Genomic DNA, 88,000 nt, shown 5'->3' with positions numbered 1-88,000 from the left:
CTGCGGCCCTGATCGCAGTTTCCGGTGCGCGCGCCGCCGACGCCGTCGTCGTCGCCGAGCCGGAACCCGCTGAATACGTCAAGATCTGCGACGTCTACGGCGCTGGCTACTTCTACATCCCCGGCACCGAAACCTGCCTGCGCATCGGCGGCTATGTCCGTTATGACATCGGCGCCGGCGACGTCGGCTCGTTCGATGGTGCTCGCAGCAACGACGTGCAGGACGGCAAGAACCAGGGAGCCTGGTACAAGAACACCCGCTTCACGCTCAAAACCTGGACCGGCCAGGAGACCGAGCTCGGTACCTTGAAGACCTACACCGAGACCCGCTTCAATTTCGGCAACAGCAACGGTGATCCCGACTTTGGCCCGAACGATGCGCACAACAAGGACGTATCGCTGAACTTCGCCTGGATCCAACTCGGCGGTCTGCGCGTCGGTAAAGACGAATCGGCCTTCGATACGTTCATCGGCTACGCCGGCAACGTCATCCAGGATACGCTGGTTCCCTACGGCGACTTCGACACCAACGTCGTCCAGTACTATTTCGACGCAGGCAATGGTTTCTCGGCCGTGCTCTCGCTCGAAGAAGGCTCGGGCGCTGGCTCTGTCGACGATCTCGGCAACGGCAAGTATGGCGTTGGCACGATCGACAGCTATGTTCCCCATGTCGTCGGCGGCGTGAAGTGGACCCAGGGCTGGGGCGCGATCACTGGTGTTGTTGCGTATGACAGCAACTACGAAGAAGTCGCTGGCAAGGTTCGCTTGGATGTGAACGTTTCCAACGAGTTGTCGTTGTTCATCATTGGTGGCTATGGCACCGACGATAACCTCAACGACCCGACCTACGATCAGCCCGCGGGCGGTCGAGGCTTCTACAAGCAGTGGGGCGGCAACTGGGCAGTTTGGGGCGGTGGCACCTACAAGTTCAACGAGAAGACCTCGTTCAACCTTCAGGCGTCTGCTGATGACTGGAAGAACGTCGGCGTCGCAGCGAACGTTGCCTATGACATCGTCCCCGGCTTCACCGTCACGGCCGAAGTTGACTATCTTCACGCCGGCAAGTTCGATGAGGGCAGCACGGATAACGTCGCCTGGACTCCGGCCGACAAGAAGAACAGCGTCGGCGGCCTGCTCCGCTTCCAGCGCTCGTTCTAATACATTTCGACTTGTCGAAATCGAAACCTGGCGGGCAACCGCCGGGTTTTTTCAGGACGTTGTACGACCATCGGATGCGGTGCTGATTCGGTATTAACAGCGAAAGTCTCGGACGCATTGCATGCACCCGCAAAGCTCGTCGGCAAATTACGGATTGGACTATTTGTCCGCTAGATCGCCCAACGCATCAATCAGCGTCTGAATTTCGTTTTCATAATTCTTCCAGCGCTTGACCGACGATTTGTAGATCGGTTGGCGGACCTGCCAGCGGCTGGGTGTGTTGACCGAACCATCCCTGTCGAAAAAACGCAGGCAGGCGTCATCCCAGGGCAGCCCAAGGTAATCTATGAGGCGGCGTGACTGCGCCTCCTGATCCTCGACCAGCGTTTCGTAGCGATTTTCGAAGATAAGGCCTGGAAAAACCTCGTTCCAATGGCGCATCAGTCGGTCATACTCGCGGTAGTACAGACCTAGTATCCGCAAATCAGTATTGTAGCTGTGTCCTTTGTTGAAGCTCTGGACAAAGCAAGAGACGCAATTGTCGATGGCATCACGGCGACAATGAATGATGCGCGCGTTGGGAAAGAGAAGGCCGATAAGGCCGATCATTTCAAAATTGTGCGGCATCTTGTCCACCACGCGAAGCGCGGCAGGCGCCCACTCCCTAAGGTAGGACAGATGCTCTTCCGCCAACTTTCTGGACAGATCTTGCGTGACCGACATGACCGGCCGGCTCAAATCGCCGGCCGATGAGGTTTTAAGGCCGATTGCATTGGCGACCCGCCTTAATTTGTTAAGCTCGCCTGCCCCTTGAACATCGGGATGGCTGGCGCAGATCTGTTCCGTGAGCGTTGTGCCCGACCGCGGCATACCGACCACGAACACAGGCACTTCGGAAGGATTTCCATAGCCGGCCCTGGCCGCCAGAAAGTCCGGCGTGAAGGTTTCAATCAGGGAGTCGATCCAGCGGCGATACAGATTGATGTCGAAGGTGTAGCCGGAGGCCCGTTTCCCCCTATTGAAATGGTCGAATGCCTCACTGTAGCGCTTGAGGTCGTTCAGTACCTTGCCGGCAGCGTGATGGAGCTTGTAAGCACCGTCCGGATCAAGCTTGGGATTGCCGAGTTCACGCAGGATGGATTGGAGTTCCTCCGGCTCTTCGGTGAATTTTTTCGTCTGTACGAGGTCGTGGTAGGCAGCCGGCACGTCGATGCGACGTCCGATTGCTTCTTTCAGAAAGGCGGCGGCCTCATCCATGCGCCCCAGGCCGCTGAGCGCGCTGGCCAGCCCCGCCCGCACTTTGGGATGATCGCGGTTGATCTTGAGCGCTTTCTCGTAAAGCGGCAAAGCCAGGTCGGGTTTGTCAAACTTGGTGTAGGCGCGCCCCAGTGCACAAAGCACTTCGATAAGTCTGGGCTGCAGTTCCAAAGCATACAGCATATGCTTGATGGCTGGCGAATATTCGCTGACCTTCACATAGGCCTCGCCGAGGCTGAGGTGGTAGTAAGGGTTTTTAGGTTCCTCGCCGACCGCCCGCGCGAAATATCGCAAGGCCATCTCGTCATCGTAACGCTGGTACAGGGTCCCCAGGATGTACAGAGCGAGCGGATGGTTTGGCGTGCGCGCCAGCACCCGAAGGCACAGGTCCTGAGCCTCGTCGAGCCGCTGGGCCTGCTGAAGGGCATAGGCCTGGTTCAGCAGCGCTTCGTCGGCCTGCGCTCGCGATTGAGCGTTTCCTTGGCTCACTGTCGGCTTGAGTATCGGCCCCTTCGCTTTCGGCGTGGGCCCGGGCTTGATGTGCTTTGACCAAGCAGGCGGGAGACGGTTGTTCATGATATCTCGCTAGCAAAAAGAGCCGGATGAATCCAGCGTTACGGATCTGCCCAGCGGCAACTTGCACCGACCCATCCGGCGCGCTAGCAAGAAGGCCCTTTTCAAACGAGCTTCCGCCATGCACCAGCGCCCTCCCCTCATGCCGCTCATCGCAGCGCTTCCCTCGACGGTGCCGTTTGTCGGCCCCGAAGCGCAGGAGCGCGAGCGTGGCCGCGCTTTTCGCGCCCGCATCGGCGCCAATGAGAGCAGCTTTGGTCCCTCGCCGCGCGTCACCGCCCGGATGGCCGAGATCGCCGGCGACATGTGGATGTATTGCGATCCCGACAATCACGATCTGAAGGTGGCGGTCGCCGCGCATCACGGCGTGAAGGCCGAGAACGTCGTTGTCGGCGAAGGCATAGATGGCCTGCTCAGCCTGGTGGCACGCATGTATGTCGCGCCTGGTGACGCGGTGGTTACCTCGCTCGGCGCTTATCCGACCTTCAACTTCCACATTGCCGGTGTCGGCGGGCGGCTGGTGACAGTCCCTTACGAGAACGACAAAGAAAGCCTGGATGGCCTGCTGGCGGCGGTGCGCAAGGACAAGGCCCCGCTGGTCTATCTCTCCAACCCCGACAATCCAATGGGCAGCTGGTGGGAGGCGAGCGAGATCATCCGCTTCATCGAGGCGCTGCCGGAAACCACCATGCTGGTGCTCGACGAGGCCTATGGCGAACTCGGGCCGGCCTCGGCGATGCCGCCGATCGATATCTCCAGGCCAAACGTCATCCGCATGCGCACCTTCTCGAAGGCTTACGGGCTGGCGGGCATACGTTGCGGCTATGCGATCGCCGAGGCCCAGGTGATCCGCGACTTCGAGAAGATCCGCAACCATTATGGCGTCAGCCGCATGGCGCAGATCGCCGGCGTCGAGGCGCTCGCCGATCAGGACTATCTGCAAAGCGTGGTCACGCGGGTCGCGGCCGGCCGCCGACGCATCGCCGGCATTGCCGAAGCGAACGGGTTGAAGCCACTGGCATCGGCGACCAATTTCGTCACCATCGATTGCTGCGGCGATGGCGCTTTCGCGCTGAAAGTTCTGCAAGGTCTGCTGTCACGCGACGTCTTCATCCGCAAGCCTATGGTGCCACGGCTCGACCGCTGCATCCGCGTCAGCGTCGGCCTCGATCACGAGCTCGATATTCTTGCCGAGGAGTTGCCTGGCGCGCTGGCAACGGCGCGGGGGAACTAGAATCGCGTCTGCAAGCAGCCCAGCAGCAAAAGCTGCCTACAAATCCATTTCCCAGGTCTGGCCGGTCAGATCCTTGCCGAAGCTGTGGTGGTGCTCCTGCGAGACCAGCGTGAAGCCGGCACGTTCGTAGATTGCACGCGCCGCAACGAGGATGTCGTTGGTCCACAGCACCAGCTTGGTGTAGCCGCAAGCTCGAGCCCGGTTCACGCATTCCGCGACCAGTCGTTTGCCGATGCCGAGGCCGCGCGCCGACGCCTCGACATGCAGCATTCTCAGCTTGGCCACCTTGTCGTCCTGATGAACAAGGAACACCGCGCCGACCGGCTGACCACCGCGCTCGGCGATCCAGCAGAAATCGCGGCCGGGCACGAAATTGCGAATGAAATCGGCGCCGATCTCGGCGAGCATGGCCTCGAACTCGATCGTCCAGCCATATTCCTCGGCATAGAGTTGGGCCTGGCGCTGCACGACCCAGCCGACATCGCCGACGCGATGCGGCCGCAACGTCACCTCGCTGCTTTCACGGGTGGGGTCGCCCAGCAATTCCCCCGCCTTGCGCAAGGCGCTGCGCAGTTCATGCAACCTGTCGTCGGGGACGCTTTCGATCAGCCGCGCCGTGTCCCGATCGGCCGCCGCTTGCAGTCTGGCAAGCGCTGCCTCGCCTCGTGAGGTCAGCGAGAGGACCCTTCGGCGCCGGTCAGCCGGGTCCGTTCTGGCCTCGGTCAGCCCCTGGCCCGCGAACTTGCGCAGGATCCGCGTCAGATAGGCGGCATCGACACGCAACTGTCTTGATATTTCGGAGGCCGCCGGGCCATTCTCCAGCCGAAAAGCATCAGCCAGGAAACCTCGCTCGCCGGCGATTTCGGCGGAAGCCGGGTTGCTGCGGTGACCCAATTCGAACAGCACGCGCGCCTCGGTCAAAGTGAATGCACTTTGTGTCAGCGTCTCGTCGAGAAGGCCAACGGTGCGCGTGTAGAAGCGATTGAAGCGCCTGACATCGGCCACCAATGCGTTGCGCTCGTCCAGCATCTGCGGCCAACTCCCCAATAGGGCAGCTCCATTTTCCAAATTTAATGGACTAAGTCAATTAAATTTCAAAGCCAGAGGGCCCAGCTATTGCGTCGTGCGCGCAATTCTCATGTTGCATTCCCTGAGCCATGCACCAGATTTTAACGAGACAGGCTTGGAGAGATTCATGACTGGTCATCGCAGGAAAGTGCAGGCGCGCATCTACGGCAATGTGCAAGGCGTCGGCTTCAGAGCATGGGCCCGGGATGAGGCCACAGGCCTTGGTCTTGCGGGCTGGGTTTGCAATGAAGCGGATGGGTCCGTAACGACGCAAGTTGCAGGCCTCGATGAAGCGGTCTCGACAATGATCAAGTGCCTCTGGGAAGGGCCGGCCGGAGCTTCGGTTTCCAAGGTCGACATCGAGGAGCTGGTGGCAGAAAACGCCTCTGTTGGGTTCAGGATCGTTGCATGAAGGTGAATTTGGATCGGGCGCCTTGAATTAATTGAACGTTCGTTTTATTATTGCTCCGCAGAGGAGCTGACATGGCACGCACCACGGGGTCCGATGGCGAAAAGACCGAAGCGACCATCCGTGGGGCGGCGGTCAACCTCATCGCGCGCCTTGGTTACGAGGCGATGTCGATGCGCCAGCTTGCCGCCGAGGTCGGCGTCCAGGCGGCTGCGCTCTACCGCTACTTTCCAACCAAGGAAGAGCTTCTGTTCACGCTGATGCGCGAGCACATGGAAGATCTGGCCACAGCATGGGAGGCAGCCCGCCCGGCGAACGCAGATTCGGCGCAACTGCTCTCCGCCTATGTGCGCAATCACATCGCCTTTCACATCGAGCGACGGCACGCCACGCATGTGTCGAACATGGAATTGCGCAGCCTGTCGCCCGAACGGCTGACACAGATCCTGCGCATGCGCACAGCCTACGAGAAGGAACTGCGCGCCATCCTGCGCGACGGCGACGAGACGGGCGCCTTCAACATCGACGACACCGGGCTGACGGCCATGGCGCTGATCCAGATGATGACCGGCGTCATCGTCTGGTTTCGGCCGGGCGAGCGGCTATCAATCGCTGAAGTCACGGCGACATATCTTTCAATGACAATGCGGCTCGTCGGCGCGAAGATCGACGCCTACAGCGCCGCGCGTCCCTTCGGACGCGCAAAGGACGCTGTAGCATTTTGATTTCTCGCATGACCCCGAAAATCGAAGTCGATTTTCGGGGTCATGCGGCAGGAGGAAAAGCATGTACACGAACACGCTCAGCTTCGGGCATGACGAGGAGATCGAGGCGCTGCGCGACATGGTGCGGCGCTTCGCCCAGGATCGCATTGCGCCGATCGCCGCCGACATCGATCGCTCGAACGAATTCCCGGCGCATCTGTGGGGTGAACTCGGTGCGCTCGGCCTGCTTGGGATCACGGCCGATCCCGATTTCGGCGGCAGCGGCATGGGCTATCTTGCGCATGTGATCGCCGTCGAGGAAATCTCGCGCGCTTCGGCCTCGGTCGGCCTCTCCTACGGTGCCCATTCCAATCTCTGCGTCAACCAGATCAACCGCTGGGCGACGACGGCGCAGAAGGAAAAATTCCTGCCGCCACTGTGCTCGGGCGAGCGGGTCGGCGCGCTGGCGATGTCGGAACCCGGCGCCGGCTCGGACGTCGTCTCGCTCAAGCTGCGTGCCGAAAAGCGCAATGACCGCTACGTGCTCAACGGCACCAAGATGTGGATCACCAACGGGCCTGACGCCGAGACCCTGGTCGTCTACGCCAAGACCGACCCGGACCTGAAATCGCGCGGCATCACCGCCTTCATCGTCGAGAAGGCTTTTGCCGGGTTTTCCGTGGCGCAAAAGCTCGACAAGCTCGGCATGCGCGGCTCCAACACCGGCGAACTGGTGTTCAGGGATGTCGAGGTGCCCTTCGACAATGTGCTGCACGAGGAAGGGCGCGGCGTCGAAGTGCTGATGTCGGGCCTCGACTATGAACGTACCGTGCTTGCCGGCGGCCCGATCGGCCTGATGGCGGCGTGCCTCGACGTGGCAGTCCCCTATGTGCACGAGCGCAAGCAGTTCGGCCAGGCGATCGGCGAGTTCCAGCTGGTGCAAGGCAAGCTGGCCGACATGTACACGGTGATGAATGCCGCGCGCGCCTATGTCTATGCCGTTGCCGCCGCCTGCGATCGCGGCCAGACGACGCGCAAGGATGCCGCCGGCTGCGTGCTGTTTGCCGCCGAGAAGGCGACGCTGATGGCGCTCGACGCCATCCAGCTGCTTGGCGGCAATGGCTACATCAACGACTATCCGACCGGCCGCCTGCTGCGCGACGCCAAGCTCTACGAGATCGGCGCCGGCACCAGCGAAATCCGCCGCTGGCTGATCGGCCGCGAGATCATGGCGGAAGGGGTATAGCATGGCTACGCTGCAAACCCAGATATCCCCCTCCTCCGAAGCATTCCATGCCAATGCCGAGCGCATGCGGGCGCTGGTCGCCGACATTGCGGAGAAGGCGGCCACCGTCGAGCGCGGCGGCTCGGAGGAAGCGCGTGAGCGGCATGTTTCGCGCGGCAAGCTGTTGCCGCGGGAGCGCCTGGCGCAATTGCTCGACACCGGCTCGCCGTTCCTCGAGATCGGCCAGTTCGCGGCATGGTCGATGTATGGCGAGGAGATCTCTTCGGCCGGCATGATCGCCGGCATCGGCCGCGTCGAAGGCACCGAGGTGATGGTCGTCGTCAACGATGCCACGGTGAAGGGCGGCACCTATTATCCGCTGACGGTAAAGAAGCATCTGCGCGTGCAGGAGATCGCACTGCAAAACAATCTGCCCTGCATCTACCTCGTCGACAGCGGCGGTGCCAACCTGCCCAATCAGGACGAGGTGTTTCCCGACCGGGAGCATTTCGGCCGCATCTTCTACAACCAGGCCAACATGTCGGCAGCCGGCATTCCGCAGATCGCCTGCGTCATGGGTTCCTGCACGGCGGGCGGCGCCTATGTGCCGGCGATGTCCGACGAGACGATCATGGTGGGCAACCAGGCGACCATCTTCCTCGGCGGTCCGCCGCTGGTGAAAGCAGCGACCGGCGAGGATGTCAGCGCCGAGGATCTCGGCGGCGCCGATGTGCACACCAGGCTCTCCGGTGTTGCCGACCACTATGCGCTGGACGACGACCATGCGCTCGCCATCTGCCGCCGCATCGTCAAAAACCTGAATCGGAACAAGACTGTAAGCCTAAACTTACAGAGATCGATTCCGCCGCTTCATCCGGCGGATGAACTCTACGGCATCGTGCCGACCGACCTGCGCCAGCCCTATGACGCACGCGAGGTGATTGCGCGCATCGTCGACGGTTCCGAATTCGACGAGTTCAAGCAGAATTACGGCACCACGCTGATCACCGGCTTTGCCCATCTCCATGGCATGCCGGTCGGCATCATCGCCAACAACGGCGTGCTGTTTTCCGAAAGCGCGCTGAAGGGGGCGCACTTCATCGAACTGTGCTGCCAGCGCAAGATCCCATTGGTCTTCCTGCAAAACATCACCGGCTTCATGGTCGGTCGAAAATATGAAGCAGGCGGCATCGCCAAGGACGGCGCCAAGCTGGTGATGGCCGTTGCCACCGCCCGCGTGCCAAAGGTGACGATCATCATCGGCGGTTCGTTCGGCGCCGGCAATTACGGCATGTGCGGCCGCGCCTATTCGCCGCGCTTCCTGTGGATGTGGCCGAACGCCCGCATCTCGGTGATGGGCGGCGAGCAAGCAGCAACGGTGCTTGCCATGGTCAAGCGCGAAGGCATCGAGCGCAAGGGCGGGGAATGGAGCGCCGAGGAAGAGGCGAAATTCAAGAAGCCGATCCTGATGAAATACGAGCATGAGGGCCATCCGCTCTATTCGTCCGCACGCCTCTGGGACGACGGCATCATCGACCCTGCGAAGACCCGCGACGTGCTGGCGCTCAGCCTGTCCGCCGCGCTCAACGCCGAAATCGAGGACACGCGCTTCGGCGTGTTTCGGATGTGAGAATGGACGGTCAACTTCGACGGACAAACGGCGGAACTATACCGGCAGGCCGTTGCTGCCGTGCGAAAAGGCTGAACTGTATGGACCAACCGATTCATCAGCATAGGCGGCTTCGAATCTCAAACAGTGAACTGGCGGCGAGGCAAAATATTCGATACTGCTTATCCAGCATGGGGCGATGGGGACGGGCTGGAAATGAAACTGAAATATTGCCAGGGAACGGCTGCTTCGATACTTTCAGTATTTCTAATATTAACCGCGACCGGCATCGGCTCGGCGGAATCGCTCGCGGGACGCAAGGGAGACGTGCGTTTTCCGCCGACCTTGGGTTCGGGCGAATGCAACGTTGCCTACAAGGGCTACGTCGCGGCGAGCGGCCATTCGGCTTACGCCACAACCTTTTATTCGCGTGTCGTCGACCTCTACATTGTCTGCGGGACGAAGCTCGACGCGCCGTCCCAGAAGGCGGCGGAAGAGACGGCGCTGCGCAATTGCCAGGCCGGCTTGACACGGTGGAAGCTCAAGACCGCGAGTGGCGGCTGCGCAATTTCGTCATCGAAATAGATACTACCGACCGCAAGGTAGAGCACTCCCTTGGTAAGGGAGAGGTCTACGCCGAGGGCTGGAATGGCTCGCTGGACAGTACCCCCCTCTGTCCTGCCGGACGTCTCCCCCGCATTGGGGGAGATCGACTGTCGCTATCGCTTTCGCCAAATTCCAACATTGAAAGTTCGCAGCGAGGGCAAAGCTGCCAATCTCCCTCCTTGCGGGGGAGATGTCCGGCAGGACAGAGGGGGGTGTTGAAGCGCCCTGCTTCCCATGGACTGCGAGCCTTACATGCGGAGGCTCCATGTTTGCCAAGATCCTGATTGCCAATCGCGGCGAGATCGCCTGTCGTGTCATCCGCACGGCTCGGAAACTGGGTGTGCGCACTGTCGCCGTCTATTCGGATGCCGACGCGAGATCCCTGCATGTCGAGATGGCCGACGAGGCGGTGCATATCGGCCCCTCGCGCGTCGGCGAAAGCTATCTGCGCGGTGATAAGATCATCGCCGCGGCCTTGACTACCGGCGCACAAGCCATTCATCCCGGCTACGGCTTCCTGTCGGAAAATCCCGATTTCGTCGACCAGGTGACGGCGGCGGGGCTCATTTTCATCGGCCCGTCGGCGGCCTCGATCCGTGCCATGGGGCTGAAGGACGCGGCCAAGCGTCTGATGGAAAAAGCCGGCGTTCCGGTCGTTCCGGGCTACCATGGCGAGGCGCAGGAGATCGTGCTACTTGCCTCCAAGGCACGCGAGATCGGCTATCCCGTGCTGATCAAGGCACGCGCTGGCGGCGGCGGCAAGGGTATGCGCCGGGTCGAGCATCCCGATGAGTTTTCCGAAGCGTTGTCCAGCGCGCGGCGCGAGGCGAAAGCTGCGTTCGGCGACGACCGTGTGCTGGTCGAAAAATATGTCGACAAGCCGCGCCATATCGAAGTGCAGGTGTTCGGCGACAATTTCGGCAACGCCGTGCACCTCTACGAGCGCGACTGCTCGGCGCAGCGCCGCCACCAGAAGGTGATCGAGGAATCGCCCGCGCCCGGCATGACCGAGGCTTTGCGCAAGGCGATGACGGATGCGGCGGTGAAGGCCGCCAAGGCGATCAATTATTCAGGCGCCGGCACCATCGAGTTCATCGTCGATGCCTCGCAAGGCCTGAAAGCCGACCGCTTCTGGTTCATGGAGATGAACACCCGTCTGCAGGTCGAGCACCCCGTCACCGAAATGGTGACCGGCACCGATCTGGTCGAGTGGCAGTTGCGGGTCGCCAGCGGCGAAAAGCTGCCGAAGACGCAAAGCGAGATCGCGCTTACCGGCCATGCCTTCGAGGCGCGCATCTATGCCGAGGACGCGGCAAAAGGTTTTCTGCCGGCAACGGGCACGCTGCATCATCTGAGATTTCCAGACGCGGCCCCGCAAGGCGCCACGATGCGCATCGAGACCGGCGTGCGGGCGGGTGACGCCATCTCGCCGTACTACGATCCGATGATCGCCAAGCTGGTCGTCCACGCCACGGACCGCCAGGCGGCTCTGGAAGCGCTTGGCGCGGCGCTATCCCGGACCGAGATCGCCGGCTCGACCGTCAACACCGCCTTTCTTGCCGCTCTCGCCGCCGATCCGGATTTCGCCGCAGGCGACGTCGACACCAGCCTGATTGGCAGACACCAGGCGGCTTTGACGATCGTCCCGCCGCCGAGCGGAGAAACCATAGCCGCGGCCGCAGTCGCAGCCTCGGGGGCCGGAGCATCGCCGTTGTCAGACGATCCGTGGTCGTCGCTTGCCGGTTATGCCCATTTCCACAGCGTGGCGCGACGCACATGGCTGAAGTTCGGTGAAGACGATATCGCGGCGAAGGTTTCGGTGCGGCCGGATGGGCGCTTCCAGGTCGCGCTGGAGAAGCCCTATGACGACACCAATTCGCATGATTTTCGCGCCGCGCCGCGCCTTGCCCGCTGGCCCGGCCACATCACCGTGTTCGAAGGCGCCGTTGGCTACACCTTCGCCGTGTCGGACCCGTTGGCACGGGCCGATGAGGCGGCGGCAAGCGCCGGCAGCCTGCGTGCGCCGATGCCGGGATTGGTCAAGCTGGTGCGCGTGGGAAAAGGCGATACGGTGATCAAGGGCCAGCCGCTGCTGATCCTGGAGGCGATGAAGATGGAGCACACCATCGCCGCGCCGCATGACGGCGTGATCGCTGAGATCGCCACCGAGGGCGCGCAGGTGACCGACGGGACGGTGCTGGTGCGGTTCGTCGGGGAACAAGCCGCCTCGACCGCTGTAGCCAGCTGACGGTTCGAAGGTAAAAAGAAATGGCCGGGACGGACCCGGCCATTTCTCTACGCTACTTGGTCGCCAAGTCGGCGATTACTGCGCGATCGGCGCGTATTTGCCGTCATGCCACTGGTTGATGTCGTAGCTGGCATTCTTGAGATCGCCCTTCTCGTCGAAGGTGACATCACCGACAACGGTGCTGATCGGCGTGCCGTTCTTCAACGCTTCGGCAACCTTGGCCGGGTCGTCGCTGCCGGCACGCTTGATGCCTTCGGCGAATGCCTGGATGGTGGCGTATGAGAACAGCGTGAAGCCCTCCGGCACGAAACCGCCGGCCTTGATCTTCTCGACGGCAGCCTTGGCTTCCGGCTTTGCCTGCGGATCCGACGGGAAGACGAACATGGTGCCCTCGCCGGCCGGGCCAGCGACCTGCCAGAATTCCGGCGAGGCGATGGAGTCCGGCATGATCAGCTGGAACTTCAGGTTCTGTTCCGCCGATTGACGCAGGATCAGGCCAGCTTCAGGATGGTAGCCGCCGAAATAGACGACGTCGGCTTTCAAGTCCTTGAGCTTGGTGACGAGAGCCGAATAGTCCTTCTCGCCAGCGTTGATGCCGTCATAGTAGACCTCCTTGAGGCCGCCGGCATTCATCGTTGCCCTGACGGCGTCAGCCACGCCCTGTCCGTAGGCGCTCTTGTCGTGCAGGACGACGACATTCTTGCCGGCAAACTTCTTGGCGATCCATGGGCCGATGAAGGCGCCCTGCGCATCGTCACGCGTGTATAGGCGCATGATCGTCGGCCAGCCGGCCTTGGCTGCCGCATCGGTCAGCACCGGGTTTGACGAGGCCGGGCTCATCATCAAGGCGCCGGCTTCGGCATAGACGGCCGAGGCCGGAATGCTCGAACCCGAGCAGGCATGGCCGTCGATGAACTTGACGCCATCGGCGACGACGCGGTTGGCAACCGACACGGCCTGCTTGGGATCGCACTGGTCGTCTTCGATATCAAGCTTGATCATCGACCCGTTGATGCCGCCAGCGGCGTTGATCGCGTCGGCAGCGGCCTGTGCGCCCTGCTTGAACTGATCGCCGATGGTGGCGAGCTGTCCGGTCATCGGGCCGATCACCGCAAAGGTGATGTCGTCGGCGAATGCGACCGGCGTGCTCATCATCAGGCCGAATATGGCCGCGTTTAGAATACTCAATTTTTTCATTGTTGTAGAACTCCTCCACTCACGCGCGGCCGCCCCGGCCCCGCTTCTTCCAGAGAGGCCGGACAATTTCATCCTTCATTCGGCCTGTCTAGGCGCATTGGCGCCGCTCGATTGGGCCTGCAAGACGTCATCAACGCAAAAAGCCACGCCAGCCTTGTTCCGGCTGGTCGTGGCTTTTTTGTCCGTCGAGCAATCTCCGGGCGCTCTCGCGCCTAAGAATCCCGCTCGCCTTCCCCGTGTCGCGCACAGCTGAGCCTTGCTGCCTGCCGCGTTCTTTCTCTTGCCTTCGTGACCGTCTTGCGCGGCCTTCGATTTCGCCGGGTCTGGCCGTCTGTGCGGCCTTGATCCCGGAGCTTCCCTGTCTTCGATGGACCTCTCTGCGATTGGCAGATTTCAGTGCATGGTCATCCATTCGCGGGCTTCGCGAAGCGCCGTGGCGATCTCGACCTTCGACATGGCGGCCGACAGTTCCGAGCGCAGCTCGGCGGCGCGGGCCGAGCCCTTGATTGCGGCGATGTTGAACCATTTGTGGGCGGCAACGACATCGGTCTCGCAATCGCGGCCGGTCGCATACATCATGCCCAATTCGAAAAGGATGTCGGCCTGGGCAGTTGCTCCCATGGCGCCGAAACCTGCTTCAAGCATTTCAAAACGTGCCATTTCAATCCCCTGTTTTCCGGCCCTGTCAGGCTCCCGAGAGCTGCCTTCTTTCGTCTTGCCGGCTGCTCTTCCGATGCTTTCGAGAATGCCGTGCAGGCTTGAATCCGTCGTTAAATGGCGTGCTTAATTTGAGGAAAACAAAGCTAAAACAAGAGGTAAACGCCGAAATTCGTTAAGGATACAAACCCAGCAATTCAGCCTGCTTGCGTCAAATTTGACGAAAGTTTTCTCACGCGGGGGCAAGACTTCGCTAACCACGGCAGACAAAGGCGATGCGCCGATCGTTTCATTTCGTCGTCGAGGAGGCGCTTTCAGGTGGCTTCAAAATCCGAAAGTCTTCCGCTACGGCACCGCTTTTGTTTTGCCGGGAGCTGGATTAGCTTACGTTTGCGTAAGCGGCAGACCGGCGAGGCGGAGCATCCGGCCGGACATCCACAGGGAGGAAGACATGTTTCGAAAACTGAGCCTGGCCCTTGCGGCCACATTGATCGTGCCGGGTGCGGCATGGGCCGATCCGATCGAAGGCAATTGGAAGACGCAGGCCGGCGAAACCGCGGCCATCGCCGGCGGCGGCTCGTTTTCCATCACCCTCAAGTCCGGGAAATATGCCGGCAAGACCATCGGCTCGCTCAAGGCGACGGGCGACAACAAATATGCCGGCAACATCACCGATCCGGCAAACGACAAGACCTATTCGGGCAAGGCGACATTGTCGGGCAGCTCTCTCAAGATGAGCGGCTGCGTGCTGGGCGGACTGATCTGCAAGAGCCAGACCTGGCACAAGCTCTGATCGACCGCACCCTTACGACATGATGACGGGGCCTCGACGGGCCCCGTTTTCGTTTTGTCGACACATCCTGCGCCGGTGATGCTCGATACCCGCCGGCGGCTATCCAAACCGACGCCGGCGCCGTCGAAACCCCGTCAATCATCTTGAACCGCAGATGAACGCCGGCATCAGAGCCGGTTCAGTTGCATCAGGGCATTCTCCGGCGTGTTGAAGGAGACCGACCCAATGCTTTCTCGCCGCTTCACCATCGTCTGCCTGCTGGTGAGCCTGTTTGGGATGTTCTTCGCCATCCTCGTCGCCGAAGCGGGCCGTCCGGCCCGCGCCTGGGACGAAGCCAGTTCCGGAACCTGCCGCCTCGCCTGCCCCACCCATCTTCGCAACTGAACAAAGAAACCAAGACCTCGAAAAGAAAAGCTGAAACACCATGAACCGCATCGCCGCCAACGCTCTCAAGACCCTTCGGCTTCTGCCGCGGGCGGCGCTTATCCTGGCGGTTCTGGCCGCTCCGGTTCTGGCCGTGCCGATGATGCGCTCCGATGCCGGCTCGACGATCGACGCACCTGCCCTGAAGAAGTCCGGCGTCGGCTTTGTGCTCCTGGTCAGCCTGCAGCGCGGTTGAAGAAAAACGGCGCTTTGGCCGCCTTCGGTCGCGACACCCCTCCCAAGTGCCGATCCAAGTCTCTATATTGAGCCATGGAAAAGCGAATCTACCCACAAGCCATCGAATCTGTCGTCATGCCGGAGCCTTTTGGCCGGCAAAGCTTTGATAGCGCCGAAAAGGCCGTCAAGGCACTGCAGGCGCTTTACGACCGCAACACCAAGTTCCTGCGTGATTCCTTCGCAGAGCTGGCGGCAGCAGGCGGCGACAATGGCAAGCGCTACCGGGCCTTCTATCCGGAGATCGGCGTCACCACCAACTCATTCACCCAGATCGACTCGCGCCAGGCCTATGGCCATATGCCGACGCCTGGGCATTTTTCCACCACCATCACCCAGCCGGGCCTGTTCGAAAGCTACCTCGTCGAGCAGTTGCGCCTGATCATGCGCAATCATGGGGTTGCGGTCACGGTGTCGGAATCGACCACACCCATCCCGCTGCATTTCGCCTTCCTTGAAGGCACCCATGTCGACGGCGCGACGGCAGAGCGCATCAAGCGGCCGATCCGCGACCTGTTCGACGTGCCGGATCTCGATGGCACCGACGACCAGATCGCCAACGGCACCTTCGAAGTCGCCTTTGGCGAGCCGAGGCCTCTGGCGCCGTTCACGGCGCAGCGCATCGATTATTCGCTGCACCGGCTGTCGCACTATACGGCGACCACGCCGCAGCATTTCCAGAACTTCGTGCTGTTCACCAACTATCAGTTCTACATCGACGAATTCGTCGCCCGCGCCCGCGACCTGATGGCCAATGGCGGCGGCGGATACACGGAGTTCGTCGAGCCGGGCAATGTCATCACCAAGGGCGGGCAAAGCGCGCCCAGTGAAGGCGTCGCAGTTCCCCGCCTGCCACAGATGCCGGCCTATCACCTGAAGAAATCGGGACATGGCGGCATCACCATGGTGAATATCGGCGTCGGGCCTTCCAACGCCAAGACCATCACCGACCATATTGCGGTGCTGAGGCCGCATGCCTGGGTGATGCTCGGCCACTGTGCCGGCCTGCGCAACACCCAAGCGCTGGGCGACTATGTGCTGGCGCATGCCTATGTGCGCGAGGACCATGTGCTGGACGACGATCTTCCGGTCTGGGTGCCGATCCCGCCGCTGGCCGAGATCCAGGTGGCGTTGCAGGAAGCCGTCGCCGAAGTCACCGGCCTTACCGGCTACGACCTGAAGCGCATCATGCGCACGGGCACCGTCGCCACCATCGACAATCGCAACTGGGAACTGCGCGACCAGCGTGGCCCGGTCCAGCGTCTGTCGCAATCTCGCGCCATCGCACTCGACATGGAATCGGCGACCATCGCCGCCAATGGCTTCCGCTTCCGCGTTCCCTACGGCACGCTGCTGTGCGTTTCGGACAAACCGCTGCATGGCGAGTTGAAGCTGCCCGGCATGGCGACCGAATTCTACAAGCGCCAGGTGGCGCAGCACCTGACCATCGGCATCAGGGCGATGGAGAAGCTCGCGGAAATGCCGATGGAGCGGTTGCATTCGCGCAAGCTCAGAAGTTTTTCGGAAACGGCGTTCCAGTAGGCCGATACCACGCATCGCGTAGGCATTTCTCATCTTGATTGGGCCGCATTTCTGCCGATAAGCAGGCGGCATGGAGAGAGCGAGCGTCGGGACATTGCTGATTTCGGTTGCATTCCTGGCAATGCTGGCCTGTTCGATCGCGCTGGTGGCCGGGTTTTTCGGAACGCTGCATCCCGCCTTCGATTCCTTCTCGCATTTCCGCGTCCACCTTGCCGTGCTGATGGCGCTTTGCGCACTGCCGCTGCTGGCCACGACATTTCGCCTGCAGGCGGCCGTGGCACTGCTTTTTGCCGTGGCGGCCTTCGCCACCACTTCCGGGTCGCTGTCCTTCTCCCGCCTGTGGCCGGTTCAGGCCGCCTATGAAGCCAAGAACGAAGACCGCGCGATCTACAAGCTGCTGCAGATGAACCTGCGCTACGACAATCCGACGCCGAAGAAGGTGCTGTCGCTGATCGGCCGGACCAATCCCGACGTGATCACCCTGGACGAGGTATCGGCGATGTGGGCGACCGAGCTTGGCTATATCAGCAGCGCCTATCCATACCGGATCCTCTGTCCTTATCCCAACGGCATATTCGGCGTCGCGCTGCTCTCGCGGCGGCCCTTTGCCGCCGACACCGAGGCGCGTTGCGAAAGGCGCGGCGCCATGGCGACAGCGACCGTCGACTTCGGCGGCATCGACGTCGATGTCGCCGCGATCCATCTCAGTTGGCCGTGGCCACGCGAGCAGTACTGGCAGATCGGCGAGTTGACGGAGCCGCTTTCCGCGCTCGGCGAGACGGCCATCATGGCGGGCGACTGCAATGCCGCGCCGTGGAGTGCCGCCGTGCGGCGGGTCGCGGCGCTTGGCGGGCTGACCGTGATGCCGTCCGCCGGCCCGACCTGGATCCACATCAAGCTGCCGGACTTGCTGCGGCGCTTCGCCGGCCTGCCGATCGACCAGGTTTTCAGCAAGGGCGGCGTGACCATCCATTCCGCGACACGGCTGGAGGACACGGGCTCGGATCACCTCCCGGTCATGGTGGAGTTCTCACTCAGGCTGAACCAGCAAAAGCCGCTCGACGAACATGAAACCGCGACCGCGGCCATAAGCCAGACCGGCAAGACGCCAGGCTGAAGGATCAGGGCCTGACCAAAGCGATGACGAGATGCTGGACATGGCCGCCATCGCGATGCTCGCGCGCATCGAAAGCGAGCTGCTTGGCCTCATATGCGGCATTGGTGGCCTTGATACGTCGCTGTGCCTCGCGACGTGTCTTGTAGCAGAACCGGTCGTCGGCAATCCTGAGGCCGGAGATCGATCTTCCCGTGGCCCGCATCATCTCCCTGGCGATGCGGCCATGGGTTTCCTCATGGGCGCGGACGCCGGCGAAGAACCGCGTCCAGCGCTTCCGGAGCGTCGGAGTGGTGGCCGAGGCGACACGCGGAAACGTATAGAAGAGATTGAGCGTGCCGTTGGCACGCCGCAAGCGGCAAACGCCATTGTCCTGGCTGGTGTCAAGGTCCCAATCCACCGCGTAGCCGGTCAGCGCGATGGCATGCGTCATGAAGCCGTGCTTCGGCCCCTTGCGGTCCATAGCCTGCATCAGCGCCAGCCCCGTGTTCCCGGTGATGTCGTAGGTCCGCGTCTTAACCACCACCCTGGTGCCGGCCGAGGCCGCCGAAGCCAAACCGAACAGCGCACCGATCGCCACAAGGCATGCCAGAACCGCCAGGCGCATTGGCCATCTCCTTATCGTCAAGGAATGGAACCATAAGCGTGCGGCAGTTTCAACAGTCCTAATGTTTCACATGCCACGGGAGACCCCGAGCCGTCGTCGGGGTCTTTGCACGCTGTGGCCGGCGCGGGCCTACATGCCCTGGTAGACCGGGCCTTCTCCGCCTTGCGGCGGCACCCAGTTGATGTTCTGGTTCGGGTCCTTGATGTCGCATGTCTTGCAGTGGACGCAGTTCTGCGCGTTGATGACGAAGCGCACATCCTTGGCCGTGGGATCGGCGGCGGCATTGCCATCCTTGTCGACCCACTCGTAAACCCCGGCCGGACAGTAGCGCGTCGAGGGGCCCGCAAAGACATCGTGCTCGGACCGCTTCTGCAGTTCCATGTCGCCCACAAGCAGGTGGACCGGCTCGTTTTCCTCGTGATTGGTGTTGGACAGGAACACCGAGGACAGCCTGTCGAAGGTCAGCACGCCATCGGGCTTCGGATAGGCGATCTTCTTGTGCTGGGCGGCAGGCTCGAGCGTCGCATAGTCGGCCTTGCCATGCTTCAGCGTGCCGAAGGGCGAGACACCGAACAGCGTGTTCAACCACATGTCGAGGCCGCCGAGGCCGACACCGACGATGGTGCCGAAGCGCGACCACAGCGGCTTGACGTTGCGCACCTTCTTCAAATCCTTGCCGATGTCGGTCGCGCGCCAGGCTTCCTCGTAGGAAGCGAGTTCGTCGTTGGCGCGCCCGGCACCGATCGCCTCTGCGACATGCTCGGCCGCCAGCATGCCGGACAGCACGGCATTGTGCGAGCCCTTGATGCGCGGCACGTTGACGAAGCCCGCCGCACATCCCATCAGCGCACCACCGGGGAAGGAGAGTTTCGGCACCGACTGCCAGCCGCCCTCGGTGATGGCGCGCGCGCCATAGCCGAGGCGCTTGGCGCCGTCGAAAGTCCCGCTGATCGCCGGATGGGTCTTGAAGCGCTGGAATTCCTCGAACGGCGACAGATAGGGGTTCTTGTAATTGAGGTGGAGGACGAAGCCGACCGCCACCTGATTGTCCTCGAGGTGGTAGAGGAACGAGCCGCCGCCGGTCTTCAAGTCAAGCGGCCAGCCGAAGGAATGCTGGACCAAGCCCGGCCGGTGGTTCTCCGGCTTGACCTGCCAGAGTTCCTTCAGGCCGATGCCATATTTGCCCGGTTCGCGGCCATCGGAAAGCTTGTATCTGGCGATCAGCTGCTTGGCGAGCGAGCCGCGAGCGCCCTCCCCGATCAGCACATATTTGCCCATCAGCGCCATGCCGGGTGCGAAACCCGGACCGTGCGTTCCGTCCTTCTCGATGCCCATGTCGCCGGTGACGACGCCGGTGACGGCGCCTTGCTCATTGTAGAGCAGGCCGACAGCGGCAAAGCCCGGATAGATCTCGACGCCGAGCGCCTCGGCCTTGGTCGCCAGCCAGCGGCAGACATTGCCGAGCGAGACGATGTAGTTGCCGTGATTGTTCATCAGCGGCGGCATCAGCATGTTGGGCAGGCGAAACGAGCCGGCAGGACCAAGGACCAGGAAATGGTCTGATGTGACCGGCGTCTTGAAGGGATGGCCGTCCTCATCGCGCCAGCCCGGCAAGAGCCGGTCGATGCCGATCGGATCGACAACGGCGCCGGAGAGGATATGGGCGCCGACCTCACCGCCCTTCTCCAGGACGACGACCGAAAGCTCGGGATTGACCTGCTTGAGGCGGATGGCAGCGGCGAGGCCCGCCGGTCCGGCGCCGACGATAACCACGTCGAATTCCATGCTTTCGCGTTCGATGTCGCTCATCAACCCCTCCGCACTGGCTTATCCCATTCGGGTATCTTGCTGGCTCCCGCGCTGCATAGCGCATCAATTGACGACAGGAAACCGGCGCATACGTGACAATGCCGTTTTGGCCAAAAAGTCGCGCATTGCGAGGCTGGAAGACTGCTTTTCGCCCGGCATTGCCTGCGAAGCGCGCGTTTTTAATTGTTCGACGGCTTGCTTATCGGCCATACTTCACGCCATGCGCATTCCTGGGCCAGCCGGCTTTTCATCGACGCGCTTTCTTTTCCCGCCCGGCCGGATCCGCCGGGCGCTCCTTTTGGCCCTTCTGATGCTGGCGCCGCATCACGCTGCCGCCGACGAAGTGAAGGTCTGGGCGGCAGGCGCCTACTCCTTCTCCGACGAGCTTGGCGGCTTTCGCATCACCGGCGCCTCGGGCATCGGGACGAAGGACGATCCGTTCGTCATCACCGAAGAGCTGAATTCGTCAACGCCGGTGACGCTGACGATCCGCACGACAAAGCCGATCCAGGCCTTCGGCAAGGCCGGCGAATTCGCCAACGGCATGATGTATATGCGCATCGAGGTGCTCAACATCAGCGGCCAGGCCTGGGTCGAATTCCAGTTCGAATTGCAGGAGATCCTGAATCGGCCGAGCGTGTTCGGCGACGGGCTTTCCTTCGACCAGCGCAACAAGACGCCGGACAATATTTTGTCGAGCAATTTCGCCGATTTCGATCGCGATTTCGAACCCTATGACCGGCTGCTGTTCCGGAATGGCAAGGTCGACCCGTTGAAAACCGCCAGGTTCGAATTCCTGATGACCGACTACACGCCGCGCTGGACCTTCTATCTGGTGCAGGATCCGCGCATACCGACGGGGTGAAATATGCCGATATCTAAGCGATGCCGGCACGCGAACGGTGGCTCCCTGCGCTCCCGGCTGCGGCAAAGATGCGGGCGCCGCTGCGGGAATATTCGACTGTGATCGCCAACTAGTTGGCCGTCTCCGGATCAACGCCAAGCGAGGCGAAACGCTGGGCAAGCAGGTTGGTCAGCGGCGTTGAGGTCGATCAGCCCCGAATCCCCTGCAGCCGCGTGACGACGGTCAGATCGCTGATCACGTAGGACACCGCTTCGAAATTCGGCTGCACCTCGATCTCGGCGCTACCGCTCGACAGACGCGTGGCCAGCACATTGGAAGGCGCGGGCCGGAGGGTGTGATTCCGATCCATTCGCTGAGAGACGCCCGTGGCGGTAGGGGCGGGTATTACATGTCGGCTATTTCAAGAGTTTTAAACATAAAACTAATACTGCCACGACCTCGCCCCCGGCCAGAGCTGCCGCCCCCCAAGATTAAGATCTATGAGATTTGTGCTCATGTCTCCTATTCTTACTCCTTCCAAATCAATAACGTCTATGGAATACGCGGTTGCCCCTCCAAATATTAAGCTGCACGGTCTCTTAACATATCCACAGCTGCCTTCGTAATTCCAATTCATATCCGGTGTAACCAGATTCGCAGTCTGACTATCGAAATCGATATTTATTCGGTCCAAACTAACATCGTGGAATGAAAAGGAATTTATGAAATCCTCTGGTTTGTCGATTTTCTCCGTTGCCATTACAATATCCGATCTGTGTAAGTGCAGACACCCGCACACTTGTCTTTTACTCCGAATCTCAGCCTGCCACCAGCGCGCCGCCCAAGTATGCGGTGAGAGTGCACTATTTCCTTTGACCGCTGTCCAGCAATTCCGTTGTTCGACTCATGTTTGGAACGCATACATTCGGTGAAGGTGCGCATTCCGGGTCCACTCTTGATGCATGGACACGTGGGATAAAAGTGCACGCCTTCCTGATGACCGACTATACGCCCAGATGGACCTTCTATCTGGTGCAGGATCCGCGCATACCGACGGGGTGGAGCAAGAGGCCAGCCTTGCAAATTGCCGCCACGCGGACGAATGTGAATCCATGACTGCTGCTTCCCCAAACAACAGACCTGATATTGCCGACCTGCTGGCCTTTTATGCCAGCGCGGGCGTCGACGAGGCGCTTGAAGACCAGCCGGTGAACCGGTTTGCCGAGGTTGCGCCAAAGCCGGCGGAGCGCGCGCCGACCGCGGCGCCTGCGGGCGGCACCGCCGCACAGCAGCGTTCGACAAATCGCCCCGAAGGGGGCGACAGGCCAAATGCGCCACCTGTTTTGCGCGCACCGTCGGCCACGGTTCCCGACGAAATTCAGGCAGCACTTGCCCGCCAATTGGCAACGACGGCAACAACGCTTGACGAGCTTCGCCAGCACATGGCGGCGTTCGACGGCTGCAATCTCAAGGCCACCGCCAAGAACCTGGTGTTCGCCGACGGCAACCCGGAAGCCGCCGTCATGCTGGTCGGCGAGGCACCCGGCCGCGACGAGGACATCGAGGGCCTGCCCTTCGTCGGCCGATCGGGCCGGCTGCTCGACCGCATGCTGGCGGCGATCGGGCTCGACCGCACTTCGGTCTATATCGCCAATGTCATTCCGTGGCGGCCGCCGGGCAATCGCACGCCGACGCCGCACGAAACCGAGATCTGCCGGCCATTCATCGAGCGGCAGATCGAACTGGTCAATCCGAAGGTGCTGATCAACCTTGGCGGTCCGTCGGCAAAAACCCTGCTCAATACGAGTGAAGGCATCCTGCGGCTGCGCGGCAACTGGCGCGTCCACACGACGGCATCCGGCATCGCCATTCCGGCAATGCCGACGCTGCACCCGGCCTATCTCTTGCGAACGCCCGCGCACAAGAAGCTGGCGTGGCGGGATTTTCTCGAGGTGAAGGCAAAGCTGCGGGAAGTTGGCTGAGGCTTGGCGAGTAGCCAATCTCCGACATGGATGCCGTACCGATAACCTCCGAGGTAATTGAAATACGTCTGCTCTCGACCTAATCATGCCTCATGACAACACCCCAAACGTCCGCCGGCAGCCTCATTCGCGAATGGCGCACCCGCCGCCGCATGTCGCAGCTCGACCTCGCCATGGAGGCCGAGATCTCGCAGCGGCATCTGAGCTTCGTCGAAAGCGGCCGCGCCGCGCCCTCGCGCGACATGGTGCTGCATCTGGCCGAGCAATTGTCGATACCGCTGAGGCAACGCAATCAATTGCTGCTCGCCGCCGGTTTTGCGCCCAGCTTCGGCGAACGCTCCCTGACCGACACGACGCTGGCGCCGGCGATGGCGGCCGTCGAGATCGTCCTCAAAGGCCACGAGCCTTTCCCGGCACTCGCCGTCGACCGCCACTGGAACCTGGTTTCGGCCAATGCCGCCATTGCACCCTTCCTTGACGATGTCAGCGAGGCTTCGCTGCTGACGCCGCCGGTCAACGTGCTTCGCCTCAGCCTGCATCCCGGCGGCATCGCACCGCGCATCGTCAACCTTCAGGAATGGCGAACGCATCTGCTCGAGCGCCTGAAACACCAGAACGACGCGAGCGGTGACCCTGTGCTGGTCGAATTGGAGCGCGAATTGCGCAGTTACCCGTCCGGCTTGAAAGGCAGCCGGCCGGTGTCCGTCGAGCCGAATGCCATCGTGCATCCGCTCAGGCTGGCGCATGGCGATCAGGTGCTGTCGTTCATCAGCACCATCACTGTCTTCGGCACGCCGCTCGACGTGACGCTTTCGGAACTGGCGATCGAATCGTTTTTCCCCGCCGATGAACAGACGAGGACAGTGCTGGTTCGGTTGGCGAAGGAGCGAGCCGAGCTGTCGTAATCACCCTTCAGGCAAAGACGCCTTGCGCGTGCGGGTGCGCTCCAGGCCAAGCTGGCGTTCGCGCCAGATGATGAAGATGCCGGCGGCGACGACGATCAGGCCGCCGACAAGCATATGGAGCGTGGCGACGTCGCCGAAGACGAGATAGCCGACGACGACGCCGAGGATCATCGAGGTGTATTCGAACGGCGCCACCACCGAGGCCTCGGCATGGCGATAGGCCGCCGTCATCAGGATCTGGCCGAGGCCGCCGCAGAAGCCGGCGGCAACAAGGAGAGCTGCCTGGAGCGGCGTCAGCGCCTGCCAGCCGAATGGCAGCGACAGCAGCGACATGACGCTTGCCGTCACCGAAAACCACAGCACGATGGTCGCTGTGCGCTCGCTTTGCACGAGATTGCGCACCAAGAGCATGGCGACGGCCGAGATCGCCGCCGCGACAAGAGCGGCCATGACGCCAAGCACTTCCTGATCGTCGAGCGCCTCGTCGGAACTCAGCAGCGTCAGTTCCGGCCATGAGATGATCAGCACGCCGACAAGACCGACCGCGACCGCACTCCAGCGATAGACACGGATGGCCTCGCCGAGGAAGATGGAGCTGAACACCACCACCAGCAGCGGCTGCGCGTAGTTCAGCGTGATCGCTTCCGGCAGCGGCAGTCGGGTCAACGCAAAAAAGCCGAGCCCCATGGCGCAGACGCCGACCAGGCCGCGGGCGATGTGGTTGAACGGACGCCTGGTGGTGAAGGCAGTGCCGAGTTCTTTCCTGAAAGCCAGGAAGGCGATGATCGGGAAGATGGCGAAAAAAGAGCGGAAGAAGACAATCTGGCCGGCCGGAATCGTGCCTGCGGCTTTGATACAGGTCTGCATGCCGACGAAGACCGCCACCGACACGATCTTGAGCATGATGCCGGTAAGCGTGTCGTGCCCGCCGGCATCATCGCTGGCTGTGGCCGGGGGGCTGCCGGGGCCTGCTGTCACGCTCCCGACGCTTCTCGGATCGCCGCCCAGATACGCGCCGGCGTTGCCGGCATGTCGATGTGCTTGACGCCATAAGCGCGCCAGAGCGCGTCGGTCACCGCATTGAGTGCCGCCGGCGTCGAGCCGATGGTGCCGGCCTCGCCCGCGCCTTTGATGCCGAGTGCATTGGTGGTCGAAGGCACGTTGCGGGTCTCGAAATGGAAGAACGGGAAATTGTCGGCGCGCGGCATGGCGTAATCCATGAAGCTCGCCGTCAAAAGCTGTCCATCCTCGCCATAGATAGTGTCTTCGGTCAGTGCCTGGCCGATGCCTTGCACGACGCCGCCATGCACCTGGCCGGCGAGCAGGATCGGGTTCACGGTGACGCCGAAATCGTCGACGATGGTGTAGCGGACGATCTCGGTCGCGCCGGTGTCGGGATCGATCTCGACCTCGCAGATATGGGTGCCGTTGGGATAGGTGCATTCGTCCTGCACGAACTCGCCAAAGCCCTTGAGATCGTCTGATGTCTTGGCGGCCTTGGCGATAGCGGAAAAATCGATCGAGCGATCGGTGCCGACGATGCGGGCAACACCATCAGACAGCTCAATGTCGCCGGCAGAAGCCTCCAGTTCGTCGGCTGCGATGCGCTTGATCTTGTTGGCCAGATCCTCGCCCGCGCGGGAAGCCGATACACCCCCCAGCGGAATGGAGCGCGAGCCGCCAGTGCCACCGCCGGCCTTCAATTCGTCGGTGTCGCCCTGGCGGACATGGATCTTGTCGATGTCGAGATTGAGCTTTTCCGACAGGAACTGTGCATAGGCGGTGGCGTGCCCCTGCCCGTTGGTCTGGGTGCCGATCTTCAGCGTCACCGTGCCATCGCCATTGAGTTCGACGAAGGCCGGTTCGGAGCCCGGAAAGGCACAGGCCTCGATATAGGTCGCCATGCCGAGACCGCGGATTTTTCCGCCGGCCTTCGATTGCGCCAGCCGCTCCGGAAACGCTTTCCATTCGGATTGCTCAATGGCGCGCTCCATATGGCCTTCGAATTCACCGGTGTCGTAGAGGCGGCCGGTTTGCGTCCGATAGGGAAATTGCTCCGGCCGGATGAAGTTGCGGCGGCGGATCTCCTCGACAGGCAGGCCGAGATCGTGGGCGCAGGCATCGACCAGCTTTTCCAGCAGGAAGGCTGCTTCCGGTCGGCCGGCACCGCGATAGGCATCGACCGGGCAGGTGTTGGTGTAGAGGCCGGTCACCGAGACGTCGAGCGCCTGGATATCATAGACGCCGGTCGACATGGTGACGCCGATATAGGGGATGAACGGACCGTATTGCGAGATATAGGCGCCGATGTTGGCGAGCAGGTCCACCTTCATGCCGAGAAAGCGGCCGTCCTTGTCCAGCGCCATCTCGGCCTTCACGAAATTGTCTCGGCCTTGCGCGTCGGTCAGGAAGTGTTCGGTGCGGTCGCCCGCCCATTTCACCGGGCGGCCAAGCCGCTTTGCCGCTTCCAGCACCAGCGGATATTCGCGGTAGACGAAGCTCTTCGGCCCGAAACCACCGCCGACATCAGGCGTGATGACGCGCAGCTGGTCTTTCTTGATCTTGAACACGCTGGCCAGGATATACTGCATGGAGTGCACGCCTTGCGACCCGGTGGTCAGCACGAAGCGCTTCTCCTCAACGTTCCATTCGCCGATCGCGGAGCGCGGCTCCATGTAGTTGCACACCAGCCGGTTGTTGACGAACTCGATGCGGGTGACATGGGCGGCCTTGGCGAAAGCCGCTTCGGTCTTTTTCCTGTCGCCCATGTGGTAGCTGAAGGCGCGGTTGGAACCAAGCTCCGGCCAGACCAGCGGCGTGCCTTCGGCAAGTGCATTTGCCGTCCCCGAGGCCGCGTCTTCGCCGTCGTAGTCGACATCGATCAGTTCGGCGGCATCCTGCGCCAAGGCTCGGCTGTCGGCGACGACGAAGGCAACGGCATCGCCGACATAGTTGACGCGGTCGCGGCACAGGATCGGGATGTCGCGCGTCGGAGCCTTGGTGCCGTCCGGCTGTTCCTGCATGACGCCGGATTTCAGATCGCCGAGATGGGCAAGATCCTTGCCGGTCAGCACCAGATGGACGCCAGGTGCCGCCTTCGCCGCCTCGGTCGAACCGATGGTGAAGCTGGCCTTGGCGACCGGCGAGCGCAGGACATAGCCATGCAGGACGCCAGCCGGCTGGATGTCGTCGGTATAGCGGCCCTGGCCCTGGATGAAGGCGGCATCCTCGCGCCGCAGCACGGATGCGCCCATGCCGAATTTCGGTGTGACGACGGTCATGGATGCCTCGTGATGATGACAGGAGAAGGAACGCCTGAAATAGGCATTGCCTCAGTTTTGTCGAGGGGCGGTTTCGTGTAAAGAGCGCGGACTTCAAATTTCTTGGACCAGCGGACACAATCCGCCGCCAACGCAATCGACAGGAAAACCCACGGAATGCGCACGGACACCGGCCAGGTCTTCAAACTCGAAGACTATCGCCCCAACGACTACCTCATTCCGAAAACCGACCTTACCTTCCGCCTTTCGCCAGACGCAACGCGTGTCACCGCCGTGCTCACGATAGAGCGTCGTGACGACGTCTCCGTGTCGGCACCGCTGGTGCTCGACGGCGACGGGCTGACCCTCAAGCGCATAGAGATCGACGGCAAGAAGGTAAAGCCGGCGGATCTGCTGGCGACGCCTGATCAACTGACCATCCTCAAGCCGCCGGCGGCGCGTCGCTTCCAGTTGCTCATAGAGACCGAGGTGGCGCCGGCCGGCAACGAAGCCCTGATGGGCCTCTACCGCTCGAGCCATGTCTACTGCACGCAATGCGAAGCCGAGGGCTTTCGCCGCATCACCTATTTCCTCGATCGTCCCGACATCCTGTCCGTCTACACGGTGCGCATAGAGGCAATACGTGACGAAGCGCCGCTGCTCCTGTCCAACGGCAACCCGGTCGACAGGGGCGACCTCGGCGACGGCTGGCACTATGCAGTGTGGCACGACCCTTTCCCCAAGCCGTCCTATTTGTTCGCGCTGGTGGCCGGCAATCTCGGCCAGCTTGCGGACAGTTTCGTCACGCTATCGGGCCGCACGATCGAACTCGGCATCTATGTCGAGCCCGGCAAGGAGAACCTGGCCGGCTACGCGATGGATGCTCTGAAGCGGTCGATGAAATGGGACGAGGAGGCGTTCGGCCGCGAATACGATCTCGACGTCTTCAACATCGTCGCCGTGTCCGACTTCAACATGGGCGCGATGGAGAACAAGGGCCTTAACATCTTCAACGACAAATATGTGCTGGCCGACCGGGAGACCGCGACGGACGCCGATTTCGCCAATATCGAGGCGATCATCGCGCATGAGTATTTCCACAATTGGACAGGCAACAGAATCACTTGCCGCGACTGGTTCCAGCTCTGCCTGAAGGAAGGCCTGACGGTTTTCCGCGATCACGAATTCTCTGCCGACCAGCGTTCGCGCGCGGTCAAGCGCATCGCCGAAGTGCGCACCTTGCGCGCCCACCAGTTTCCCGAGGACCAAGGTCCGCTGGCGCATCCGGTGCGGCCGCGCCGCTACCGCGAAATCAACAATTTCTACACGGCGACGGTCTACGAGAAGGGCTCCGAAGTGGTGCGCATGATCCGCACAATTCTCGGTGCCGACGTCTTTCGCGCCGGCATGGACCTCTATTTCGAGCGACACGACGGTGACGCGGCGACGATCGAGGATTTCATCAAGGTGTTCGAGGATGCGTCCGGCCGCGACCTGTCGCAGTTCGCGCTCTGGTATCATCAGGCAGGCACGCCGAACCTGACGATCAGTTCGACGCACAATCCGGCCGCGCAAGAATTCACGCTCGAAATCGAGCAGTCGGTGCCGCCGACACCGTCCGAAAGCCGCAAGCGGCTGATGCACATCCCGCTGGCTTTCGGCCTGATCGGCGCCGGCGGCAAGCCTGTGCCGTATAGCGGCGTCGAAGGCGCCAGCGTCGAGGACGGCGTCATCCATATCCGCAAGCGCCGCCACATGGTGCGGTTTTCAGGCGTCACCGAGCGCCCGGCCGTGTCGCTCAACCGCGGCTTTTCGGCGCCGGTGACATTGTCCGTCGAGCAGAAAGCCGACGACCAGTTCTTTCTCGCCCGCCATGACAGCGACGCCTTCTCGCGCTGGCAGGCCTTCAACACATTGCTGACCGATGCACTGATATCAGCCTTCCGCGAGGTCCTCGGCGGCAAGCAGCCGGCCTTTGCACCGCGGCTGATCGAACTCGCCGGCAGCATCGCCGGTGACGAGACGCTGGAGCCGGCCTATCGAGCACTGGCGCTGGCATTGCCCGGCGAAGCCGACATCGCCCGCGACATCGGCAGGAACATCGACCCCGATGCCATCTATGCGGCTCGCGAGGCACTGGCGCTGGCGATCGGCACTGCGAACCGGGACGTTTTTTCGGGCCTCTACCGCAGCCTTGCCGACAGAGAAGCGTTCAGCCTCGACGCGGCGAGCGCCGGACGACGCGCCTTGCGCAACACCTTGCTGGATTATCTGTCGCTGCAGCCGGGTGGAGCAGCACTCGCCGCCGGGCATTTCCAGTCGGCGACCAACATGACCGACCGCGCGGCAGCACTTGCCGTGCTCGCGCATCGTCACCACGGTTCGCCCGAGGCGGTCGAGGCGCTGGCGGCTTTCGAGACGACCTATGGGTCCGACCCGCTGGTCATGGACAAATGGTTCCAGATCCAGGCCAGCGTTCCGGGGCCGCAAACCGTCGACACCGTGAAGGCCCTGACCAACCACCCGGCCTTCTCGATGGGCAATCCGAATCGAGTTCGCTCGCTGATCGGCACCTTCTCCAGCGCCAACCAGACCGGCTTCCATCGTGCTGACGGCGAAGGCTACTGGTTCTTTGCTCAGACTGTGCTCGAGGTTGAAAAGGGCAACCCGCAAGTGGCAGCCAGGCTGGCGACGGCGCTCAGATCGTGGCGTTCGCTCGAACCTTTGCGGCAAGCCAAGGCCAGGGAAGCGCTGCTGTCGATCGCCGGCGCCGAAAACCTATCGGCGGATCTGCGGGATATTGTCGAGCGTACGCTGGCATAAGCGGGCGCCCGGCAAGAGACATTGGGCCGTTTCGGCGTTATTTTAGTCGATTTTTAATCTTTTTTCGCCGGACCACTGGACAAGGCGAATCACCTTTGATTCTTTACTGACGATTCGGATGTGCGGCGTTTGCCGGATCGCCAAGCAGCATAGGCAAATTCGGGGAGTGCCATTTATGGCGAAGGCGGACGCGTGGGGCGCGCCCGGAGGGACGGTTTTTGCGCATCGCGAGACGCGCGGCGACGGTCTTGCCGGGAATACGCGGCTCATCGCCGAACCGGCCTACCGGCGGCTTCTGGCCGCCGAGCCGCTGCTGCGCCGATCAATACCCGCCCTCATCATCACCTTCCTGATCGTCATCGCAGCGCTGCGCGTGCTGTCACTGATGAACGAGCGCGACGATGTCGAGCGCAATGCCAAGGCGATCCTGACGCTGGCGGCGGGCCAGTTGGCCAGTTCGCTCGCCACCACCTCGGAAACGGTGCCCGGCGCCATACAGGATCTGCTGGAGACCACCAGCCGTCAGGGCGCGATGGGCCGCAGCCATGTGCTTGTCATCACCGACAGCGCTTTCAAGATCGTCGCGGTGACGCCGCGCTCGATGCCATGGCAGGGCCATTCGCTGGACGGCCTCGTCGAGGGCGGCGAGCCCTTGTTCATGTTCGGCGATCGTGCCGGCGTCATGGACGTCAACATCGGCGGACGGGACTGGTACGCCGCGGTCAGCCTGGCGGATGGCGGAAAGGGCGCATCGGCGGCCCTGGTGCCACAGGACGCGGTTTTCGATGCCTGGCGCAAGACCGTTTCGCTGAACGTCACCCTGTTCGTGCTGACGGCCGGCGTGCTGATCGTCATCCTCTATGCCTATTTCGGCCAGGCCGCGCGTGCGCAGGCGGCCGACCGCATCTACCTCGAAGCGCATCAGCGCATCGACATGGCGCTGGTTCGCGGCCGCTGCGGCCTGTGGGACTGGGACATGGTGCGCGGCAAGATGTACTGGTCGCGCTCGATGTACGACATGCTCGGCTACAAACCCTGCGACACGATGCTGTCCTTCGGCGAGGTCGATCAGATCATCCATCCCGAGGACGGCGACCTGTTCGAGCTCGCCAACAGAATCGTCGCACGCGAGATCGACCACATCGACCAGGTGTTCCGCATGCGCCACGCCGACGGCCAATGGATCTGGATGCGCGCACGGGCGCAGGTCATCGATCCGGAAGCCCCGGAGATCCAGCTGATCGGAATTGCCGTCGACGTCACCGAACAGCGTCATCTGGCGCTGCGTTCCGAGGCTGCCGACCTTCGCCTCAGAACGGCGATCGAGAACATCAACGAATCCTTCGTGCTGTGGGATTCGACGCAGCGCCTGATCATGTGCAATTCCAAATACCAGCAGGACAACGGGCTTTCGGACCGCGACGTGATGCCGGGCACCGCGCGCGCGGCGCTGGAAGAACGCATGCTGGCCTTTGCTTCCGAACGGCGGCTTGCCCACACCAGCGGTCTGCAGGGCGGCGCCACTTTCGAGCGGCAGCTGGCCGATGGCCGCTGGCTGCAGGTCAACGAACTGAAGACCCGGGACGGCGGCATCGTCTCGGTCGGCTCCGACATCACCCAGATCAAGCTGCACCAGGAGAAGCTGGTCGACAGCGAGCGCCGGCTGATGGCAACGATCCATGATCTCAGCCTCGCGCGGCGGGCCGAAGAGGAGCGCTCGCGCGAACTGGTCGACCTCAACCGCAAATACATGAAGGAAACCGAACGGGCCGAAGCGGCGAACCGGGCCAAATCCGAATTCCTGGCCAACATGTCGCATGAGTTGCGCACGCCGCTGAACGCGATCATCGGCTTCTCCGAACTGATGGAACAAGGGCTGTTCGGCCCGCTCGGATCGGAGCGCTACGAAGAATATGCCACCGACATCAACAGCAGCGGCAAATATCTCCTGGGCGTCATCAACGACATTCTCGACATGTCCAAGATCGAGGCCGGCCAGTTTTCGCTGGACCGGGAAGAGATCGATCTTGGCCCGCTGATCAGCGAAACGGTTCGCGTCGTCTCGCTGCAGGCGGCGCAAAAGGCCATCACCGTGGAAACGCGCATTGCCGATGCGCTGACGCTGGTCGCCGATCGCCGCGCGATCAAGCAGATCGTCATCAACCTTTTGTCCAATGCGGTGAAATTCACCGGCCAGGGCGGCCACATATCGGTCAGGGCCCGCAACACATCCGGCGCGCTGGTGCTGACGATCGAGGACAATGGCTGCGGCATTCCCAAGGAGGCGCTCGGCAAGCTAGGACGGCCCTTCGAGCAGGTGCAGAACCAGTTCTCCAAGAGCCATGCCGGGTCTGGCCTTGGCCTTGCCATCTCACGTTCGCTGGCCGAGCTTCAGGGCGGCGCGCTGAAGATCCGGTCGAGCGAAGGTGTCGGCACGATCGTGTCGGTGCGCATTCCGGTGAAGAGGGCCGTGCCGGCGATCAAGGTTGCAGCGTGAATATTTTATCACCATCCCAGGCCTGATCCCACCTCATGGACGCGAGGTGAAACGCTTTGACAAAGTTATCTATTTTATCCACCTTAGATAAGAAAGGTAGACTTTGTCATGCGAGTGACTTCAACAGAATTCCAGCAGAATGTCGGGCGTTTTCAGGACGCTGCCCAGCGTGCGCCGGTCGCAATCACAAAGAATGGCCGGACCCACACGGTACTCCTGTCGGCGGCGATGTTCGAGGTGTTGGTCAAGGGACGAGTCGCCCGTAACGCGGAAGAACTGGATGATGAGACGCTGAACGCCATCGCCGAAAGCGCCGTACCGAGCGAATATGCCGGGCTCGATGCGATGCTCAAAGACTGGACACCGTGAGCCTGCCCAAACCTATCCCGGGTCTGGTGATTTCCTATTCTTACCTCTGGGTGAGAGAACACGAAAGGGTGCCGAAGAAGGTCGCAAAAACCGACCATGCGCCATTGTCGCCGCGCGCCGGGTCGTGGAGGGCCGTGAAGTCATAACGGTCGTTCCGGTCACACACTCGCCACCGGCTGATCCTGCCGATGCAGTAGAAATACCTGCGCCACTCAAAGCCCATCTCTGCCTCGATGACACGCCGTCATGGATCGTCGTGACCGAAACCAATGACTTCCTCTGGCCGGGTCCCGATCTCAGGCCCATCGCGAGAAGCAAACCGTCCCGATTCGACTATGGTATGCTGCCGCCGCGCTTCTACGCCTATCTGCGGGAGAGAATTTTGCAGGCTCACGCACGCCGCGCGCTCCGGCAGATTCGGCGAACAGAGTAGCTGCATGAGACTGGAAACACGAAACGTCTTCAATTCCAAGGGACGATCGCTTCACGGTGATCCCGAACGAAACAAAAGATCAAAGTCCTTCCTGACCTTCTGCGACGTCTCCTTGAGGTGTGCTTCCAGCACACCGAAATCCGGCAAGTCGGTCACCGCCAGAAGCAGATCCGAAAGCCCCGGCGGAACGTCGTCGCGCTCAAAGGCTCCGGTGAGGCACAGCCGCGTCATCTGGGTCAGTGCAAGATAGAGCGCGTAGGCATCGCCAAGCTCCTGCCTTATCCCGGCATCGGCGAAGCCCGGTGCGAGGCGCGACAGGATCTCGGCGGTGCCGGTGGCGCGGCGCCCGGTCTCGACCTGCCCGGTGATGACGGCCACCTGGGCGATGAATTCCAGATCGATCAATCCTCCGGGAATAAGCTTGATGTCCCAGAGATCGCGCGGCGGCTTTTCCTTCTCGATCATGGCCCGCATGTCCGCAGCCTCGGCCATCACCTTGGCGGCGTCGCGCGGCTGTCCAAGCACCGTCGCCACTTCCGCTTCAACCTCGCCGCACAGGCTGGCGTCGCCGGCAATGGCGCGGGCGCGGGCCAGCGCCATGTGTTCCCAGGTCCAAGCTTCCTGGCGCTGGTATTTCTTGAAGGCATCGATATGGGTGGCCACCGGCCCCTTGTTGCCGGACGGCCGCAGGCGCAGGTCGAGTTCGTAGAGCACCCCCTCCGCCGTCGGCGCGGACACCGCCGCGATCAGCCTTTGCGTCATGCGGGTGTAGTAATGCGAAGGCGCCAGCGGCTTGTCGCCGTTGGACTCTTCGGCATCCGGCGCGTGGTCGTAGAGCAGGATCAGGTCGACATCCGATCCGGCAGTCAACTCGCGGCTGCCGAGCTTGCCCATGCCGAGCAGCGAAACCACGCCGCCGGCAATGATGCCGTGGCGTGCCGCGAATTCGGCCGTCACCGCCTTCAACGCAGCCTCGATGGTGAGATCCGCCAGATCGGAAAAGGCGCGGCCGGCCCGCGCCGGATCGATCGAGCCGGCGAGCAGCCGGACACCAATCAGGAATTTCTGCTCGGAGGCAAAAATGCGCAGCCGGTCGAGCACATCCTCGTAAAGTCGGTCGCCCTCGACGAAGGCGGAAAGCCGCGCCGACAGATAGGCGCGGTCCGGTAGTTCGGTGAGCAAGGCCGGGTCGAGCAAACCATCGAAGACATGCGGCCTGCGGGTGATGATCGCCGCCAGCCGGGGGGCGGCCCCCATGATCGTCGCCAGAAGCTTCAGCAGGGCAGGATTGGACTGCAGCAGGGAGAACAGCTGGATGCCAGCCGGCAGGCCGGCGAGAAACTCGTCGAAGCGCATCAGAGCTTCGTCGGCCCGGCGCGTCTGGCCGAAGGCGCGCAGCAGCGCCGGCGTCAGTTCCGTCAGCCGCTCGCGTGCCTCCGCCGACTGGGTGAGGCGATAGCGGCCGAAATGCCAGCCACGGATGACGCGGCAGATGTCGCTTGGCCGCTGAAAGCCGAGCCCGTGCAAGGTCTGCAGCGTATCGGGATCGTCGACATCGCCGGTGAAGACCAGGTTGCCGATGCCGGTCGATAGTTCGGGTGCTGTTTCGAACAGTGCCGCGTAGTGGCGTTCGACCTGCTGCAGCGAGGCACGGAACGCTTGGGAAAAGGCAGAAGCGTCGGCAAAGGCGAGCATGCGGGCGATGCGCTCCAGGCCTTCATCATCTTCCGGCAGTGTGTGCGTCTGCTCGTCGGCAACCATCTGCACGGCATGTTCGACGCGGCGCAGGAACCAGTACTGGCGGGCAAGCGCATCGCGCGCCTCGGTGGTGATCCAGCCGCGGGTCGCAAGCTCACCGAGCATCGGCACGGTCTCGCGGCCACGCAGTTCAGGGAAGCGTCCGCCGGCGATGAGCTGCTGGGTCTGGACGAAGAACTCGATCTCTCGAATGCCGCCGCGGCCAAGCTTAACGTTGTGGCCTTTGACCGCAATCTCGCCATGGCCCTTGTGGGCGTGGATCTGGCGCTTGATCGAATGGACGTCGGCAATCGCCGCGTAGTCCATGTATTTGCGCCAGATATAGGGCTGCAACTCCTTGAGGAAGGCCGCACCCGCGGCCAGATCGCCTGCCACCGGGCGTGCCTTGATCATCGCGGCGCGCTCCCAGTTCTGGCCGCGTGCCTCATAGTAGCGCAATGCCGCCTCGACCGGGATCGCCAGCGGTGTCGAACCGGGGTCTGGGCGCAGTCTCAGATCGGTGCGGAAGACATAACCGTGTTCGGTGCGGTCCTGCAGGATGCGCACCAGGCGGCGCGTCAGCCTCGAAAACAACTCGGTGGCGTCGAGCGGATCGACGACGGCGGGCGCTTCCGGATCGAAGAAAACCACCAGATCGATGTCGGAGGAAAAATTCAGCTCATGCGCGCCGAGCTTGCCCATGCCGAGCAGGATCCAGCCCGACTGTTTCGACGGATTGCCGACATCCGGCAGTTTGAGTTTGCCCTGGCCATGCGCGTCACGCAGCAGGAAGTCGACGGCCGCACGGGTGCAGGCGTCTGCAAGATCGCTCAATCGCCGGACCGTCAGCGCCGTTTCGGCCTCGCCGGCAAGATCGGCCAGCGCGATCAGGAAATGCGCCTCCGCCTTCCACTGGCGCAGCTCCATCATCAGGCCGGATTCCGAGACTGCTTCGGTTAGATGCACCTGGTCGATGGCGGCGCCGATCGCCTTCAGCCGAGCCTCGATCGTCTGCTCGAACAGCCCGTCCAGGATTTGCGGCCGGCGACGTGCGGTATCACGCAGGAACGGCGACAGATCGAAGACGGCGGCAAGGAAATCCTGGCCCTCCCCTTTGCCTGCCAGGAACTTGGCCAGCCGCGTCAGTCCTTCTTCGCGCGCGGCGGAAGCGATCTCGGCCAGTTCCAACCGCGCACGGTCCTTGTCGAGCGGAGCAAGCTTGGCAGCCGGCTTCAGCAGCCATCCAGTCTCCACCCGCTTCGCTGCAGTGCTCATCAGTGATCCTCCCGAGCCGGGAAACTCATGACCACGGATAGTCCAGGATTGCCAGGCAAGAGTTCAAGCCGGCCATTGTGGAACGTCATGACCGCCTTGGCGAGGCTGAGGCCAAGACCGGAACCCGGCTGCGAACGGCTCTTCTCCAGCCGCACGAAACGTTCCGTGGCGCGCGCGCGGTCGCCATCGTCGGGAATGCCGTGTCCATTGTCGGCAACGGACAGGCGAACGTCCGCACCGGCTCGCTCGAGCGTGACGCGCACCGCCGGCTGGGCATTGGCGCCTGTGGAATATTTGATGGCGTTGTCGACGATGTTCGACAGCGCCTGACCGATCAGTTCGCGGTTGCCGTTGACGGACACCGCCTCGCGCGCGTCTGCTTCCAGTGACAGGCCTGCCTCTTCCGCCACCGGCTCGTAGAGTTCGACGACATCGCGCACGGCCTCCGCCAGATCGACGCGGTTGGTGTTCTCCGAGGAGTAGCCAGCCTCCAGCCGGGAGATCATCAGGATGGCGTTGAAGGTTTTTATCAACTGGTCTGACTCGGCAATGGTGCCTTCCAGCGCCTGCCGGTAATCGGTGGGCTTTTGCTTGCCCGAAAGCGTCGCTTCGGCCCGATTGCGCAGCCGGGTCAGCGGCGTCTTCAGATCATGCGCGATGTTGTCGGAAACCTGCTTCAGGCCTTCATTCAGCGCGGCGATCCTGGCCAGCATGGCATTGAGATTTTCGGAGAGCCGGTCGAACTCATCGCCAACCCCCGTCACCGGCAGCCTGCCCGACAGATCGCCGCCCATAATGCGGCGGCTGGCTTCCGACACGCTGTCGATGCGCTTCAGCGCGGCGCGGCCGACAAAAAACCAGATCAGCAATCCGCCCAGCCCCATCATGCCGAGCGCCAGCATCAGCGCACGGCGGATGACCGCACGAAACCGCTCCGGCTCGCCAAGGTCGCGGCCGACCAGCATGATCATCTGGTTCGGCAGCCGCAGCACCAGCGCTATGGCGTTGTGGCCCTTTTCGCCCTGCGCCTGCGCATCGTTCTGCTCGGATTGGGTGGTGGTACCCTGCTCGGCGGGAAGGTTGCGCAGGCGCTCGAGCTCTCCCTCGCCAAAGCGCTGATAAGAGAACGGACTGCTGGTCCAGCCTTCGTTCTCGAGAACGCCCGGCTCCAGGCTCTGCACATTGCCGGTCAGGATTTGGCCGTTGGCGTCGGCGATCAGGTAAAGGTTGGCGCCGGGCTGGCGCGAGCGCTGTTCCACCACGCGCACCAGGATCGGCAGGCCACCGCGCTGGTAGGCGCGGGCAAGGCCGAGCACTTCGTCATTGATGGTCTCCTGCGTCTGCGCGGTCAGCATTCGCGCCGACAGCGACGTCATGTAGAAGACGAGCGCCACCGCGCACAGCGCGAAGAGCAGGAAGTAGAGCGCCGAAAGCCGCGCTGCCGTCGTCTTCATGATGGCTGGCACGGAAAGAGCCATGCCGCAGCTAGCCGCTCTTCAGCATATAGCCGGCGCCGCGAACCGTATGCAGGATGGGCTTGTCGAAGCCCTTCTCGATCTTGCCGCGCAGGCGGGAGACATGGACGTCAATGACATTGGTCTGCGGATCGAAATGGTAGTCCCAGACATTTTCCAGCAGCATGGTGCGCGTCACCACCTGGCCGGCATGCCGCATCAGATATTCGAGCAAGCGGAATTCACGCGGCTGCAACGTTATCTCGCGTGACGCACGGCGGACCGAATGCGACAGCCTGTCGAGTTCGAGATCGCCGACGCGGTAGACGGTTTCGGCTTCCTTGGCGCTGGCGCGACGGTTCAGAACCTCAACGCGGGCGAGAAGCTCGGAGAAGGCATAGGGTTTCGTCAGGTAGTCGTCGCCGCCGGCGCGCAGCCCCGTGACCCTATCATCGACTTCGCCGAGCGCCGACAGGATCAGCACTGGCGTTGTGTTGCCCCTGGACCGGAGACCGGCAATGACCGACAGGCCGTCGCGACGCGGCATCATCCGGTCGATCACCATCACGTCGTAGTCGCCGGCGTCGGCGAGCGCAAAGCCGGTTTCGCCGTCACCGGCGACATGAGCGGTGTGACCGGCCTCGGCAAAGGCTTTCTGCAAGTAATCCGCAGCCTCGCGATCGTCTTCTATGACGAGAATCTTCATAGGGCTGTTATACGCGATTTCGCCGGAAGGTTGAGTGGCAGACATCTGCATTGTGGCCTTTGCCAAAGCGCACCGCGATCAAGATTGCCCGAAGCCGTGCGCGATAAAGCTGCTCGCCGCCGATGTCGTTTGCATCGGATCGCGGAAGCGCTTTTGAAAGTGTGCGGCAGCGGACGATGGGAAGCCCGCTGCCGCCGGGGGAAGGCGCGATGACTGACTAACGCGCGCTCCTCCATGCTTTCCCGCACGGCGGCTCGGGGTATTGAAACTGCCGCACTGGAAAAGTCCAACCTGCCGCCGGAACGCCCTCACCCACCTGGAAAGGCCGAGAGAACGCTCCGGGACCGACCTCAGCCTTTGGCGACGGGCAGCGCGACGAACCGATTGGTGTCGTCGCGGGTGATCTGCATCAGCACTGCCTTGCGGCCGGATTTGACTGCTTCGGTCATCGCCTTGGTGACGTCTTCGGTGCCGTTCACTTCGGTCGAATTGACTGACGTGATGACGTCGCCCGGCTGGATGCCGCGATCGGCGGCGTCGCTGTCGGGATCGACATCGGTCACCACCAGTCCCTTGCCGTTTTCAGACTTGGTAACGGTCAGGCCGAGATCGGCCAGCGTGTCGGGCTTGGCCGGGGCGGCGGGCTGCTGCTGATCGACAGAGGCCTGCTTGTCGCTCGAAGGCAGTTTGCCGAGATCGACCTTGACCGTCTGGCTCTTGCCGTCGCGCCACACGGTGACGTCGACCGACTTGCCAGGCGAATAGGCGCCGATCAGCCGGGCCAGTTCCTTCGGCGAAGCGACATCCTTGCCGTCGACCTGGGTGATCACGTCACCGGCCGTGATGCCCGCCTTCTTGCCGGGACCATCGTCCTGGGCACTGGAAACCAGTGCGCCGTTGTTGGACTTCAGACCAAGCGACTCAGCGATGTCGGAGGTGACCGGCTGGATTTCCACACCGAGCCAGCCGCGCTGCACGGAACCGCTCTTCATCAGGTCCTGAACGACCTGCTTGGCGGTCGAAGCGGGAATGTCGAAGGCGATGCCGACGCTGCCGCCTGACGGCGAGAAGATCGCGGTGTTGATGCCGACGACCTGGCCGTTGAGGTTGAAGGTCGGACCGCCAGAATTGCCGCGGTTGACCGATGCGTCGATCTGGATGAAGTCGTCATAAGGGCCAGCGCCGATGTCACGGCCGCGGGCGGAGACGATGCCGGCGGTGACGGTTCCACCAAGGCCGAACGGATTGCCGACGGCCACCACCCAGTCGCCGACGCGAACCTTGGAGTCATCGGCGAAGTCGACATAGGTAAACTTGCCGACGCCGTCGACCTTAAGCACGGCGAGATCGGTGCGCGGGTCGGTGCCGATCAGCTTGGCGTCGAGCTCCTTGCCGTCATGCATCACCACGGTGAAGGCCGAGCCTTCCGAAACGACGTGGTTGTTGGTGACGAGGTAGCCGTCATCCGAGATGAAGAAGCCGGACCCTTGAGCAACCGGCCGCGGCTGGTCGTTGTTGCGGTCGCGGTGGCTGAAGCGCCTGTTGCCGCCACCCTGGCCGTCCTGGTCACCAAAGCCACGGAATTCCTTGAAGAAGCGGCGCAGCTGTGGATTGTTGGGCAGGTTGTTCATGCCATCCTGGTCGTCGGACGGGTCGGAGCCATCATCGGCGGCCGGGCTGATCTTGGCCTTGACCTTGACGCTGACAACGGCGGGAGAAACGCGCTCGACGACATCGGCGAAGCCCGGCACCTGCGGCGCCTCGACGCGCACGGCATCGGCCAGAACAGGGCTGGTTCCGCTGGTCAGCGCGCCAACGCCGATCGCACCGGCCACGGCGACAGATGCGACGGCAGCCATGAGACGCTTGCGGGTGACCGAATATGAATTGGGGGCAATATTCATGGATTTCTTATCCTCTTTCAACGGACGCTGCTTGGTCGGCATCCTCAGGAAAGGAGAATTAGAGCGGCACACATTACAGCGCCATTTCCGACACATGAAACTTTGGTAATGTTTGGGAGTCAGGGGACGTACAATCCCCTTGGCTGCCATGTCCGATGTGCTATCTTGTACACAACTCAGCACAAGGCTTTCATAAATGACAGCAAGCACCACCATGACCATCCGGGTCTCTCCCGAAACCAAGCTGAAGCTGGAGCGGATCGCCACCGACACCCGGCGTAGCAAATCGTTCCTCGCCGCCGAGGCGGTCTCGGCCTACGTCGATCGCGAACTCGATATCATTGAAGGCATCAAACGCGGCATGGAAGATGCGGCGGCTGGCCGTGTCGTGCCTCACGACGATGCGATGGCGGAAATCGACGCAGTCATCGAATCGGCGGAAGCCAGGCGCTTGGGCAAGGCGTGAAGCGGTTCGTCGCCTGGTCGCGAGAAGCGCTGGACGATCTTAAGCAGCAAGTTGCCTTTATCGCTCAGGACAATCCTGCTGCCGCCCGACGCCTGGCGGATCGTATTCATGAAATGGGCCAGGGCCTTGGTGAGATGGCGACGGGCCGCCCAGGCCGAGTGACAGGCACATATGAGAAGCTCATCGACCGCCTGCCCTACATCATTGCCTACGAGTTGCGCCCAATCGCTGGCCGTCAGAGCGTCGTTATCCTGCGCGTCATTCACACGTCGCGAGACTGGCCCTCGGAGGAATGGCCAAGCTAATTGCCTAGTATCTTGTCCAGCGCCGCCTGTTCCTCAGTGGTCAACGCATTGGTCGCCAGCACGCGGCGCGACCGCGCGGTCAGCACGATGAAAACGCCTCCTATCAGCAACAGCAGGACGGGCGTGCCCCATAGCAACGCATTGCGCAGGTCGAAACGCGGCTTCAGCAGCACGAACTCGCCATAGCGCGAAACCACGTAGTCCATGACCTGCTGGTCGGTGTCGCCGGCGACGAGGCGCTGACGCACAAGGACGCGCAAGTCGCGGGCAAGGTCGGCATCGGATTCGTCGATCGACTGGTTCTGGCAGACCATGCAGCGCAAGCCTTCCGACAGCGCCCGCGCCCGCGCCTCCAGCGTCGGATCAGGCAGCACCTCGTCAGGCTTCACCGCCAGGGCCGTGCCGGCAAAGAACAGCGCCAGCAGCAGGACAATGGAGGTCAGCGAAAGCCGCGCGTTCATGGCAGGGTCGCGGATGGCACCGCGCTCGCCTGCTTGCGCCGCCGCGACGGCGCGCCGACGCGCAGGCGCCGGTCCATCAGCGACATCGCCGCGCCCGCCATCATCATCAGGCCGCCGCCCCAGATCAACGTCACCAGCGGCTTCCACCACAGACGGACGACGACGGAACCGTCATTGCCCTCGTCGCCGAGCGAGATGTAGAGCTGCGAGAAACCAATCGTCCTGATGCCCGATTCCGTCGTCGTCATCTGCCGCACCGGATAAAACCGTTTGGCGGAGCTGATTTCGCCAACAGGGCTGCCGCTGACGCCGATCAGTTCGAAGCGGCCGAGATCCTCGCTGTAATTCGGTCCCTGGGCCGGATAAAGCCCGACGAAACGCAGCGTATGGCCGGACAGTTCGACGGTCTCACCGGCATGCATCGACAGGATCTTCTCGGTGCCGAAGCAAAGTGTGCCGACGATGCCGAGCGTGGTCAGGCCGAGGCCAAGGTGAGCGAAGGCGGTGCCGAAGACCGAGCGCGGCAGGCCGAGCAAGCGCCTGACCATGATCCCCGTTGCGGCGGTCCGAAAGCCGGATTTGACGGCGAGGTCGGTGAGCGCGCCAAGGATCAGCCAGACGGCAAGGCCAACGCCCAGGGCTGCGAACACCGAGGCGCCGTCGATGAACAGAACGGTGACCAGCGTCGCCAGCAGCGCCGCTGCAAAGGCCACCATAAGGCGCTGCGCGACGGCGAAGACATCGCCGCGCTTCCAGGCCAGCAAAGGCCCGAACGGAACCACGAGCAGCAGCGGCACCATCAGCGGTCCGAAGGTGAGATTGAAGAACGGCGCGCCGACCGAGATCTTGTCGGCTGAGAAGGCTTCGACGGCGAGCGGGTAGAGTGTGCCGACGAGGACGGTCGCCGTCGCCGTCGTCAGGAACAGATTGTTGAGGACCAGCGCCCCTTCTCGGGAAATCGGTTGGAACAGGCCGCCGGTCGTCAGCCGGGAAGCGCGCAGCGCAAACAGCGCCAGCGAGCCGCCGATAAACAGCGTCAGGATGCACAGGATAAACACGCCCCGGGTCGGATCGGTGGCAAAGGCGTGCACGGAGGTCAAGACGCCTGAACGCACGAGGAAGGTGCCGAGCAGCGACAGCGAAAAGGTCAGGATGGCGAGCAGCAGCGTCCAGATCTTCAGCGCCGAGCGCTTTTCCATGACGATGGCCGAATGGAGCAGCGCGGTCCCCGCCAGCCACGGCATAAAGGAGGCGTTCTCGACCGGATCCCAGAACCAGAAACCGCCCCAACCGAGTTCGTAGTAGGCCCAGTACGATCCCATGGCGATGCCGCCGGTCAGGAACATCCAGGCGACCAGCGTCCACGGCCGCACCCAGCGCGCCCAGGACGCGTCGATGCGGCCTTCGATGAGAGCGGCAACCGAGAAGGAAAAACAGATCGAGAAGCCGACATAGCCGAGATAGAGGAAAGGCGGGTGGATGGCGAGGCCGAGATCCTGCAGGATCGGGTTGAGATCGCGGCCTTCGATCGGCGCCGGATTGAGCCGGATGAACGGATTGGACGTCGCCAGGATGAACAGGAAGAAGGCGGCGCCGATGGCGCCTTGCACCGCTAGCACATTGGCGCGCAGCGTCGCCGGCAGGTTGGAGCCGAAAGCGGCGACGAGCGCGCCGAAAAAGGTCAGGATCAACACCCAAAGCAGCATCGAGCCTTCATGATTGCCCCAGGTTCCGGTGATCTTGTAGATCAACGGCTGCAAGGAATGCGAGTTTTCCCACACGCTTGCCACCGAGAAATCGGAGCTTGCATAGGCACTCGCCAACGCTGCGAAGGACAGCGCCGTCAAGGCAAAGCCGGTCACTGCGACCGGACCGCCGACGGCCATGAGGCGCTGGTTGTTCAGGCGCGCGCCAAACAGCGGCACCACCGTCTGCACTAGCGAAAGCGCAAACGCCAGGACGAGGGCGAAATGGCCCGTTTCAACCATGTCCGTGATCCATTGTCGCTCTCCTGCCGGAGCTATTCACTCTTGTTCTCCTGCCAGACGCCCTTGGCCTTGAGGCCGTCCGCAACCTCCTTGGGCATGTAGCGCTCATCATGCTTGGCCAGCACGCTATCGGCAACAAAAACCCCGTCCGGGCCGAAAGTACCCTCGGTGATGACGCCCTGCTCTTCGCGGAAAAGGTCGGGCAGGATGCCGGTGTAGGTGACCTTGACCGATTTGTGCGTGTCGGTCACCGAAAAGCCGACCGTGGCCCCCTGTCCGCGGTGGATCGTGCCTTTTTCGACCAATCCACCCAACCGGATGCGCTGGCCAGGCTGGACGCTGGCGGTGGTGAGATCGGCCGGCATGTAGAAATAGGAGGCCTTCTGGCCAAGCGCGTAAAAAGTCAGCCCGGTCGCGGCACCCAGGAAGACCAGCCCGCCCGCGATCACCGACAATCGTTTCTGCTTGCGCGTCATGTCTTGTTCTACTCCGTCGCCGCAAGCCCAAGCGAAGCGGCAAAGGCAGTGAATTTCTTCGCCTGGTCGCTGTCGGCTCCAAAGACGGCAATGGCGCGACCGAGCGCCTCACGCGCCTGATCGGCCTTGCCGAGCACGACATAGGAACGAACGAGCCGCATCCATCCTTCCGGATCGCGCGGATTTTGCCGCAGTTTGTCGTCGAGGCCGGCAACCATCGTATTGATCATGGTCTCCCGGTCCTGCGGCGACATCGAGGATGCGGCGTCGACATCGCCGGCATCGGGACCGTTGGTGGCGCCGCCGGAAGCGACGTCGGAGCTTCCGGATTTGGCGAGCGCCTGCTCGACGGCACCGCGCCATGGCGAATCCGGCGGCAATCTGTCCAGCATCGCCTGCCATGCCGTGGTCGCTTCCTTGGCGCGACCCTCCTGCGCCAATGCCATGGCCAGGTAGAAGCTGGCCTTCGCATTGGCCGGATCGAGCTTCAGGGCTGCTTCGAAAGCATCCTGGGCATCGGCCGAGACAATGCCGCCTGCCGCGCTGGCGATCGCCTCGCCGAGACCGGCTTGGCGAACGGCGCTGTCGCCATCGAGCCGAATGGCGTTGCGATAGGCTCCTGCCGCGTCGGAAAAGCGCTGCATGCGCAGATAGACCGGTGCCAGAACGTCCCAGCCCCTGCCGTCAGTGGGATTGGCGGCCAGATGGGCTTCGGCCCGCGCCACCAGCTCGTCGACCGAACTGTCGGCGGGATTCTTGGCCAACCGCTCGCTGAGCGGTTGCGACGGCAGGTCAGGAGAGCCAAGCTTGACATAGAGCCCCCAACTGACCAGCGGCACCGCCAGCACGGCTACGGTTGCCACCAGCCTTGCCGTGATCGGCGCTCGGCCAGGGTTTGCGCCGCCGGCGGTACCCGCATTGTCAAGGCGAAGGATGCGGCGAGCGATCTCGGCGCGGGCCTCGGCGGCTTCGGCCGGCTGGATCAAGCCACGCGCGGCGTCGCGGTCAAGCTCGGACAATTGGTCCCGATAGACTTCGAGATCATGTTCGCCGCTCGACGACGCGCCCTTGGCGCTGGCGGCCAGCGGCAGCAGCACCGCCAGGCTTGCACCCAGCGTGAGAATGGCGGCTATGACCCAGAACAGCATGGTTCTTCCAATACCGGCAGAGCTCTGCCGTGCCAACAGATGCATGCTGCGACGCTTTGACGACGCCAGCCGCCAATCGTCGGCAGACGGTCGTCAGGTCAGCGGCGTCCAGCTGCCATCGGCGTTGCGGCAAGCGGTTCCACGCGCCGTGACCCCGGCGCCGGCGGAAAACACCGTCTGCGTGTACTGGCGGCAGTCCTGCGAACCGACGCGGTACGGCTGGGCCGGAACCACCTCGCCGTAGCGCGAAGCCTGAGCGCCCTTCCACGTCACCTTCTGGCCGCTGGTCGTATATTCTAGCGCCTTGTATTCAGCCTCGAGCGCGCTGCGCTTCTCGGTCTCGCTGAGGCCGTTGCCGATCGCCCCGCTGATGAGGCCGCCGCCCATCGCCGAAATGATCGTCGTGGTCACCTTGCCGCTGGAAGGAGGTGTCGAGGCCGGTGTCACTGCCACGGCCGGACCCTTGCCGCTCAAGGTGGTGCAGCCGGAAACGGCCAGCAATGCGGAAACGAGAGCGACGCGAATCTTCATGCCAACAACCGATTTTCTTGAGTGGGAGCCTGCCATGGATGCGCCGGGGGCCGCGTCATCGGAGAAGTTGGCGTGGCCATAGTATTGATATTTGTCGGAAATTTGGCCGCTGGCCGCTGCGAGACCAATCGACATGCCGCCAATAACATCTCCCGTCCCTCTATGTCGATTGGCCCTGGTGAACATCACTGAAGGCTCCGCAATCGCACCACCGCCTTCAATCCGCCCATACCGGACCGTTCGAGCGCCAGAACGCCTCCATACTCGTTGACAAGGTCTGCGACAATGGCCAGCCCCAGACCTGTTCCGGGCTTTGTCTCGTCCAGACGCCGTCCTCGCTTCAGCGCCTCGCGCGCCTTGTCCTCGGGAATGCCTGGACCGTCATCCTCTATGCCGATCTCGAACAGGCCGGCCGGGTCGTCCTTGCCGGTCAAGGGCACGACCGAAACCTGCACCGCGCTCTTTGCCCATTTCATCGCGTTTTCAAGGAGATTGCCCAGCAGTTCCTCAAGGTCCTCGCGCTCGCCGGCGAAGACGATCTCGGTTGCCGGCAGTAACAGCGACAGATTTGTCTGCGGGTTGAGCTTCTGCAGAACCCGCACCATGCGCTGCACCAGCGGCATCACCGGCGTGCGGTAGACGACGCTGTCGCGTTGTGCCGCGACGCGGGCGCGCTGGAGATAGTGTTCAACCTGCTTCTGCATGGAAGCGGCCTGTTCGGCGATCAGCTGCCCCTTGGCACCGCCGAGCGCGCGGCCCTCGTTGAGCAGTACCGCCAGCGGCGTCTTCAGCGAATGGGCGAGATTGCCGACCTGTGTTCGCGACCGCTCGACGATGCGCCTGTTGTTTTCGATCAAGGCATTGGTTTCGTTGGCAAGCGGTTCGATCTCGGCCGGGAAGCGGCCGTCGAGCCTCTGGGCGGTGCCTTCGCGCACCATGGCTAGCGCGTTCCTGACCCGGCGCAGCGGCTGCAGGCCGAGCAGGATGGCGATCGCGTTGATGGCGATCATGCCGACGCCGAACAGGCTGAGATAGGTCAGCAGGCGGCGCTGGAAGGTAGCGATTTCCTGTTCGAGTTCGCTCTGGTTGCCCATGACCCGGAAACGCGCGGCGCGGTTCTTGGCATCGAGAACGAATTCGCTCTCGAACACTTCGAGTTGCTCGCCGTCGATGCCTTCGGCTGCATAGCTGCGCTGGAAGCTGGAATTGAAAGGCACCTCGGCGACGCTTGGCGACGGGATCGTCGTGGTCATCGACGACGAGTGGAGATCGCCATGCACGCCTTCCGAAGCGGGCTCCACCGACCAGTACCAGCCCGAATTCGGTTCCGAGAAGCGGAGGTCGCCGAGGTCGGGCGCACCGGTCAGCGCACCGTTGTCGGAAATACCGATGGAGCCGATCAGGTTGAACAGATGCGCCGAAAGCAGGCTGTCGAAGCCGCGCTCGCTAGCCTGGCGGTAGAGGGTGGTGATGAGAGTGAAGATGACAACGAGCGTCACGATCGCCCAGACCGTGGAAAAGGCGATGACGCGGAACGTCAGCGAACGCGGCCACAAACGCAGCGAAAGCGGCGTCCTTGCGGTTGGTTTGAGCGGTTCCGAGTTACGCCTCCGGCTCACGCATGCGGTAGCCCATGCCGCGCACGGTTTCGATCATGTCGATGCCCATCTTCTTGCGCAGCCGCCCGACAAACACCTCGATAGTGTTGGAATCGCGGTCGAAATCCTGATCGTAGAGATGCTCGACCAGTTCGGTCCGCGAAACGACTTCGCCCATATGGTGCATCAGATAGGCAAGCAGGCGGAATTCGTGCGACGTCAGTTTCAGCGGCACGCCGTCGACATCGGCCTTGGAGGCCTTGGTGTCGAGGCGCAGCGGCCCGCAGGTCAGTTCGGACGAGGCATGGCCGGCAGCGCGCCGGATCAGAGCCCGTAACCTCGCCAGCACCTCCTCGATGTGGAACGGCTTGGTGACGTAGTCGTCGGCGCCGGCATCGATGCCGGAGACCTTGTCGCTCCAGCGGTCGCGCGCCGTCAGGATCAGCACCGGCATCTTGCGGCCGCCGCGTCGCCAACGCTCGACCACGCTGATGCCGTCCATCTGCGGCAGGCCGATATCGAGCACGACGGCGTCGTAGGGCTCGGTGTCGCCAAGGAAATGGCCTTCCTCGCCGTCGAAGGCGCGGTCGACGACATAGCCGGCATCGACCAGCGCATCCGATATCTGCCGATTGAGATCCTTGTCATCTTCGACGACGAGTACACGCATGCGGAGTTCGATACCTGTTGAAGAGCTTTACCTGTTGAAGAGCTTTGTCAGATTGAAGACTGGGGCAGATATAGGCCGATTCCGGCGGCCTGGGAAACGTAGCCTAAGGTTGATTGGATCAGTTCAGCGGAACGACGATTTCGGAACGGCGCGGACGTTGTCCGTCCTTGCCCGGAACGAGCACGACGATGACACAGACCGGCTGGCCGCCGCGCGTCGACTGCGAGGCCTTGGCCAGCGTTCCGCCATTCTGTTCGGCCACCTGTTGGCCGATGGCGTAGCAATCGGACGCCGCCAGTACGATCGGACTGGCCAGGTCGGGCGGCGCGATGACCGGCATCGCCATCGCCTGCGACGCGAACAGCCCGGCAGCACAAAGCGCCAGTGTCGCGGTTCGGAAGTGGGAGCGAAGCGTTTTCATGACCGGCGTTGTAACGCATCGGTGCTGAACGTGAAATGAACGGTGAACGCCGCTGAAAACATCCTCGCCACAACCCTGCAACGCGAGACAATCAACCTGGAATTTCACCGCCTCGAACAGGTGAAATCCCGCGAAAGCCCAGTCTAGACCCCGTTTTGACCATATTGAAAGCGCATCAGGCATTTTCCTGCGTCATCGCGCGAAAACGCAGCAGCCCGTGATGCACGAGCAGATCCTCGTCATGGCGGGCTTCGGCAAATTCCAGCGACAGTCGTGTCTGGCCGCGAGGGCCGATCACCAATGCTGCGTCGGCAAGGCGCGCCTGGATGGCGGCCATGATGGCAAGCGTTTCCGCGTCGCCATGGGCTTTCGACCAGACATGCAGCGTAATCAACTGATCGTCGGTGTTCTCGGTGCTCGTATCCCAGTCGAAAGCGGAGGTCTGGCCGCAGGTCACGTACGGAAAAGCGGCATTGTCGGTTGGCCGTTCGAGCAGTCCGGCGCCGCCCAGCAAGGCCGATAGCGATGCATCGCTTTTCAGCCTGAGAAACAGTGCCTGCTGTAAATCGCCTGGCGCGGTCATCGTCTTTTCCTCCGGTTCCTGCGCTGCCGACTATTGCTTTTCGGAAGCCCGCGTTCTGCGTGTTCTGACAGATATAGCCATTCGACGCGCGGAGGCGATGGCGATTCGTCATCGGAATGATGGATGCCGATGATCTCGAAAGGGCGACTTTGCCAACACCATCGTCCGCGGGCACCGAGCTGTGAACATGGACTCTCGATTCCTGGTCACATATTCTCGCTCCATACAAGGTCGCATGACGCAATGTTCCTTGCCGTTTTTGATCCACGAAGCCATTTCGGAAGCTGATGATGCTCGATGCAGAAAAGACCAGGGCTGCGTCGCGGCTGTTGGTAGGCCACTGGGACAAGGGCACCCGTCTCGACGCCATACCTGAGGCGTTGCGCCCACAAACACGGATCGAAGGTTACGCTATCCAGTCGCACGTCATGGATCGCTCGGTGGCCCCTCTTTTCGGCTGGAAGATTGCCGCCACCAGTCTGGCCGGACAAAGGCACATCAACGTCGACGGCCCGATGGCCGGACGTCTCCTGGCCGAAAAAGCGGTGGAGGTCGGCGGGACCGTTTCCCTGGCGACGAGCAAGATGCGCGTGGCCGAGATCGAGTTCGCTTTCCGCTTCGGCCGCGAGCTGCCGCCTCGTCCGGCACCCTATGAAATCGCCGAGGTGATGGAAGCCGTGGCGACCTTGCACCCGGCGATCGAAATTCCGGACTCACGCTATGACGATTTTTGCGCCGTCGGGGCGCCGCAACTCATTGCGGACAATGCCTGCGCCAATCTGTTTGTCATCGGCGAGGCGGCGGACGACTGGCGAGACGTGGACCTTGCAAAGCACCCCGTGGTCGCCTCCGTTTCCGGAAGGCCGCAACATAGCGGATCGGGAGCAGCCGTGTTGGGCGATCCTCGCATCGCGCTCACCTGGATCGTCAACGAGCTGTCGGGCCTGGGCATAGCGCTCCAACCGGGACAGGTGGTGATTACAGGTACCTGCGTGACGCCGATTGGGGTCGAGGCCGGCGACGAAGTCATTGGCGATTTGGGCAGGTTCGGCAGCGTCTCCGTGCGGTTTGTCTAATAGCCCCCACGCTGCCTGGCCACGAAACTGCGCACCGCCAGCACCAGAACGGTGATGATGATCAGGATCACCGAGAGCGCGGCGATCGCTGGGTCGATGTTGTCGCGCAGGCCCATCCACATCAGCCTCGGCAGCGTGATGGCGTTGACCGAGGTGATGAACAGGGTGACGCCGATTTCTTCCCAGGACAGCACGAAGGAGAGAAGCGCCGCGGTAATGATGCCGAACTTGATGTTGGGCATGATGATGCGGGTGGCGCGCTCCCACACAGTGGCGCCTAAGCCCCGCGCGGCAAGGTCGATGCGGCGGTCGAGCTGGCTGAGCGAGACCAGCATCAGCACCGTGGCGAAGGGCACGGTCATCACCGAATGCGCCATGGCGACGCCAAGCCAGGTGTCGTAGCCGAAGAACGCGCTGAAGCCCGAGATCGAGGTCAGCAGGAAGTAGAGCGTGATCGCCGAGACCACCGGCGGCACCACCATCGGCAGCAGCACGAAGCCGACCAGGGCTGCGGTAAAGCGCGGCTGGAACATCCAGACGCCAAGGCTGAAGCACAGCGCGAGCACGGTTGAAAAGGCGCTGCTGACGACACCGATACGGATCGAGAGCAGGATCGATTGGAGCCAGCGCGGGTCCTCGACCAGCGCCCGGTAGTGGCGCAGCGACAGTTCGCCCGACGGCATAGCCAGCATGCGGCTCGGCGTCAGCGACACCGGGATGACGGCGAGCAGCGGCATCAGCAGGAACAGCGCCACGAAGGCGGCGATGATCAGCGAGACAGGACCGGGGCGGTAGGTCGGCATCAGATCAACTGCTTCGGTCTGACATAGCGGAACAAAAGCGCCATCAGCGCGCCGACGAACAGCACCAGCACGACGCTGATCGCTGCACCCAGCCCCCAGTCCGGGCTCTGGAAGATCCTGAGATAGATCAGCTCGGCGATCATGACGCTGCGGCCGCCACCGAGGATCGCCGGCGTGACGAAGAAGCCGAGCGAGAAGACGAAAACGATCATCGCCGCGCCGATGATGCCGGAGCGCGTCATCGGCACAAACACCGTCCAGAAGGTGCGCATGCGGCTGGAGCCGAGCCCGCGCGCGGCCAGGAGCACGCGGTCGTCGAGACTGCGCATGGCCGATGCCAGCGGGAAGACGGCGAACGGAATGAGGAAGTGCGTCATGCCGACGATGACGCCGAATTCGTTGCGCACCAGCGCCAGCGGTTCGGAAATGAAGCCGATCGCCTGCAGCCAGGTGTTGATCAGGCCGCGATTGGAGAGCAGCGCCACCCAGCCGAAAGCACGGGTCAGCACGGAAATCCAGAAGGGAACGAGAATGCAGAACTCGGCGATCAGGCGCTGTGCCGGGGTTCCACGCACCCAGACGACGGTGATGGCGTAGGCAGCTGCCACCGAAACGACAGTGACGACCGCCGCGATGCGCAGCGTGCGGATGAACACCGACTGCACGAGATCGTCGGTGAGCAGCGCCTCATACTGGCCGAGGCCGGGCGTCGGCAGTGTAAAGCTCCATTTGACGACGCCGAGGAACGGCCAGGCATAGACCAGGACAAGAAACAGGAGCAGCGGCGCCATCAACAGCGCCGCGCCCATCCTGTCGGAGAGATAAAATCTCATTTCGACCCGATTACCCCGCCCCTGATCAGGCCGAGATGATCTTGGTGTATTCGTCGAGCGCCGGCCCGTAATTCTTGGCGTACCAGTCCATGTCGAGCGCGATCTGCTTCTTCATGTTCTCGGGATCGACCGGATTGATGCGCTTCTTGTCGGCGGGGATCAGCGCGTCGGCAGCCGGGTTTGCAGGACCTTGGCCGAGCTTGTCGAACATGACCAGCTGCTTTTCAGGGTCCTGGGCACTGGCGATGAACTTCATCGCAGCGTCCTTGCCGCCGGGGTTGCCCTTGAGCACGGCCAGCGCGCCGGGCGAGATCAGGCCCTGGTCCCAGATGAACTTGATCTTGCCGCCCGAATCCTGCTCGATCAGCGAGGCGCGGGTCGACCAGACGATCGCCATCGAGGCCTCGCCATTGAGCAGCACGCTCTGGCTTTCGGCGCCGCCGCCCCAATAGGCACCGACATTTTCCTTGAAGGCGGCGATCTTGTCATGGGCGCGCTTGAGGTCGAGCGGGTAGAGCGACGCAGGCGCGATACCGTCGGCGAGCAGCGCCGCTTCCCAGCTCGACACGCCCCATTTGTAGAGCGAGCGCTTGCCGGGGAATTTCTTCACATCGAAGAAATCGGCCATGCCGGTCGGCGCGTCCTTGCCGTACTTCTCGGAATCATAGGCGATGACATAGGAGAAGAAATAGGTCGAGGCGGCGTATTCCCAACCAAAGCCGGGCCGCATCTTCTTCTTGTCGACGATGTTGTAATCGATCGGCTCGAGAGCCCCTTGGGCGCCGAGCGTGATGGCCGAGAACGGGTCTACGTCGACGAGATCCCAGGTCGGCGCGCCGCTCTTGAACTGCGCGGCGATGGCGCCTTCGGTCGGACCCGAACCGTCCATCTTGACGGTGATGCCGGTGTCCTTGGTGAAAGCCTGGCCATAGGCGGCATCGTAGGCGGTGATGGCATCGCCACCCCAGTTGACCAGCACAAGTTCCTTGGCCTGCGCAAAGGCACCTGTCGAGCGCAGCAGCATCGGCGTGCCGGCCAGCACGAGTGCCGCCAACTGTGTGAATTGCCGGCGCGAGATCTCGCCGCGACCTGCCCTGGCGGACAGGCTCTCGATGGCTTGTTTCTTGGTGTCATGTGTCATGTCAGTTCCCCTTTTTTGTTGTTGATAGTGCCGGAAAACGGTGCTGCGATATCTCGCCACACCGTTCGTCATTGCCCTCCATGCGGAAGGAGGAAACCCTTTTCCGCCGGCCAGGTGAGCCAGACGGAGTTGCCCTTGCTCAAGGCCGCGGCAGCCACCTCGTTCGGCACCGAGACCGTGACCTTGGCGCCTTGCCGCGTTGTCAGGTCGAGCCGCGTTGCAGCACCTAGGTAGGTGGAGTTGGTGGCGGTAGCGGCGATCCCATTCTCACCATCTGCCGCCTCGCCCGATATCGACATGTATTCGGGCCGGATCGCCAGGATGGCATCGCCGCGCACGAGTTCGGCCTTGCAGCCCATGCTGACCGCGCGGTCTTCGCACAGGCCAGTCGAGCCATTGCCGGCGGGCTTGACGCCCTTTAGCGGCAGCATGTTGATCTCGCCGAGGAATTCGGCGACGAAGCGGTTGTCCGGCCGGTCGTAGACCTCGTCGGGCGCTCCGACCTGCAGCAGTTTGCCGTGGTTGAAGATGGCAACGCGCGACGACAGCGCCAGCGCCTCGCTCTGGTCGTGGGTAACGAAGACGAAGGTGGTTCCGGTCTCCTGATGCAGCCGCTTCATCTCGGCTTGCATCTGGCCGCGCAGGCCCTTGTCGAGTGCGGAAAACGGCTCATCGAGCAACAGCACGCCCGGCTCGAACACCAGCGCTCGCGCCAGCGCCACGCGCTGCTGCTGGCCGCCCGACAGCTGCGCCGGCAGTTTCTTCTCGTGGCCCTTGAGGCCGACGCGCTCGATCATCTCGCCGACACGGCGCTTGATGTCGGCGGCCGATTTCTTGCGCACCTTGAGTGGGAAGGCGATGTTGGCTTCTACGCTCATATGTGGGAACAGCGCGTAGCCCTGGAACACCATGCCGGCGGCGCGTTGCTCTGCCGGCCGGTCGGTGATGTCGACGCCGTCGCTGAACAGCTTGCCCTCGGTCGGCTGAACGAAGCCGGCAAGGATCATCAGGAAGGTGGTCTTGCCCGAACCGGACGGCCCGAGCAGGGTCAGGAACTCGCCACGGCCGATATCGAGCGACAGATTGTCCAGCGCACGGAACGAGCCGAAGCTCTTGCCGATCCCGATTGCCTTGATCTCTGCGGCACGGCCGGGTTGCTGCATACTGCCCTTTCCCTAACGCTTGTCGAAATCGTAGGCAGGGTGCCGGCTCACCGCAACCGAATAGTTTTCGCCTGATCGGCAAATTCCATTCATCTATGGCGAGATGTCGCCACCTGCACTCAATACGGCAGGATGCGGTTCTCCTGGAGTTTCGACCGCAGCCATCCTGCGAACGCTTCCAGCACCGGATGCGAAGCCTTGGCGTGTTCGGAGACCAGGAAATAGGAACGCGGCGACTTGATCGCGATGTCGAACGGCCTGACCAGCCGGCCCTCGCTCAGCGCCCGCCGGCTGGTCAGTTCGTCGCCCATGGCGATGCCCTGCCCGGCAATCGCCGCCGAGAAGACGAGGTTCATGTCCGAAAAGAAGATGCCGCCCTCAATGTCGGGGTTTTCCACCTTGGACAACGCCAGCCAGCGCGCCCAATCCTCGGTGTCATCGAGATGCAGCAGGTTGGCGCGCAGCACGTCCGACGGCCGGGAAAAGCCGCCGATCTTGTTGAGCAGCGTCGGGCTGCAGAGCGGCGTGAACGAGATTTCGCAGAGCGGTTCGACCGCCCGGTTCGGCCAATTGCCGACACCGAACGCAATGAAGGCATCGGCGTCGGCGTTGCTGACATCGTCGAGCCGGCGCGGCGTCAGGATGCGCAGCGCCACGTCGGGATACATCTGCCGGAACTCGCCGATATGGGTGCACAAGAACAGCGAGGCGAAGCCGGGCGTGCAACTGACGGCGAACGAGCCGCCGACGCCGGTGCCGGCATCGCGCGTCACCGCATCGCCCAGAACGGTCAGCGCCTTGCGCACGTCGCTGGCGTAGCGCTGGCCGCGCGGCGTCAGCGCCACGCCCTTGCCGATGCGTTCGAGCAGGTCGAAGCCGAGGTCGCGCTCCAGCAGGCGAAGCTGATGGCTAACAGCGCTGCGGGTCAGGTGCAACTCGTCGGCGGCGCGCCAGACGCTGCCGTGGCGGGCGAAGCTGTCGAGCGCACGCAGCGCTTGTGTCGATGGTATACGCAAGGAGCCTCAGGTGAACCGAATTTGCACGAACCGGGAAAACATATCACTTTTTAGCGAACCGCTTCACTGCTTTCTTCTCATGCCATGGAGAAACCGGTGGCCACCTCGGCGCAAGCAACCGCCCTTGCCTGTCTCGACGGCATCCAGCCGTTGTTGTCCGCGTGGACACGCACCATCTTCGATTACGGCGAGACCGCGTGGCGGGAATATCAATCCGCCGCCTGGTATGTCGAGCGACTGAAACTCGAAGGCTTTTCCGTCGAAGAAGGTTCCGGCGGCATGCCGACCGCCTTCTGCGCGCATTGGACCAACGGCCCCGGCCCGACCATCGGCATGTACGCCGAATACGACGCGGTGCCGGGCAATTGCCAGGATGCCGCTACGGTCGAGCGTCCGCGCCGGGGACTTGGCAACCAGGCCGGCGGCCACACCGACCCGCATTCCGGGCTGGGCATTTCGAGCCTCGGCGGGCTGCTGGCGACCAAGGCAGCGATGCAGCGCCACGGCATATCAGGCACGCTGCGCTTCACCGGCGAGCCGGCGGAAAAGGTGCGCGGGTCAAAGCCGATCCATGCCGCCAAGGGCTATTATGACGGCCTTGCCGGCATGATCTCCTTTCATCCGTTCTACATGCTGCCGCTCTGCAACACGGCGCGCTGGGACACGCATTGCGGCGCGGCCTACGCGATGATCTATCGCTTCATCTGCGACCAACCGGAGCGCTGGGCGCTGGCTGCGGGTGCTGCACCCATTCCGCAAGCACATTCGGCGGCGCGCGCCCCCGGCGCCAACGACGCATTGATGATGATGTACATGGCCTCCAAGGCTCTGCGCGATTCCATGCTGCCTCACCAGGGCGGCTGGTCGATCAGCGAGGCGATCCTGACGGCGGGGCAAGCGACCGCCGACAATTTGCCGGCGGGGCTGGCCGAGATCCAGTACATGATCCGCGTGCCGACGCTTGCCATGGCCGAGCAGGTCACCGCGGTGCTCGACCGCAATGCCGAGGCGGCGGCAGCGATGAGTGGTTGCCGCACCGAGCGGCATTGGGTGTCGAAGTCACGGCCGGGACTTACCAATCATGTAATGGCCGAAATCGCCTATGAAGCACTGTCGACGGTCGGGCCGCCGCGCTGGGACGAGGACGCCAAGGCAGTCGCGCGCGAAATACAGGTCAATGCCGGGCGCATGGCGAGCGACGAGCCGTTCATCGAAGAATTGGAGCGCTTGATCGAGCCGCAGGCGGCGGAAGCGATCCTGCGCCGCGACCTGCCGCCCTCGCAAGTCAATTCGACCTCCGACGATTACACCGACATGAGCTGGCATACGCCGACGGCGCGCTTCTATGTTGCCCGACCGGCGCTGCGCTCGGAGACCGGCTATCCCTATCCGGCATGGGTGATGAATGCGTTGGGCGGTATTCCCGCCACCATCGACCCGATGGTGGCTTGCGCCTCCCGCACGGTTGCGCTCGCGGCCCTTCGCCTGCTGGAAGACCAGACCGCCCGCGATGCGGCGATGAATGAATTCGTCGCTCGCACCGGTGGCGGAATCGGCGGCTCGAACTGGATCGCGCCGCTCTGCGATTACGAACCGCCGATCCATTTCCGTTGGCCGGAATATGTCACCACCCCGCGCGGACGGGACTGGTGGATACCGAGCATTCCCCAAGCCAAATGACCGCTGATCTGATCACAAGGAGCACCCCATGACCGTTCATGACCGCATTGTCGCCGAGCCGTTTTCGCTGCAGCGCCGCAACCCCGCCGGCGGCACCAAGCCGCTGACCGCCTGGGGCTTCGCCAACGAGACCGACGTGCTGACCGACGTGCTGCTCGGCTCACCCAATTTCCTGCGTCATCTCTCGACTAGCTCGCTGTCGCGAAAGCATCTGCGCGAGGCACCCTGCAACGTGCAGATTGCCCAGGCGCAGCACAAGGACCTTGTCGCCGCCTACGAGCATTTCGGCGTCAACATCCACTGGCACGAGCCAACGCCGGAACTGCCGATGCAGGTCTATTCCCGCGATTCCAGCGTCATGACGCCCTACGGCGCCTTCATCACCGCCATGGCCAACTGGTGGCGGCGCGGCGAGAATTATGCCGCAATCCGCACCTACGAAAAGCTCGGCATCCCGATCTACGACATGGTCACGGCTGGTACGTTCGAGGGCGGCGACTTCAACGTCATCGAGGACGGCGTCGTGCTGATCGGCTGCGGCGGCGCCCGCACGCAGGAGGAAGGCGCGCGCCAAGTACAAGCCTGGTTCGACAAGGAGGGCTGGGAAACCCGCATCGCCTTCATCGACGAATACTACGTCCATATCGACCTGATGGTGGTGCCGATCGCCGAAAAGCTGACCGCCGTCTGCCTCGCCTGCACCGAACCCGGCATCGTCGACTGGCTGAAGGGCAAGGGCCACGAGATCATCGACGTGCCGTTCCGGGACACGATGGCCCTCGGCTGCAACTTCATGTCGCTCGGCAAGGACCGGGTGATCGCGCCGACCTCCAGCCAGACGCTGATCGGCCAGCTCAAGGCGCGCGGTTTCGAGGTCGCGGCCGTCGACATGAACGAGATTTCCAAGACCGGCGGCGGCATCCACTGCATGGCGCAGGCGCTGAAGCGCGAACCGGCCTGAGGAGTGGGATAGCGCTACGCTGCTTCGCTCACATTCGCATCAGCATGATCGGCATCCTGGCGGCCGAGGGTGCAAGGTCGCGCGGGCAAAACGGCTGAGATCGCCGGCTGGCGGCACCATGTGCCCGGCTTGCGAGTCGGAACGCTGCCCGATGCGAAACTTGCGCGATAGCTAATATAAGCGCACAGTAAAACCGTCTTTTGGGATAGGACAGCTCATCTGCAAATCGGGAGGAAACCATGAACACCATGAGCCTCACCACGCTTGAACGCGGCAAAACGACAGTCGACGCCGCAGCCCTGGAAGCGTTTTCGGCACAATTGCGCGGCAAAATGCTGAGCGAAGGCGATGCCGCGTATGACGAAGCACGAACCGTCTGGAATGCCACGGTCGACCGACGGCCCGGGCTGATCGTGTGCTGCGTCGGCGCTTCCGATGTCGTCAGTGCCGTGAATTTCGCCAGGGAGAACAGGCTTCTCGTCTCGGTGCGCGGCGGCGGCCACAACATTGCCGGAAGTGCGGTCTGCGATGGTGGCCTGATGATTGATCTGTCATTGATGAAATCGGTGCGGGTCGATGTCGCTGCGCGGCGGGCATGGGTCGGGCCTGGCGCGACGCTTGCCGATGTCGACAAGGAAACGCAGGCCTTCGGGCTGGTGGTACCGACCGGCATCAACTCGACCACCGGCATATCCGGCCTGACGCTGGGTGGCGGCTTCGGCTGGATCACCCGCAAATTCGGCCTGACCATCGACAATCTTGCCTCCGTCGATGTGGTCACCGCCGATGGCAAACTGCTCCGGGCCAGCCATGCCGAAAATCCGGACTTGTTCTGGGCGCTGCGCGGCGGCGGCGGCAATTTCGGCGTCGTCACGGCATTCGAGTTCGAACTCCATGAGTTTGGACCGCAAGTGCTGGCGGGGCTTGTCGTCCATCCCTTCGCCGATGCCGAAAAGGTGCTGCGGGAGTATCGCAAGGCGCTCGAGACCGCACCTGACGAGTTGACCTGCTGGGTGGTCATGCGGCAGGCGCCGCCGCTGCCCTTCCTGCCCGCGGAGTGGCATGGCAAGGAGGTTCTGGTGCTGGCCATGTGCTATTGCGGCGACATCGAGGCAGGCGAAAAGGCGACGCAAAAACTTCGAGCCATCGGCACGCCGATTGCCGATGTCGTGGGCCCCAGCCCGTTCACCGGCTGGCAGCAGGCATTCGACCCACTGCTCACGCCCGGCGCCCGCAACTACTGGAAGAGCCATGACTTCACCGAGTTTTCCGAGGAGGCGGCTGCGGTCGTCAGGGGGGCAATAGCCAGGCTGCCGGGACCCGAATGCGAGATATTTATCGGCCATGTCGGCGGCGCGGCAGGTCGCGTCAAGGAGGACGCAACGGCGTTTCCACAGCGCAGTTCGCATTTCGTCATGAACGTTCACGCCCGCTGGCGCGAACCGACGATGGACAAGGCTTGCACCGACTGGGCTCGTTCAATCTACGAGGCGGCCAAACCTTATGCCGCCGGCACCGCCTATGTGAACTTCATGCCAGAGGACGAGGTCGACCGGGTCGAAGCGGCCTATGGTGGCAACCATCGACGGCTTCTGGAAATCAAGCAGCGCTACGACCCATTGAACCTGTTCCGCATGAACCAGAATTTGCGCCCGAAAGAAAGCCTGCGAGCTGCTTGAGGCGCGCCCGTGCTGCAGTGATAAAAAAGCACACGTCGCCGCTGGAGGCGCGGGCTTTTACTGTCACATGCTGTTGGCGTCGAGTTGTATTCCCGGCCCGGCCCATCAGCAACAAACCCGATACTGTGTCTTCGCCGCCCTTGTGAGTGCTGGAAAAATGGAGGAATAGTCTTGCGGAATGCATCGCCCTGAAATTGCCGGTTTGCGGTTCTCAGGTCGTGCAATTGCTAGCCGGATATCGAATGGCCAGTCCCGAACCGCGCAAGAGAAGAGGTCCGATCGCCGCCCGGCTGCTGGCGCTCGACGCGTGGATCGATTCCTCGCTCTACGAGATCGGTTTCAAGGCGCGCCAGTTCTGGGAATCGGCGACGATCTTCTCGCGGCGCTTCCGCGTCAACGGCTGGCGCCGTGGCATCATCGAACTGTTGAGCGAAGGTTTCACGCTCGGCGCCGTCGGCATCGTGGTGATGCTGGCGCTGGCCATTCCGGCTTTCCAGGACACTGCCGGCGACTGGCGCGCCCAGGGCGACTTCGCCGTCACGTTCCTCGACCGCTATGGCAACGAGATCGGCCAGCGCGGCATCATCCAGCGCGATTCCGTGCCGGTCGACGAGATGCCCGATCACGTCATCAAGGCGGTGCTTGCCACCGAGGACCGTCGCTTCTTCGATCACTACGGCATCGATGTGCTCGGCCTTTCGCGCGCCATCTTCGAGAATGTGCGGGCGAACTCCGTCGTCCAGGGCGGCTCGAGCATCACCCAGCAATTGGCCAAGAACCTGTTCCTCACCAATGAGCGCACGCTGGAGCGCAAGATCAAGGAAGCCTTCCTGTCGCTGTGGCTCGAGGCCAATCTGTCGAAGAAGGAGATCCTGCAGCTCTATCTCGACCGCGCCTATATGGGCGGCGGCACGTTCGGCATCGAGGCGGCCGCCGACTTCTATTTCGGCAAGAGCGTCAAGGACCTGAACCTCGCCGAGGCGGCGATGCTGGCCGGCCTGTTCAAGGCGCCGACCAAATATGCGCCGCACATCAACCTGCCGGCGGCGCGCGCGCGCGCCAACGTGGTGCTGTCCAACCTTGTCGATGCCGGCTTCATGACCGAAGGCCAGGTCCTGCAGGCCAGGCTGCATCCGGCCGATGTCGTCGACCGCGGCGAACAGAAAAGCCCTGACTATTACCTCGACTGGGCATTCGACGAGGTCAAGAAGATCGCCAAGCCGGGCCAGCACTCGCTCGTCGCCCACACCACCTTCGACGCCAACATCCAGAAGGCGGCGGAAGAATCGGTGGAGTTCCACCTGCGCCAGTTCGGCAAGGAGTATAACGTCACCGAGGGCGCGGTCGTGGTCATCGAGACCAACGGCGCCGTGCGCGCCATCGTCGGCGGCCGCGACTACGGCGCCAGCCAGTTCAACCGCGCCACCAAGGCGCTGCGCCAGACCGGCTCGTCATTCAAGCCCTATGTCTACGCAACGGCGATGGAACACGGCTTCACTCCCAACTCCATTATTTCCGGCGGCCCGATCAGTTGGGGCAGCTGGTCACCGCACAATTACAACGGCGGATCGGCGGGCAACGTCACCCTGATCATGGCAATGGCGAAATCGATCAACACCGTGCCGGTGCGGCTGGCCAAGGATCATCTCGGCATTGGCCCGATCAAGGCCATGGCCGAGGCGATGGGTGTGGAATCGCCGATCGAAGCACACAAGACGATGGTTCTCGGCACCTCGGGCATGACCGTGATGGACCAGGCGACGGGCTACAGCGTGTTCGCCGACAATGGCTTCGTCGGCTCCCGGCACGGCGTCAGCCAGCTCGTCACCCGCACCGGCGAGGTGGTCTATGATTTCGCCAAGGATGCGCCGCCGCCGCACCGGGTGCTGTCGGAGCAGGCACTGAAATCGATGAACACCATGCTGGCGGCAGTGCCGGTGATGGGCACCGCGCGGCGGGCTCAACTTCCCAACATCGTCGTCGCCGGCAAGACGGGCACGACGCAATCCTACCGCGACGCCTGGTTTGTCGGCTTCACCGGCAACTACACGGCGGCGGTGTGGATGGGCAATGACGACTTCACGCCGACCAAGAACATGACCGGCGGCTCGCTGCCGGCGATGGTGTGGCAGCGACTGATGGTCTACGCGCACCAGAATATCGACCTCAAGCCGATCCCCGGCATCGACAAACCTTTCGTCGACGAGGAGATAGCGGCCAAGGCCGAGGAAGCGCTGAAGAAGAGCGACGAACAGGCGGCGGCCAATGCGGCGGCCGAGCGGCCGCCGGTGCTGTCCAGCCGCACGACCCAGACGCTGCGGGACATGACCACGCTGTTCCAGTCGGCCCCCGTCCTCAGTACGCCGCAACCGCCGGAGACGCTGTCGGCGCTGTGATCTTTCCGACTGGGCAGGTCTTTCAACTGGTCCGGGGCGGCAAATCCATCGGCCCGCTTGCCACGAGGCCCCGCGCCGCGATATCCCCGAGCGGCAACTCTTCGTGTTCCCGGCCCCTCATGCTCAAGAATGCCTTCCTGACGCTGCTTTCGCTTGCCATAGCCATCGTCGGCGGTGGCAGCAGCGTCTGGTATGCGCTGAAAGTCCAGGATGGTGTCGGCGCCATCCGGATCGGCCAATGGACGGCCTTTCCCGATATCGGCACGCCGGCCGCCGATCCCTATTCCAAGGCCCGTGTGGCGCGCGAGGGCGTACTTGCGCTCGGCCGCGCCGAAGGGCTGTCCTTCGTCGCCGAGCGCGACACGGGCGGCGCCGAGCTCAAGCGCGAATGCACCTACACAATCGAGGGTGGTTTTCCGACGGCACGGTTCTGGACGCTTTATGCCGCCGACCAGTCGCTCGGCGTGGTCGAAACCGGCAAACCCCGGCTGGCGGCGCTGCAATCCTATGGGGTGGTGCGCCAGCCCGACAATTCGGTGATCATTTCCGCCGGCCATCACCCGATGCCGGGCAACTGGCTGCTGACAGACGGCTCCGGCAGGATGTATTTCGTGCTGACCTTCTACGACACGCCGATCGCCAGCAGCACCGGCCTGTCGGACGTCTCGCTGCCGCAAATCGTCAAGGTCGGCTGCAATGCGTAGTTTTTACGCTGCGATGCGCGGACTTCTGCATGCCGTCCTGCTCGGCCTGCTCGGCGCCGGCATCGTGCACATCGCCGTGCTGCTGCTGGTGCCCGAGTTTTCCGAACGCGATGCCTGGTCGCGGCTGTCCATGGCGTCGGACCTATACAAGATGACGCGGCTCGATGCCGAGGCCGGTGGCGCGCCCGTGGTGAAATCCGTCGACCCGCTGTTTTACGCGACGGCCTGCCGGTTCGATCTGGGCGAAGGCATGGTCCGCGTCAAGGCACCTGGACATGTCCCGTTCTGGTCGGTCTCGGTCTATGACCGCAGCGGCCACAACATCTATTCCTTCAACGACCACACAGCGACCGGCGGCGTTCTGGATGCCGTCGTGCTGACGCCGGCGCAAATGATCGACGTGCGCAAGGACCTTCCCGAGGATCTTCAGGGGGCGATCTTCGTCGAAGCGCCGATCGAGGAAGGCATCTTCGTCATCCGCGCCTTCGTGCCCGACAGCAGCTGGAAGCCAATCGTGTCGCACTTCTTCGAACAGAGTTCCTGCGAGTTGCAGGACTTCTAGTGATGCGGGACCGGCTTCGTCCCTGGCGAGCCCGGCTTGTCGGGATCGACCGGCCGCACTTCGCCGGCACACGGCCGCTCGTAGCGGATGCCGGGAAAGATGATCACCGCCGCCGGCATTTCGACGGTTTGCTTTACTCTGGTGTTTGGTGCCGTACGCGGCACGAAAGACAGTACCATGCCCATGGTTCGCGCATTCCTCTCGGTTTCCCCGGAGCACAACGCAACGCCTCCAAATGTCATTAAGGCCGGCAGAGGGTTAACGGAACGCTAACGGATCGCCGCTAACTTGATCTTTGTTCTTGGCGCTCGCGAAACCGGCACAGTCCCGGTCGAGCGCGGCCAAGCTTGTGTCGAGTACGGGCGTATCCTTCGTGTCATCTTCGGACTTCAGGCAAATCGCGGTGCGAAAAGACTCGGGAAAGGCCGAAAGGCTGTTCCGCGCCGCAGTGTCGGCGTTTTGCTCGCTCACCCGCCCTTCACGCCGTGAGATTGGCCAACTCGAAGACCTGACGCTGCCGCTGTTCGACAATGTGTCCGTCGAATCTCGCCGTTACGTGGCGGCCGCCCTTTCCGAATGCGAATACGCCCCCGCCGCCCTGGTGCGCCGCCTTTGCGAGGAACCGGTCGACATTGCCGCGCCGCTGCTCATCCGCTCACGCGCCGTCAGCGACATCGATCTCATCGCCCTGATCGGGCGACATGGCCTGCCGCATGCGCGTGCCATCGCGCGCCGCAAGAGCTTGAACCCGACCATTGCTGATCTGATCAGGGCCCTCGAGAGGCCAACCCTGGTGCGTGCGCCGGACCCGGATGCGAACGCCGCTGCAGCAGACAAGATCGCGCCAGCGAGCGCGGAAAGCGCCTCCGGCGAGCTGGCCCGGGAACAGGCACTCGGCATCGCGGCTGAGAATGCACGGCGCAGGCTGCGCTCGATGATGCGCACCGGCGACGAGGCGGCAGCGACGGGCGCCGATCCTTTCAAGGGCGCCGACACCTATGTGAAATTGCGCGAGACAGCTCTGACGGGAAACGCCGCGTTCTTCCAAACCGCGCTCGCCGATGCACTCGATATCGATTTCGAGATCGCGCGATCGCTCACCGCCAACCAGAATTACGCCTCGCTGCTTGCCGCCTTACGCTCGCTCGACCTCAGCGAAGACAGGGCCTTCCTGATCACGGTTGCCGTCTATCCCAGCCAGTTCCCGCATCCGCAGGCTATCCGGACTTTCCTCGACCGTTACCGGCTGCTGCATCGCGAAGCGGCCCAGGACAAGATGCGGTCGTGGCGGGCGGAAACCCTTTCAAGGGCGGTTCGCGGCGCAGCACCTGCCAACAGCGATACAGGCACCGCTTCGAACAGCGACGATGCGGCTGATACCTCCGGCCTCAGGGCGTCTTCACGGAAATAAGCTCCTCGACGGGCACGGTGCCGGCCTCGATCTCGACCACCCAGATATCGGGATCGAACTTTTTCTCCCTTTCCAGCCTAGCGTCGAGCACCGCGGCATCCTCGCCGGCTCCGAGCAGAGTGAAAAACCGGTCGTCGGGCTTGGCCGAATCATAGCTTGTCTGCGGCGCCGGCCCGAACAGGGCAACCTCACCCAGCCTGCCCCGCGCCAGCACGAACACAGCGCCGGCCTCGGTCGCGCCGCGCTTGACCACGGCGGCAAATCCACCGGCGCTGAAAACCCGGCGCAACAGGGCCGAGACCCACAGATCCGATGTGACACGCATGAGAAAACTCCGCGAATGCATGTCGCCCAAAAGGTGGGTCCCGGTTTTGGAACAACGGCATGCATGAGAACAAGGCAGGCGGGTTCTCTAAAGTAGTTTGCCGTTTCAAGGAAACGGCAAACTACTTTAGCCCTTGTTTGACGCGATTCCGGACGGAAAACCGTTTCACACTTTTCCTGGAATTGCTTTGTCGATATTTCCCCCGCTGGGCGAGCCGTCGTTTCAGCCGTCAGTTGGTCAGGCCGATCTCGCGCATCTTGACGTAGACGATCTCATCGGGCTCGCCGGTCTGCGGCAGCCCGAACAGCGACTGGAATTCCTTGATCGCTGCCTTGGTGCGCGCGCCGACGACACCATCCAGCTGCATGTCGTCATTGCCGAACGCCTTGAGCCCGGCCTGGATCTTGACGATGCGGGCATCGGGCGCTTGCGTCGCGGCATTCGCCTGTCCGGAATTTGTCTGTCCCGAACCTGTCTGCAAAGACACCGGAACGGCGGCCGACGTATCCGGACGCGGCTGCGGCCTGGGTACCACGGAAGCGGTTTTCGGCGTCGCGCCCAGTTGATCGAGCAGAAGCGCGTCGATCTCGCCGGACGTGTTGAGCCCAACCTTCTGCTGATAGTCCTGGATAGCCTTGCGGGTGTTGGGTCCGGAAATGCCGTCGACCGTTCCCGAATAGAAATCGAGATCCTTCAATATGCCTTGCACCTGCTCGACAACCGGATCGCCCTTGATCGGTGCCGGCGCGCCGGATGGCCGCACGATGTTGAACGTCGTTTCCGGCTCGTCGGGCGCCGCGTGCGGAAAACCCGCAATGCTGCGGGTCGCGAAGAATGCGCCGGCATGCGGGAAAGGCTGGTACCACAAGGCATTTGCGGAGACGTAGAACAGCGTCACCAGGAATGCCGTCGAGCCGCCCACCAGGACAGGGTTGCGCGAGATCATGCCGCCGACGGCGACAGCGCCGTCCTGAAAGGCGTTGCTGCGGCGCTTGACCGCCTTAGCCTGTTTTGCGGAGCGAGCCATTTCTGTCCCCTTTCGCCATCGCTACAGGCATGGTCAGCACGCCGGCCTTCTCCGCCTGATGTCCCTTCGGTCCGTTCACCGGCAGGCTGATGGTCACCGTGGTGCCCTCGCCCGGCATGCTTTCGATGGACATCGTGCCTTCGTGGAGCGCCACCAGACCCTTGACAAGTGAAAGGCCAAGACCAGTCCCCTCGAAACGGCGGGTATAGTCGTTCTGGATCTGCATGAAGGGCTTGCCGAGATTGGCGAAATCCTCCTCGGCGATGCCGATGCCGGTGTCCCTGACCCAGAAATGCAGGCGCGAACCGATCCGCTTGGCACCGACGACGACGTCGCCGCCGTCGGGGGTGAACTTGATCGCGTTGGAGACCAGGTTGATGAGCATCTGCTGCACGGCGCGCTGATCGGCATTGATGTCGCCGGCGTCCGGCGCGATCTGCGCCCGCAGATCGATGTTCTTGGCCTGCGCCTGCAGTTGCATCATCGACTGGCACATGTCGACCGCTTCCGCGAACCGGAACGGCTCGGGTTCGGTCGCGTAAACGCCCGATTCAATCCTGGACACGTCGAGTATCGAGGTTACGACGGCGAGCAGATGCTGGCCCGAATCCCGTACCAAGCCGACATATTCCTTCTGGCGCGGATCCTTGAAGGCGCCGAACATCTCGTGCAGCAGCATATCCGAGAAGCCGATGATGGCATTCAACGGCGTGCGCAGTTCGTGGCTGACCACCGCCAGGAAGCGCCCCTTCGCCACCTCGGCGGATGCGGCCGCCTCATTGGCCGCCGCGAGATCCTCGCGCAACCGGCTGATCTCGTCATTCTCGCGCAGGACGAGCGTAAAGACGCCACCCTGTTCCTCACCACGCACCAGATCAAGCGAGAACGGCCGGTAATTGTCGGCCGTCAGGCTATTGCCGTTCTGAGGCAGCCGGATGCGCAATTCGAGCCGGCGCGACAGCGCACCGTCGCGCATGTCGGCCATCGCGCTGAGATAGGAAACGCGATCCGACAGATGGACGCGATCGAAGAGGCCGTTTCCGGACAGCAGTTCGGGCGGCAGTTTCAAAAGCGTGCGGGCCTTTGGCGACGCGTCCAGTACCTCGCCATGACGGGCAACGCGCAAGACCACCGCATCGATGATGTCTTCGAGCCGGTCGGCAGTGTCGACCACAGCCGCGTCGGCGGTGTTTTGAAACGCCGATGCACGCGGCATCAGTGTCAGCGCCCACACCAACGGCACCAGCCAGTGCCACGCCGCGATCTGCGCTCCTGCGAAAGGAAATACGGTTCCAGCCAAAGGCTGAGCCAGGATGGCGACAGCGGCCGACACGGCTCCCCACAGTGCTGCACGTCGCGAGCCGCCGATCCACCAGGCTTCGAAAGGCAGCGCCAAGACAAGCATGGCGACAGGCGAACCCAACCCGCCCGCGGCGGCAATGAGACTGCCGAGCGAAATGCCGGCCAGCACCAGGGCGACCCGACTCGCCATCGCCATCTTGCCGGTCGCTGCCACCAGCAAGGCGACGAACCAGCACAGGCCAAAGGCGGCGAAGATGGCGGCCATGGTGACGGCAACGCCCATGCCTGAAGTGACCAGCGTGACCGCGGCGCCGGCGGCAAAGAAAGGAGCGGCGAGCATGACGCCGATGAAACGGCGCTGGCGCTCGCGGTCGCTCCGCCCAAGGATGGACGGATGGACCATACGTTCGCAACCGGCAGAAATCGCGCCAGGCAATTCAACGTATCTGGCCTTGATTGAACTCAACTCAACGCACTCGCACTTGTCGTGGACAGCTCTGCTTTGCAGATGGTTCTGGTTGGCTTTGAAACTCGCATCCAGCGTTTAAGGAATGGATAAGGCAGGGCCGACCAAGGCCCTGGCCTGCGGCAAATATCGGGATGCCGGCCGCCGAAAGCACGGGCAAATGCAGCCATAGTAAACGGAGAGTTATCCGGCGACGGCACCTATCGGACAGAGCGCACACGGCACTCGGACTTCCACATTCCAAGAAAAATACAGGAAAATCATGGGGATATATGGTTATTTGTTGTTAAGGAAAATCACTGGCAATTGAGACAAAACGATTGCAGAACGCTTCGTCTCGAATTTGCCTAAAATTTGAGGAAAATTCTCTCTTTGCCTGCAAGCCGTCCTTTGCGCCTGTGTGCCAAGATCCTGCCTACAAAAGAGGTCATGCCATATGGATGCATGATCCGGTCACGACGAGAGGGCAAGGGCATGGTCTTCCTCATAAGAATGGCTTTCTGGTTTTCGCTGGTGCTGCTGGCGCTGCCGCTGACTGTCGGCCCCGATGAATCGGGCCGCGAAAGCGTCGGGCCGATCCAGGCCTTGTTTGCGGCACGCGAAGCGGTTGGCGATATCGCCGGCATTTGCGAACGCAAGCCCGATGTCTGCGAGACCGGCAAGTCGGCAATGCACACCATCACCGCCCGCGCCAAGGAGACCGCCAAGATCGCGGCAGCGATAATGGACGACAAGTCCGCCGCCAGCCCCGACACATCCACGATGACCGGCAGCCTGCCCGAAGAAATCGTCTTGCCCGAGACCGTCAACCTGCCGCCTCAGAATTAAGCCGTTTCGACGGCGCACCGCGGGCTGTCTGCCCTCTCGACGCCCGCGGTGTCCTTGTTTTTTCCGTGACGCGGCGCCGCCGCGTGACTATATCCGGGCCATGACCACCACGATCCAGACGATCCGCGACGATTTTTCGTTCCTCGAGGAATGGGAAGACCGCTATCGCTATGTCATCGAACTCGGCGAGGCGCTGCCGCCATTTCCCGACGAGCAGCGCAGCGCCGCCAACAAGGTGCCGGGATGCGTGAGCCAGGTCTGGCTGACCACCGAACGCGGAGCTGGAGCCGACCCAGTCATCACCTTCACCGGCGATTCGGACGCTCATATCGTGCGTGGGCTGGTTGCGATCATGCTGGCGCTGTTTTCCGGCAGGACCGCCAGCGAAATCCAGCAGACCGATGCGGAAGCGACATTGAAAGAACTCGGCCTCGACGAACATCTGTCGCCGCAGCGCGCCAACGGCCTTCGCTCGATGGTCAAGCGCATCAAGCGCGACGCCGAGGCAGCGCTCAAGCAGACCGCCTGACACCTCCACACCCGATCCGCGCGTCGCGGCGCGCAAAAATCAAACGGCGCCCGAAGGCGCCGTTGATGTCGATCCGATCTGGCTTATTTTAACGCAATTCCCAAGGGAAAGCTCTATGCGCTGGAATTGCTCTGGCAGCGATTACCGCGCTTTGCGCTTGCGGCCGAGGCCCATCTTCTTGGCAAGCTGTGACCGGGCAGCCGCATAGTTGGGTGCAACCATCGGATAGGTCGGGTCAAGGTTCCACTTTTCGCGATACTGATCCGGTGTCAGGTCATAGTGGGTCATCAAATGACGCTTCAGCGACTTGAACTTCTTGCCGTCTTCAAGGCAGACGATGTAGTCGTCATGAACCGACCGCTTCGGGTTGACCGCCGGCTTCTGCTTGTCGGCAGGCGGCTGTTCGGCGGTTCCGCCCACACGCCCGAGCGCAGCATGGACATCGGATATCAGGTTCGGCAATTCGCCGACCGGCACGGGATTGTTGCTGACATAGGCGGCCACCACATCGGCGGTCAATTCGATCAGCGCATCGCTGTTTCTGGAAGGTGTTTCGACAATATCCATGGTCTTCGGGCCCCAACAAGAGTTACATCGATCTGCGCCCTTTTTTACAAGCAGGGCATCGCACGAATTTTGTGCAGGTAGAGTTTCTACGATTCGTGTCGCGGGCACATCAATGAGCGCGGAGACCAAGTAAGTCAATTCGGCCCTTACGCTATATTGAACGATATTGATCAATTATTCCACGATCAGCTTCAATCTTTCGTGCATTGTGTAATTTATCGATATTTCGCGCTCCCGCCGGCGGCGGCTGACGTAACGTCAGATCGCCGTTACATTCGTGGCAACTCACGAAACGGGTTTTAATGTTTGATCTTGCTTGGCTATCGCCCGAGCAATATTGGTTGTTCACATTTATCCACAAAACCATAGGTTGCCGTGGTCATACGTAAGCAATCATGCATGCCTGTCATCCAACCGATCGGCTGATTGCTGCCGCGTCAATCATTGCGGGGTGATGTATTTGCCATAGGCCCAGCCGGTGATGAAATTGCCGTTCTGGGCCGGATCATGCCAGACTTCGCACCAGCGATAGCGAATCTTCTGTTCCTGCTTCCATGCCGGCTGGTTGGCGATGTCGAGCAGGTTTATTCCGCCGGTGCATCGCCCGGTCATCTGCAGAACGGTCCCGTTCGGATATCCCGCCTGCTTCTGGGATGTGCCCGAAGGGTATTTGCGTAGATTGAGCGTATCGCCGAACGGCACATTGGCCACTTGCCAAGCCGCGAATACGGTCGCATGAGACTGGCCGGCAAAGGCCAGAGTTAGTGAAGCAACGGCGAAAGCCGCAGCAGTCCGAGACCAAATAGTCATCATCTCTCCTCCCGGCTCATCTCCTGGAGCCGACACAACCCATACGCTGTGGCTCTTGAACCTGCCCTGAGCGGCGTGTTCATTCGCCGTTCAAGATATTTCTCCATTTGAGATGGTCCATTCAAGATACTGGCCCATTCAAGATACTGGCAAAGCGAGACGCAATGACCAAGACATCCATATTTCCGATCGTCAGCCCGCCTACGCCCGAGAAGCGGCCGGTTTCCGACACGCATCACGGCATCACGCGAACCGACGACTATGCCTGGCTGCGGGCCGGCAACTGGCAGGAGATGTTCCGCGACCCGTCATTGCTCGATGCGGGAATCCGCGTAGAACTCGAGGCGGAGAACGCGTACCAGTCGAAGCTGATGGCCGACACGGTCGAACTGCAGAAGCAGCTTTTCAAGGAGATGAAGGGCCGTATCAAGGAAGACGATTCTTCCGTGCCGATGAAGGACGGACCCTATGCCTATGGCTCGTCCTTCAAGCTTGGTGGCGAGCAGCCGCGCTATTTCCGCATGCCACGCGACGGCGGCGCCGAGCATATCCTGCTCGATGGCGACGCGGAGGCCGCGGGCAAGGCCTATTTCCGTCTTGGCGGCGTCGACCATTCGGCCGACCACGCAAGGCTGCTTTGGGCATTCGACGACAAGGGCTCCGAATTCTACACGCTTCGCGTGCGTGACCTTGCCGACGGCAGGGAGCTTGCGGACCAGATCCCCGACACCGGCGGTTCAGGTGTCTGGAACGCTGGCAATGACGGCTTCTTCTATACACGTCTCGATCCCAACCACCGCCCGTCGAAGGTGCTGTTCCATGCGCTTGGCGACAGCCCGCAAAGCGACCGGCTGATCTATGAGGAAACCGATCCCGGCTTCTTCATGAATGTCGACGGCACCCGCAACAACGAGTGGATCATGATCGGCATCAACGATCACGAGACCTCGGAATACCGCCTGATGCGCGCCGACGATCCGTTTGCCGAGCCGAAACTGGTGTCGCCGCGCGAGATTGGCCTTCAGTACGAGTTGGAAGAAGGCGGCGATATCTTCTTCATCCTGACCAATGCCGACGGCGCCAAGGACTTCAAGATCATGACGGCACCGGCGGGCGATCCCGTGCGCGCCAACTGGCAGGAACTGGTGCCGCATGAGCCCGGTCGGCTGATCCTGTCGGTGATCGGCTTCAGGGACCACATGGTCCGGCTCGAACGCAAGGAAGGCCTGCCGCGCATCGTCGTGCGCGACCGGATCAGCGGCGAGGAGCATCTTCTGTCCCTCGACGAGGAGGCCTTCTCGCTCGGACTGTCGGGTTCTTATGAGTACGACACCGAGATCATGCGCTTTTCCTACTCGTCGATGACGACGCCGGCGCAGGTGTTCGACTACAATATGCGCACCCGCGAGCGGGTGCTGCTGAAGACCCAGGAAGTGCCGTCCGGCCATGATGCGGACCACTATGTCACGCGGCGCCTGATGGCGCCGGCCAGCGACGGCGAACTGGTGCCGATCTCGCTTTTGCATCATCGCGACACGCCGCTGGATGGATCCGCACCTTGCCTGCTTTATGGCTACGGCTCCTATGGCATCACCGTGCCGGCCGCCTTCAACACCAACTGGTTCTCGCTGGTCGACCGTGGCTTCGTCTTCGCCATCGCTCACGTTCGCGGCGGCAAGGACAAGGGCTATGGCTGGTACGATGAGGGCAAGCGGGAGAACAAGATGAACACGTTCACCGATTTCATCGCCGTCGCGCGCCATCTGGTCACGGAGCGTTACACGGCGCATGACCGTATCGTCGCGCAGGGCGGTTCGGCCGGCGGCATGCTGATGGGTGCCGTCGCCAACATGGCGCCGGATTGTTTTGGCGGCATTGTCGCCGAGGTTCCCTTCGTCGATGTGCTCACCACCATGCTCGATGCGACCCTGCCGCTGACGCCGCCGGAATGGCCCGAATGGGGCAATCCGATCGCGTCCGCCGACGACTACCGGACCATTGCCGCCTACTCGCCCTATGACAATGTCGCTGATCACGACTATCCGCCGATCCTGGCGCTGGCCGGTCTCACCGATCCGCGCGTCACCTACTGGGAACCGGCCAAATGGGTGGCCCGCCTGCGTGATCGCAAGAGCGGGGACAATCCGGTTCTGTTCAAGATCAACATGGATTCGGGCCATGCCGGCGCTTCCGGCCGGTTTTCGCGGCTGGAAGAGATCGCCTACACCTATTCCTTCGCGCTGAAAGTGATGGGCAAGGCGCAGCCTACGGGAGCAACCAACAAATGATCGACCTCACCACTCTGATCGCTTACATCGCGGTCGTTTTCGGCTTCGTCTTCATTCCAGGCCCCGCCACCCTGCTGACGATCGCCCGGGCAACGAGTTCCGGAACCAAGGTCGGCATCGCGACGGGCGCCGGGATCGCTGCCGGCGATGTCTTTCACACCGTCATGGCGATGATCGGCATATCGGCGGTCATCGCCGCGTCGGCGACGCTGTTCATCGTCATAAAGTACATCGGCGCGGCCTACCTGATCTATCTCGGCATTCGCGCGATCATGGAGAAAACACCGGCCAATCCGGCTGCCGGCGCGCTTGCGATCTCTGCCGGCAAGGCGTTTCGACAGGCTGTCCTGACCGAAGTGCTCAACCCCAAAACCGCTCTGTTCTTCCTCGCCTTCCTGCCTCAGTTCGTGCGGCCTGAAAACGGAACGGTGATGCTTCAGATGGCCGCGTTGGGGGTCATCTTCGTCGTACTGGGCCTTTTCAGCACGGTCGTCTTTGCCGTGAGCGCTGGCCGGCTCGGCACGCTCCTGCGCCGAAATCCGTCAGTGTTACGATGGCAGGGCAAAGTTGTCGGCGGCATCTACTGCGCTTTGGGCGTCCGTCTGGCGCTGCAGCAACGCTGACTCCAGACGATGATCGACGCGCCCTTTCCGGAGGGCTGGTTGATCAGGACTTTTTGAAGTTCCCGTTGCTCATTTTCACTCGCAATTGCGGTGACCGCGCGCTACCCAGTGCGCGGCTTTTCCCGGCCTGACAGCCTCCAATCGCGTAAAGGTCCATTATGCTGCTCGTCGACGTCTATCTCGACAAATCGCCTATCCAGGGAATCGGCGTCTTTGCCAAGAACCACATTCCTCGCGGCACTCTGATCTGGAAGCTGGACCCAAGGTTCGATCGGCTCATCGAGGTCGAGACTTATGAGCGCGTGGCCGGCCCGGTGAAGAGCTATCTCGATCGCTACTCCTATCCCGACCGCCGCGATCCGAACTACATCGTCTTCGAAGCCGACGACGCGCGCTATATGAACCATGCCGACGAGCCGAACTGCGACGTCTCCTCACCCGAGGAGAGCTTTGCGCTGCGCGACATCGCGCCTGGCGAAGAGCTGACCTGCAACTACAACCATTTCTTCGAAACGGGCTTCGATTTTCTCGGCGACCGCCACCTGTTATCCGCAGACCCGGTCTAGTTCGCCGTCTTCTTGCGGGCCGGATAGCCGTTTGGATGCGCCGGGATCGCCTTCAGATAGGCGGCGATGGCCGCACGGTCCTGCGGCGTCAGTTCGGCCATGTTCCGCTGGACGTCGACCATGGCGCCGCCGACCGAATCGAAATCGGGCGTGAAGCCGGTTTCGAGATAGTTGGCGATATCTGCCTCCGACCATTCGGCGAGACCGCCCTCGCCTGATGTGATGTTCGGCACGACGCCACTGCCTTCCGCGGCCACGGCGCCCGCCAGCCATTCGTTCTTCTTCGTGCCGCCCGCAAGATCGCGCGGCGTGTGGCATTCGCCGCAATGGCCTGGCCCTTCGACCAGGTAGCGGCCTGATATCACCGGATCAGGCGTGCCTTCGGGGAAGGCAACAACCGGCTGGTCGCTGAGGTAGAGCAATTTCCACAGGCCGATGCCGCGGCGGATATCGAAGGGGAAATCGAGCGAATTGCCCGGCGCCTTGCCGGCGACGGCCGGCAACGTCTTCAAGAAGGCATAGAGATCGCCAATGTCGGCCGGATTCATGCGCGCGTAGGATGCATAGGGAAACGCCGGATAAAAATGCTCACCAGAAGGCGACACGCCCTTCAGCATGGCATTGGCGAGGTCCTCGACAGACCATGCGCCGATACCGTCCTTGGGATCTTGCGAAATGTTGGGCGGCACGAAGGTTCCGAAGGGCGTCTTGAGTTCGAGGCCCCCAACGAGCTGAAGCCGCGTGTCGCCCTGTGAGCCCGGCTTTGCATGGCAGGATGTGCAACCGCCGGCATAAAAGATGCGCTTGCCCTTGGCAGCGTCGCCAGGACCGAGCTTGGCCAGAGTTTCCCTGTCGAGCCTCACCGGCGCCGACAGGACCCACCCGGCAACCGCGCCGACGCCGCCCAGAATGACGACGGCGCCGACAAGTTTTTTCAGCCACGCCATGGCTGGTGATCAGCCCTTCTTGATTCTGTAGCCTTGATGGCAGGTGCCGCAATCGGAGCCGATAGCGCCGACTTGCGCCTTCAGCGCGTCGGCATCGGCGGGAGCCGCAGCGACCGCAGCCTTGACGTCGGCGAGATATTTGTCCTCCGCTGCCTTGAAGCCAGCCATGTCTTCCCAGATCTTCGGCGAGGCCGTGGTGTCGCCGGTGTCGTTGCCGGCCGGGAACAGCGCATCGGCATCGAATTTGTCGGCATTCGCCTGCAGCGCCTGAAGTTGCGTCAACACAGCCGCCGCATCAAAGGGTTCCTCGCCCTTGACCACTTTCGACAGGCCGCCGACGATCTTTCCGCGTTCCTTCATCAGTGCCTGCCGATCGAGGATCGGGTCGGCAAAAGCCGCCGAGGCCGCGAGTGCGAGCATAGAGATGGCGATAACAAGCTTTCTCATTCAATTGGCTCCATGATGAAGGCATTTCGGGACAGGACGTTAACGGATGCATCAGGGGGAAAATTCCCTTCCCCCTGATGATTTTTGCCAGACCTTTGTTGTTACGGGAATCTCGACGCAGAAAAAGAAAAGCCCCGCTCGATGAACTGCCCCCCGAAAGTTGGGCATCAACCTTCGGGGGAGCAGTTCATCGCGCGGGGCTTCTCTACGATCGATCAGGACATCAAACGCGCTGTGTTCAAGCGGACTCGAACGACGCGGTTTGAGTCTTTGTTTTCGTGCATGTCGTTATCCCAAAACCGCTGCGCACTTTTGGGCAACATGCATCAGGCCTTTTCGTACAATTCGAGGACATGGTCCCAGTTGATCAGGCTATCGACGAACGCCTCGAGATATTTCGGCCGGGCGTTGCGATAGTCGATGTAATAGGAGTGCTCCCAGACATCGACGCCAAGGATCGGCGACGCGCCATGAACGAGCGGGTTCTCGCCGTTCGGCGTCTTCGAGATCGCCAGCTTGCCATCCTTGACCGAGACCCAGGCCCAGCCGGAACCGAACTGAGTCGTGCCGGCGGCAATGAAGTCGGCCTTGAACTTGTCATAGCCACCAAGATCGCTATCGACTGCCTTCTGCAAGGCGCCCGGCAGCTTGTTGCCGCCGCCGCCTTTCTTCATCCACTTCCAGAAATGGATATGGTTGTAGTGCTGGGCAGCATTGTTGAAGAGGCCGGCATTCTTGCCGAACGACTGCTTGACCACCTCTTCGACCGACAGATCACCCAAGCCGGCCTCGGCGGCGAGCTTGTTTCCGTTATCGACATACGCCTTGTGGTGCTTGTCGTGGTGATATTCCAGCGTCTCTTTCGACATGTAAGGCTGCAAGGCCTCATAGTCGTAAGGCAGAGCGGGCAATTCAAAGGCCATGGATAGTACTCCCTCGTGGAAAAATCCGGTGTCGATACCGGAGTAAGATAGGTCTGGAATGGATTGGGACAACTCCGGATGAAGCGTCGGTCGCCTTTTTATCCGCTCAAGCAGGGGAAGTCGAATGCGCCCAAGTCCAATAGAGTTCGCGCGCCTTTTTGGCCACCGGCCCGGGTTGCAGATTGCGATCCTCGATACGCGTGACCGGCACCACCTTGGAATGGTTCCCGGTCGAAAAAATTTCGTCCGCTTCGAGGAAATCTCGCACCGACAGCGTCTTTTCCGTGGTCCTGAAGCCATATTCGCCGAGCAGCGTTATCGTGCGCGAGCGGGTGATGCCGGACAGGAAGGTGCCGTTCGGCGCAGGCGTAAAGACGTGACCGTCCTTGACCAGGAAGATGTTCGAGGTTCCGGTCTCGGCGACGTTGCCCAGCATGTCGAGCACCATTGCGTTGTCGAAGCCGCGCATCTTGGCTTCGAGAATGGCCCGACCGTTGTTGGGGTAAAGGCAGCCGGCCTTGGCGTTGGTCGGCATGGTTTCGATGGTCGGACGCCGGAACGGCGACACGGTCACCGAAAAGCCAGTCGCCGGAATCATCGGTGATTCATAGAGGCAAAGGCAGAAGCGGGTCGAGGCGGGATCGGCCGGCACGCCCATATAGCCGCCATGCTCGGCCCAGTACATCGGCCTGATATAGACCGCCGTCTTGCCGTCGAACTTCTTCAACCCATCCCATGTCAGCCCGACGATCTTGTCGGCGCTCATGTTCGGCTTCAGGCCGAGCGCGATCGCCGAGGAATTCACCCTGGCGGCATGGAGGTCGAGATCCGGCGCCACGCCTTCGAACCAGCGGCCACCGTCGAACACGCTAGTGCCGAGCCACATGGCGTGGCTGCGCGGCCCCAGAATGGCGACGTTGCCCTCGTGCCAATCACCATCGACGAAAGTCCATGTCGCGGATTGCGCCGCAGCCGCCAGTGTCATCGTGTCGTCCCGCCTCAATCGGTCTCGTGTGACGGCCATTGGAAGATGCTTTGGCGGGCGCCGTCAACCGGCATCATGGAGTTTTGTTGAGGCCAGTGCCGGGGCGCAATGCAATCAAAGCTTGCACCTTGTCGCACCTGCCCTCAAAACTGTTGTCATGCAATACGCCGCCTATGTCTTCGACGCCTATGGCACGCTGTTCGACGTGCATGCCGCCGTGCGCCGTCATGCAGACCGGATCGGGCCGGACGGCCAATTGTTGTCCGAGATCTGGCGCGCCAAGCAGCTCGAATATTCCTGGGTGCGCACGCTGATGGGCGCCTATGCCGATTTCTGGCAACTGACCGAACAGGCGCTCGATTTCGCCTTGCGCAAGGTTCCCTCGGCCGACCCCGGTCTCAAGGCGATATTGCTGGATGCCTACTGGCGGCTGGATTGCTATCCGGAAGTGCCGGCCGTGCTCAAGGCGCTCAAGGCTTCGGGAGCGAGGCTGGCGATTCTGTCAAACGGTTCGCCCGAAATGCTGCAGGCAGCGGTCAAATCCGCCGCGCTCGACCAGGTTCTGGATGACATCTATTCCGTCGACAGGGTGCGGCGCTTCAAGACCGATCCGGCTGTCTACGATATGGTCGCCACCGGCTGGCGCCTCTACCCCGGCGCGGTTTCCTTCCAGTCCTCCAACCGCTGGGACATTGCAGGCGCCACCAAATTCGGCTTTCGCACGGTGTGGATCAACCGTTCCAACCAGCCCGAAGAATACCAGGATTTCCCACCGGCCCTTATACTGCCGTCGCTCGAAGCCCTTGTGCCCGGCAGCTAGGAGACCTGTGTCTCTGGCGCCACAGTAGCGGCTCGGTCACAGCTTCGCCTTTGTTTGCCCACGTTCGGGCCAGAATCGGAACCGCCTATCGCCCCAGGTGTTGTCAGGCACCCTGCGGAACTGTCGGCGAATTCACGCTTTGTTGCGATTTGAGACTTAAAGAAGGCAACCATGTCCATAACCGAAATCGAATCTTTTCGCCTGAGCCGTCGCGGCTTTCTCAACGCCGCAGCCCTGGGCGCCGCTTCGATCGCGGTTTCCGCATGCGCCACTACCGGGCCGGGCCCGGTCGAGCCGCCGCCGCCAGCCTATGTCGAACCGACCCTGACCGATTATGTGACGATGTACGCGGCAGTCAGCGACGGCGGCTTCGATTTGCCGGCCATCCCCATCGACAAGATCGATCCGCAGTTCCTGCGTCAGATCGTTCCCGACCCGACGGGACAGAAGCCGGGAACAATAGTCGTCGATACCACCGGCCACTTCCTTTATCTGGTTCGTCCAGGCGGTCAGGCGATACGCTACGGCGTCGGCCTTGGCCGCGCCGGCTTCGAATGGTCCGGCGACGCCGTCGTTCAGTGGAAGCAGAAATGGCCAAAGTGGACGCCGCCGGACGAAATGATAGCCCGCCAGCCGGAATTGAAGCCCTACAGCGCCGACAATGGCGGCATGCCCGGCGGCCTCAAGAACCCGCTCGGCGCACGCGCGCTCTATCTGTTCCAGGGCAATGTCGACACGCTCTATCGTCTGCACGGCTCGCCTGAATGGCGGTCGATCGGCAAGTCGGTATCGTCAGGCTGCGTGCGTCTGATGAACCAGGACATTATCGACCTCTATGATCGCGTGCCCTCGAAGACGCCGGTCGTCGTGACCAGCGACGCCAGCCAACCCATGGTTGCGACGGCCAACCGACAGGCGATCCCGATCGACGCCGGCGTGCCGGACGGTTCGGTGCTACTTGGACCGGTCAAGGCGATTACCAATTCGATCTTCTGAGCAGGCGAAGGGGCGGCGGTTACGACGCTCCTTCACCGGATTGTCTCTCTGAAACGGAACCGATTCTGCATCGGCGGAGACCGGTCTGTCGCGTGGCGGCCCACTGCGATATTCTGTGGTGATGAAACTCAGCCAGAGCATACGGTTCTGCACGTCCGAGGACGGTACCCGCATCGCTGTCGCATCATGCGGGGAAGGCAAGGTGATCGTTCGGGCGGCGCACTGGCTGAGCCATGTCGATTATGATCTCGAAAGCCCGGTTTGGCGGCCATGGCTCCAGGCCCTTTCGGCCCACAACCAGTTTGTGCGCTACGATCCACGCGGTTGCGGTCTGTCGGATCGCCATGTCGCCGACCTCTCGATCGAAGCGTGGCACGCAGACCTGGACGCCGTGACGGCGACCATCGAGCAGCCAAGTTTCGTTCTGCTCGGTCTTTCGCAAGGCGGCGCTCTCAGCATCGCCTATGCGCTGCGGCATCCTGAGCGGGTGTCGCATCTGGTGCTGCTGAATGCCTACGGCCAGGGTGCGAGAGTTCGAGCGCAGACCGAGGCCGAGCGGTTGGAAGCCGAAACACTCGTCAATTTCGTGCGCATTGGCTGGGGACGCGAAAATCCTGCGTTCTGCCAGTTCTTCACCAACCTTTTCATTCCCAACGGGACACAAGAACAGCACCGCTGGTGGGGCGATCTTGAGCGCGTGACGGCAAGCGCCGACGTAGCCGCCCGCCTGCTCTGGCAGATGCAGGGGATCGACGTCCTCGACCTCGCGGTGAAACTCCGCGTCCCGACGTTGATCGCGCACAGCCGCGGGGACATGCGCGTGCCGTTCGATGAAGGCTGCAAGCTTGCCGCAGCGATCCCTGGAGCGCGCTTCCTGCCGCTTGAAAGCAAGAATCATGTTCTCCTGCCGACCGAGCCAGCCTGGAAGGTGTTCCAGGATGAACTCGATGCCTTCCTCGGACATGAGCGGCCCAGGCAGCCGCGCGCAATCCGAGAGGCCGGCCTGACACCTGCCGAGGCGGCGCTTCTGGATCTGGTCAAACAGGGGCTGGACAACCGCGCGATCGCGCAGCGCTTGAGCAAGAGCGTGAAGACCGTGCGCAATCAACTGTCGATGATTTTCAGCAAGCTCGGCGTCCACAGCCGATCGCAGGCAATCGTGATGACGCTGTCCGACAGAGAGCGAGCGCCCCAGCCCGATTGAGTTCCTCGCAGACCACAAATAAGGGACTTCTGTCCCTATTTGCATTCGCTTTCACTTCCCCCACGGGACTGCTGCATCATGCCCATCATCAGAGGGGGTCTCATCCTCGGAATCGGCGGAGCGACAAGCCGTCGTCCGAAGATCAGGAGGAACCCGACATGACGCAACTCAATGAAACCAGGCTCAATGAATTGGTAGGCCGCGTTTTGGGCGACCTTGGTGGTGCGGTCAGCGTGCCGTTGGTTCGGATCGGAGATGCGCTGGGTCTTTACAAAACGCTCAAGGAAATCGGCCCTGCGAAGGCCGACGAACTTGCCGATGCTGCAGGATGCGCGCGTCGCTACGTTCGCGAATGGCTGTCGGCGCAGGCGGCGTCCGGCTACGTGCACTATGAACATGGACGGTTTTCGTTGACGCCCGAGCAGTCATTCGTATTTGCCGAACCCGACAGCCCGGTCCATCTGATTGGCGGGTTCGATACCGCGGCTGCTATGGTCGAGAACCAGCCAAAAGTGGAATCGGCTTTCAAGACCGGGCGAGGCGTTGCCTGGGGCGATCAGGCAGGGTGTCTGTTCTGCGCCGTGTCACGTCTGTTTCGGCCGGGTTATGTCAATGCCCTGGTGAAGGACTGGCTACCGGCGCTTGACGGAGTCGTCGCCACGTTGAAGGCAGGGGCATCGGTGGCCGACGTTGGATGTGGGCACGGTCTGTCGACGATCCTGATGGCGCAGGCGTTCCCCGCCTCCCGCTTCATAGGTTACGACTTCCATCCGGCCTCGATTGCCGCCGCGACCGCGCATGCCCGGTCGTATGGACTGACGAACCTGAATTTCGAGGTCGGCCGGGCCCAGGATTTTGGCGGGCGCGACTTCGATCTGATCACCTGCTTCGACTGCCTGCACGATATGGGCGACCCAAAGGCCGCGGCGGTGCATATTCGCAAATCGCTAAAAGAGGGCGGCACCTGGATGATCGTCGAACCCATGGCGGGAGATACTCTGGAGGAAAATATCAATCCGGTCGGACGGCTGTACTACTCGGCCTCGACGATGATCTGCGTTCCCACATCACTGGCACAGGAGACGGGCCTCGCGCTCGGAGCTCAAGCAGGAGAGAACCGGCTGACGGACGTGATCCGGTCAGGTGGGTTCTCTCGTGTCCGGCGGGCTGCCCAGACCCCACTCAACATGGTGCTCGAAGCGACCTGACGCAGAAAAGGTCGGTTCGGGCCCTCCTCGAACCGGCCAACGTCTTTCCGCCAAAACCGGCTGTCCCAATGCCGCCTATCCGATGCGGCTCCAAGCCACGGGCATTTCGCCAAAGCGGATGCCCCTGCCTCAGATCCGAAGCTCACCGCCCTCTGGAAAGACTGCCCAATATCCCGCGCACGATTGCCCGGCCGACCGACGAGCCGACGGAGCGCACCACGGACTTGATCGCCGCCTCGGCCACGGTCTGGCGGCTGGACGGGCGCGGTGCAGATGTGCGCCTGCCACCGGATCGCGGCGCGGGATCGTCATTGCCGAAGCCCGGAATGGTCCAGCGCGAGCCGCCGCTGCCGGCCTGCTGGGCCTGCTCTTCGGCATCCTGCGCGTCCTTGGCCTTTTTTTGCAGCATTTCGAAAGCCGACTCGCGATTAACGGCCTGATCGTACTGGCCGGCGACCGGGCTTTCCTGGATCAGCTTTTGCCGCTCAGCGGCAGTTATGGGTCCAAGCCGCGAGGATGGCGGGCGGATAAGCGTCCGCTGCACCATGGACGGAACACCCTTGGCCTCAAGCGTCGAGACCAGCGCTTCGCCTGTGGCAAGCTGAGTAATGGCGGTCATGCAGTCAAAATCGGGATTTGGCCGGAACGTCTCGGCTGCCGTCCGGACTGCCTGCTGCTCACGCGGCGTATAGGCGCGCAGCGCGTGCTGGACGCGATTGCCGAGCTGGGCCAGAACCTTTTCAGGGATATCCAAAGGGTTCTGCGTGACGAAATAGACGCCGACGCCTTTCGAGCGGATCAGTCGGACCACTTGTTCGACGCGATCGATCAGCACCTTGGGTGCTTCGTCGAACAGAAGATGCGCCTCGTCGAAAAAGAACACCAGCTTCGGCTTGTCGGGGTCGCCGACTTCCGGCAGCACCTCGAACAGTTCCGACATCAGCCATAGCAGGAAGGTCGCGTAGAGCCGCGGATTCATCATCAGCTTGTCGGCGGCAAGCACGCTGATGGCCCCGCGTCCGTCGCGGGTGGTGCGCATGATATCGGCGATACGCAGTGCCGGTTCGCCGAAGAAGTTCGCCGCGCCCTGCTGCTCCAGGACGAGCAGCGTGCGCTGGATCGCCCCGACCGATGGCTTCGTCACGTTGCCGTAGCGTGAGCCGATCTCGTCGGCACGCTCGGCGATGTTGGCCAAGAGCGCCTGCAGGTCCTTCATGTCGAGCAGCAGCAGGCCTTCCTCGTCAGCCAGGCGGAAGGCGATGTTCATGATGCCTTCCTGCGCCTCGGTCAGGTTCATCAGGCGCGATAGCAACAACGGCCCCATTTCCGAGACCGTGGCGCGGATCGGATGACCCTGTTCGCCGAACAAGTCCCAGAAGATGACGGGGAATTCCTGGAAGTCATAAGGATCGAGCTTGACCTGTTCGGCCCGCTTGACGAGGAAATCCTGTGCCGTGCCCATCATCGCGATGCCCGACAGATCCCCCTTGATGTCGGCGCAGAACACAGGCACGCCGGCGTTGGAAAATCCTTCGGCCAGGATCTGCAAGGTGACTGTCTTGCCGGTACCGGTGGCGCCCGTCACCAGGCCATGACGATTCCCATATTGCAGCAACAGCTGCTCGGCACGCTGATAGCTGTCGTCGGGCTTGCGGCTGGCGCCGATGAAAATACTGCTGTCGTCAGCCATATGCACGGTCTCCGCAAACTGATGTGTCTAAAGCCAGTGGCCTTGCCGCAGGTATAGTGAGGCCATTGGACAGCGACAATGCCATTCGTCCAAATCGGGGCCATTCGTCCAAATCGGGGCCATTCGTCCAAATCCGGGCCATTCGTCCAAATCACCCCATTCTTTCAAATCGGGTTTTTGGAGCTTGCGGATTTTGCCGCTGTTTGGCAATCGTCGTCCTCGCGGACTGACCTATATCTGATGGATCGAATCCGGTCTCTGGAAGCGCATTGCATTGCGATATCGGACCGGGGACCGTAGACTGGACCGCTCCCGGCCGGTGCGGCCGCATGAAACGAGGAGGACGGATGGGCGCCGGAGCCTTGATCCAGGACGTGGAACCCGAAAACATCGAGCGCCAGCGATGGCTCGCCTTGGCGGAAAAGGCTTTGGCAGGCGCTTCCTTCGAGGAAAGGCTGGTCTCGCACAGCGACGACAACATCCGTATCGAACCGCTCTACGACCGCAGCACCGCGGCGGAACCGATCGTGCGCGCAAACCCGAAATCGCCATGGATCGTCAGCCAGCGAATCGACGATCCCGACACCAACCGCGCCAGAAGCCAAGCGCTGGAGGATGTGGCACAGGGTGCCACGGGATTGTCGCTGGTCTTCGAGGGGGCGCCGAACGCGTTCGGATACGGCTTGCCGAGAACGGCGGAGGCGTTGGAGGCGGTGCTGGACGGCATACCGCTCAACCGCATCCAGGTTCGCATCGACGCCCATCCCTGGAGCCGCGCCGTGGCCGACTGGCTGGTCGCTTTCCTGAGCAAGCGGCGGTCGGACCCGGCAAAGCTCAACCTCTCCTTCGGCATCGATCCAGCGGCGATCTTCGCGGGAACCGGTCGGCTGCGCATGTCGATCGAGGCGCTGCAGGCCTCCATGCCGCAGTCGCTGGCGCATTTCTTCGCGATGGGCGTTCCGGGCGTGCTGCTGGAAGCTGACGGGCGCGTGTTCCACAATGCCGGCGCCACGGAAGCGCAGGAGCTTGGCATCATGCTGGCTTCGGCTGTCTCCTACCTCAGAATGTTCGAGACGGCGCGGCAGCCGCTTGTCTATGCCGCACCTCATATCGGTTTTGCACTCAGCGTCGACCAGGACCAGTTGCTGTCGATAGCCAAGATGCGGGCGCTGCGCAGGCTCTGGGCGCGGGTGCAGGAGGCTTGTTCGATCCCGACATCCACGGCCAGTATCCATGCCGAGAACTCGTTTCGCATGATGACGGCGATGGACCCGGAGACCAACATCCTGCGCACCACCATTGCATGCTTTGCTGCGGCGTGCGGCGGCGCCGATTCGATCTCCATCCTGCCGCACACGATCGCGCATGGTCTGCCGGCGGGTTTTGCACGTCGTGTTGCCCGCAACACGCAGCTGATCATGGCCAATGAAAGCCATATCGATCATGTCGCCGATCCCGCCTATGGTTCCGGCGCTGTCGAGGCGCTGACCATGGAATTGTGCGAGCTGGCCTGGGCGGAATTGCAGACGATCGAAGCCGAGGGCGGTGTCCTGTCCAGCCTTCAGGACGGACACATCCAGAAGCGCGTCCACGCAGCGGCGGAGCAGCGCAATGCAGCCTACCGCACAGGTGAACGGGCCATCATCGGCACCACGCTCTATCCATCAAAAGACGAACGCCCGGTCGAGACGCTGGCGGCGGAACGGCGACCGGCCTTCACCGAAGGCGTTGCCGTCTGCGAGCCGCTGTTTCCAGTCCGCATCGACCAATCGATCGGAGCCGGCTCTTGATCCCGGACTTCGGCCAGATCGGCTGGATCCCCCCACGCCGCACGCCTGTCGAGGTCAAAGGCCAGCGGACCACGCCGGAAGGGCTCATTGCCAAGCATCTGTACAATCAAAGCGATCTCAAGGGGCTGCCGCATCTCGACACCTATCCCGGCCTGCCGCCCTTCGTGCGCGGCCCCTACCCGACCATGTATGTCCAGCAGCCCTGGACGATCCGGCAATATGCCGGTTTCTCGACGGCCGAAGATTCCAACGCTTTTTACCGACGCAACCTTGCCGCCGGCCAGAAAGGGCTGTCGGTCGCCTTCGATCTCGCCACGCATCGCGGCTATGACAGCGATCATCCGCGCGTTGCCGGCGATGTCGGCATGGCGGGCGTCGCCATCGATTCCATCCTCGACATGCGGCAGCTCTTCGACGGCATTCCGCTCGACGAGATGACGGTATCGATGACGATGAACGGCGCGGTGCTGCCGATCATGGCGCTTTACATCGTCGCTGCGGAAGAACAAGGCGTTGCGCAGAAGGATCTCGCCGGGACCATTCAGAACGACATTTTGAAGGAATTCATGGTCCGCAACACCTACATCTATCCGCCGAAACCTTCGATGCGGATCGTGTCGGACATCTTCTCATACACATCGAAGAACATGCCGAAGTTCAATTCGATATCGATCTCCGGCTATCACATGCAGGAGGCCGGCGCGACGGCCGACCTTGAGCTCGCCTACACGATCGCCGATGGCATCGAGTATGCCCGCGCCGGCGTCGCGGCGGGCCTCGACATCGACCGCTTTGCGCCTCGCCTGTCCTTCTTCTGGGCCATCGGCATGAATTTCTTCATGGAAGTCGCCAAGCTGCGGGCTGCGCGCCTGTTGTGGGCGACCCTGATGCAGAAGAATTTTTCGCCCAAGGACGAGCGCTCGCTGTCGCTGCGCACCCATTGCCAGACTTCTGGCTGGTCGCTGACGGCGCAGGATCCCTACAACAACATCATCCGCACCATGATCGAGGCGATGGCTGCAACGCAGGGCCATACCCAGTCGCTGCACACCAATTCCTTCGACGAGGCGATGGCGCTGCCGACCGACCATTCGGCGCGGATCGCCCGCAACACGCAGCTCATCCTGCAAAAGGAATCCGGCACCACGCGCATCATCGACCCGTGGGGCGGTTCGGCCTATCTCGAACGGCTGACGCATGATCTGGCGGCGCGCGCCCTTGCCCATATCGAGGAGGTCGAGGCGCTCGGCGGCATGGCCGCGGCGACCGAACAGGGCATACCCAAGCTGCGCATCGAGGAAGCCGCCGCACGCACGCAGGCGCGCATCGATTCCGGCGAGCAGATGCTGGTCGGCGTCAATGCCCATCGGCCCGAGACCGACATCGAGGTCGACGTGCTGAAGATCGACAATGCCGAAGTCAGGGCGCGGCAATTGTCGAAGCTGCAACGGCTGAAGGGCACGCGCGACGTCGCCGCCGTCGAAAGCGCGCTCGATGCGCTGACCCGCGCTGCGCAGGGCAACGAAAACCTGCTGGAGTTCGCCATCCTAGCCGCGCGCGCCAATGCCACGGTCGGTGAGATTTCATTCGCGTTGGAAAGAGCCTTTGGGCGCCACGTCGCCACGGTGCAGACCATTTCGGGGGTCTATCGCAAGGCGCTTGGCGATCATCCCGTGGTCGAGGGTCTGCAGGACAAGCTTGACGCCTTCGAGAAGAAGACCGGCGGCAAGCCGCGCATCCTGGTCGCCAAGATGGGTCAGGACGGCCACGACCGTGGCCAGAAGGTCATCGCCACGGCCTTCGCCGATCTCGGCTTCGACGTCACCGTCGGCGCGATGTTCCAGACACCCGATGAGATCGCCAGGCTGGCGGTCGCACAGGACGTCCACATCGTCGGCGCCTCGTCGCTGGCGGCGGGACATCTGACGCTGATCCCCGAACTGCGCGACGCGCTGAAAAAGCTCGGCCGCGGCGACATGCTGATCGTCGCCGGCGGCGTCATCCCGCCGCAGGACTACGACGCGGTGCGGCAGGCGGGAGCTGCCGAGATCTTCCCGCCGGGCACGGTCATACCGGAAGCAGCGGATCGCCTGCTGGACCGGCTGCTGGCCTAGACTTGTTATAATATCTGTTGCAACTTCTCGCCGGTCGAGTTATAATCTGCGTTGCAACAGGATATCTGTCATGAACACGACCATTCGCAAGATCGGCAATTCCGAGGGTGTGATCCTGCCCAAGGAGTTGCTCGATCGTCTGAACATGAAGGCAGGCGACAGCATCGTCATCGTTCAGGAAGGTGAAGAGCTTCGTTTGCGTCGCACCGAAGACAGCGCCGAGGAATTCGAGCGTAAGATGAAGATCGCACGCGAGCGGATGAAAAAGTACGAGGTTGCCTACCGTGCGCTCGCGAAATGACCGAGCATCATTTGAGGGAGTTCGTGGAGTCGCTTCACGCTGAGCAGTTGCGCCTGCACGGCGGGGCGGCAGGCATACGTGATGAAGGCATGCTGGAGTCGGCGCTCTCCCGTCCACAGCAGCGAGAGATTTATGGCGATCCGGATCTTTGCGAACTGGCGGCGGCATACCTGTTCGGCATCGCCAAAAATCATCCGTTCGTTGACGGCAACAAACGTACTGCCTTTGCAGCGGCCGATCTGTTTCTTTATTTCAACGGATTGAGCGTCGAGGCCGACCAGCAGGACGTCATTCAACTGGTCTTGATGGTCGCTGCTGGCGAGATCGATGAAACTGGAGCCGCGGCTTTCTTCCGCGACCATGTCGTCAAGCTCGAGGATTAGCTCTCGGACAGCTTGACGATTTCCCATTCCTTGCCGTTGACGCTGGCCAAGTCGCCGACCTTCTTGCCGAACAGGGCCATGGCCATCGGCGAAACATGCGAAATGCTACCCTTGGCCGGATCGGCTTCGTCCTC

82 protein-coding genes (1 of these 82 running past the window's edge) are annotated in these 88,000 nt (G+C 62.3%); 42 read left to right on the top strand and 40 right to left on the bottom strand.

Going from position 1 to position 88,000, the window contains the following annotated elements; translation table 11 throughout:
* Window positions 1-1,157: porin (locus NKJ37_RS19280; RefSeq protein WP_352774691.1), on the top strand; the 1,157-nt coding region annotated here is incomplete at its 5' end.
* Between the two features lie 159 nt (window positions 1,158-1,316).
* Here NKJ37_RS19280 and NKJ37_RS19275 read toward each other — a convergent pair.
* Complete coding sequence (locus NKJ37_RS19275) at window positions 1,317-2,990, bottom strand: tetratricopeptide repeat-containing sulfotransferase family protein (RefSeq protein WP_352774689.1); 1,674 nt, start codon at window positions 2,988-2,990, stop codon at window positions 1,317-1,319.
* Between the two features lie 118 nt (window positions 2,991-3,108).
* On the opposite strand from NKJ37_RS19275, the gene NKJ37_RS19270 reads away from it, so the two are divergent.
* Entirely contained in the window at window positions 3,109-4,221 is a 1,113-nt protein-coding gene (locus NKJ37_RS19270; protein ID WP_352677440.1) for a pyridoxal phosphate-dependent aminotransferase, read from the top strand.
* Window positions 4,222-4,257: 36 nt separating this feature from the next.
* Here the strand turns inward: NKJ37_RS19270 and NKJ37_RS19265 are convergent, their stop codons facing one another.
* Entirely contained in the window at window positions 4,258-5,250 is a 993-nt protein-coding gene (locus NKJ37_RS19265; protein WP_352677439.1) for a bifunctional helix-turn-helix transcriptional regulator/GNAT family N-acetyltransferase, read from the bottom strand.
* Window positions 5,251-5,416: 166 nt separating this feature from the next.
* On the opposite strand from NKJ37_RS19265, the gene NKJ37_RS19260 reads away from it, so the two are divergent.
* The 6 genes from NKJ37_RS19260 to NKJ37_RS19235 all read left to right on the top strand — a co-directional run bounded on the left by NKJ37_RS19260 (window position 5,417) and on the right by NKJ37_RS19235 (window position 12,090).
* Window positions 5,417-5,701 carry an acylphosphatase gene (locus NKJ37_RS19260; protein WP_352677438.1) on the top strand — a complete coding sequence of 95 codons (285 nt, stop codon included), beginning with the start codon at window positions 5,417-5,419 and terminating at the stop codon, window positions 5,699-5,701.
* Window positions 5,702-5,772: 71 nt separating this feature from the next.
* Window positions 5,773-6,423, top strand: coding sequence for a TetR/AcrR family transcriptional regulator (locus NKJ37_RS19255; RefSeq protein WP_352677437.1), 651 nt, complete (start codon window positions 5,773-5,775; stop codon window positions 6,421-6,423).
* A gap of 61 nt (window positions 6,424-6,484) precedes the next feature.
* Window positions 6,485-7,648 (top strand): isovaleryl-CoA dehydrogenase, encoded by a 1,164-nt coding sequence (locus tag NKJ37_RS19250; protein WP_352759032.1) that lies wholly within the window; start codon window positions 6,485-6,487, stop codon window positions 7,646-7,648.
* A 1-nt stretch (window position 7,649) separates the two neighbouring features.
* Complete coding sequence (locus NKJ37_RS19245) at window positions 7,650-9,257, top strand: carboxyl transferase domain-containing protein (protein ID WP_352677435.1); 1,608 nt, start codon at window positions 7,650-7,652, stop codon at window positions 9,255-9,257.
* A 195-nt stretch (window positions 9,258-9,452) separates the two neighbouring features.
* Window positions 9,453-9,821, top strand: a complete 369-nt coding sequence (locus NKJ37_RS19240; protein ID WP_352441363.1) for a hypothetical protein — start codon at window positions 9,453-9,455, stop codon at window positions 9,819-9,821.
* A gap of 286 nt (window positions 9,822-10,107) precedes the next feature.
* Window positions 10,108-12,090, top strand: coding sequence for an acetyl/propionyl/methylcrotonyl-CoA carboxylase subunit alpha (locus NKJ37_RS19235; protein WP_352441281.1), 1,983 nt, complete (start codon window positions 10,108-10,110; stop codon window positions 12,088-12,090).
* A 75-nt stretch (window positions 12,091-12,165) separates the two neighbouring features.
* On the opposite strand, the gene NKJ37_RS19230 is transcribed toward NKJ37_RS19235, so the two are convergent.
* Together NKJ37_RS19230 and NKJ37_RS19225 are read right to left on the bottom strand one after the other, a co-directional pair.
* Complete coding sequence (locus NKJ37_RS19230; protein WP_023812840.1) at window positions 12,166-13,287, bottom strand: ABC transporter substrate-binding protein; 1,122 nt, start codon at window positions 13,285-13,287, stop codon at window positions 12,166-12,168.
* A gap of 393 nt (window positions 13,288-13,680) precedes the next feature.
* Complete coding sequence (locus NKJ37_RS19225) at window positions 13,681-13,947, bottom strand: SEL1-like repeat protein (RefSeq protein ID WP_013532614.1); 267 nt, start codon at window positions 13,945-13,947, stop codon at window positions 13,681-13,683.
* 448 nt (window positions 13,948-14,395) lie between these two features.
* Here NKJ37_RS19225 and NKJ37_RS19220 point away from each other — a divergent pair, with 448 nt between their 5' ends.
* The 5 genes from NKJ37_RS19220 (at window position 14,396) to NKJ37_RS19200 (ending at window position 18,053) form a co-directional block, all read left to right on the top strand.
* Window positions 14,396-14,737, top strand: coding sequence for a DUF2147 domain-containing protein (locus NKJ37_RS19220; RefSeq protein WP_352441282.1), 342 nt, complete (start codon window positions 14,396-14,398; stop codon window positions 14,735-14,737).
* 225 nt (window positions 14,738-14,962) lie between these two features.
* Window positions 14,963-15,121 (top strand): hypothetical protein, encoded by a 159-nt coding sequence (locus NKJ37_RS19215; RefSeq protein WP_352441283.1) that lies wholly within the window; start codon window positions 14,963-14,965, stop codon window positions 15,119-15,121.
* Window positions 15,122-15,161: 40 nt separating this feature from the next.
* Window positions 15,162-15,356 carry a hypothetical protein gene (locus NKJ37_RS19210; protein ID WP_127292634.1) on the top strand — a complete coding sequence of 65 codons (195 nt, stop codon included), beginning with the start codon at window positions 15,162-15,164 and terminating at the stop codon, window positions 15,354-15,356.
* A 116-nt stretch (window positions 15,357-15,472) separates the two neighbouring features.
* Window positions 15,473-16,936 (top strand): AMP nucleosidase, encoded by a 1,464-nt coding sequence (locus NKJ37_RS19205; RefSeq protein WP_245273264.1) that lies wholly within the window; start codon window positions 15,473-15,475, stop codon window positions 16,934-16,936.
* A 70-nt stretch (window positions 16,937-17,006) separates the two neighbouring features.
* Window positions 17,007-18,053 carry an endonuclease/exonuclease/phosphatase family protein gene (locus NKJ37_RS19200; RefSeq protein ID WP_352441284.1) on the top strand — a complete coding sequence of 349 codons (1,047 nt, stop codon included), beginning with the start codon at window positions 17,007-17,009 and terminating at the stop codon, window positions 18,051-18,053.
* A 4-nt stretch (window positions 18,054-18,057) separates the two neighbouring features.
* Here the strand turns inward: NKJ37_RS19200 and NKJ37_RS19195 are convergent, their stop codons facing one another.
* From NKJ37_RS19195 to NKJ37_RS19185, 3 genes are all read right to left on the bottom strand, one after another.
* On the bottom strand, window positions 18,058-18,657 hold the full coding sequence (locus NKJ37_RS19195) for a DUF922 domain-containing protein (RefSeq protein ID WP_352774686.1): 600 nt from the start codon (window positions 18,655-18,657) through the stop codon (window positions 18,058-18,060).
* Window positions 18,658-18,786: 129 nt separating this feature from the next.
* Entirely contained in the window at window positions 18,787-20,466 is a 1,680-nt protein-coding gene (locus NKJ37_RS19190) for an electron transfer flavoprotein-ubiquinone oxidoreductase (protein WP_023812833.1), read from the bottom strand.
* Between the two features lie 63 nt (window positions 20,467-20,529).
* Entirely contained in the window at window positions 20,530-20,676 is a 147-nt protein-coding gene (locus NKJ37_RS19185) for a hypothetical protein (protein ID WP_155930595.1), read from the bottom strand.
* A 10-nt stretch (window positions 20,677-20,686) separates the two neighbouring features.
* Between NKJ37_RS19185 and NKJ37_RS19180 the strand changes: the two genes are divergently transcribed.
* On the top strand, window positions 20,687-21,331 hold the full coding sequence (locus NKJ37_RS19180; RefSeq protein WP_352774684.1) for a hypothetical protein: 645 nt from the start codon (window positions 20,687-20,689) through the stop codon (window positions 21,329-21,331).
* Between the two features lie 187 nt (window positions 21,332-21,518).
* Here the strand turns inward: NKJ37_RS19180 and NKJ37_RS19175 are convergent, their stop codons facing one another.
* Complete coding sequence (locus NKJ37_RS19175; protein WP_155930594.1) at window positions 21,519-21,680, bottom strand: hypothetical protein; 162 nt, start codon at window positions 21,678-21,680, stop codon at window positions 21,519-21,521.
* A gap of 742 nt (window positions 21,681-22,422) precedes the next feature.
* Between NKJ37_RS19175 and NKJ37_RS19170 the strand changes: the two genes are divergently transcribed.
* A complete protein-coding gene (locus NKJ37_RS19170) occupies window positions 22,423-23,292 on the top strand; it encodes a uracil-DNA glycosylase (RefSeq protein ID WP_352441288.1) in 870 nt (289 codons plus the stop codon).
* 92 nt (window positions 23,293-23,384) lie between these two features.
* A complete protein-coding gene (locus NKJ37_RS19165; RefSeq protein WP_023812827.1) occupies window positions 23,385-24,197 on the top strand; it encodes a helix-turn-helix domain-containing protein in 813 nt (270 codons plus the stop codon).
* Here NKJ37_RS19165 and NKJ37_RS19160 read toward each other — a convergent pair whose 3' ends face one another.
* Together NKJ37_RS19160 and NKJ37_RS19155 are read right to left on the bottom strand one after the other, a co-directional pair.
* Window positions 24,198-25,175 carry a DMT family transporter gene (locus tag NKJ37_RS19160; RefSeq protein WP_352441290.1) on the bottom strand — a complete coding sequence of 326 codons (978 nt, stop codon included), beginning with the start codon at window positions 25,173-25,175 and terminating at the stop codon, window positions 24,198-24,200.
* Window positions 25,172-27,478 carry a xanthine dehydrogenase family protein molybdopterin-binding subunit gene (locus NKJ37_RS19155; protein WP_352441291.1) on the bottom strand — a complete coding sequence of 769 codons (2,307 nt, stop codon included), beginning with the start codon at window positions 27,476-27,478 and terminating at the stop codon, window positions 25,172-25,174. The genes NKJ37_RS19160 and NKJ37_RS19155 overlap by 4 nt, the downstream gene beginning before the upstream one ends.
* A gap of 156 nt (window positions 27,479-27,634) precedes the next feature.
* On the opposite strand from NKJ37_RS19155, the gene pepN reads away from it, so the two are divergent.
* The 3 genes from pepN (at window position 27,635) to NKJ37_RS19140 (ending at window position 33,146) form a co-directional block, all read left to right on the top strand.
* A complete protein-coding gene (gene pepN / locus NKJ37_RS19150) occupies window positions 27,635-30,280 on the top strand; it encodes an aminopeptidase N (protein WP_023812824.1) in 2,646 nt (881 codons plus the stop codon).
* A gap of 175 nt (window positions 30,281-30,455) precedes the next feature.
* Complete coding sequence (locus NKJ37_RS19145) at window positions 30,456-32,777, top strand: PAS domain-containing sensor histidine kinase (protein WP_352774682.1); 2,322 nt, start codon at window positions 30,456-30,458, stop codon at window positions 32,775-32,777.
* A gap of 108 nt (window positions 32,778-32,885) precedes the next feature.
* Entirely contained in the window at window positions 32,886-33,146 is a 261-nt protein-coding gene (locus NKJ37_RS19140; protein ID WP_023812822.1) for a type II toxin-antitoxin system prevent-host-death family antitoxin, read from the top strand.
* Between the two features lie 484 nt (window positions 33,147-33,630).
* On the opposite strand, the gene NKJ37_RS19135 is transcribed toward NKJ37_RS19140, so the two are convergent.
* From NKJ37_RS19135 to NKJ37_RS19120, 4 genes are all read right to left on the bottom strand, one after another.
* Window positions 33,631-36,591, bottom strand: a complete 2,961-nt coding sequence (locus tag NKJ37_RS19135) for a bifunctional [glutamine synthetase] adenylyltransferase/[glutamine synthetase]-adenylyl-L-tyrosine phosphorylase (RefSeq protein ID WP_352774680.1) — start codon at window positions 36,589-36,591, stop codon at window positions 33,631-33,633.
* Complete coding sequence (locus NKJ37_RS19130) at window positions 36,591-38,069, bottom strand: sensor histidine kinase (protein ID WP_352774679.1); 1,479 nt, start codon at window positions 38,067-38,069, stop codon at window positions 36,591-36,593. Before NKJ37_RS19130 ends, NKJ37_RS19135 begins: the two co-directional genes overlap by 1 nt.
* Window positions 38,070-38,076: 7 nt before the next feature.
* Entirely contained in the window at window positions 38,077-38,751 is a 675-nt protein-coding gene (locus NKJ37_RS19125; protein WP_023812818.1) for a response regulator transcription factor, read from the bottom strand.
* A gap of 350 nt (window positions 38,752-39,101) precedes the next feature.
* Window positions 39,102-40,655 (bottom strand): Do family serine endopeptidase, encoded by a 1,554-nt coding sequence (locus NKJ37_RS19120; RefSeq protein WP_352441296.1) that lies wholly within the window; start codon window positions 40,653-40,655, stop codon window positions 39,102-39,104.
* Window positions 40,656-40,851: 196 nt separating this feature from the next.
* Here NKJ37_RS19120 and NKJ37_RS19115 point away from each other — a divergent pair, with 196 nt between their 5' ends.
* Both NKJ37_RS19115 and NKJ37_RS19110 read left to right on the top strand, forming a co-directional pair.
* Window positions 40,852-41,121 (top strand): CopG family ribbon-helix-helix protein, encoded by a 270-nt coding sequence (locus NKJ37_RS19115; protein WP_023812816.1) that lies wholly within the window; start codon window positions 40,852-40,854, stop codon window positions 41,119-41,121.
* The gene (locus NKJ37_RS19110; protein ID WP_128303003.1) at window positions 41,118-41,426 is read left to right on the top strand and encodes a type II toxin-antitoxin system RelE/ParE family toxin; all 309 of its coding nucleotides are present in this window, start codon (window positions 41,118-41,120) and stop codon (window positions 41,424-41,426) included. Before NKJ37_RS19115 ends, NKJ37_RS19110 begins: the two co-directional genes overlap by 4 nt.
* Here the strand turns inward: NKJ37_RS19110 and NKJ37_RS19105 are convergent.
* From NKJ37_RS19105 to NKJ37_RS19065, 9 genes are all read right to left on the bottom strand, one after another.
* The gene (locus NKJ37_RS19105; protein ID WP_352609848.1) at window positions 41,423-41,887 is read right to left on the bottom strand and encodes a cytochrome c-type biogenesis protein; all 465 of its coding nucleotides are present in this window, start codon (window positions 41,885-41,887) and stop codon (window positions 41,423-41,425) included. The genes NKJ37_RS19110 and NKJ37_RS19105 overlap by 4 nt on opposite strands.
* A complete protein-coding gene (locus NKJ37_RS19100) occupies window positions 41,884-43,875 on the bottom strand; it encodes a heme lyase CcmF/NrfE family subunit (protein ID WP_352609849.1) in 1,992 nt (663 codons plus the stop codon). Before NKJ37_RS19100 ends, NKJ37_RS19105 begins: the two co-directional genes overlap by 4 nt.
* A gap of 32 nt (window positions 43,876-43,907) precedes the next feature.
* Entirely contained in the window at window positions 43,908-44,351 is a 444-nt protein-coding gene (gene ccmE / locus NKJ37_RS19095; RefSeq protein WP_352609850.1) for a cytochrome c maturation protein CcmE, read from the bottom strand.
* A gap of 8 nt (window positions 44,352-44,359) precedes the next feature.
* Window positions 44,360-45,499 carry a c-type cytochrome biogenesis protein CcmI gene (gene ccmI, locus NKJ37_RS19090; protein WP_352774677.1) on the bottom strand — a complete coding sequence of 380 codons (1,140 nt, stop codon included), beginning with the start codon at window positions 45,497-45,499 and terminating at the stop codon, window positions 44,360-44,362.
* A 93-nt stretch (window positions 45,500-45,592) separates the two neighbouring features.
* A complete protein-coding gene (locus NKJ37_RS19085; protein WP_127292574.1) occupies window positions 45,593-46,030 on the bottom strand; it encodes an RT0821/Lpp0805 family surface protein in 438 nt (145 codons plus the stop codon).
* A gap of 185 nt (window positions 46,031-46,215) precedes the next feature.
* On the bottom strand, window positions 46,216-47,649 hold the full coding sequence (locus NKJ37_RS19080; RefSeq protein WP_352774675.1) for an ATP-binding protein: 1,434 nt from the start codon (window positions 47,647-47,649) through the stop codon (window positions 46,216-46,218).
* The gene (locus tag NKJ37_RS19075; RefSeq protein ID WP_023812809.1) at window positions 47,633-48,298 is read right to left on the bottom strand and encodes a response regulator transcription factor; all 666 of its coding nucleotides are present in this window, start codon (window positions 48,296-48,298) and stop codon (window positions 47,633-47,635) included. Before NKJ37_RS19075 ends, NKJ37_RS19080 begins: the two co-directional genes overlap by 17 nt.
* 118 nt (window positions 48,299-48,416) lie before the next feature.
* Window positions 48,417-48,719, bottom strand: coding sequence for a hypothetical protein (locus NKJ37_RS19070; protein ID WP_013532640.1), 303 nt, complete (start codon window positions 48,717-48,719; stop codon window positions 48,417-48,419).
* Window positions 48,720-48,894: 175 nt separating this feature from the next.
* Window positions 48,895-49,302 carry a DUF3168 domain-containing protein gene (locus tag NKJ37_RS19065; protein WP_352774673.1) on the bottom strand — a complete coding sequence of 136 codons (408 nt, stop codon included), beginning with the start codon at window positions 49,300-49,302 and terminating at the stop codon, window positions 48,895-48,897.
* A gap of 290 nt (window positions 49,303-49,592) precedes the next feature.
* Here NKJ37_RS19065 and NKJ37_RS19060 point away from each other — a divergent pair, with 290 nt between their 5' ends.
* Window positions 49,593-50,378: a 2-keto-4-pentenoate hydratase gene (locus tag NKJ37_RS19060; RefSeq protein ID WP_128302998.1), complete on the top strand. Its 786-nt coding sequence runs from the start codon at window positions 49,593-49,595 to the stop codon at window positions 50,376-50,378.
* Here NKJ37_RS19060 and NKJ37_RS19055 read toward each other — a convergent pair.
* The 5 genes from NKJ37_RS19055 to NKJ37_RS19035 all read right to left on the bottom strand — a co-directional run bounded on the left by NKJ37_RS19055 (window position 50,375) and on the right by NKJ37_RS19035 (window position 55,334).
* Window positions 50,375-51,181: an ABC transporter permease gene (locus NKJ37_RS19055; protein ID WP_023812805.1), complete on the bottom strand. Its 807-nt coding sequence runs from the start codon at window positions 51,179-51,181 to the stop codon at window positions 50,375-50,377. The two genes, NKJ37_RS19060 and NKJ37_RS19055, sit on opposite strands and share 4 nt — an antisense overlap.
* The gene (locus NKJ37_RS19050) at window positions 51,181-52,014 is read right to left on the bottom strand and encodes an ABC transporter permease (RefSeq protein WP_352774671.1); all 834 of its coding nucleotides are present in this window, start codon (window positions 52,012-52,014) and stop codon (window positions 51,181-51,183) included. Before NKJ37_RS19050 ends, NKJ37_RS19055 begins: the two co-directional genes overlap by 1 nt.
* A gap of 25 nt (window positions 52,015-52,039) precedes the next feature.
* The gene (locus NKJ37_RS19045; RefSeq protein ID WP_352774670.1) at window positions 52,040-53,155 is read right to left on the bottom strand and encodes an ABC transporter substrate-binding protein; all 1,116 of its coding nucleotides are present in this window, start codon (window positions 53,153-53,155) and stop codon (window positions 52,040-52,042) included.
* A gap of 68 nt (window positions 53,156-53,223) precedes the next feature.
* Window positions 53,224-54,318, bottom strand: coding sequence for an ABC transporter ATP-binding protein (locus NKJ37_RS19040; protein WP_352550669.1), 1,095 nt, complete (start codon window positions 54,316-54,318; stop codon window positions 53,224-53,226).
* Window positions 54,319-54,437: 119 nt separating this feature from the next.
* A complete protein-coding gene (locus NKJ37_RS19035; RefSeq protein ID WP_023812801.1) occupies window positions 54,438-55,334 on the bottom strand; it encodes a LysR substrate-binding domain-containing protein in 897 nt (298 codons plus the stop codon).
* A gap of 84 nt (window positions 55,335-55,418) precedes the next feature.
* Here NKJ37_RS19035 and NKJ37_RS19030 point away from each other — a divergent pair, with 84 nt between their 5' ends.
* From NKJ37_RS19030 to NKJ37_RS19005, 6 genes are all read left to right on the top strand, one after another.
* A complete protein-coding gene (locus NKJ37_RS19030; RefSeq protein ID WP_352774668.1) occupies window positions 55,419-57,014 on the top strand; it encodes a zinc-binding metallopeptidase family protein in 1,596 nt (531 codons plus the stop codon).
* Between the two features lie 28 nt (window positions 57,015-57,042).
* Window positions 57,043-57,975 (top strand): dimethylarginine dimethylaminohydrolase family protein, encoded by a 933-nt coding sequence (locus NKJ37_RS19025; protein ID WP_352609863.1) that lies wholly within the window; start codon window positions 57,043-57,045, stop codon window positions 57,973-57,975.
* A 239-nt stretch (window positions 57,976-58,214) separates the two neighbouring features.
* A complete protein-coding gene (locus tag NKJ37_RS19020; RefSeq protein WP_352774667.1) occupies window positions 58,215-59,654 on the top strand; it encodes an FAD-binding oxidoreductase in 1,440 nt (479 codons plus the stop codon).
* Window positions 59,655-59,896: 242 nt separating this feature from the next.
* The gene (locus NKJ37_RS19015) at window positions 59,897-62,050 is read left to right on the top strand and encodes a transglycosylase domain-containing protein (RefSeq protein ID WP_023812797.1); all 2,154 of its coding nucleotides are present in this window, start codon (window positions 59,897-59,899) and stop codon (window positions 62,048-62,050) included.
* A 119-nt stretch (window positions 62,051-62,169) separates the two neighbouring features.
* On the top strand, window positions 62,170-62,754 hold the full coding sequence (locus NKJ37_RS19010; RefSeq protein ID WP_128302989.1) for a DUF1214 domain-containing protein: 585 nt from the start codon (window positions 62,170-62,172) through the stop codon (window positions 62,752-62,754).
* A complete protein-coding gene (locus tag NKJ37_RS19005; protein ID WP_128302988.1) occupies window positions 62,747-63,316 on the top strand; it encodes a DUF1254 domain-containing protein in 570 nt (189 codons plus the stop codon). Before NKJ37_RS19010 ends, NKJ37_RS19005 begins: the two co-directional genes overlap by 8 nt.
* Here NKJ37_RS19005 and NKJ37_RS19000 read toward each other — a convergent pair.
* Window positions 63,313-63,501: a hypothetical protein gene (locus NKJ37_RS19000; RefSeq protein WP_128302987.1), complete on the bottom strand. Its 189-nt coding sequence runs from the start codon at window positions 63,499-63,501 to the stop codon at window positions 63,313-63,315. The genes NKJ37_RS19005 and NKJ37_RS19000 overlap by 4 nt on opposite strands.
* A 188-nt stretch (window positions 63,502-63,689) precedes the next feature.
* Here NKJ37_RS19000 and NKJ37_RS18995 point away from each other — a divergent pair, with 188 nt between their 5' ends.
* On the top strand, window positions 63,690-64,727 hold the full coding sequence (locus tag NKJ37_RS18995) for a hypothetical protein (protein ID WP_352441304.1): 1,038 nt from the start codon (window positions 63,690-63,692) through the stop codon (window positions 64,725-64,727).
* Here the strand turns inward: NKJ37_RS18995 and NKJ37_RS18990 are convergent.
* The 3 genes from NKJ37_RS18990 to NKJ37_RS18980 form a co-directional block, all read right to left on the bottom strand.
* A complete protein-coding gene (locus NKJ37_RS18990) occupies window positions 64,705-65,052 on the bottom strand; it encodes a DUF1491 family protein (RefSeq protein WP_128302985.1) in 348 nt (115 codons plus the stop codon). The genes NKJ37_RS18995 and NKJ37_RS18990 overlap by 23 nt on opposite strands.
* Window positions 65,053-65,281: 229 nt before the next feature.
* Window positions 65,282-66,079 carry a peptidoglycan-binding domain-containing protein gene (locus tag NKJ37_RS18985; protein WP_352441305.1) on the bottom strand — a complete coding sequence of 266 codons (798 nt, stop codon included), beginning with the start codon at window positions 66,077-66,079 and terminating at the stop codon, window positions 65,282-65,284.
* Entirely contained in the window at window positions 66,054-67,784 is a 1,731-nt protein-coding gene (locus NKJ37_RS18980) for an ATP-binding protein (RefSeq protein WP_352774664.1), read from the bottom strand. The genes NKJ37_RS18985 and NKJ37_RS18980 overlap by 26 nt, the downstream gene beginning before the upstream one ends.
* Window positions 67,785-68,321: 537 nt before the next feature.
* On the opposite strand from NKJ37_RS18980, the gene NKJ37_RS18975 reads away from it, so the two are divergent.
* The gene (locus NKJ37_RS18975) at window positions 68,322-68,675 is read left to right on the top strand and encodes a DUF5330 domain-containing protein (protein ID WP_023812789.1); all 354 of its coding nucleotides are present in this window, start codon (window positions 68,322-68,324) and stop codon (window positions 68,673-68,675) included.
* 100 nt (window positions 68,676-68,775) lie between these two features.
* Complete coding sequence (locus NKJ37_RS18970) at window positions 68,776-69,204, top strand: SufE family protein (RefSeq protein WP_127292519.1); 429 nt, start codon at window positions 68,776-68,778, stop codon at window positions 69,202-69,204.
* A gap of 141 nt (window positions 69,205-69,345) precedes the next feature.
* Here NKJ37_RS18970 and NKJ37_RS18965 read toward each other — a convergent pair whose 3' ends face one another.
* Together NKJ37_RS18965 and NKJ37_RS18960 are read right to left on the bottom strand one after the other, a co-directional pair.
* The gene (locus NKJ37_RS18965; protein ID WP_013532660.1) at window positions 69,346-69,771 is read right to left on the bottom strand and encodes a Ros/MucR family transcriptional regulator; all 426 of its coding nucleotides are present in this window, start codon (window positions 69,769-69,771) and stop codon (window positions 69,346-69,348) included.
* Between the two features lie 441 nt (window positions 69,772-70,212).
* Window positions 70,213-70,581: an SH3 domain-containing protein gene (locus NKJ37_RS18960; protein ID WP_352441307.1), complete on the bottom strand. Its 369-nt coding sequence runs from the start codon at window positions 70,579-70,581 to the stop codon at window positions 70,213-70,215.
* A 164-nt stretch (window positions 70,582-70,745) separates the two neighbouring features.
* Here NKJ37_RS18960 and NKJ37_RS18955 point away from each other — a divergent pair, with 164 nt between their 5' ends.
* The 3 genes from NKJ37_RS18955 (at window position 70,746) to NKJ37_RS18945 (ending at window position 74,058) form a co-directional block, all read left to right on the top strand.
* Window positions 70,746-72,869, top strand: coding sequence for a S9 family peptidase (locus NKJ37_RS18955; protein ID WP_352774662.1), 2,124 nt, complete (start codon window positions 70,746-70,748; stop codon window positions 72,867-72,869).
* Window positions 72,866-73,492, top strand: a complete 627-nt coding sequence (locus NKJ37_RS18950) for a LysE family translocator (protein ID WP_023812785.1) — start codon at window positions 72,866-72,868, stop codon at window positions 73,490-73,492. The genes NKJ37_RS18955 and NKJ37_RS18950 overlap by 4 nt, the downstream gene beginning before the upstream one ends.
* Window positions 73,493-73,650: 158 nt before the next feature.
* Window positions 73,651-74,058, top strand: coding sequence for an SET domain-containing protein (locus NKJ37_RS18945; RefSeq protein WP_023812784.1), 408 nt, complete (start codon window positions 73,651-73,653; stop codon window positions 74,056-74,058).
* On the opposite strand, the gene NKJ37_RS18940 is transcribed toward NKJ37_RS18945, so the two are convergent.
* The 4 genes from NKJ37_RS18940 to NKJ37_RS18925 form a co-directional block, all read right to left on the bottom strand.
* Window positions 74,055-75,005: a cytochrome c gene (locus NKJ37_RS18940; RefSeq protein ID WP_023812783.1), complete on the bottom strand. Its 951-nt coding sequence runs from the start codon at window positions 75,003-75,005 to the stop codon at window positions 74,055-74,057. The two genes, NKJ37_RS18945 and NKJ37_RS18940, sit on opposite strands and share 4 nt — an antisense overlap.
* A gap of 9 nt (window positions 75,006-75,014) precedes the next feature.
* Window positions 75,015-75,452: a c-type cytochrome gene (locus NKJ37_RS18935; protein ID WP_352609870.1), complete on the bottom strand. Its 438-nt coding sequence runs from the start codon at window positions 75,450-75,452 to the stop codon at window positions 75,015-75,017.
* 326 nt (window positions 75,453-75,778) lie between these two features.
* On the bottom strand, window positions 75,779-76,375 hold the full coding sequence (locus NKJ37_RS18930; protein ID WP_023812781.1) for a superoxide dismutase: 597 nt from the start codon (window positions 76,373-76,375) through the stop codon (window positions 75,779-75,781).
* Window positions 76,376-76,481: 106 nt separating this feature from the next.
* Entirely contained in the window at window positions 76,482-77,360 is an 879-nt protein-coding gene (locus NKJ37_RS18925) for a branched-chain amino acid aminotransferase (protein WP_352609872.1), read from the bottom strand.
* A 157-nt stretch (window positions 77,361-77,517) separates the two neighbouring features.
* Between NKJ37_RS18925 and NKJ37_RS18920 the strand changes: the two genes are divergently transcribed.
* From NKJ37_RS18920 to NKJ37_RS18905, 4 genes are all read left to right on the top strand, one after another.
* The gene (locus NKJ37_RS18920; RefSeq protein ID WP_023812779.1) at window positions 77,518-78,180 is read left to right on the top strand and encodes a haloacid dehalogenase type II; all 663 of its coding nucleotides are present in this window, start codon (window positions 77,518-77,520) and stop codon (window positions 78,178-78,180) included.
* 171 nt (window positions 78,181-78,351) lie between these two features.
* Window positions 78,352-79,176: a L,D-transpeptidase gene (locus NKJ37_RS18915; RefSeq protein ID WP_352609874.1), complete on the top strand. Its 825-nt coding sequence runs from the start codon at window positions 78,352-78,354 to the stop codon at window positions 79,174-79,176.
* 121 nt (window positions 79,177-79,297) lie between these two features.
* Window positions 79,298-80,380: an alpha/beta fold hydrolase gene (locus NKJ37_RS18910; RefSeq protein WP_352441365.1), complete on the top strand. Its 1,083-nt coding sequence runs from the start codon at window positions 79,298-79,300 to the stop codon at window positions 80,378-80,380.
* A 158-nt stretch (window positions 80,381-80,538) separates the two neighbouring features.
* Window positions 80,539-81,588, top strand: a complete 1,050-nt coding sequence (locus NKJ37_RS18905; protein WP_352609876.1) for a class I SAM-dependent methyltransferase — start codon at window positions 80,539-80,541, stop codon at window positions 81,586-81,588.
* Window positions 81,589-81,730: 142 nt separating this feature from the next.
* On the opposite strand, the gene NKJ37_RS18900 is transcribed toward NKJ37_RS18905, so the two are convergent.
* On the bottom strand, window positions 81,731-83,278 hold the full coding sequence (locus NKJ37_RS18900; protein ID WP_352774660.1) for a helicase HerA-like C-terminal domain-containing protein: 1,548 nt from the start codon (window positions 83,276-83,278) through the stop codon (window positions 81,731-81,733).
* A gap of 347 nt (window positions 83,279-83,625) precedes the next feature.
* On the opposite strand from NKJ37_RS18900, the gene NKJ37_RS18895 reads away from it, so the two are divergent.
* The 4 genes from NKJ37_RS18895 (at window position 83,626) to NKJ37_RS18880 (ending at window position 87,866) form a co-directional block, all read left to right on the top strand.
* Complete coding sequence (locus tag NKJ37_RS18895) at window positions 83,626-85,068, top strand: methylmalonyl-CoA mutase subunit beta (RefSeq protein WP_352774658.1); 1,443 nt, start codon at window positions 83,626-83,628, stop codon at window positions 85,066-85,068.
* Window positions 85,065-87,182 carry a methylmalonyl-CoA mutase gene (scpA, locus tag NKJ37_RS18890; RefSeq protein WP_352441312.1) on the top strand — a complete coding sequence of 706 codons (2,118 nt, stop codon included), beginning with the start codon at window positions 85,065-85,067 and terminating at the stop codon, window positions 87,180-87,182. Before NKJ37_RS18895 ends, scpA begins: the two co-directional genes overlap by 4 nt.
* 70 nt (window positions 87,183-87,252) lie before the next feature.
* The gene (locus NKJ37_RS18885; RefSeq protein ID WP_023760503.1) at window positions 87,253-87,483 is read left to right on the top strand and encodes an AbrB/MazE/SpoVT family DNA-binding domain-containing protein; all 231 of its coding nucleotides are present in this window, start codon (window positions 87,253-87,255) and stop codon (window positions 87,481-87,483) included.
* Complete coding sequence (locus NKJ37_RS18880; protein WP_352441313.1) at window positions 87,480-87,866, top strand: type II toxin-antitoxin system death-on-curing family toxin; 387 nt, start codon at window positions 87,480-87,482, stop codon at window positions 87,864-87,866. Before NKJ37_RS18885 ends, NKJ37_RS18880 begins: the two co-directional genes overlap by 4 nt.
* Here the strand turns inward: NKJ37_RS18880 and greA are convergent.
* On the bottom strand, window positions 87,863-88,000 hold the 3' end of the coding sequence (gene greA, locus NKJ37_RS18875) for a transcription elongation factor GreA (protein WP_352441314.1). Its footprint extends 336 nt past the window's final position; 138 of the gene's 474 nt are visible here — the last part of the coding sequence; the start codon falls outside the window, past its right edge; the stop codon is at window positions 87,863-87,865. The two genes, NKJ37_RS18880 and greA, sit on opposite strands and share 4 nt — an antisense overlap.

Origin of the sequence: Mesorhizobium sp. M0140 (assembly GCF_040322475.1) — a bacterium.
In the GTDB taxonomy this organism is placed as follows: Bacteria; Pseudomonadota; Alphaproteobacteria; order Rhizobiales; family Rhizobiaceae; genus Mesorhizobium.
The sequence above is the reverse complement of the archived record's forward strand: the minus strand, read 5'-3'. Positions and strand labels throughout refer to the sequence as shown.

Bases quoted from the DNA above. Each gene is read 5' to 3' on its own strand.
- NKJ37_RS18950 (WP_023812785.1), top strand. From the start codon at position 72,866: ATGATCGACCTCACCACTCTGATCGCTTACATCGCGGTCGTTTTCGGC.
- NKJ37_RS19220 (WP_352441282.1), top strand. From the start codon at position 14,396: ATGTTTCGAAAACTGAGCCTGGCCCTTGCGGCCACATTGATCGTGCCG.
- NKJ37_RS18940 (WP_023812783.1), bottom strand. From the start codon at position 75,005: ATGGCGTGGCTGAAAAAACTTGTCGGCGCCGTCGTCATTCTGGGCGGC.
- NKJ37_RS19085 (WP_127292574.1), bottom strand. From the start codon at position 46,030: ATGAAGATTCGCGTCGCTCTCGTTTCCGCATTGCTGGCCGTTTCCGGC.
- NKJ37_RS18960 (WP_352441307.1), bottom strand. From the start codon at position 70,581: ATGACTATTTGGTCTCGGACTGCTGCGGCTTTCGCCGTTGCTTCACTA.
- NKJ37_RS19205 (WP_245273264.1), top strand. From the start codon at position 15,473: ATGCCGGAGCCTTTTGGCCGGCAAAGCTTTGATAGCGCCGAAAAGGCC.
- NKJ37_RS19040 (WP_352550669.1), bottom strand. From the start codon at position 54,318: ATGCAGCAACCCGGCCGTGCCGCAGAGATCAAGGCAATCGGGATCGGC.
- NKJ37_RS18925 (WP_352609872.1), bottom strand. From the start codon at position 77,360: ATGACACTGGCGGCTGCGGCGCAATCCGCGACATGGACTTTCGTCGAT.
- NKJ37_RS19020 (WP_352774667.1), top strand. From the start codon at position 58,215: ATGAACACCATGAGCCTCACCACGCTTGAACGCGGCAAAACGACAGTC.
- NKJ37_RS19215 (WP_352441283.1), top strand. From the start codon at position 14,963: ATGCTTTCTCGCCGCTTCACCATCGTCTGCCTGCTGGTGAGCCTGTTT.
- NKJ37_RS19180 (WP_352774684.1), top strand. From the start codon at position 20,687: ATGCGCATTCCTGGGCCAGCCGGCTTTTCATCGACGCGCTTTCTTTTC.
- NKJ37_RS19065 (WP_352774673.1), bottom strand. From the start codon at position 49,302: ATGACCGCGCCAGGCGATTTACAGCAGGCACTGTTTCTCAGGCTGAAA.
- NKJ37_RS19000 (WP_128302987.1), bottom strand. From the start codon at position 63,501: ATGGGCATGGTACTGTCTTTCGTGCCGCGTACGGCACCAAACACCAGA.
- NKJ37_RS19050 (WP_352774671.1), bottom strand. From the start codon at position 52,014: ATGAGATTTTATCTCTCCGACAGGATGGGCGCGGCGCTGTTGATGGCG.
- NKJ37_RS19120 (WP_352441296.1), bottom strand. From the start codon at position 40,655: ATGAATATTGCCCCCAATTCATATTCGGTCACCCGCAAGCGTCTCATG.
- NKJ37_RS19225 (WP_013532614.1), bottom strand. From the start codon at position 13,947: ATGGCACGTTTTGAAATGCTTGAAGCAGGTTTCGGCGCCATGGGAGCA.
- NKJ37_RS19055 (WP_023812805.1), bottom strand. From the start codon at position 51,181: ATGCCGACCTACCGCCCCGGTCCTGTCTCGCTGATCATCGCCGCCTTC.
- NKJ37_RS19070 (WP_013532640.1), bottom strand. From the start codon at position 48,719: ATGAAAACGCTTCGCTCCCACTTCCGAACCGCGACACTGGCGCTTTGT.
- NKJ37_RS18945 (WP_023812784.1), top strand. From the start codon at position 73,651: ATGCTGCTCGTCGACGTCTATCTCGACAAATCGCCTATCCAGGGAATC.
- NKJ37_RS18985 (WP_352441305.1), bottom strand. From the start codon at position 66,079: ATGGCTCGCTCCGCAAAACAGGCTAAGGCGGTCAAGCGCCGCAGCAAC.
- NKJ37_RS19170 (WP_352441288.1), top strand. From the start codon at position 22,423: ATGACTGCTGCTTCCCCAAACAACAGACCTGATATTGCCGACCTGCTG.
- NKJ37_RS18965 (WP_013532660.1), bottom strand. From the start codon at position 69,771: ATGGATATTGTCGAAACACCTTCCAGAAACAGCGATGCGCTGATCGAA.
- NKJ37_RS19155 (WP_352441291.1), bottom strand. From the start codon at position 27,478: ATGACCGTCGTCACACCGAAATTCGGCATGGGCGCATCCGTGCTGCGG.
- NKJ37_RS19275 (WP_352774689.1), bottom strand. From the start codon at position 2,990: ATGAACAACCGTCTCCCGCCTGCTTGGTCAAAGCACATCAAGCCCGGG.
- NKJ37_RS19255 (WP_352677437.1), top strand. From the start codon at position 5,773: ATGGCACGCACCACGGGGTCCGATGGCGAAAAGACCGAAGCGACCATC.
- NKJ37_RS19250 (WP_352759032.1), top strand. From the start codon at position 6,485: ATGTACACGAACACGCTCAGCTTCGGGCATGACGAGGAGATCGAGGCG.
- NKJ37_RS19060 (WP_128302998.1), top strand. From the start codon at position 49,593: ATGCTCGATGCAGAAAAGACCAGGGCTGCGTCGCGGCTGTTGGTAGGC.
- NKJ37_RS19045 (WP_352774670.1), bottom strand. From the start codon at position 53,155: ATGACACATGACACCAAGAAACAAGCCATCGAGAGCCTGTCCGCCAGG.
- NKJ37_RS19185 (WP_155930595.1), bottom strand. From the start codon at position 20,676: ATGGCCGATAAGCAAGCCGTCGAACAATTAAAAACGCGCGCTTCGCAG.
- NKJ37_RS19010 (WP_128302989.1), top strand. From the start codon at position 62,170: ATGCTCAAGAATGCCTTCCTGACGCTGCTTTCGCTTGCCATAGCCATC.
- NKJ37_RS19240 (WP_352441363.1), top strand. From the start codon at position 9,453: ATGAAACTGAAATATTGCCAGGGAACGGCTGCTTCGATACTTTCAGTA.
- NKJ37_RS19245 (WP_352677435.1), top strand. From the start codon at position 7,650: ATGGCTACGCTGCAAACCCAGATATCCCCCTCCTCCGAAGCATTCCAT.
- NKJ37_RS19130 (WP_352774679.1), bottom strand. From the start codon at position 38,069: ATGGCTCTTTCCGTGCCAGCCATCATGAAGACGACGGCAGCGCGGCTT.
- NKJ37_RS18955 (WP_352774662.1), top strand. From the start codon at position 70,746: ATGACCAAGACATCCATATTTCCGATCGTCAGCCCGCCTACGCCCGAG.
- NKJ37_RS19230 (WP_023812840.1), bottom strand. From the start codon at position 13,287: ATGAAAAAATTGAGTATTCTAAACGCGGCCATATTCGGCCTGATGATG.
- NKJ37_RS18900 (WP_352774660.1), bottom strand. From the start codon at position 83,278: ATGGCTGACGACAGCAGTATTTTCATCGGCGCCAGCCGCAAGCCCGAC.
- NKJ37_RS19100 (WP_352609849.1), bottom strand. From the start codon at position 43,875: ATGGTTGAAACGGGCCATTTCGCCCTCGTCCTGGCGTTTGCGCTTTCG.
- NKJ37_RS18920 (WP_023812779.1), top strand. From the start codon at position 77,518: ATGCAATACGCCGCCTATGTCTTCGACGCCTATGGCACGCTGTTCGAC.
- NKJ37_RS19135 (WP_352774680.1), bottom strand. From the start codon at position 36,591: ATGAGCACTGCAGCGAAGCGGGTGGAGACTGGATGGCTGCTGAAGCCG.
- NKJ37_RS19145 (WP_352774682.1), top strand. From the start codon at position 30,456: ATGGCGAAGGCGGACGCGTGGGGCGCGCCCGGAGGGACGGTTTTTGCG.
- NKJ37_RS19195 (WP_352774686.1), bottom strand. From the start codon at position 18,657: ATGCGCCTGGCGGTTCTGGCATGCCTTGTGGCGATCGGTGCGCTGTTC.
- NKJ37_RS19025 (WP_352609863.1), top strand. From the start codon at position 57,043: ATGACCGTTCATGACCGCATTGTCGCCGAGCCGTTTTCGCTGCAGCGC.
- NKJ37_RS19265 (WP_352677439.1), bottom strand. From the start codon at position 5,250: ATGCTGGACGAGCGCAACGCATTGGTGGCCGATGTCAGGCGCTTCAAT.
- NKJ37_RS18980 (WP_352774664.1), bottom strand. From the start codon at position 67,784: ATGGTCCATCCGTCCATCCTTGGGCGGAGCGACCGCGAGCGCCAGCGC.
- NKJ37_RS19030 (WP_352774668.1), top strand. From the start codon at position 55,419: ATGGAGAAACCGGTGGCCACCTCGGCGCAAGCAACCGCCCTTGCCTGT.
- pepN (WP_023812824.1), top strand. From the start codon at position 27,635: ATGCGCACGGACACCGGCCAGGTCTTCAAACTCGAAGACTATCGCCCC.
- NKJ37_RS18975 (WP_023812789.1), top strand. From the start codon at position 68,322: ATGGTCTTCCTCATAAGAATGGCTTTCTGGTTTTCGCTGGTGCTGCTG.
- NKJ37_RS18935 (WP_352609870.1), bottom strand. From the start codon at position 75,452: ATGAGAAAGCTTGTTATCGCCATCTCTATGCTCGCACTCGCGGCCTCG.
- NKJ37_RS19015 (WP_023812797.1), top strand. From the start codon at position 59,897: ATGGCCAGTCCCGAACCGCGCAAGAGAAGAGGTCCGATCGCCGCCCGG.
- NKJ37_RS19165 (WP_023812827.1), top strand. From the start codon at position 23,385: ATGACAACACCCCAAACGTCCGCCGGCAGCCTCATTCGCGAATGGCGC.
- NKJ37_RS19175 (WP_155930594.1), bottom strand. From the start codon at position 21,680: ATGGATCGGAATCACACCCTCCGGCCCGCGCCTTCCAATGTGCTGGCC.
- NKJ37_RS18895 (WP_352774658.1), top strand. From the start codon at position 83,626: ATGGGCGCCGGAGCCTTGATCCAGGACGTGGAACCCGAAAACATCGAG.
- NKJ37_RS18970 (WP_127292519.1), top strand. From the start codon at position 68,776: ATGACCACCACGATCCAGACGATCCGCGACGATTTTTCGTTCCTCGAG.
- NKJ37_RS18915 (WP_352609874.1), top strand. From the start codon at position 78,352: ATGTCCATAACCGAAATCGAATCTTTTCGCCTGAGCCGTCGCGGCTTT.
- NKJ37_RS19210 (WP_127292634.1), top strand. From the start codon at position 15,162: ATGAACCGCATCGCCGCCAACGCTCTCAAGACCCTTCGGCTTCTGCCG.
- NKJ37_RS18880 (WP_352441313.1), top strand. From the start codon at position 87,480: ATGACCGAGCATCATTTGAGGGAGTTCGTGGAGTCGCTTCACGCTGAG.
- NKJ37_RS19075 (WP_023812809.1), bottom strand. From the start codon at position 48,298: ATGCGTGTACTCGTCGTCGAAGATGACAAGGATCTCAATCGGCAGATA.
- NKJ37_RS19190 (WP_023812833.1), bottom strand. From the start codon at position 20,466: ATGAGCGACATCGAACGCGAAAGCATGGAATTCGACGTGGTTATCGTC.
- NKJ37_RS18910 (WP_352441365.1), top strand. From the start codon at position 79,298: ATGAAACTCAGCCAGAGCATACGGTTCTGCACGTCCGAGGACGGTACC.
- NKJ37_RS19115 (WP_023812816.1), top strand. From the start codon at position 40,852: ATGACAGCAAGCACCACCATGACCATCCGGGTCTCTCCCGAAACCAAG.
- NKJ37_RS19005 (WP_128302988.1), top strand. From the start codon at position 62,747: ATGCGTAGTTTTTACGCTGCGATGCGCGGACTTCTGCATGCCGTCCTG.
- NKJ37_RS18990 (WP_128302985.1), bottom strand. From the start codon at position 65,052: ATGCGTGTCACATCGGATCTGTGGGTCTCGGCCCTGTTGCGCCGGGTT.
- ccmI (WP_352774677.1), bottom strand. From the start codon at position 45,499: ATGCTGTTCTGGGTCATAGCCGCCATTCTCACGCTGGGTGCAAGCCTG.
- NKJ37_RS19105 (WP_352609848.1), bottom strand. From the start codon at position 41,887: ATGAACGCGCGGCTTTCGCTGACCTCCATTGTCCTGCTGCTGGCGCTG.
- ccmE (WP_352609850.1), bottom strand. From the start codon at position 44,351: ATGACGCGCAAGCAGAAACGATTGTCGGTGATCGCGGGCGGGCTGGTC.
- NKJ37_RS18930 (WP_023812781.1), bottom strand. From the start codon at position 76,375: ATGGCCTTTGAATTGCCCGCTCTGCCTTACGACTATGAGGCCTTGCAG.
- NKJ37_RS19200 (WP_352441284.1), top strand. From the start codon at position 17,007: ATGGAGAGAGCGAGCGTCGGGACATTGCTGATTTCGGTTGCATTCCTG.
- NKJ37_RS18905 (WP_352609876.1), top strand. From the start codon at position 80,539: ATGACGCAACTCAATGAAACCAGGCTCAATGAATTGGTAGGCCGCGTT.
- NKJ37_RS19140 (WP_023812822.1), top strand. From the start codon at position 32,886: ATGCGAGTGACTTCAACAGAATTCCAGCAGAATGTCGGGCGTTTTCAG.
- NKJ37_RS19235 (WP_352441281.1), top strand. From the start codon at position 10,108: ATGTTTGCCAAGATCCTGATTGCCAATCGCGGCGAGATCGCCTGTCGT.
- NKJ37_RS19270 (WP_352677440.1), top strand. From the start codon at position 3,109: ATGCACCAGCGCCCTCCCCTCATGCCGCTCATCGCAGCGCTTCCCTCG.
- NKJ37_RS18885 (WP_023760503.1), top strand. From the start codon at position 87,253: ATGAACACGACCATTCGCAAGATCGGCAATTCCGAGGGTGTGATCCTG.
- NKJ37_RS19125 (WP_023812818.1), bottom strand. From the start codon at position 38,751: ATGAAGATTCTCGTCATAGAAGACGATCGCGAGGCTGCGGATTACTTG.
- NKJ37_RS19260 (WP_352677438.1), top strand. From the start codon at position 5,417: ATGACTGGTCATCGCAGGAAAGTGCAGGCGCGCATCTACGGCAATGTG.